The organism is Novosphingobium sp. ZN18A2 (assembly GCF_036784765.1).
Taxonomy (GTDB): Bacteria; Pseudomonadota; Alphaproteobacteria; order Sphingomonadales; family Sphingomonadaceae; genus Novosphingobium.
The window spans coordinates 1,801,341-1,916,683 of the sequence record NZ_CP136651.1; the positions used below are offsets into that span (position 1 = coordinate 1,801,341).

The following is a 115,343-nucleotide window of genomic DNA, read 5'->3' on the forward strand; positions in this document are numbered from 1 at the left end:
GAACACTGGCTGGCGAGCTTCGCGCTGCTCGCGCTGGAGGGCCAGGGAGCCGGCTCCCCTTCAAGGCGTTGAACCTTGGTGGGTGAGAGCGGCTTGCGCAATCGCGCCTAGATACCTTCTTTCCCGGCGAAGCGGTCGCTCGCGCGGATCAGGCCGTCGGTTATGCCCGGTTCACTGAACAGGTGTCCGGCATCGGGCACGATTTGCAGGTCCACGTCCGGCCAGGCTTTCTTCAACGCCCAGGCGGATTCGGGCGGCGTGCAGCAATCGTGCCGCCCCTGCACGATCACGCCGGGTATGCCCTTCAGCCGTCCGGCGTTTGCAAGCAACTGGCCGGGTTCGAACCAGCACATATTGTGGAAAAAATGGTTTTCGATCCGTGCGATAGCGACCGCATGTTCGTCATCGGTCGAATGTTCCACGATTGCCGGATCGGGCAACAGCGTTACCACCAGCGCTTCCCACCGGCTCCACGCTTTTGCGGCGGCCGTGCGCGTGGCCTCGTCATCGCTGGTCAGGCGTCTGCGATAGGCTTCGACCAGATCGCCGCGCTCGTCTTCGGGCACGTGTCCGGCAAATTCCTCCCAGCCTTCGGGATAGAGCGCGCTTGCGCCATAGCGATAGAGCCAGTCGTATTCGCGCTCCGTTCCCAGGAAAATCCCGCGAAGCACCAGTTCGCTAACCCGTTCGGGATGCGTTTCGGCATAGGCGAGAGCAAGGGTCGATCCCCATGACCCGCCGAAAACCTGCCATTTTTCGTGGCCGCACATCGCGCGCAGCCGTTCCATGTCGGCCACAAGATCCCAGGTCGTGTTGTGATCCAGGCTGGCGAACGGCGTCGATCGTCCGCAGCCGCGCTGGTCGAACAACAGGATATCGTAAAGCGCGGGATCGAACTGCCGGCGCTGGTCCGCACTGCACCCCGCGCCGGGGCCGCCGTGCAGGAAAACCACGGGTTTCCCGCCGCGCGTTCCGCAACGCTCCCAATAGATGGAATGGCCGTCACCCACGTCCAGCATCCCGCTTTCGAAGGGTTCGATCGGCGGATAGAGCGTGCGGCGCGGTGTCATGGCGCTGTTACTGCCCGAAACCGGCTTCCGATGCCACCCGGATCGCTTCGCGCGCGGCGGCGAACAGGGCGCCTGACTTCGCCTCGCATTCGCGCTGTTCGTATTCGGGGTTGCTGTCCGCCACGATCCCCGCACCGGCCTGCACGTGCATCGTGCCGTCCTTCACCACCGCGGTGCGCAACACGATGCAGCTGTCGAGATTGCCGTCGGGCGCGAAATAGCCGACGCCGCCGGCATAGGCGCCGCGCGTTTCCGGTTCCAGTTCCGCGATAATCTCGCAGGCGCGCACCTTGGGGGCGCCGCTGACGGTTCCGGCGGGGAACCCGGCGAACATCGCGTCCACCGCATCGGCGCGGTTGGTGTCGAGCTTGCCCACCACGTTGGAAACGATGTGCATCACGTGGCTGTAATGTTCGACGGTATAGCTTTCGGTCACCTTCACCGTGCCCGCTTGCGCCACGCGGCCCACGTCGTTGCGCCCAAGGTCGAGCAGCATCAGGTGCTCGGCGCGTTCCTTGGGGTCGGCCAGCAGGCTGGCTTCGTTGGCGCGGTCCTCTTCCGCGGTCTTTCCGCGCGGCCGCGTTCCGGCGATCGGCCGGATCGTAACCTCGCCGTCGCGCACGCGCACCAGTATTTCGGGGCTCGATCCGATCAGCGCGAATCCGGGAAGGTCGAGGAAATAGAGGAATGGCGAAGGGTTGACCCGCCGCAGCGACCGGTAAAGCGCAATCGGGGGCAGGGGGAAGGGTGCGGTAAAGCGCTGCGCCAGTACGACCTGGAAGATGTCGCCCGCCTCGATATAGGCTTTGGCGCGCTGAACCATGTCGGCATATTTTTCCGGCCGCATCATCGGCTTTGCCGTGATTTCAGGAAGATTTACCGGTGTATGCTGAGACGAAACATGAAGTGCCAGCCTGCGCAGGGCTTCGTCGATGCGGTCGGCTGCCGCTTCAAGCAGGCGTTCGGGCACGTCGCCTTCGGGCCATACGGGAGCGACGGCGAAAAGCTCGTCCGAAAGCCTGTCGAACACCATGATAAGGGTCGGGCGCACGAACAGCATGTCGGGCACTTCAAGGCTGCTCTGCGACGCGCGCGGAAGCTTTTCGACCAGACCGATGGTTTCATATCCGAAATAGCCGACCAGGCAGGCGAGCGCCGGGGGCAATTCTGGCGGAACGTCGATGCGACACGCCGCGACGAGCGCGCGCAGTTCTTCCAGCGCATTGCCGGGAAGCGGCCCGAACGCCTCCCTGTCTGTCCGCCACGCGCGATTTACCTCGCACGAAGGGCCGGTGGCGCGGAATACGAGATCGGGATCGAGGCCCAGCAGGCTGTAGCGGCCGCGAACTTCGCCGCCCTCTACCGATTCCAGCAGGAAATCGCCGCGCCCGTCCTCGATCAGCTTCAGCGCCGCGCCTACCGGCGTTTCGGTATCGGCGATCAGGCTCCGCCAGACCAGCGCGGGCTTGCCCTGCGTCAGTAATTCGCGCGCGGCGGCGTGGTTTTCGGGCAGCCCCGCGATGCCGGTGGCGGCACGGCGCACGGGCTTACCGCCCGCCAAGCAGTTGCTTGCGCACCGCGGCCATCGCCTTGGGGTTGCGCTTCGAGCCGATGTCCCTGGTGATCGCCTGGCGCAACTGGTCGGAATATTCGCGCCCCAGCACCTTGTTCAGGTCGCTGGCGCCCGATTTGATCAGCGGATCGTCGGGCTTCACTTCGCCGGGGATGATCTTGTCGAGCGAAACCACGAACCAGCCCATCTTGCGCGGCGCTTCAAGGCGTTTGCTGGTACCTTTGGCCATGCTGAACATCAATGCCAGCGGCGGCGGCACGCGGTTGCCGGTCTGCGCCAGTTGTTCGCGCGTCATGGAAATGTGGTCTGGCGGGGGCAGGCGCACGCCCGCCTCTTTCAGCGCGTCATTGATCGACTTGCCCTTGCCGAGCGCGGCCAGAACCTTGTCGCTGGCCTTTTTCGCCGCCTTCGATCCTTCGTCGATCATATAGGCGCGTTCAACGTCCTGCTTGATCTCGGCCAGAGGGGCGGGGGCTGACGGCGTGATCTGGCCCACGTCGAAGATCGCGAACTTTTCCCCCTTGGCGACGCTGGCGACCTGCGGTGCACCTTCGCGATCCATCGCGAATGCCGCCTTCAGCAGGTCCTGGACATCGTCGGGCGCCTTTTCGTTCGCCTTGCCGTAAACCGTTCCGTCGCTGACGAGCGGCTGCGTGGTGTTGACCGTGACGCCAAGATCCTTGGCAACGTCCGTCAGGCTCGATCCGGTGGAGAACTTGTCATCCGCATCGGCCGCCTGGTCAGACATGGCCTTGCGCAGATAGTCGGTGGTCAGCGCTTTCTCGATTTCGGGGCGCGCCTGTTCCAGCGTCTTTCCGGGATGCTTCTGGATCGCATCGACCCGCAGCACCAGCCAGCCGAGCGGCCCCTTGGTTACGGGCAGCACCGTGCCCTCGTTCGCCTTGAACGCGGCATCGGCAATGTCCTGCGTGGTCTGGCCCGCCAGCGAATCCTTCGAAACTTCCACAAGCCTGGACGTGGCGAGGCCCTGCGCCTTCGCCGCCGTATCCAGCGAGGTGCCCTTGCCGGCTTCTGCGGCAATCTTCCTGGCGGTATCCTCGTCGGGCACGATCAGCTGGGTCAGGCTGCGAGTCTCGGTGGGCGCGTAGACGGCCGAATTGTCGTCATACCGCTTCTTGATCTCGGCATCGGTCGGCTTGCGCACGTCCTTCAGGTCGGCATCGCTGACGATCGCATAGCGAATGGTGCGGCGCTCTGGTCGGGTGAAATCCGCCTTGTGCGAATCGTAATAGGCCTTGATCGTCTTGTCGTCCGGCTTGTCCTTCGGTGCGAACAGCGCGGATGGCAGGATCGCGATCGCGCCTTCGCGCTTTTCCTTGAACAACGCGACATAACGCATCAGCACATCGTTGGGCATCGTCGCGCCGAAGCTTGCCGGGGTCAGCACCTGGCGGGCCATAAGGCCCTTGGACAGATCGTCACGCACGGCCTGCTCGGTCAGCCGGCGCTGTGCGATCGCCTGGCGATAGGTCTGTTCGTTGAACTTGCCGTCCGGTCCCTGGAACGCCGGGATCTGGGCCAGTTCGCTGCCGATAAGGCGGTTGGAAACGGCCATGCCGTGCTGCTTGCCCCATTCCCAGATGGCCAGGCGCTGGATCATGCTGCCTACAAGCTGGTCGAGCCCTTCGTCACCCAGGAATTCCTGCATCGTCAGGGTGGCTTGCTGCTGCTGGGCGTTCTGGAACGCGGCCTGCGCGGTCTGCTCGACGTCGTTTGCGCCGATCTTGCTCTTGCCGACAGTCGCAACGGTTTCCCCGCCGCCGCCGGTAATACCGCCGAACTGCGACCCGGTAACGTCCGCACTGGCGAACGCGATCGCGATCAGGACAAGGAAGGCGAGCGTGATTGCAACGCCGAAGCGGGAGCTGAAGAATTTGCGGAAGAGACCGAGCATGGCTTTGCGGATCGTCTCGTTTGTCTGCGGCTTGCGCCTTGGGAGCATCGGACCCGGGCCGGGGACGACCGGGTATGGCGCGCTGCCTTAGGCGGCATTTGCCGATCTCGCAACGGTAACGGTGCTTGCAGGAAACGCTTGCTTGACGTTCTGGACGAACGTTTTGCAAATTACCGTCCGCTTTGATACCGGCCCGCGGCTTGTCTCCGCAATGTTCAACAGGGAACCTACATGCCTAACCGGCCCTTTATCGTCGGCAACTGGAAGATGAACGGTAGCCGCGCGATGCTTCCGGAAGCGCGCGCCATCGATCGCGCAGCGGCCCGATATCCAGATGTTTCGGTCGGCATCGCGCCGCCATTCACGCTTGTTGCCGTGCTGGCAGAGGCGCTGACCAACTCGCAGGCCGGCGGGCAGGATTGCCATGCCGAAGCAAAAGGCGCGCATACAGGCGACGTTTCGGCGCCGATGCTTGCCGATGCGTCCGCCTCGTTCGTGATTGTCGGCCATTCGGAACGTCGCGCCGATCATGGCGAAACCGATGCGATGGTAAAAGCCAAGGCAGAAGCGGCGCTTGCGGCGGGGCTGGGCGTTATCGTCTGCGTCGGCGAAACGCTGGAACAGCGCGATGCGGGCAAGGCCGAAGCGGTCGTCTCCGCGCAGGTCGATGCTTCCCTTCCCTCGGCCGAGGCGATTTCGGTAGCCGCGCAGGGCCGCGTATCGATCGCGTACGAGCCGGTCTGGGCAATCGGCACGGGCCGTGTGCCGTCCGCAGCGGACGTCGAAGCGATGCACGCGGCGATTCGCGCCCGGCTTGTTGGCGCGCTGGGCGATGCCGGGCAGGAGCCGCGCATCCTCTATGGCGGGTCGGTCAATGCCGGCAACGCGGCCGAGCTGCTTGCCGTGAAGGGCGTGGGCGGCGCGCTGGTCGGCGGTGCAAGCCTGACAGCGGAAGGCTTTGTCCCGATCATCGCTGCGGCGAGCCGCGCGGAAGACTGACAGTCGACGGCGCATGGCCCGCGCGCCTTGCGCTGCGGTGCCCATGCGCCTACATGGCCGCCAACGAATTCAGGCAGGACCGAAGATGTTCATTTTTCTAACCGTGTTGCAGGCGCTCGTCGCGGCGGCACTCGTCACCGCGATCCTCATGCAGCAGTCGGAAGGTGGCGGCCTTGGCGTTGGCGGCAGCCCTGGCGGGCTGATGTCGGCGCGCGGCGCGGCCAGCTTCATCACGCGCGCGACGGCGATCCTGGCGACCATCTTCGTCATTCTCTCTATCGTGCTGGCCGCGCTGGCCGTGCGCGAGACATCGGGAAGCAGCATCGACACGTCGCTCGACCGCAGCGTTCCCGCCGCGACGCAGAGCGCGCCCGCAGCCGATCCGCTGGCCGTGCCGGGCAGCAACAACGCGGCGCCGGCGCAGCAGGCGCCGGCAGAGGTTCCGGCCGGCCAGAACGCCCCCGCCGGCAACTGACCTTCGGCAAACGGACCTGGTCTGGCCGCCACGTTCTGCGTGGCGGACGCGGGTCCGGTTGCCTTTTCCCATCACGGCTGTGGATGGCGCGAGGATTCCGCGCGTCTTTCGCTTGCCCATTTACCCCTCCAGACGCTAAGGCCCGACTCCCATGGCGCGGTACATTTTCATCACCGGCGGCGTGGTCTCCTCGCTCGGCAAAGGACTCATGGCGGCAAGCCTCGCGGCACTGCTGCAGGCGCGCGGATTCAAGGTCCGCATCCGCAAGTTCGATCCCTACCTGAATGTCGATCCCGGCACGATGAGCCCGTACCAGCACGGCGAAGTCTATGTGACCGACGATGGGGCGGAGACCGACCTCGACCTTGGGCACTATGAACGCTTCACCGGCGTTTCGGCGCGGCAGGCGGACAACATCACGTCGGGCCGCATCTATCGCGATATCATCGCCAAGGAACGCCGCGGCGATTATCTGGGCGCGACCGTGCAGGTAATCCCGCATGTGACAGACGCGATCAAAACGTTTGCGCAGGACGAGACGGACGATCTGGACTTCGTGTTGTGCGAGATCGGCGGCACGGTGGGCGATATCGAAGGCCTGCCGTTCATCGAGGCGCTGCGCCAGATGCGCAACGAGTTGCCGCGCGAACAGACCTGCTTCGTCCATGTGACGCTGGTGCCCTATATTGCGGCGGCGGGCGAGTTGAAGACCAAACCCACGCAGCACTCCGTGCGCGAACTGACCGGGCTTGGCATCCAGCCCGACATCCTGCTGTGCCGGTGCGAACATCCCTTGCCCGACAGCGAACGCGCTAAGATCGCGCTGTTCTGCAACGTGCGCAAGGAAGCAGTGATCCCCGCGCTCGACGCATCCAGCATTTACGCGGTTCCCCGGCAATATCACGACGAGGGCCTCGACGCCGAAGTGCTGCGCCACTTCGGCATGACCGGCCCCGCGCCGGACATGACACGGTGGGCCGATGTGGTCGACCGTTACCAGAATCCCGAAGGCGAAGTGACGATCGGCGTCGTCGGCAAGTATGTGGGACTGCCCGATGCCTACAAGTCCCTGAACGAGGCGCTGGCCCACGGCGGCATGGCAAACCGCGTGAAGGTCAACGTCCGGTGGATTGACGCCGAACTGTTCGAACGCGACGATTCCGAAATCGCCGGCCTGCTTGAACCGATGCACGGCATCCTGGTGCCGGGCGGGTTTGGTGTGCGCGGCGCCGAAGGCAAGATCGCCAGCGTGCGATTCGCGCGCGAACGCAAGGTGCCGTTCTTCGGGATCTGCCTGGGCATGCAGATGGCCTGCATCGAAGGCGCGCGCAACACGGCGGGCATTGCCGATGCAAGCTCCACCGAATTCGGCGAGACGAGCGAGCCGGTGGTCGGCATCATCACCGAATGGATGAGCCCGGAAGGCTTGCAGCAGCGCGGCGCGGATACCGATCTTGGCGGCACCATGCGTCTTGGTGCCTATGAAGCGAAGCTGGGCGCCAACAGCCACGTTTCCACGATCTATGGCGGCGCGACGTCGATCTCCGAACGTCACCGCCACCGCTACGAAGTGAACGGCGCCTATCGCGAGGCGCTGGAAGGCGGCGGGCTGGTGTTTTCGGGTATGTCGCCCGATGGCCTGCTGCCCGAAATCGTGGAGCGGCCGGACCATCCGTGGTTCATCGGCGTGCAATACCATCCCGAGTTGAAAAGCCGCCCGTTCGAACCGCATCCGCTGTTCTCCGGCTTCATCGCGGCAGCGGTAAAACAGGCGCGCCTCGTCTGAACCGCGCGTAGTCGGCACCCGGTGTGCAAAAGGCCCGGCGCGCACGACGGAAGTTTTTGTTCAGCCTTGGCGGAAACTTGTGCGAAGATGCGCATTGTCAGGCAGGCGCGCAGTCTGGCTATGCAGGGGTAGTCGATAAACGGCGCGACCAACAGGGAGCCGATGAACCGGAATGCTGGCCGCGCAACTTTCAGAATCACTCGCCGCACAAAGCCTGTTCGCCGATTGCGAAACGGACGAATTGTCCGACATCATCGCCCGCGCGCAGCATCGCAGTTACAAGCCCGATCAGGAATTAATGGCCCAGGGCGACGAGGGCGACAGCCTGTTCATCATTCTTGCGGGCCTTGCGCGGGTCAGCATGGTTGCCGCGAACGGGCGAGAAATCGTGCTCGACTATGCCGAAAGCGGGGCGGTGCTGGGGGAAATCGCGATGCTGGATCGCGGCGAACGCACCGCCAGCGTCCACGCGATCAAGCCGGTGGAGGCATTGGTGCTTTCGCGCGCGGCTTTTGAAGATGTCGTCGCGCGTCACAAGGGGCTGGCGATGCGGCTTCTGCGCGCCATGGCGCGGCGGTTGCGGCAGAACAACGCGGTGATCGAAGCGGACCGCGCCTATACGTCCGGCCCACGGCTTGCACGGTTCCTGCTGCGCCTGATGCTGGCAGGCGAAGGCGCCGAAGACGGAAAATCCAACGGCGAAGCTCGCCTGAAGATCGCGCTGAGCCAGGGCGAACTTGGCAACTTTGCGGGAATGTCGCGCGAACAGATCAATCGCCAGCTTTCCGGCTGGGCGGAAACCGGCCTCGTTACGCTGAAGGGCGGACGGATCACCATTCTCGATCGCGAAGCGCTGATCGATATTGCGGAGGCGTGGTAAGTATCGCGCCGGGGCTTGTTCCAGTGCGTGCTGGTTGTCCTACTGCGACCCGGACGGCAGCAACCTGGGGCGGGGCGCCGAAAGGCGCGGGGGCGGCCCCGAAAGGAACCGCCCCCGAACTGATTTACGGTCAAACGGGCCGCGCGTTACGCGGCTTCGCTGTCCTTCTTTTCACTGTCGATCACCGATAGCGGCTTCTGCTCGCCGATCATGACCTTCTTGGGCTTCATCGCCTCGGGCACTTCGCGCACCAGGTCGATGATCAGCAGACCGTCTTCCATGTCCGCGTTCGCGACACGGACGAAATCGGCCAGTTCGAAGCGGCGTTCGAAGTTGCGGTTGGCGATGCCCACGTGGAGAAACTGCTTGTCTTCCAGGTCGGCCTTGCTGCCCTTGATCACAAGCAGGTTCTGCTGCGCGGTAATATCGAGGTCTTCCGGCTTGAAACCGGCGACGGCCAGCGTGATGCGATAGGCGTCATCGCCGCGGCGCTCGATATTGAAGGGCGGATAATTGTCACCGGCATTGGCGCGGGCCTGGCGCTCGAGCAGGTCGAACAGGCGGTCAAAACCTACGGTCGTGCGGCGATAGGGGGTGAAATCGAAACGGTTCATTGCAATATCCTCTGTTGAGCAATCTGCACTTTTTCCGGACAAGGCCCGTAACCCGGCGCCCCGTCGGAGGTTGGAAATGTCATGCCCGAGACCGGCGCATGACACGAAATATCATGTGTGGTAGCTTTCGCCGGTTTCAAGACCCCCGCATCGCCGCCAGGTTCGCGGCGGCGCGCAAAGAGGACATAAATGGCCGCAGAATCGAACGGAATCCCGCCGGAAAGCCCCATCGTCGGCCCCCGCGTGGAGATGTACACCAAGTGGGGCTGTCCCTATTGCGTTCGTGCCATGTCGCTGCTTGGCAGCAAGGGCGTGGACGTGATCGAATACGACATCACGATGGGTGGTCCCAAGCGCGCCGAAATGTTCGATCGCGCGCCCGGCCACACCACGGTGCCCCAGATATTCATCAACGACCTGCACGTTGGCGGCTCGGATGATCTTGCCGCGCTGGAACGCGCCGGCAAGCTGGACATGCTGCTGGGCCGGTGACGGATTTTGCCGGCGATCCGGTGCGGATCGCGATCCTCCAGATGACGTCGGGTATCGACCCGCACGCCAACGCCGCTTCCATCCGGCAGGGCGCAAGCGAAGCTGCGCGCGATGGCGCGAAGATGCTGTTCACGCCCGAAATGAGCCTGCTGCTTGACCGCGATCGCAAGCGTGCCGCGCCGAACATCGTTACAGAGGGGCAGAACGCCGCCATTCAGGGTTTGCGAAACGTGGCCTCCGCGGCGGGCATCTGGATCGCGCTCGGTTCCGCGCCGGTGTTGCGGGAAGACGGGCGCTGGGCGAACCGGTCGCTGCTTTTCGCGCCCGACGGGCAAATCGCCGCCCGTTACGACAAGATCCACATGTTCGACGTCGATCTTGCCAGCGGGGAAAGCTGGCGCGAATCGAATGCCTATGCGCCGGGTGAAGAGGTGGTGACCACGCCAACGCCGCTGGGCCTGCTGGGGCTGACGATCTGTTACGATATCCGCTTTCCCGCGCTGTTCGACGAACTCGGCCGTCGCCGCTGCGACGCCATTGCCACACCCGCCGCGTTCACCGTGCCGACAGGGCGTGCGCACTGGCACCTGATGCAACGCGCCCGCGCGGTGGAAGCAAGCGCGTGGGTTATCGCCGCCGCGCAGGCGGGCAGGCATGGGGACGGGCGCGAAACATACGGCCACAGCCTCGTCGTCGATCCGTGGGGCGAAGTTGTGCTCGACATGGGCGAGGGGGAAGGACTGGGCTTCGCGGAAATCGATCTGGCGGTTACCGCCAAGGTGCGCGCGCAGCTTCCAAGTCTTGCCAACAAGCGCGAAATTCCTAGATCGAAGGCATAATGATCGTTTTCGACCTTTCATGCCGCGCTGGCGGCCACCGTTTCGAGGGCTGGTTCGGCTCGTCGGACGATTTCTCGCGCCAGCAGGAACGCGGGCTGGTTTCCTGCCCCGTTTGCGGATCGTCCGATGTCGCGAAAGCGGTTATGGCGCCCAATGTGGGCCGCAAGGGCAACCAGGGCGCGCCGCAGCCGACACCCGCTGCCCCGTCCGAAAGTGCGGAACCATCCGTTTCTACCCAGCCCGTTGCCAGCAATGCGCCGATGCCGCCGCAGGTCGCCGAAGCGCTGAACCAGATTGCTGCGCTTCAGGCAGAGGCGCTCAAATCCTCGCGCTGGGTGGGGAACAAGTTCGCCGAAAACGCGCGCGCCATGCACTATGGCGAAACCGATGCCGAAGCGATTCACGGCGAAGTCACCAAGGACGAAGCCCGCGACCTGATAGAGGAAGGGGTCGAAGTCGCGCCGATCCTTTTCCCGGTTGCCCCGCCGAACGAAGCGAACTGACGATCCGGCGATTGTCAGGCGCGAATATCGCCCGTAAAGGGGCCGCGTGCGCCCGTAGCTCAGCAGGATAGAGCATCAGATTCCTAATCTGAGGGCCACAGGTTCGAATCCTGTCGGGCGCACCACTTCCATTTTTTCACGCACGGATTGGCGCGGTTTCGGCTTGTTCGTCCAAAATTGCGATTTTGGTGGTCGAAAGGCGCACTATCCTGACCTGCACCTCGGTTGTGGCGGTTTCCGAATGCGCGCTGGCATTTCGGTTACTGCGATTGACGCATGTTGACCGGGACTATATTTCGATGATCCTCGAAAGGTCGATGGATTATGGACGATCTCAACCAACAGGTCTGGGCTGTCGATGCGCTTGGCGCGCTTGCACACGAAACGCGGCTATCCGTGTTTCGCATGCTGGTCCAGGCGGGCCCGCAAGGGTACGTCGCGGGTGCGATTGCCGAACGCGCGAGCGTGCCGCCATCGACCATGTCGCACCACCTTGCGACGCTTGAACGTGCCGGTCTGGTCGAATCCGAGCGGGAGAGCCGGTTGATACATTACCGGGCCGACTTTGCGGGGATGCGCCGTCTGCTGACCTTCCTGATGGAGGATTGCTGCCAGGGCGCGCCGGAGATGTGCGCCGACCTGACGGCGCGGTTGAACTGCGAAACCTCGGCCTGACGGTTTTCGGCTATTTCCAGGGGGGTAAAGGCATGAACGCCGACATCGTCATCTATCACAACCCCGAATGCGGCACGTCGCGCAACGCACTCGCCATGATCCGAAATGCAGGGATCGAGCCGCATATCGTGGAGTATCTCAAGACCCCGCCTTCGCGGGCGATGCTGGAAAGCCTGATCGAACGCGCCGGGATCACGCCGCGTGCGCTTTTGCGCGAAAAGGGTGCGCCATTTCCCGAACTGGGGCTGGATAACCCGGACCTGACCGATGCGGAGTTGATTGACGCGATGATCGCGCATCCGATCCTCATAAACCGTCCACTGGTTGTCTCGCCGTTGGGCGTGAAGTTGTGCCGTCCGTCCGAAGCGGTGCACGAACTGATCCCGGCCGCGCAGTCGGGCGCCTTCGTCAAGGAAAACGGCGAGCAGGTGGTCGATGCCGCCGGTAACCGTATCGGCGCCTGAAAGGAAAGCCCGCAACATGACCGCCCCCACCAAGCGCGCGCGACTCTCGTTCCTCGACCGCTACCTTACCGTGTGGATATTCCTCGCGATGGCGCTGGGCGTAGGCCTGGGCTCGACCTTCGCCGGATTGCCCAGGGCGATCGACAGCCTGTCGTGGGGCTCGACCAACATCCCCATCGCAATCGGCCTGATCCTGATGATGTTTCCGCCGCTTGCGCGGGTGCGTTACGAGGAATTGCCGCATATCCTCGACGACAAGCGTATCCTTGCCCTTTCTCTGGTCCAGAACTGGATCATCGGGCCGGTGCTGATGTTCGCGCTCGCCGTCATCTTCCTGTCGGACAAGCCGGCATACATGACCGGGCTGATCCTGATCGGCCTGGCCCGCTGTATCGCGATGGTGATCGTCTGGAACCAGTTGGCGAAGGGCGACAACCAGTATGTGGCGGCGCTGGTGGCGTTCAACTCGATCTTCCAGATATTGTTCTTCAGCGTTTACGCCTGGTTTTTCCTCACCGTCCTTCCGCCGCTGTTCGGCCTTCAGGGCAGCGTCGTGAACGTCAGCTTCTGGACGATTGCGGAGGCTGTTCTGATCTATCTGGGCATCCCGTTCCTTGCCGGGTTCCTGACGCGCAAGTGGTTGGTCGGCACCAGGGGGCGCGACTGGTACGAGGGGACGTTCCTCCCAAAGATCGGGCCAGTGACGCTGGTTGCGCTGCTGTTCACCATCGTCGCCATGTTCAGCCTGAAGGGGAATGAAATCGTCACGCTGCCGGGCGATACGATCCGCATCGCCATTCCGCTGACGATCTATTTCATTATCCAGTTCACCATCAGCTTCTTCATGGGGCGCCTGATCGATAGCGACTATCCGCGCACCACCGCGGTGGCTTTCACCGCGGCGGGCAACAATTTCGAGCTGGCAATAGCCGTTGCCATCGCAGCCTTCGGTCTTGCTTCTCCCGTGGCCTTTGCTGCCGTGATCGGACCGTTGGTGGAGGTGCCGGTTCTGATCCTGCTGGTAGGGGTGGCGTTCCGGTTCGGGCGGCGGTGGTATCCTGATACGGTTCCGACAGAGGTGCGGTAATGAACGAATTTCAACGGTTGCGCCCTCTGGTTGATGCGGCCCGGCTTCCCGCGCTGCGGCCTGAACATGCGCGCCGAAGCCCGGCGCTTGGCCTTGGCGAGCTTTCCCCGCCGCCGCGTGTATTGCTGCTCTATGGTTCGCTGCGCGACCGCTCCTATTCACGGCTTGCGGTCGAGGAAGCAGCGCGGCTGCTCCGGTATTTCGGTTGCGAGACGCGCATATTCGACCCTTCGGACCTTCCGCTGCCCGATCAGGTGAAGGACGACGATCATCCCGCGGTTCACGAACTGCGTGCGCATTCGCTGTGGTCCGAAGCGCACGTCTGGTGCAGCCCCGAACGGCACGGTCAGATCACCGGAATCATGAAAGCCCAGATCGATCACTTGCCGCTCGCTTACAAGGGCCTTCGCCCCACGCAGGGCCGCGCGCTGGCGGTGATGCAGGTCTGCGCCGGATCGCAAAGTTTCAACAGCGTCAACACGTTGCGCGTCCTTGGCCGATGGATGCGAATGTTCACGATTCCAAACCAGTCGTCTGTCGCCAAAGCCTATGAGGAATTTGACGAGGCGGGCCGGATGAAGCCTTCCAGCTATTACGAACGGATTGTCGACGTGATGGAGGAACTGGTGCGCTTCACGGTGTTGCTGCGGCCCCATGCCGGGCAACTCGTCGATCGCTATTCCGAACGCAAGGAACGGGATGAGCCGGTCGATACGCCTGTAGAGACGGCAGGACTGGCCGCTTCGCAATGAAATAGTCCGGTCGCCCGAACGCGAAAATGCCCCCGGAGCACGTGTCTCCGGGGGCAGTCGGGGGCGATTCGAAGCGGCTGTTTCGGAAGCCGGTCCGGGGCTCAGGCGCTTTTCAAGACCCTGCCCGGGTCGGTCACCGAGATGTCGTCGCCAGCACCCCTGCGGCGGTTGAGCCAGTCCGACAGCGTTTCCGATGCGGTGTGATCCAGCGCTTTCAGGCTGCCGAGGTCGAGATGGACCTTGCGACCGGCCGGCAGCTTTTCCAGCGTTTCCAGCAACCGCGTCAGGTGCAGGAAGCTGGCAACGCCCGCCAGGCCGATGTGCGAATGCGTGTCCTCGTGCCGTTCGTCCACGTCCAGCTTCAACTGGCGCCGATGCGGGACAAGCTCGAGCAGCGACATCGCGATACCGGCAAGCACACCGGTCAACAGGTCGGTACTGACCACAAGGACGAACGTCACCACCCAGATCGCGGCGGGCAGATAGCCGTGCTGCGTGAACAGGTGTCGCACATGTTGCAGGCTGACGAGTTTCCAGCCGGTCACGACCAGAACGCCGCCCAGCGCCGCCATGGGGATCTCGCGCAGCAGCCAGGGAAGCAGGGCGACGAAGCCGAGGATCCATACGCCGTGAAGAACGGCGGACGTCCGCGTCTTCGCGCCGGCCTGAACATTGGCCGAACTGCGCACGATCACGCCGGTCATCGGCAGGGCTCCGGCCGCACCGCACAGGAAGTTGCCCACGCCCTGCGCGCGAAGTTCCTTGTTGTAATCGGTGCGAACGCCGTCATGCATCCGGTCCACCGCCGCGGCGGACAGCAGCGTTTCGGCGCTGGCGATGAACGCGATGGCGATGGCCGCGACGATCATCGCAGGGTCCATCAACGTGCCCAGGAACCCGTCGCCCGGAAGTTCTATCGCGGCGGCAAGCGATTCGGGCACCGCGACGCGCGCGATGTCGAGACCGAAGCCCCATGCGATCAGCGTCGCGGCCAGAACGCCCAGCAGCGCACCGGGAACCAGCTTGAGCCGTTGCGGCTTGAACCTGTCCCATGCGATCATCGTGCCGATGGTGACAAGCCCGATGAACAGCGCCAGTTCGGCCGCCTGGAGGTTCCACGGCGAAAGGCCAAGCAGGCGCGCGGGCATCGCGGCAAGGTTGTCCGGTCCGCTCGACATCGGCTTGGCATCGAACAGGGTATGGAACTGGCCGATCACGATCAGCGCGCCGATGCCCGCCAGCATGCCGTGCACCACGGCAGGGCTGATGGAACGGAACAGACCGCCCATGCGCAGGGCGCCCGCGGCAAGCTGGATCACGCCGGCAAGGATCAGCACCGGACCAAGCGCCGCAAGGCCGTGCGTGTTGACGAAATCGAACACGATCACGGCAAGGCCCGCGGCGGGGCCGCTGACCTGAAGCGGCGATCCGGCGAACAGGCCGACGATCAGGCCGCCGATGATCCCGGTGACGAGCCCCTTTTCGGGCGAAACGCCCGATGCGACGGCAATGCCCATGCACAGGGGCATGGCGACGAGGAATACCACGATGGAGGCGGTGAAATCGCGTGCCAGGAAGGCAAATGGCCCCCGTCCTGCGGGGGCCTGCGCGGCGCTGGTTGGCCGGGTAATGGCGTTCATCACGCGGCCTCCGCCTTGGGAGCCGCACTGACGGGTGCTGGCGCGAGGCGCGTTTCGCCCGCGAAGCGCGGCTGCGCGGGAAGCGCGACGGGCAGGGGTTCGTCTTCGCGCAGCGGGCGGAATTCGCCCGTTGTGCCGTCGAAGCCGAGCACCTGGCCGGCATGGATATCGACGAACCAGCCGTGAAGCGAAAGCTCGCCGCGTGCGATGGCCGCCGCGACGGACGGGTGCGTGCGCAAGTGCGCGATCTGCGCGATCACGTTTTCAAGGCTGATCGCGCGAACGCGTTCCGGCCCCTCGGCATGCGGGCAGCAGGTGTCGACGACGTTCTTCGCCGCCGTGCCGTGGCGCAACCATGCCGCCACGTTGGGCATTCCTTCGGGCATTTCCGGGGCGGCCAGTGCCTTCATCGCGCCGCAGTCCGAATGGCCGCACACGATGATGTCGCTGACCCCCAGTACCATCACGCCATATTCGACGGTGGACGATACGCCTCCGTTCATCGTGGCGAACGGGGGAACGATGTTGCCCGCGTTGCGGCACACGAACAGGTCGCCCGGCTGGGCCTGCATGATCTGTTCGGGCACCACGCGCGAATCCGCGCAAGAGATCATCAGTGCCTTGGGCGATTGCCCTTCTGCAGAAAGCCGCGCGAACAGGTCGCTGCTGGCGGGGAATACGCTCTTCTCGAAACTGAAGACACGGCCGATAAGTTCGTTCACGTTGGTCACCTTTCCTTCGTCGGTCGGTCATGCCGCGCTGCAACAGCGGCACGGCGCCTGGGAAAGACGAGATAAATGAACAGCTTTTCTAAATGCGGGCCGTTTCGTGTCGAAGTGTTTCGCTAATGCAGCAAGCGCATCAACCGGTCGCGATCGGCAGGCAGATCGTCGCGCGGAGCCCGCCTTCGCTGCGGTTGGCAAGCGTGAAGCTGCCGCCTTCGTTGCGGATCGCACGCCGGACGATGGCAAGGCCGAGCCCCATGCCCGGCGTATCGCGTGAGCGCGCTTCATCCAGCCTCACGAACGGTTGCATCACGTCGTCCAGCCGGTCTTCGGGAATGCCGGGGCCGTGATCCTCGACCGTCAGCACGGCTTCGGCGCCATCCTGTCCAAGCCTGACGTTCACCGATCCGGCATAGTGCACCGCGTTTTCCGCCAGGTTCTGAAGCGCGCGCCGGATCGAAACGGGGCGCAGCATCGTTTCAAGATGATCCGGTCCTTCATACGTGGCCCGCTGCCCGGCATCCGACATCGTATCGACGATGGTCATGGCCATTGCGGCCAGGTCCACCCGCTGCGGAGCGGTTTCGCCACCCGCCGGATCGACGAAAGCCTGCAGCGAACGCAACAGGTCTTCCATCTCGTCAAGGTCCGCACCCATTTCGCCGCGCAGGCCCGTATCGATGCGCGAATCGTCCAGCCTCAGGCGCAGCCGGGCAAGCGGTGTGCGCAGATCGTGCCCGATGGCGAGCAGGGTCTGGGTTCGCGACGCAAGAAGGGCGTGAATCCGCTCCTGCATCACGTTGAAGCCGTGAATCAGCTGGCGCAGTTCCGGAGGCCCGGATTCCTCCACCGGCTCGGCAGAGGTGGAGCCCACCCGCGCGGTGGCGCGTACCAGCCGGTTAAGCGGCTCAAGCGTCGCGCGCAGGAGTATCCAGCCGAAAAGGATAAGGATCAGGGTCGGCGCAACCAGCGCGGCAATTCGCTGGGCGTTGAGTGTCCAGCTGACCCGGTCGTGGCTTATGAAGCCCAGGACCGATCCATCGTCGAGCACGATGGAACCCGCAATATCGCCGCCATCGCGCAATGAAAGCAGGCGCAGCTGCAACGCCGCATCGGCCAGCCCCGGTTCAAGCGCGATCATCTGCTGGCGCAGGGCGGCCAGTTCCACGCTGGGGGTGGCGCGATTGGCGGGGCGGGACAGCGAAAGCTCGAACAGGTCGGTGCCAAGTTCGCGCGCCACACCGGCCCGTTCCGCGGGCGGGCTGCGCTCTATCAGGCGGCGGCTGACTTCCAGCTGCGCGGCCATGTGGCGTGCCTCGTCGGTCCGCAGGGCGAAGTTGCTGGCGCGCTGGAACAGCAGGCTGTTCGCGGCAAAATCGATCGCGGCGACCAATGCCAGTATCGCGACAAGCCGGCCGATGAGGCCGAAAGAGCGCCAGTGCGGCACGGGCCGACGCATCAGGTGCGCTCTACCTCGCTACGGAGCATGTAACCTATGCCGCGCACGGTAACGATGGGCACGTCGCCGCCTGCCGCCGATATCTTGCGGCGCAGACGGCTGACCAGAACATCCACGCTGCGATCGGAACTGTCGCCCAGGCGGGAACGGGAAAGCTCTATCAACCTTTCGCGGCCGATCACGCGTTGCGCCTGGTTGACGAAGGCTGCCAGCAGGTCGAACTCGGCGCCTGTCAGGTCAACGATGGCGCCTTCGGGCGAGCGAAGTTCGCGGCGGCTGAACGAGACTGTCCAGCCGTCGAACCGTGCTTCGTCGCCGTTTGCGCTCCGCTTGCCGCCGGCCGGGTTGGCGTGGCGGCGCAGAACCGCGCCGACGCGCGCGGCCAGTTCGCGCGTGCCGAATGGTTTGGCCAGATAATCGTCCGCCCCAAGTTCAAGCCCCAGGACGCGGTCTTCCTCGCTTCCGCGCGCACTGATGAAGATGATCGGCACATCGCTTTCACGGCGCAGGCGGCGGAACAGCTCTATGCCGCTGGTGCCCGGCAACATGATGTCCAGGATTACAAGGTCGGCAGGCGCATTTTCCAGCGCCACCCACATTTCGGCACCCGTTGCGGCCGGGCGCACGTCGTATCCGTTTTCCGTGAGGGCACGCGAGATCAGCATTCGCAGCGGCGGGTCGTCCTCAACCAGGACGATCGATGGGGAGGCCATTGTTAGAGCGATACCCTCTCGTGTTGCAGCACTGCAAATAAGCGCCCGTCCGGGTCGGTTCAACCCGGACGGGCGGTCAGGACCACGGTAGAACGGCGGACGGACGAGGGGGAGGGTGCCGCGCCGCCGTTCTTCCGGGGCGGGGTCTCAATCGTAAGTTGCGGTCGTTTCGCGCGTTGCGAGCGCATCGGCGTCGCTGGTGGGCGCGGGCTGGCGGCCGATACAGGCGAGCGCCTTGTCCGGTTGCGGATGGCATTTGCGCGCCGCGGCGGTCTTGCGCAGGCCGGCGCGGGTTTCTTCGGTCGCGCGCTTGCAGGCGACTGACTTCTGCGGATCGGGGTGGCAGTTCATCGCCGCGACGGGCGTCAGGACAGGGGTGCCGGCCGCAAGGCCCGCAGCGAGCAGGGTCGAAACGATCATGGTGTTCCTTCGGCAATGTTTTCGTTGCCGCCCATCTAACTACTCGCCATTTCGCGATTTGCGCTGGTTCGTGACGAACTGTTGCTGTCGCCCGGTCGCAAGCGCGGCGGCACAATCCCTTCGCAACATGGCGGAATTGTAATCCGCTGCTCACGATGCGGATGACCGCGGATACGTAGAAAGCCCTCAGACGGTCCGGCGCCTCCCACCGACCATCCCCCGGCACTCCCCAGAGGTTCCGGACCGTCATGTCTACGGGCGCGAAGCGGCGCATGTGAGGCTGCCCTTGGTCCGACCAGTTTTCTACGATCCATCAGGGCGAAGGCGCTATTTGTCGCGGCGCGTGGTATTTGTCGCGATACTGGCCGTCGCCGCCTGCTGTGCGATCTTCGCCACGACCGTAGTCGACGTTCCCGCCGCATCCCCCCTGCCGATCGGTTTCGAGCGGATGAGTCCGCTGCCTTTCCGTTCGCAGGTGAGCCGCATCAAGCATCGCCTGACGCATCTTTTGCCCGCGCGTCACCGCGCCGGAAAGCCGGGCTCCCCGGTGACGCTGGCGTTCTATACGCCCTGGAGCGGCGACGGCGTGCCCTCGCTTGCACGTCACATAAACCGGATCGACTGGCTGGCGCCCACGCTGCTTTCGATCGGCGTGGACGGAAATCTGCGGTCCGTGGAGGCACCGGCGATGCGCCGTGTGCTTTCGGCGAACCTGCATCGCCCGCTAGTCCTGCCGGTGGTGCAAAACGTTGCCAACGGCACGTGGTACGGCGCGGCTGCGGCCCGGATATTGCAGAGCCCGCGTCGCCGCGCGGCTTTGATTGCCGCAATCGGACAATACCTCGATCGTTCCGGCGATGCGGGCGTGATCTACGATTTCGAGGATCTGCCGCCGCAAAGCCTGCCGGGCCTGGTGCGGCTGACCGCCGAAACGCGGCGCGCCTTTGCGCCCAGGAACCGCGTGGTGGCGGTGACTGCGCCGGTTGACGATCCGTCATGGCCGCTGGGCGCGCTGGCGCGGTCTGCGGACAGGATCGTGCTTATGGCCTATGACGAACACTGGCAGGGCGGCGCGCCCGGCCCGATCGCGTCAGGCCCGTGGTTCGATGCCCGGTTGGCTGCTTCGCTGCGCACGGTCCCGCCGGACCGGGCGATCATCGCGCTGGGCAATTACGGTTATGACTGGCACGGCGGCGCGGCGGATGCGTTGACAGTGGAAGAAGCCTGGCAAGAGGCGCGCGACAGCGGCACGCGCCCGCAGTTCGATCAGGCAAGCGGCAATGCGGGCTTTTCCTTTTCAGACGGCGGCACGCGGCACGATGTGTGGCTTCTGGATGCCGCCGCAAGCTGGGACGAGTTGAAGGCGCTGTCGCGTTTCGGGATCAACGGCGTTGCGCTCTGGCGGCTGGGATCGGAAGATCCCGGGTTCTGGGACGTGCTGCACGCCTGGCGCAGCGGCGCCCCGCTGCCGGCGCTTTCACGCATAGAGGAAGGCACCAACGTGGACGTGGAGGGGCAGGGCGAAATCCTGCGCGTCTCCGCCACGCCGCGCGCGGGCAGGCGCACCGTCACGGTCGATCCGCGTTCGGGCGACGTAAGCAACGAAACCTATGACAATCTGCCCACGCCCTATGTCGTCCAGCGGACGGGCGCGCGTCCGCATCTTGTGGCGCTGACATTCGACGACGGACCCGATCCCGAATGGACGCCGAAGATCCTGTCGATCCTTGAGCGCTATCATGTGCCCGCGACGTTCTTCGTGGTCGGCGAGAATGGCGTTGCCAACCGTTCGCTGTTGCAGCGCATGGTCGCCGACGGGGACGAGATCGGCAATCACAGCTATACCCACCCCAACATGGCGCGCGAAAGCAGGACCGGCGTGGGGCTGGAACTGAACGCGACGCAGCGCCTGATCGAAGCCTATACCGGCCGTTCGACCCGCCTGTTCCGCGCGCCCTATTTCGGCGATGCCGAGCCGACCACGGCGGACGAACTGGTTCCGGCCGAATATGCGCAGGATCACGGTTATACCGTTGTCGGTCTTCACGCCGATTCGGAGGACTGGACCCGGCCCGGCGTGCAGACAATCGTGGACAACACCATGGCCGGGGTAACGGGCGCCACGGCGGACCGTTCGGGCAATATCGTGCTGATGCACGACGGCGGCGGTAACCGTTCTGAGACCGTGGCTGCCCTGCCGATAGTGATCCGGCGGCTGGAAGCGCAGGGCTATCGGTTCGTGCCGGTCTCAACGCTTGCCGGGCTGAGCCGCGACCAGTCGATGCCGCACATCGGGGGCGTCGATCTGTTTTCGGTGCGTGCCGACGTGTTCTTCTTCGTCGTGCTGGGCGCCTTGCTGGCGGCGTTGAACTGGACGTTCTTCTTCGCCATCGCGCTGGGCATTGCACGCGCCATCGGGCTTACCGTGCTGGCGCTCTTGCCGCGCAAACCTGCGCCCGATGCCCCGGCGGCAGGCGACGAGCCATTGGTGACCGTCATCATTCCCGCCTTCAACGAAGAAAAGGTGATCGAGGCGTCGGTGCGCCGCGTGCTCGACAGCGAATGGCCCAATCTTGAAGTCATCGTTGCAGACGACGGATCGCGCGACGGTACCAGCGCGATCGTTTCAGACGCGTTCGGCAACGAACCGCGCGTGCGGCTGATGACGATGGTGAACGGCGGCAAGGCCAAGGCGCTGAACCGCGCACTCGCCGTGGCGCGGGGAAGCGTGGTCGTCGCGCTGGATGCCGATACCCAGTTCGAGCGGCTGACGATTGCGCGGCTGGTCCGCTGGTTCAAGGACGAGCGGATTGGCGCGGTTGCGGGCAATGCGCGTGTCGGCAACCGGGTGAACATCGTCACCCGCTGGCAGGCGGTGGAATACGTGACCGCCCAGAACATCGAACGCCGCGCACTGGCGCCGCTCGACGCGATCATGGTGGTGCCGGGGGCGGTGGGAGCCTGGCGGCGCGATGCGCTGCAGGCGGTTGGCGGATATCCGGAAGATACGCTGGCAGAAGACCAGGACCTGACGATTGCCATCCAGCGCAAGGGCTGGAAGGTCGTCTATGACGAAGAGGCCGTCGCCTGGACCGAGGCGCCGGAAAGCTTCCGCGCGCTGGCACGGCAGCGGTTCCGCTGGGCCTATGGAACGCTGCAATGCCTGTGGAAGCACCGCGCGGTGCTGGCGCGGCGCAAGCCGGGCGGGCTCGCCTTCATCGGGATGCCGCAGGCGTGGCTGTTCCAGGTGCTGTTCGCGGTGGTTTCCCCGCTGATCGACCTTGCCCTTCTCGCCTCGATTGCGGGAACCGCGCTGCGCGTGGCGGAGCACGGGTGGGCGCAGACGCAGACGGACGTGCTGCGCATGGCCGCGTTCTGGCTGGCCTTTACCACGGTTGACCTGCTGTGCGGAGCGGTGGCGTGGCACCTTGACGTGCGCGACCGTCGCCTGCCTGCCTTGCGGCTGCTTTCGCAGCGGTTCGTTTATCGCCAACTGATGTACGGCGTGGTGATCCGCGCAATCGGATCGGCCATCGCCGGTCTGGGCATCGGCTGGGGCAAGCTTGAACGGACCGGCCGGGTGAGCGCCGATACCCTATCCGTGCGGGAGGTGAAGGACGGTCACGAGTCCGGGCTGCCCGTCCGGCCTGCCTGACAGGTCCAGCTTGCCGCCATGCAGGCGGGCGACCGCCGCCACCATCGCAAGGCCGAGCCCCGCACCGGGCCGGGTACGCGCGTTGTCGAGGCGGGAAAAGCGGGTCACGGCGCGCGCGCGGTCCGCTTCCGCTATGCCGGGGCCGTTGTCGATCACCGTAACTTCGCCGCCATCGCCGGCCGGGTAACAGGCAACGTCGATACGGTCGCCGCCATATTTGATGGCGTTGTCGATCAGGTTCGAAAGCGCGCGCGACACCATTTCCCGATCCGCGCGAATCTCGACTTTCGCGGTGCTGCATTGCAGCTCTATCCCTGACTGTTCGGCCAGCGGTTCGTAAAGTTCGGCAATGTCGGCACAGACCGCGCCCAGGTCCAGCAGGCTGCGCCGGTCGGCTACGGTGGCGCTTTCAAGGCGCGAAAGCTCAAGCGCGGTGGTCAGCATCGCTTCGAGCGCGTCCGCATCCTGCCGCGCCAGTTGCAGGGCATCCGCGGCCGGGCCTTCGGGGACCTTCATCGCGGCGGTGTCTATCGAGGCGCTGAGACGCGCGACCGGGGACCGCAAATCGTGCGCCAGCGATCCTGCCACACCGCGCAACTCGCCCACCAACACGTCGATGCGTTCGGCCATCAGGTTCATCTGCCGCCGCAGGTGATCGAAGCCGTCGCCCACGTTTTCACGCGGGACGCGCGCCGCGAAATCGCCTTCGGCCAATGCCTCGGCTGTTTCCGCGATGGCATGGGTGCGCCGGCTGATCACATAGCCGAGCGTCAGCGCGGCGCTGAGCGCGATCAGCACGGTCAGGGCGATGGTGAGGCCGATCGCTTCGGCAAATGCGATATCGAAGTGCAGTTCGCTTTCGGTCGCGGTGCCCACGATCAGGCGCGATCCGTCCGACAGGTCGCTGGATACGGCGAGGGCATCGATCGGCGGCGCCTGCGGTTGCTGCGTCACCTTAACCCGTGCCGGATTTCCCGAAGGCACGTTGGCAGGCGCCTGGACCAGGTTGTTGAGCAGGGTGGGGCCGTTGCCCAGCAAGGCGATGAATATGGCCGGATCGTCCGCGCTGCCCTGCCGCGCGGCGATATACTGGCGAAGCTCCGCCCCGCCGCCGTCGTAATAGGCGGCCAGCAAGTCGTCCCGGACGTCGAGCACTTCGCGCGTGCGCCCCTGGTGGATGATCGAGGCCATCTGCGCGCGCAGGAAATAGAGCGCCGTGCCCGTGGAGACGAGCTGGGCGAGGAAGATAGCCAGCACCAGCCCCGCGACGGTAGAGGAAAGCAGCCGTCGCAAGCCGCGCCTGCCGTCAGTCGGCCGCGAGGCGGTAGCCGGCGCCCCGCACGGTGTGCAGCAGGGGCTTCGACTCGCCATCGTCGATCTTGCGGCGCAGGCGGCTGATGTGGACGTCGATCACGTTGGTTCCGGGGTCGAAGTGATAGTCCCACACCGCTTCCAGCAGCATCGTGCGCGTCACGACTTCGCCCTGGTGCAGCATCAGGTATTCAAGCAGGCGGAATTCGCGCGGTTGCACGGCAACCTTGCGTTCGCCGCGCTTCACCTGGCGCGATAGCCGGTCCAGTTCCAGATCGCCGCAGCGAAGGATCGCCTGCTGGACCTGACCGCCCGGCGCGTGGCGCCGTTGCAGCACCTGAACGCGCGCCAGCAGTTCGGCAAAGGAGAACGGCTTTGTCAGGTAATCGTCGGCTCCGGCGGTCAGTCCTTCCACCCTGTCATCCGCGGCGCCAAGCGCGGACAGCACGAGGATGGGGGTTGTCACCCCGGCGGCGCGAACGGCCTTCATCACCGCCATGCCGTCCATGCCGGGCAGCATCCGGTCGAGGATCACTACATCGAATTCGCTGTCGCTGGCCAGGAACAGACCGTCGCGTCCGTTGGCGGCACGATCGACGACATAGTTCGCTTCGGTCAGGCCTTGCACGACATATTCGGCCAGTCGGTCGTCGTCCTCGATTACCAGTATGCGTCCCGACATCCGCTGTAATCCCTCTTGTGGCGGGCTGACGACATGCGACTTAGCGACTTGCGCGCGCGCGGCAAGGTGTGTGTCGGAATTCGTGTGGAATCGATCCGGGCGCGGCAACAGGGGATACTTGCGGCAAATCGTTGGATTCCGCGCACCTTCGCACTTGCAAGCCCATTGAAACTGTGATTCTGTAAGCCATGGCCCGTCGCCGCACATCGCCCAAGCTTCCCCGTGAAAGCCTGACCCAGACGCTGGCGCTTGTCGCGTTGCTGGCGCTGGGTGCGATCGGGCTTGCCGGGCCAAGCGGATTGCTCGCCTGGGGAGAGAACAGCCGCGTGCTGGCGCAGCGCCAGCGCGAAGTGCATCGCCTGACGGCAGAGACCGACGAGCTGCGCAACAAGGTCAACCTGCTAGACCCCAAGCACGCCGATCCCGACCTTGTCGGGGAATTGCTGCGCAGCAAGCTGAACGTCGCCCATCCCGACGAAGTCGTGATCCAGCGCTGACACTTGCCTGCCAGCAAACATCGCATTTCGGGCTTGCATGGATTTCGCGGGACGCGGGCTGAATCGTCCTGCGGTTGCCAAGTGACACTGCCGGCCATGCGCCCGTCCGCTTGCAGGGGTGAATGATGGGCGGCAAGGAACAGGTGCCCGAAGGCATATCGCCGTCCGAATGGGCGAGGGCGAAGGCATCGCGCGCGCACGTGGTGGTAGATGCCGGTCCCTATTTCGAACTCATGCGCGAGGCGATGCTGGGCGCGCGCCAGCGTATCCTGCTGATCGGCTGGGATTTCGACACGCGGATCAAGTTCGGCAGCGGGCGCCAGTGGTGGAACGTGCCGCGCAAGGATATCCCGCCGCGCCGGCTGGGGCCGTTCATCCTGTGGCTGGCCGATCGCAATCCCGATCTCGACATCCGTATCCTGAAATGGAATTTCGGAGCGCTGAAAGCCCTGTTTCGCGGCAAGATGGTGATCGATCTGCTGCGCTGGTGGTGGCACCCCAACGTGCATTTCAAGCTCGATTCCGCGCATCCGATCGGATGCAGCCATCACCAGAAGATCGTCGTGATCGACGACGAGTTCGCCGTGTGCGGCGGTATCGACATGGCGGGGGATCGCTGGGACACGCGCGACCACCTCGATGCAGACCCGCGCCGCAAGCGGCCGAGCGGGCGGCTCTATGGTCCGTGGCACGATTGCACGATGATGCTTGAGGGAGAAATTGCCGAAACGCTCGGTTCCTATGCGCGAATGCGGTGGCGGCAAGCGACGGGCGAAACGTTGGAGCCGTGCGAAAAGGACGATCGCACGATCTGGCCCGAGCGGCTGCGCAGCGAGTTCCACGACGTGGACGTGGGGATTTCGCGAACGCGTGCGCAATACAACGGCAACCCTGAAGTGCGCGAGGTGGAGCGGCTGTTCTGCGAGCAGATCGGCAGGGCCAGGCGCTTCATCTATGCCGAAAACCAGTATTTCGCCTCTCGCACGGTGGCAGAGGCCATTGCGGCGAAGCTGAAAGAGCCCGATCCGCCCGAAATCGTGCTGGTCCTGCCCGAAAGCTCGGACGGGTGGCTTGAACAGACGGCGATGGACGGCGCGCGGGTGCGGCTGTTCAACGCCGTGAAAGAGGTCGATCACGCGGGCCGCTTTTCGATGTGGCACCCCTATAACGCCGCCGGCACGCCGATTTACGTGCATTCCAAGATGATGATCGTCGACGACGAGATCGTGCGCGTGGGCTCGGCCAATATGAACAACCGTTCGATGGGGCTCGACAGTGAGTGCGACGTTTTCATCGATTGCGCCGAAAACGACAGCCGATGCAGCGAAGCCATCGCCCGCTTGCGTTTTTCGCTGCTGGCGGAGCATTGCGGTTTGCCCGCCGAGGAAGTAGCGGGACTGCTCGAAAGGCACGGATCCATGGCCGCAATGATCGAAGCGGCGCCCGGCGGCGGCCAGTTCATGCGCCGCTTTGTCCCGCGCGAATTGAGCGAGACGGAAGAGGCGCTGGCCGATAACGAGGTTCTGGACCCGGAGCGGCCGGAAGAAATGCTCAATTTCTACCGCCGCGGCCACCTGTTCAACAGCCGCATACTCAAGCGGCCACGCAAGTTGGTGAGGAAGCTGAAACGATGAGCAGCCTGGTCGGCCCGGACGAAGACGATCCGCGCGGAAAGCCCCCGGTGCCCGAGGACGTGCAGGAGGCCATTCGCACGCTTATCCGCTGGACGGGCGACGACCCGCAGCGTGAGGGGCTGCTCGATACACCCGCGCGCGTGGCGCGGGCGTGGAAGGAATATTGCCTGGGATATGGCGAGGATCCGGCGGCCCACCTTTCCCGCCAGTTCGAGGAAGTGGGCGGGTACGACGAACTCGTGCTGCTGAAGGATATCCCGTTCCAGTCGCACTGCGAACACCACATGGCGCCGATCACCGGCAAGGCGGCGATCGCCTATATGCCGCGCGACCGCGTTGTCGGCATTTCCAAGCTCGCGCGGGTGCTCCACGCCTATGCGCGACGGTTACAGATACAGGAACGGCTTACCGCGGAAGTCGCCCGTTGCATCTGGGACAACCTCAATCCGCACGGTGTTGCGGTGGTGATCGAGGCGCAACACGGCTGCATGACAGGGCGCGGCGTGCGCACGCCCGGTGTCGGCATGGTGACCAGCAAGCTGCACGGCTGCTTTCTCGAGGACGAGCGCAGCCGCAAGGAAGTGCTCAGCCTGATGGGCTATTGATCGTGGGATTTCCCGCGCCGGTCATGACGATAGAGGAGCTTTCGGCGTTCTTCGTTGAAGCCTTCCCCGGCGTCGAACCTGTCAAGCTCAACACTATCCTGTCGATAGAGCAGGGCAGGGCGCGGCTGGCGCTCGACCCGACGGGCGACATGCTGCGGCCCGGCGGGATCGTTTCCGGCCCCACGCAAATGGGGCTGGCAGACCGCGCGGCCTATGCGGTGATCCTTGGCCATATCGGCCCGGTGGCGATGGCCGTGACCAGCAACCTCAACATGAGTTTCCTTCGCGCCGTCCCCGTGCGACGCATCTTCGCCGACGCGGTGCTCTTGAAGCTGGGGCGGCGGTTGGCGACTGTCGACGTTAGGCTGTGGCAGGACGATGAGGCGCACCCCGTCGCCCAGGCCACCGTGACTTACGCGATACCGGCCGCCACTACCTGACGGCCCGTTCCAATAGTCTTGTCAGCGCGTGGCGCTGTCGATCCAGGCCGCCACGTCGTCGTGCATCCTGGTGAGGGCGCGCGGGTTCAGATAGATCATGTGCCCCGCGTCATAATAGGTGAAGCTGATGTTTTTGCGCAGTTCGGGCCGCAGCATCATGTGCGCGGCGTCAAACTCGGTCGAATAGAACGGCGTGGCCGCATCGTAATATCCGTTGAGGAACAGCACCTTCATCGATGTGTTCGTGCGCATCGTGGCGGCAAGGTCCACCGCGGTGTTGGGATTGTTCTGCTTCCACCGTTCGCCCGCCGCCTCATGCGACCAGTCCCAGTCGAACGTGCTGTCGCGCGCGGACAGCTTGTAGGGCAGGTCTGTCTTGTAGCCGAGCCGGTTGGACAGATAGTCGCGGAAGCTTGCAACATAGGCGCCGGTGATCGCGGTCGAGGCGGGGTCGTCATCGGGGAACGCGGCGTTCGCATCGCTGACGTCAAGCGTATAGCGCGTGTCGAGACGCCCGGTGGACAGCCCCTTGTCTCGCAGCAATTCCGTCATGAAATGCCATAGCGAAACGCGCAGGTTGTCACGCATGATATATTCGGAGGACAGCCCGATATAGGCGGACATCTGCTGTGCGACCTGCCGCTTTTCCGCGTCGGAGATATTGTCGCCCTTGGCCAGCGCCGCGGCATAGGCGCCGGAATCGAAGGCGCGAACCTCGTCCAGGAAGGTCTTCAGGTCGGCCGGACGGTTGGGGATGCGGTTGTGATACCATGCGGTTGCCGCGAAAGTGGGCAGAAGGCCCATATAATCCTGGTCGTATCCGGGCTGGCGCACACCGTAATTCAGGATCGTCGACAGCAGGGCGATGCCGTTCAGGCTGATGCCGCGCTGTTCGAGAAGCGAACCGACCACGGGCGAACGCAGCGTGCCATAGCTTTCGCCGAACAGGAACTTGGGGCTGTTCCAGCGATCGTTCTTCGCGACATAGCGGGCGATGGCGCGCGCGAAGGCATCGGCATCCTGGTCCACGCCCCAGAAATCCTTGCCGGTCTTGTCGCCAAGCGGGCGCGAATAGCCGGCGCCGACCGCATCGATGAACACAAGGTCGGTCTTGTCGAGCAGCGAATCCGGGTTGGGCGCGAGCGAATATTGCGCCGGCGGCACATAGATCGGGCTGTCGGTGGCGACGCGATAGGGGCCGAAGCTGCCCATGCGCAGCCAGATCGTGGCGGAGCCGGGGCCGCCATTGTAAAGGAACGTGACCGGGCGGTTCTTTGAACGCACGCCGTCGCGGGTATAGGCGGTGTAGAACACGCTGGCGGTAGGCTTGCCGCTATCGTCGCGGATCGTCAGCGTGCCGGCGGTCGCGGTATAGGCGATCTTCTGCCCCCGCACCGTAACGCTGCCCTTGCTGGTGGAACTCTGTTCATCGACCGGCGGCTTCGCCCATGCGTTTTCTGCTGCCGCGACCATTTCTTTCTTGTGGTCGCCGCCCTTTGCGGGATCGGGCGATTTCCCGTCCTGCGCTGCCAGCGGCGATGCCATGGCGACGAACAGCAGCGGCAAGGTTGAGCACAGGATTTTGCGGCGCATGAAATTCCCCCCGTTTCGGTAACAATTGCGACGATGCCGCGCTGCAACGTGCCGCGCAAGGGGCCGGGGACGGCGCCGGTCACGCCATTCCTTCAGGTTCAAGGTAGCTTGTGGAGGGAGGCTTCATCTCCCGGTTCGGCGGAAAGTCGCCGCAATGGCCACGTCAGCGCGCCGCCGGACGAACCTTGCCCCGGTTATTCCGGATGCCGTCCGGTTCGACGAATTACATATGACGCTCGACGAGCGTCGATCCTGTGTGTTTGGGGAAATGGCGGCTATCAAAGCCTGGCTCCGGCGTCCGGTCCGGGACCATTGTCCGGGACCGGAAGCGCCAAAGCGATGAGGGCTGGAGGTCAGAGTTCCTGCAGCATGAATTCGGCGCTCGAAACCTTGAAGTCGCCGGGCGCTTCGACATTGAGCTTTTCGACCACGCCATCGTTGACAACCATCGAGAACCGCTGGCCGCGGGTGCCCAGGCCAAAGCCCGAACCGTCCATGGTAAGGCCCACGGCCTTTGCGAAATCGGCGTTGCCGTCGGCCAGCATGGTTACTGCGTCCGCGCCTGCGGAGGCGCCCCACGCACCCATGACGAAGGCATCGTTAACCGCGGTGCAGGCGATCTCGTCGATGCCCTTTTCCTTCAGTGCGCCCGCCTTTTCGACAAAGCCCGGCAAGTGCTTGGCGGAACAGGTCGGCGTAAAGGCGCCGGGGACGGAGAACAGCGCAACGCGCTTGCCCTTGAAATAGTCGGCGGACTGCACGGCTTCGGGTCCGTTCGCGGTCGCCATGACCAGCTTCACGTCCGGCAGCCTGTCTCCAACGGAAATTGTCATCGCCTTGTTCCTTTCATCGCATCTTGCCAATTGTCGCAATTGAGTTGCGTCAGCGGATATAGGCGCCGCGCATGGCAGCGCAACCGGCCGCAAAGGCTTGCGACGCGTTTACCAGCCCCGGCAACCCGCGATTAACCAGGATCGGAAAGCCGAATCCAAACCAGCGGTGCTACAAATGCCGGCCGGAGGTACGGGCAAGTGATCCTTTCGATAGGACATTGTAGAACGGCCCTGATCGGGGCCTTTGCGGCGGTTCTGGCCGCGCCGCCGGTGTATGCCGCATCGTGCTGGCCGCAGCCTGTGACAGAAGCGGCGCGGCTTCAGCAATTGAATGTAGTCCTGATGGCCGGGGTGACGCGCTGCGAGGCCGGAGCCGACAACTACCGGGCCGATTACCGGCGCTTTTCCGCTCGTCATGAAGAAGCACTTGGGGCCGCGAAAGAGGTCATGCTCGCACGCTTCTCGGTCGGCATGGGAAGGGCGTGGGCGTCAAATGCCATCGATTACATGGATTCCGCGACGGCGCAGCGGGTCACGGACGGTGACAGCCCGGATTGCGGCGCGTTGCGCGCAATGGCGCAGGCACTGGCAGACGGCTCGAACGACGACCTTGCCCGCGCGGCGGATAACCTGATCGCCGACCGCGTGATCACACCGGGCTGCACCCGCCGCATCGCACGCACGCACTGAACCTGGCGGAGAAGGCGCACGGTCGCATGCGCAACGGCAGGCGCCTGTTTCACCAACCGATATAAAGATCTCTTTATATTTGCCCTCGCGCAGTCGAGCGGCTAAGGGCAGGCGCATTATCGCGCCGGTTTCCGAACGCGGGCCGGCGCGCGGACCTTAACTGTTCAATTCACCCAGGAGATTGCTTCGTGGCCACCGCGCTCGACGCCAAGGACTATGTCGTCAAGGACCTTTCGCTCGCCGATTACGGCCGTGCGGAGATTGCCATTGCCGAAACCGAAATGCCGGGCCTGATGGCCCTGCGTGAGGAATTCGGCCCGTCGCAGCCGCTGAAAGGTGCGCGGATCACCGGCTCACTGCACATGACGATCCAGACCGCCGTGCTTATCGAAACCCTCGTCGCGCTGGGTGCCGAAGTGCGCTGGGCCACGTGCAACATCTTCTCGACGCAGGACCACGCCGCCGCCGCCATCGCCGCCGCCGGCATTCCGGTTTTTGCGATCAAGGGTGAAAGCCTTTCGGACTATTGGGACTATGTGGGCCGTATCTTCGACTGGTCCACGCCTGACGAGCCGAACCGCACCGCGAACATGATCCTCGACGACGGCGGCGACGCCACGATGTTCGCGCTGTGGGGCGCGCGCGTGGAGGCAGGCGAAGACCTGTTCGAGCCGTCGAATGCCGAGGAAATCGAGTTCGTTCGCGCGCTGAAGGCGTTCCTCAAGGCGAAGCCGGGATACCTCACGCAGTCGGTTGCTCACATCAAGGGCGTTTCGGAAGAGACGACAACCGGCGTTCACCGTCTTTATCAGATCGCCAAGGACGGAAAGCTGCCTTTCCCCGCGATCAACGTGAACGACAGCGTTACCAAGTCGAAGTTCGACAACCTCTATGGCTGCAAGGAATCGCTGGTCGACGCGATCCGCCGCGCGACCGACGTGATGCTGGCCGGCAAGGTTGCCTGCGTCGCCGGCTTCGGTGATGTCGGCAAGGGCTCGGCCGCGTCGCTGCGTCAGGGCGGCGCGCGCGTGATGGTTACCGAAGTCGATCCGATCTGCGCGCTTCAGGCCGCGATGGAAGGCTATGAAGTGGTGACGATGGAAGAAGCGGTGACCCGCTGCGATATCTTCGTCACCGCCACGGGCAACGAAGACGTGATCACCGCCGAACACATGAAGGCGATGAAGAACATGGCCATCGTGTGCAACATCGGCCATTTCGACAGCGAAATCCAGATTTCGGCGCTCGACAACTACAAGTGGACCGAAGTGAAGCCGGGCACCGACCTTGTCGAATTTCCCGATGGCAAGCAGATCATGATCCTGGCCAAGGGCCGCCTGGTGAACCTGGGCTGCGCCACCGGACACCCGAGCTTCGTGATGAGCAGCAGTTTCACGAACCAGACGCTGGCGCAGATCGAACTGTTCACCAAGAACGACCAGTACGAAAACCGCGTTTACGTGCTGCCCAAGCACCTCGATGAAAAGGTGGCCGCGCTCCACCTTGAAAAGCTGGGCGTGAAGCTGACCAAGATGAGCAAGAAGCAGGCCGACTATATCGGTGTGCCGCAGGAAGGCCCGTTCAAGCCGGATCACTACCGGTATTGATTGGCCGGCGCTATTGACCGGATCGGCCCGTATTGGTCACCGCGATGGAAAGGGCTCCGCACGATGCGGGGCCCTTTTGCGTTTCCATCCCCCGTTTCCGCGCAGTCTCGTTGTTGTAATCTTGCGCCCTGCGTCATAGCGATGCTGGCATGATCCCGGATCGTTTCGCGCTTGTCCTGATCGCCCTGCTCGTCGCTGCATGGACGATTGCGGCGGTCTGGGCGATTCTGGCGGCGCGGCGCCGGGTGCGCCGGGCAGAGGCAAGCCAGCGAATGGCGCGTCGGCTGGGGCGGATGGTGGACGAATCGCCCGCTCTTCCGCTGCTGGTGCGTGCCGACGGGCGGATTGAGGGGCCGCCGCGTCTGGCCGGGTGGTTCGGGCTTGACCGGATGCCCGGCTATCTTACCGAACTCGATGCCGGAACGCGCGGGCTTGACGAAGTCCAGCTTTCCCGCCTGACAGACGCCGTGCGGCTGGCGCAGAAGACGGGCGCGCCCTTCCGCCTTGCGCTGCGTCCGCGCGGCGGGGAGACGGCGCTGGCGGTAAAAGGGCACCTGGCAGATCCCGAGGTTTCGCCCGGCGGCGCGGCGCTTTGCTGGGTGTTCGATTTTTCCGACAGCGAGGCGGAACTGCGCAAGCTGCGGTCCGAAGCAGCGCGCGCCCGATCGGATTTCGCTGGTCTCGCGGGCCTGATCGAAGCCGCGCCGATGGCCATGTGGTTCCGCGGCCCCGATGCGAAATTGCAGATCGTGAATTCTGCCTATTGCGAAGCCGTGGGCGTGGAGGGCGGCGACACGGTGGTGGCCGACCAGGTGGAACTCGTCGAACCGGTGGATGGCCTGTCTGCCGCGAAAGTGGCCGCGCAATCATTCGCGCGCGGGCAGCCGGTGGAGCGGATCGTTACCGTTACCGTGCATGGAGAGCGTCGCTCAATGCGCGTGGTCGACCAGCCGCTGGGCGAACAGGGCATCGCCGGCTACGCGGTGGATATAGAGGAACTGGAAGAGGAAACACGCCAGTTCCGCCGTTTCCGCGAGGCGCATCGCGATATGCTCGATACGCTGTCTGCGGGCATCGCGCAGTTCGATGACAAGCGGAACCTTGTTTTCGCCAACCAGCCGTTCCTTCGCGTGTTCTCCATCGCGCCCGCGTGGATCGCAGATGCGCCGCCGTTCGACCGGGTGCTTGACCGGATGCGCGATGGCGGGCGGCTTCCCGAAGTTCGCGACTTTCCCGAGTGGCGGCGCGAACGGCAGGGCTGGTTCCTGGCGACAGAGCCGAAGGAAGAAGCCTGGCACCTGAAAGACGGCACGCATTTGCGCGTCGTCGGTCAACCGATGCCGGACGGCGGCTTGCTGATGATTTTCGAGGACCGGACCGAGCAACTCCAGCTCTCTTCGGCGCGCGATACGCTGCTGCGCACGCGCACCGCCACGTTCGACAACCTGTTCGAATCGCTCGCGGTGTTCGCGCCCGACGGAAAGCTGCAGATCTGGAACCGGCGGTTCGCCGCGGACTGGGGGCTGGAGGACAGTTTCCTCGACACGCATCCGCGCGCGGACATCCTGTTGACGCGTATTTCGAAAACGCTTGTCCGTCCCGCGCAAGTGGGGGCGATCGGCCAGGTGATCCGCGCGGCGACACTGGAACGCAAGAGCAGGCGCGGGCGCGTTGCGCTTTCCGACGGGCGGTTCCTCGAACTGGCGGGCGTGCCGCTTCCCGACGGCAACGGGTTGCTGACCGTGCTGGACATCACCGATTCGCAAAAAGCCGAAGCCGCGCTGCGCGAACGCAACGAGGCGTTGCTGGAAGCCGACGCGGTGAAAACGCGCTTCATCGCCAACATGAGCTATGAATTCCGCACGCCGCTAACCTCCATCGGCGGCTTTGCGGAACTGCTGCAAAGCGGCATGGCGGGCGACCTGAGCGATCAGGCAAAGGAATATGTCGCCGCCATCCTGTCATCGGTAGAACGCCTGGGCGGCCAGATCGAAAACGTGCTCGACCTGTCGCAGAGCGAAGCGGGTACGCTGCCGCTGGCGCAGGACCCGGTCGATCTTTTCCGGTTGTTGACCGAGGTGGTGCGGGAACGGGAAGGACGTTTGGCCGACGCCGGCATCACGCTCGATCTGCGCGGAGACAAGTCGGTCGGCAGCGTCACCGGCGATGCGCGAAAGCTGAAACGTGCATTCGGGCAACTGATCGACAACTCTATCGACGCCACCATGAAGGGCGGCCGGATCCTTGTCGAAGCGTCGCGCCGGAAGGCCGGGGTGCGCGTGGTGGTATCCGATAACGGCAAGGGCATGGAACCGGCCGTGCTGGTCCGCGCGCTCGAAGGGCTGAAGGTCAGCGCGGACGGGCGCACGGTGGAACGCAGGCAAGGGCTGGGCCTGCCGCTTGTCCGCCAGTTCGTCGAAGCGCACGGCGGAAAGCTGGAACTGCTGTCCGAACCGGGTGAGGGCACCAGTGCGATCGTGACACTGCCGTGAAGATCGCGCTTCCCGACATGGAAGCGACGGCAGCGCTGGGCGCACGCATCGCCGATGCGCTGCGCCCCGGCGACGTGGTGGCGTTGAGCGGCGGACTGGGGGCGGGCAAGACAACGCTCGCCCGCGCGATCATCGCCGCTCTCGGCCATGAAGGCGAAGTTCCCTCACCCAGCTTTGCGATCATTGAGCTTTACGAGCCGCCATCCGTCGGGCTGCCGCTGGTCCATGCCGATTTCTACCGGCTTGAAGACCCGTCGGAAGTGGAAGAACTGGGGCTTGACGATTATCGCCACGGCGCGGCGATGATCGCCGAATGGCCCGATCACGCGGGCGGTTTCACGCATGAGCCGGCCTGCCTTTCGATTGCGCTGGAAAACGTGGATGGCGCGCGCTTTGCGATTGTCGAGCGCGGCGCCGATTGGCTAGAGCGGCCGATATGGACATGACCGGGCCAAAGGGCGCTGAAACCTTCCTTGCCGATGCCGGATGGGCCGGTGCGGCGATAGAGCCGTTGCCGGGCGATGCATCGTTCCGGCGCTATTTCCGTATCCGGCATCCCCGGCGCGGCGACGCCATGCTGATGCACGCGCCGCCGCCCGAAGAAAACCCGGTTCCCTTTATCCGCGCGGCAAAATGGCTCGATGCCAACGGGCTGCGCGCGCCGGTGATCTATGCCGAGCAGGAGGGCGAGGGGTTTGTCCTGCTGGAAGATTTCGGTGACGTCAGGATGCGCGAGTTCCTTGACGAGCGACCGCAGGAAGAACGCGCGATTTACGGCCATGCGATCGACACGCTGGTTGCGCTGCATCGCCTGCCGCCGGGACCGTTCAATTCCTATGACCTGGCCGAATACCGGCGCGAAACACGGCTGTTCACCGAATGGTATTGTCCCGCGCGCGGGCTGAACGTGGACGCGGCGGGCTGGGATGCAGCGTGGCAGGACGTGCTGGTGCGGTTGCTTGCCCGGCAGCGGCCGGGCGTGACGGTGCTGCGCGATTACCATGCGGAGAACATCATGCTGGCGGGCGGGCCGGACCGGCAGGGATTGCTCGATTTTCAGGACGCACTGGTCGGCCATCCGGCCTATGACCTTGTTTCGCTGTTGCAGGACGCGCGCCGTGACGTATCGCCCGATCTCGAACGCGCGATGCTGGACCATTACGTGGAGAAGGCGCAGCCCGGCGCGGACTTCGCTGGCGATTATGCGCGGCTCGGCGCGCAGCGCAACGCCAAGATCGTCGGCATTTTCGTCCGCTTGTGGAAGCGCGATGGCAAGCCGCGCTATCTGGACCTTATTCCGCGCGTGTGGGGACTGCTCGAGCGCGATCTTGCGCATCCCGCTCTGGCGCCGGTCGCGCGCTGGTTCGACGCGAACATTCCCGAAGACATCCGTGCAGCGGGTGGAGGATCGTTCAAGTCATGAGTGACACGAAGGCTGCACAACCGCTTGCCAGCGATGTGGCAATGGTGCTGGCGGCGGGCCTTGGCAAGCGTATGCGTCCGCTTACCGCGACACGCCCCAAACCGCTGGTGCGCGTGGCCGGACAAACGCTGATCGACCGCTGCCTGGACAAGCTGGAGGAAGCGGGCGTTGCGCGCGCGGTGGTAAACGTCCATTACCTGCCCGATGCGATGCGCGCGCACCTTGCCAAACGCAATGCCCCGCAAATCGCGATTTCGGACGAGACCGAAAAGCTGCTTGAAACCGGGGGCGGCGTGGTCAGGGCATTGCCGCTGATCGATGCCGATCCGTTCTTCTGCCTTAATTCGGACAATGTCTGGCTGGACGGTCCGCAGGACGTCTTTGCGCAGCTCAGCACCATCTGGAATCCGGAGCATATGGATGCCTTGCTGCTGATGGTGCCGCACCCGCGCGCGTTCAACTATCGCGGGCTTGGCGATTTTCACATGGATGCGGAAGGGCGCATAACGCGCCGCCTGCCGCGCAAGGTGGCGCCGTTCATCTATGGCGGTATCCAGCTTGTTTCGCAGCGCCTGTTCCGCGACGCGCCCGAAGGGGCGTTCGGCAACATGCTGATGTGGGAGCGGGCGATTGCAGAAGGCCGGCTTTATGGCACGGCCTTTACCGGCCAGTGGTATGAAGTCGGCGCGCCTGAGATGATCGCGCCCACCGAAGCCGCGCTGACCCAGCACGATTGACGTGTCGAGGCAGCGGCCAAGCGTCTATTCGATCGCCGCGCATCGCGGTTTTGCCGATGCCCTGGTGGCGGGCCTGATCCCGCGATACCGGGAAGACCGCTTCGGCCTTGCGCGGCTGACCCTTCTGCTCCCCAGCCGCCGCACCGCGCGCACCGTTACGGAAGCGTTCGTCAGGGCATCGGACGGGGGCTTGCTGCTGCCCCGCATGGCGGTGGTAGGCGATCTGGATATAGACGAGACGCTGGGGCCGTTGCTCGATCCCATCGGCGCGGGGGCGGGCATTCCCCCGGCGTGCGATCCCGCATTCCGGCTTTTGCGGGTGGCGCAGTTCCTGAAAGAGGAAATGGGCGACGAGGCGCCCGGCGAGTCGGCCTTGCTGCGCCAGGCGCGCAGCATCGTGCGCAGCATGGACCGGCTATCGGTTGAAGACGTGCCGCCATCGCGCCTGCTCGATCTGGATCTGGGCGATCTGGCCGAACACTGGATGGATTCGCTGCGCACCTTTGCCCGCGTTCAGGCGCGCTGGGCCATAGAGCTTGATGTGCGCGGCGAGGTCGATCCGCCGGAGCGGCGCAACCGTCTGCTGGATCACGCGGCGAAGGCATGGCGCGAAGCGCCGCCGCCGCACCCGGTGGTCGCGGCGGGCGTAACGTCCGCGTCCCCCGCCGTTGCGCGATTGCTGCGCAGCATCGCCGACCTTGAAAGTGGCGCGGTGATCCTTCCCGACCTTGACCTGTCGATGCCGGACGAGGTGTGGGACTCGCTTGGCAACGCGGGCGCTCCCGCCGGGGAGGGGGAACCGCCCTTTGCGCGCGGCGATGCGGTTACCCATCCGCAATATCACCTGAAGCTGCTGCTCAATCGCATGGGGCTGGCGCGCGGAGAGGTTCAGCCGTGGCACCGCTCGGGCGTCAGTCCGGCACGGCCCGAACGCAGCCGCGCGATATCGAACCTGTTCCTGCCGCCGGAAGCGAGCGCCGTCTGGGCCGAACTGTCGGCGGAGGACCGACGGCTTTCGGGTGTGCGGCTGATGAAATGCGCCCATCCCGAAGAGGAAGCGCAATCCATCGCCATACTCGCGCGCGAGGCGCTGGTCGTGCCGGAAAAGCGCGTTGCGGTGGTCACGCCCGATCGCAACCTTGCCGCGCGGGTTGTTGCGCTGCTTTCCCGCTGGAACATCGTTGCAGACGATTCCGCCGGACGGCCCTTGCCGCAGACGCCTGCCGGGCGGCTGTTGCTGCATTTGTCCGAAGTGCTGGCGGAACACGCGGCGCCCGTTCCGCTGCTGGCGCTGCTCGGTCATCCGCTGGTGCGCGCGGACGGACGGCGCGCCGCCTGGCTTGACCATGTGCGCCAGCTTGACCTTGCGCTGCGCGGTCCCCGTCCGGGGCCGGGCCTTGCCGGTGTGCGCGATCATCTGCGCGGGACGGGCATTGCGCGGCGCTTCCCGCAGCTTGCGCAGTGGTGGGACGAACCCGCCACCGCGCTTTCGCCGCTGTTCCAGCGCACCGATGATGTAACGCTGGGCGAGTGGCTGGCCCTGCTTGCCGAAGTGGCCGAGGACTTGTGCGGAGAGGCGCTGTGGTCGCGCCCAGATGGCCGCGCGCTGGCGCAGTTCATCGAACAATGGAGCCTTGCCGCCGCGAACGCCCGCCTTGCGGTGCGTCCGGCGGAGTTGCCGGCCCTGTTGCGCGATGCGCTGGATGAAGTGGCGGTGCGTCCCCCGTGGGGCGGGCATCCGCGTCTTGCGATATACGGTTTGCTGGAAGCGCGCATGAGCCGCGCGGACCTGGTGATCTGCGGCGGGATGGCCGAGGGCGTCTGGCCGGGCGTTCCATCGGTCGATCCCCTGCTTGCCCCGGCGGTGCTGCGCGCCCTTGGCATTCCCGGCGCGGATTTCCGTATCGGCCTTGCCGCGCATGACCTTGCCGCCGCACTGGGCGCGCCCGAAGTGGTCTTGAGCCATGCGGCACGCGATGCCGAAGGTCCGGCGATCCCGTCTCGCTTCCTGCTGCGCATCCGGGCGATGCTGGGCGATCGTGCAAGCAAGGCCCATGAAGAAACGCGCGCCGTGGCGCTGGCAGGCGCCATCGACGATGCGCCGCAGTCCGCCCCCTATCCGCAACCCATGCCCATGCCGTCTGCAGAGCAGCGGCGCGTCGATATCGCGGTAACCGCGCTCGACAGGCTGCGGGGCGATCCATACCAGTTCTATGCCGCGTCGATCCTGAGGCTGAAGACGCTCGACCCGCTCGATTCCGATCCCACGCCCGCATGGCGGGGCATGGCCGTCCACGAGATACTGCAACTCTGGCACGAAGCGGGGACGCCGCCCGGCGAACTGATTCCGCTGGCGGAGCGCAAACTTGCGGAGATGAGCACGCATCCTTTCATGGCCGCGCTATGGCGGCCGCGCCTTGTGAACGCGCTGGCCTGGGTGGAAGAGCATACCGACGCGCTGCTGGGGCAGGGGCGCAAGCCCGCGCTGTGGGAGCAGTGGGGCGATATCCGGGTTGACGGCATCAAGGTATTCGGCCGCGCCGACAGGATCGACCGGCTTGAAGACGGATCGCTGGCGATCGTCGATTACAAGACGGGTATGCCCCCATCCGCCAGGATGGTGCGCGAAGGGTTTTCGCTGCAACTCGGCCTGATCGGCCTGATCGCGCGCGAAGGCGGATTCCGCGATCTTTCGGGCGATCCGGTCGCTTTCGAATACTGGTCCATGGCGCGCAACAAGGCCAGGGGGTTCGGCTATGTCGCCAGCCCGGTGAAAACGGCGAACAACCGCGCCGAACTGATGCCCGAAGACTTCGTTCCGATAACCGGCGAGTACCTGCGCGAAGCAATCGCGCGATGGATACTGGGCGAGGAGCCGTTCACCGCGCGGCTCAACCCGGACCTGCCCGGTTACACCGATTACGACCAGTTGATGCGGCTTGACGAATGGCAGGGCCGCAGCCGCCGGAACGACGGCGAAGAAGGCGCTTCGGGAGACGCGGCGTGAGCAAGGTCTTCCCCCTGAAGGACAACCAGGCGCGCGCGGTCGATCCGATGCGCACGGTATGGCTTTCCGCTTCAGCCGGCACGGGCAAGACGCAGGTTCTTTCCGCTCGCGTGCTGCGCCTGCTGCTTCAACAGGACGTGGAGCCCGAACACGTGCTGTGCCTGACCTTCACAAAGGCCGGCGCCGCGGAAATGGCGACGCGCGTGAACGACGTGCTGGCGCGCTGGGTGCGGCTTGACGATGCAAGGCTGGCCGCCGAACTCAATCACATCGGCGCGCCGGTGGACGATGCCACGCGCAAACGCGCGCGCAGCCGCTTTGCCGCCGTGCTCGATTGTCCGGGTGGCGGGCTGCGGATCGAAACGATCCATGCCTTTTCGCAATGGCTGCTTTCCGCCTTTCCGGTCGAGGCGGGGTTGACGCCCGGCACGCGGGCGATGGAAGACCGCGATCGCGATCTGCTGCTGCGCCAGGTGCTGGCGGATTTGCTGATCGAGGCCGACGAACGCGGCGACGATGCGCTGCTGGATACGCTGGCGGACCTGAGCCTGAGGATGGACCAGAGCGCGCTGGAAACCTTCCTGTTGCGCTGCGCCGCCGCGCGCGACCTGTGGTTCGGCGCGGGGTCATGGAATGAGCCGCTGCGTTCGCGCATCAATGGCGTGATCGGCCTTCCGCCGCAGGAAGTGGACGGAACCGTCGCCTGTGCCACGCTGTGCGCCGACGATGCATTCGATATCGCCTCTGTGCGATACTGCATGGCCGTGAATGCCGAATGGGGCACGAAGACGGGCATCGCCGCAGCCAATGCGATGGGAGACTGGCTGGCAGCCGATGCGCAGGCGCGGCTTGCCGGGTTCGAGGACTTTTGCAGGCAATTCCTGACGGCGAAAGGCGAACCGAGATCGACGACGAGCCTCGACAAGCGAGACCCCGAATACAGCACATATGCCGCGCGGGTGATTGCCAGCATCGAAGCGGTACGCGAACGCAAGGCGCTTGTTGCGCTGGCAGACCTGCTGGACGCCGCGCTCACGCTTGGCCGCCGCTTCGCCATCGCGTGGGATGCGGCCAAGAAGCGCGAAAGCTATATCGATTTCGATGACCAGATCCGCTTCGCCGCTGACCTGCTCAAGCGGCGCGAACTGGGCGAATGGGTGCGATACAAGCTGGACCGGCGCTTCGATCACATCCTTGTGGACGAGGCGCAGGATACCAACGCCGCGCAATGGGAAATCGTGCTGGACGGGCTGATCGGCGATTTCTTTTCGGGCGAGGGGCAGCACGGCGATGCGATGCGCACGCTGTTCGTGGTGGGCGATTACAAGCAGGCGATCTTCCGCTTTCAGGGCACCAGCCCGGAAAACTTCGACCGTGCACGCCAGCGCGTGCGCGACGAACTGTTCGGCCTTGCCGAAGCGTCGCGTGACGCGGACCGTGAACTGCTCGACCTCGGGCTGGGCCGCTCGTACCGCACGGCGCGGCCTGTCCTTGAGTTCGTGGACCGCGCGATCGGGCATATCGGGTATGCCGGGCTGGGACTGCAGCAACCGCCCGAAGCGCACGTGGGTGAAGACCGGCCGGGCCTTGTGGCGCTGTGGCGGCCCGTGGGGCAGTCAGCCGATGAAGAGGACGAGCCGGAGGACGAAGGCGCAGGCGACGGCAACAACTGGCTCTCGCGCCCTGACCGTATGCTGGCCGATACACTGGCCCGGCAGGTGCGCGCGTGGCTGGAAACCGGGGTCTATCTCGAAAAGCACCAGCGCAACGCGCAGGCCGGCGACATCATGGTGCTGGTCCGCAAGCGCAAGGATCTCGCCGGGCTGATCGTCGCGCGGCTCCACGCGCAGGGCGTTCCCGTGGCGGGTGTCGACCGGCTTCGCCTGGGTGCGCCGCTGGCGGTGAAAGACCTTGTCGCGGCGCTGCGTTTTGCGCTGCAACCGCTGGACGACCTGAACCTTGCGAACTTGCTGGTGTCCCCGCTGATCGGCTGGAGCCAGAAAGACCTGCTGGACCACGCCTATCGCGACAAGGGCCTCCACCTGTGGGACCACTTGCGCGCCACGGAAAGCGCGCAAACGCATCCGGCGATGGAGATGTTGCGCGCCGTTCTGGCCCGCGCCGATCTTTCCCCGCCGCAGGAACTGCTCCACTGGTTGATTGCCGGGCCGTGGCAGGCACGGCGAAAGCTGGTTGCACGGCTGGGGCGCGAAGTGAACGATCCGGTTGACGAATTGCTGAATGCCGCCATGGCCTTCGCGGCAAGCGGCACGCCCAGCCTTGCCGGGTTCCTGCAATGGTTCGATGCGGGCGAGGGGGAGTTGAAGCGCGAATCCGACCAGTCGGGCGGCATGGTGCGCGTGATGACGGTGCATGGGGCGAAAGGCCTGCAAGCGCCGATCGTGATTCTGGCCGATGCGGTGGATGATCCCGAAAGCGCGCCGCCGCGCGGGCTGGAACTGGAAGAACGGGTGATCGGGGGCAAGCCGCACAAGGTTCCGCTGCCGCCGCTGCGCAAGGAGGAAAAGGCGGGGCCGGTCCTGCTTGCCGAAACGGAAGCCGCGAAAGCGGAGCGTGAGGAGCACTGGCGCCTGCTCTATGTTGCGATGACCCGCGCCGAGGAGGCGCTGTTCATCGGCGGCGCGCTGGGCAAGCGACAAACCGCGCCGCCGCCGGAAAGCTGGTACGGCAAGCTAGCGGCGCTGTTTCCGGACGATACCTGGCAAAGCGATCCCTTGTGGGGCGGTTGCGCTGAATGGGGCGCGCTTTCCACGCGGTCTGCCCCACCGTCCGATACCGGCGTTTCATCGGTTGCACCCGTGGACCTGCCCGACTGGCTGCTCACGCCGGTCGGCCCCGAACCGCGCCCCCCGCGCCCGCTGGCCCCATCGTCGCTGGGGGAGGAGGACGCGCCCGATCCGCCGCCCAAACCCGGACCCGGCCTTGTTGCCGCGGCAAGGCGCGGCACCCTGATGCACAAGCTGATCGAACGCCTGCCCGAACGCGCGCCCGATCAACGCATGGAGGCAGCAGAGGCATGGCTGGCGCGCATGGCGGACGATATCGATCCGGCCGAACGGACTGCGATGGCGCGGCGCGCGGTAAATGTCCTGTCCCATCCCGGCTGGCAGGACGTGTTCGGGCAGGATTCGCTGGCCGAAGTGCCGGTGGCCGCGCTGGTCGACGGGCGGATGGTTGCGGGTACGATCGACCGGCTGGTGATCGGCGATGCGGCAATCCGCATTGTCGATTTCAAGACGGCGCGCCGCCCGCCGACGCGGATCGAGGAAATTCCCGCAGCCTATCTGAAGCAGATGGCCGCCTATGGTCAGGCGCTGGGCGCGATCCATCCGGGCAGGCGGGTAGAAGCGGCGCTGCTCTATACCCAGACGCCGGAAATGTTCGTGCTGCCCGATGCACTGATCGAGGCCAACAAGCTGGACTCGCAAGTCTGACAGCAATGCTTTTCACGCGCGCCTGTTGCGCCCGCCCGCACCGGGCTTACATAGCAGGCAAAGACATCGAAGGAGTTTCCCATGCCCACCAAGCCCGTTACCGATGCCAGCTTCGAAGAAGACGTCCTGAAGGCGGACAAGCCCGTTCTGGTGGATTTCTGGGCGGACTGGTGCGGCCCGTGCAAGATGATCGGCCCGTCGCTGGAAGAAATCTCGGACGAACTGGCGGAGAAGGTGACCATCGCCAAGATGGACATCATGGAAAATCCCGGCGTGCCGGGCGAGATCGGCGTGCAGTCGATTCCGCTTATGGTGCTGTTCAAGGATGGCAAGCCGGTGGCGCAGAAGCTGGGCGCCGCGCCGAAAAGCCAGCTCAAGCAATGGCTTGAGAGCGAGCTCTAAGCCACTTCCGGCAAATCAGGATTCGATCTGGCGCAGCCTTTGCGCCAGATCGTTCCACAATGCGGGTGAGGCGGCGCCGATCAGGCCCTTGCGGTCTTCGTCGACACGGTAATCGCTGCCGTCCATCCGCGCGACCTTGCCGCCCGCTTCGTTGACGAACAGCGCACCGGCGGCATGGTCCCAGGGCAACGTGCGTTCGAAGATCGAAACGTCGTTCACGCCCAGCGCCAGCCGCGGATATTGTTCGGCGGCGCAGCGCGGTATGTCCACCAGCGTATAGAACGGTGCGATATGGCGTTTCATCGCTTCGCGCTTGGCATCGTCCATGAACAGCAGGCTGATCCCGGCCACCGGCGGCTGTTGCCCCGTGGTGCGGGCCGCGGTGCGTTCGGCATTGACGAAAGCACCCATGCCGCGATGAGCGTGGCAAAAGCGACCGGTCAACACGTCATAGATCCAGCCCGAAACGGCCACGCCGCGTTCCGCAAGGGCGACGAGGATACCGAACGGCGCCTTGCCGGCGGCGAAGTTGTTGGTGCCGTCCAGCGGATCGACGATCCAGCAAAGATCGTCGCCCAGGCGGTTCATCAGCGATGGATCGGCGTGCGCGGCTTCCTCTCCAACGATCGCGGCTTCGGGCAGCAGCCTGCCAAGCCCTTCGGTAAGGATCGCTTCGGCGTCGCGGTCGGCAATCGTGACGACATCGTCAACCGCCTTGTGCATCACTTCCGCATCGTCGAGCGTCCTGAAACGCGGCAGGATCGCCCGTTCAGCCGCGTCGCGCATCAGCGCGTGGACCGCCTTGTCCAGCGCGTCGGTCGGGCGCCGGTTGGTCAACTGCGATAGTCCGCGTTGATCGAGATGTAGCCGTGCGTCAGGTCGCAGGTCCACACGGTTGCGCGTCCATCGCCAAGGCCAAGATCGACCTCTATCGTGATGTCCTGCCCCTTCAGGTGCGCGGCAACCGGCGCTTCGTCATAATCGGCAAGCGGCTGCCCTTCCTTCGCCGCCCAGATGCCGCCGAAGCCGATGGACAGCCTGTCGCGGTCCGCCGGTTCGCCGGCCTTGCCCACGGCCATGACCACGCGGCCCCAGTTGGCGTCCTCTCCGGCGATGGCGGTCTTCACCAGCGGCGAATTGGCGATGGCGAGGCCGACCTTGCGGGCGCTCTCGTCGCTTGTCGCACCGCTTACCGAAATGGCGATGAACTTCTGCGCCCCTTCGCCATCACGCACGACAAGGTGGGCCAACTGGCGGCACACGTCGCCGACTGCCGCAGCAAAGGCATCGGCGCCGTCGTCGTCGAACGAGGAGAGGGGGGCATTGCCCGCCTTGCCCGTCGCGAAGGCCAGTACGGTGTCGCTGGTGGACGTATCGCTGTCGACCGTGATGCACGAGAACGTGCGCCGGTTCGCGGCTGAAAGCACCGTTTGCAGGAAGGCGGGCTCTACGGCCGCGTCGGTGAAAAGATAGCCCAGCATCGTTGCCATGTCGGGTGCGATCATGCCCGAACCCTTGATGATCGCGCCGATCGTTACCGTCTTTCCGCCGACCATGGCTGTCGCCACCGCGCCCTTGGGGAAGGTATCGGTGGTAGAGATCGTCGCGGCGGCTTCTTCCCACGAACATTCGGACGCGGTGAATACCGCATCCAGTCCGGCACGCGCCTTGTCCTTGGGCAGCGGCACGCCGATTACCCCGGTGGAAGAGACGAACACCTGTTCCTGCGGGCAACCGATCCGGCCGGCGACCTGCGCCATGATCGCCTCAACCGCCTCGCGCCCGCGATAGCCGGTAAAGGCGTTGGAGTTGCCCGCATTCACCACCAGCGCGCGCGCCTTGCCCTGCTTCACGTTGTCGCGGCCCGTTTCCACTTCGGATGAACAGCATACGTTGCGCGTGAACACGCCGGCGACGCTTGTCCCCTCGGCCAGTTCGACAAAGGTAAGGTCGCAGCGGCCCCAGTCCTTGTATCCGGCGCGTGCGATGCGCGGCGTTACGCCGGCAATCGGCGGGATCGCGGGGAAGGGCGTGGCGAGCGGGGAAACGGTATCGGACATGGCTTGCGCGGTTAGCCCCCGTCCGCCGCGCGGGCAAGCGGCTTGCACTTGCGGGCGAGGACGGTAGGCATCCGTTTCTGACAGGACGGTAACTTTATGTCGCGCGCTGGCGATGGCACGGTTATGCCGAACTGGACTTTCGCGGTCGCGCCCGGCGCGCGGTCTGTGCGTTGGTCGCGTGCCCGGGCCTTGTCCGGCTGCGACCTTGGGAGACGAATCCCCCGAACGAACCCGGGCTCGCGATAAATGAGCCGGAACTGGAGTTGGAATGACGAAGAAACTGCTGGTCGCGCCCCTGATTGCCCTTCTTGCCGCCTCACCCGCGCTTGCCGCTGCGCCAACCGGGCCAAAGCCCGCAGGCAATCCGGGCGCGTGGATCACGCCCGGAGACTATCCCGCCGCCGCGTTGAAGGCGGGGAAAGAGGGGGCCGTCCAGTTCTCGCTGCAGGTCGATGCCAGTGGCACGCCCACGGGCTGTTCGGTCACGAAGGGCAGCGGTGAGCCTTCGCTTGACGAGGCGACGTGCCGCCTGATCTCGCAGCGCGCGCATTTCACGCCTGCCACCGGAAAGAACGGAAAACCCGTTGCCGGCACCTATGCAAATACGGTGCGCTGGGTTCTTCCGGCAGACGGCGGGCCGGAAGTGCTGGCGTCGATCGATCGCCGGCTTATCGCGCCCGCTTATTGCGTTCCGGTCTGGAAGGGGGAACGCGCCCAGACGATCGGCATGGTCGCGCTTGCGCGTTGCCTGCGCTGACGCAGGGGCTGCATTACCGGCGCTGACATAGCGGGCAAATCCGCGACGACGCGCGTTTCTTCATGGACGAAGCGCGCCGCAGTCCCTATCTGCCGTGCGTAATGCGTTTGCTGCTTGCCCTTCTTGCGCTGATTTCGGGCGTCTCCGCGCCCCAGGTGGCGCTTGCGAATTCGCCTGCCGAAGTCGCCGGGCACGTTCTTGGCGCGGCAGAATCCGCCGAGGCCGAGCAGGCGATTGTCCTGCAGGCGGTTCCGCGCCGGTCGCAGGCTGCGCTTCGCAAGGTTCGCAATGTCGGCCTTGCGCCCGCTTTCCGCGTGCCGTCGGGCAGCGGTTTCGCGCTGACTGACCGCGCCCGCGAATAGCGCGCCGCGCACGTTCCCAGATTCGTTATTCTGCCGGAATGCGCATGGCCTGCGGGTCGCGCGGCTCCGGCGCATCACCGCATATCCGTTCAGACCATATTCGTTCAGACAGGGAATCCGCCCATGCTCGGCAACGTCGCCAAGGCCATTTTCGGGTCGTCCAACGACCGTTACGTCAAATCGCTCAACAAGGTCGTCATCCAGATCGCGTCCTTCGAACCGCAACTGGAGGCCATGTCGGACGACGAGCTGGCCGCGCAGACGCCAAAGCTGCGCGCCATGCTGGATGAGGGCAAGACGCTCGACGATATCCTGCCCGAAGCCTTTGCGACCTGCCGCGAGGCTTCGCGCCGCGTGCTGGGCATGCGCCACTTCGATGTGCAGATGGTGGGCGGCATCGTGCTCCACCGGGGCGAGATTGCAGAGATGCGCACGGGCGAAGGCAAGACGCTGGTCGCCACGCTGGCGACATACCTGAACGCGCTGGCCGGCAAGGGCGTCCACGTCGTTACCGTGAACGATTACCTTGCCCGGCGCGACGCGGAATGGATGGGGCAGTTGCACCGCTTCCTGGGCCTGACGGTGGGCGTGATCGTGCCCGACCTCAACGAGGAGCAGCGGCGCGAGGCCTATCACTCCGACATCACATACGGCACCAACAACGAGTTCGGGTTCGATTACCTGCGCGATAACATGAAGCACGAACGCAGCCAGCAGGTGCAGCGGCCGTTCAACTTCGGCATCGTCGACGAGGTGGACTCGATCCTGATCGACGAGGCGCGCACGCCGCTGATCATTTCCGGGCCGACCGACGACAAGTCCGACCTCTACATCGCGGTCGACGCCGTGGTGAAGCGGCTGGACGAGGAAGATTACGAAAAGGACGAAAAGCAGAAGAGCGTGATGCTCACCGAAGACGGCGTCGAAAAGGTCGAGCGTATGCTCGAGGACGCCGGGCTGCTGGTCGGATCGAACCTCTACGATGTCGAGAACACGCAGGTGGTTCACCATCTGGACCAGGCGATGAAGGCCGTGGTCATGTTCAAGCGCGACATCGACTACATCGTGAAGGACGACAAGGTCGTCATCATCGACGAGTTCACCGGACGCATGATGGACGGCCGCCGCTGGTCGAACGGCCTGCACCAGGCGGTGGAGGCGAAGGAAGGCGTGAAGATCGAGCCCGAGAACCAGACGATGGCCTCGATCACCTTCCAGAACTATTTCCGCATGTATCCCAAGCTATCGGGTATGACGGGCACCGCCGCCACGGAAGCGGCGGAGTTTTACGACATCTACAAGATGAACGTCGTCACCATTCCCACCAACGTGCCGATCCAGCGCGTCGACGAGGAAGACGAGTTCTACAAGAACACGCTCGACAAGTTTTCCGCCATTGCCCGCTTGATCCGCGAGAAGAACGAGAAGGGGCAGCCGGTTCTCGTCGGCACGGTGTCTATCGAGAAATCGGAACTGCTGTCGGACTTCCTCAACAAGGAAGGCGTGAAGCATAACGTGCTGAATGCCCGCTTCCACGAGATGGAAGCGCATATCGTGGCACAGGCCGGGCGGCTTGGCGCGGTGACGATCGCCACCAACATGGCCGGTCGCGGCACCGACATCCAGTTGGGCGGCAACGTCGAGTTCCGCACCGAGGACGAACTGGACGAAATGCCCGAAGGGCCGGAGCGCAACGCGGCGATCGAGAAGATCAAGGCCGAAGTCGGCGCGGAAAAGCAGCGCGTGCTCGATGCAGGCGGGCTTTGCGTGATCGGCACCGAACGCCACGAAAGCCGCCGTATCGACAACCAGCTTCGCGGCCGGTCGGGCCGTCAGGGCGATCCGGGCCTGTCTAAATTCTACCTGTGCCTGGAAGACGACCTGCTGCGCATCTTCGGGCCGGACACCCTGTTCTCCAAGATGATGAACGCCAACCTCGAGGATGGCGAAGCGATCGGTTCGCGCTGGCTTTCCAAGGCCATCGAGACCGCGCAGAAGAAGGTCGAGGCGCGCAACTACGACATCCGCAAGCAGGTTGTCGAATACGATGACGTGATGAACGACCAGCGCAAGGTCATCTACGAACAGCGCGCGGACATCATGGATTCCGAAGCCGTCGACGATGTTGTGGAGGATATGCGCCGCGACACGATCAACGCGATGGTGGGCGGGGCCTGCCCTCCGGGTTCCTATCCCGAACAGTGGGATGTCGACGGACTGAAGGAGCGGGTAGAGGACATCCTTGGCCTGCAGCCGCCGATCGACGACTGGATGAACGAGGACGCGCTGGCGCCCGACATCATCGAAGAACGCCTTCAGGAACTGGCGGACCAGAAGATGGTCGGCAAGATCGCGGAGATAGAGGAGCCGACGTGGCGCGGGCTTGAAAAGTCGGTCCTGCTGGAACGGCTCGACCATCACTGGAAGGAACACCTTTCCACGCTCGATGCGCTGCGTCAGGTCGTGTTCCTGCGCGCCTATGCGCAGAAGCAGCCGATCAACGAATACAAGCGCGAGGCGTTCAACCTGTTCGAACGCATGATCGAAGCGATCCGCGAAGACGTTACGCGCATCCTGATGACGGCAGAGTTCCGCATGCGTCCGCCCGAGGATTTCGAACTGCCCGAACTGCCCGATTTCCTGACCAGCCACATCGACCCGTTCACCGGAGAGGACGATTCCGGAACGGTCCCCGGTGCGGCGGCGATGATGGGCGCGCCGGGCAAGCAGGTGGCGACGGCGCCGGGCGAGGGCGATCCCTATGCGGGCATGGATATCAGCCGCAATGCGCCCTGTCCGTGCGGTTCGGGCAAGAAATACAAGCATTGCCACGGCGCAATGGCCTGACCCCGAATTCGTCCCGCCCCGGTCGGTTGCGAATCGGGGCGGGAAAATTCCTGCGACGCGAATGAGCCGGATTGGTGCGAGTCGCGCCTGTCCAGAATGAAAATCGCTCGCAACAGCGTTTGACACCCCGCGCAAACTATTGGTAATTCCGAAAAAACGATAACAGAACGGGCCGCACCATAAATTATAGTCGGGGGGCTAGAGAATGCGGCATATTGGGACGGCGGGCGACCGCCTTGTCCAGGCGACGGCTTTTGCCGCGGTTTCCGCGCTGGCCTCAACTGCGCTTCCGGCACCTGCATTTGGTCAGGCCGCAAGCGGTATTCCCACGCGGGACGAGCTTCAGGGCATAACCCAGGCTCCGGCCGAGGCGCCGCCGCGTCTTTCCATTTCCGGCGGGATAGAGCGTTCGCCCTGTCCCCTGGCCGATCCCAAGTTCAAGGACATTACCGTCACGATCAGTGACGTTGAGTTTCATGGCCTTAAGGAAATCGCACCGGCCGACCTGTCTGCCGCGTGGCAGCCGTTTGCCGGATCGGCGCAGCCGGTATCGGTGATCTGCGAGATCCGCGACGCCGCCGCCACAATCCTGCGCAACAAGGGCTATCTGGCCGCGGTCGAAGTGCCCACCCAGCGGATCGAGAACGGCCATGTAAAGCTTGAGGTGCTCTATGCGCGGATCACCGCAATCCGGGCGCGGGGCGAAACGAAGGGCGCGGAACGCAAGCTGAAGGATTACCTTGGCCGGCTTACCGAGGAAGAGGTTTTCAACCGCTACCGCGCCGAACGCTATCTTTTGCTGGCGCGTGACCTGCCCGGCTACAATGTCCGCCTTACGCTGAAGCCCGCCGGAACCGACCCCGGCGACCTGATCGGCGAAGTATCCGTGCTGCGCCGGCCCTATGTCGTCGATCTGACGGTGCAGGATCTTGCCGCGAAGGCGACGGGCCGCTGGGGCGGGCAGATCCGGGCACAGGCGTTCGGCCTTACCGGCATGGGCGATGTCACGACGGTTTCGTATTACGCAACGTCCGACTTCAAGGAGCAGCATATCCTGCAGCTCAACCACGAGTTCCGGCCGGGGTCGGAAGGGCTCGTGGTGGGCGGCCAGTTCACTTATGCGTGGACGAAGCCCGACATCGGCACGGCTGTCAACGCGTCGCTGGAAGCGCGCACGTTGTTCGCCACGCTTTACGCGAAGTATCCGGTAAAGCGCACGCAGGGCGAAAACCTGTGGCTTTCGGGCGGGTTCGATTTCGTCAACCAGAACGTCGATTTCATCGGTCCGCTCACGCGCGACAAAGTCCGCGTGCTGTGGGGACGGGCCGATTTCGATGCGGTCGACCTGCGGCATCGCGCCCCGCGCTGGCACGTCAACGGTTCGCTGGAAGTCCGGCAGGGGATCGATTTTCTCGATGCGACCCGCACCTGCGTGGGGGCGACCTGTCCCGCAGGCGGGATACCCACCAGCCGCTTCGACGGTTCGCCCGGCGCCACCGTGGTCCGCGCTTCGGGCGAGTTCGAGGTTGCCGCTGGCGACAAGCTGGCATTCGCCCTGCTGCCGCGCGCGCAATATGCGTTCAAGCCGTTGCTCAGCTTCGAGGAATATTCGGCAGGAAACTATACCATCGGGCGCGGGTATGATCCCGGCACGCTTACCGGCGACAGCGGCGTGGGCGGATCGTTCGAGCTTCGCGGTCCGCGCTTCAACTTGCGGCAGGGCACCGATTCCTCGGTGCAGCCCTATACCTTCGTCGATGCGGCGTGGGTCTGGAACAAGGGCGTTCCGGGCGCCCAGCGCCTGGTGTCGGCCGGTGGCGGCATCCGCAGCACGATAAAGGACCGTTTCCGGCTCGACGCCAACATCGCTGTGCCGATCGAAAACGCGGGCTTTCAGGCGCAGCGCGGCGACGTGCGCTTCCTGATTTCGCTGACGACCAGACTCCTGCCTTGGGGGACCAAATGATGGCTACCGACCGGCATCGCACCCACAGGGATATCGCCGTCGCTTCCACGCTGGCCATCGCGGTTTCGATGGCTGCCGGCACTACGGCGGCCAGGGCACAGTCGTTCAACGGATCGGGCTCGGTCGTTGCCGGCACGGCCACCATCGATACGCCGACTGGCACGACGACCGACGTCACGGTGGGCAGCAGCAACGTCGTGATCAACTGGACGCCCACCGACAACGCGGTGAATCCCAACGTCCCGATCCTGTTCCAGAATGCGGGCACGACGGCGACGTTTCAGGGCGACGGCGCGCTGTATCCCAACTTCACCGTTCTCAATAACATCCTGCCGACCGACCAGACGCGCGCGATCCAGTTCGACGGCAACATCGTCAGCCAGTTGACGGGCAACGCGCCGGGGCCGGGCGGGACGGTGTTTTTCTATTCGCCCAGCGGTTTCCTGATCAATTCGACTGCCACGATGAATGTCGGCAATCTGGGATTCTCCGCTTCGCCGATCGCGTATAACGCGACCACCGGTGATTTCGGCGGGGCCAACGGAACGGTTACGTTCGGGCAGGCGCCCAATGTCAATGCGTCCATCATCACGCGTACCGGCGCGAGCATAACGGCAACCGCAGCATCGTCTTACGTGGCGATGGTTGCGCCGCGGATCGTTCACCAGGGCGCCATCAACGTGAACGGGTCCGCGGCGCTGGTGGGCGCGCAGGCGGCGACGATCACGTTTTCGACCAATGGGCTGTTCGATATCCAGGTGGATGTCGGCACCGATTCCGGGCCGGATGCGGTTCTGGTGCAGGGTGGCAGCATCACCGGCCCGGCCGCAGCACCTACAGGGCCAAGCCATCGCGTCTATCTGGTGGCGGTGCCCAAGAATTTCGCGATCGGCCTGGCCATCACGCAGGGAAGCCAGCTTGGGTTCGCCGTCGCGGGGGCAGCGGACGTTCAAGGCAATGCGGTGATCCTTTCGGCGGGGAACGACATCGTTGCCGGTGAAGCGGTATCGGGCAGCGTTGGCGGTGGCGGCGCACCGGGATCGATTTCCATCAGCAATGCCGGCGGCGCAATCGACTTCACATCCGCCGTAAGAGCGGCAGGATCAAGCTTTGCGCTGAGTGGCACGGGGACGACCAGCTTTGCGTCCGACCTTGCGGCAATCGGCGCGAATTCCGCCACGGCCCGCGTGTCGGGCGGCGGGACGCTGTCCGTTACCGGCAACCTGTCTCTTGCGACGGACAGCAGCGTGGCGAACGGCGGGTTCGCCAACGATGGCGGCACGGCATCGCTTCTGGCACAGACCGGCGGCACGATTATCGTTGGCGGCAACGCGACGGTTTCCGCTGCCGCTTCCGGCGACAAGAACGGCGATGGCGCGCTTACCGGCGGCACGGCCAGCCTGGGCGCGACGGGCGCGGGATCGGGCATTTCGATTACGGGCACGGCAACCGTCGATTCGACAGCAAGCGACACATTGCCGCTGGGCATGGCGGCAACGGGTGGAACCGCCTCGCTCTACGCAACCGGCGGCGGCTCCGTGAATGTTGCCGGGCAGGCGACGATCAGTGCCAGTGGCAAGGGAATATCGTCACAGAATACGGCGGGCGGCCTTGCGCAGGCCTATGTTCAGGATGGCGGATCGCTGGTCCTGTCCGACATCAATATGGATGCCGACGCGGACAGCAACCTGTCCAGCGATCCCGGGTCGGTCGGGGGAGCGGCGACAGGCGGCACGGCAAGCATCGCTGCGCTGGGCACCGCGGGCAATATCGCGGTTTCGGGAACGGCCAGCCTTTCGGCATCGGCATTCGGTGGCTTCGGAACCTGCGTGACCTGCGCGGTTGACGGAGGTGCTGCCACCGGCGGCACGACAACGGTGCAGACTTCGGCGGCGGCGCATTCGATCAACTTCGCGTCGATCAATCTCTACAGCGATGCCTATGCCGGCCAGGGCACCAACGGCGACGGCGGATCGGGGACGGGCGGCACATCGTCGATAGATGTCGGCGCGGGGGCAACCGTCACCAGCCAGGGCACATCGCTTTCGGCGGGCGGATTCGGCGGCGGATCGGCCAATTTCAACGGCGGAACAGGGCAGGGCGGCATCGCGACGACGCGCACCGGCACCGGCGCCCAGTTGACCATGAACGGCTTTGTCAATTTGCAGGCATCGTCTTACGGCGGCGATGCGCAGACGACCGGAACCGGCGGCGATTCCTTTGGCGGAACCGCGCAGATTCTTGTTCCGGACGGCACGACGACGCTTGGCCCCAACGGGAACGGCTTTTCGTTCGCATCGATCGATACGTCGGCCACGGGCGGATACGGTCTGGTCGGCGGTTCGGCCACGGGTGGCCTGTCCGGTGTGGCCGTCAACGGGCCGGGCAACTTCAGCTATACGGCGGGCACGTTCGGCGGGCTGTCTCTCTATGCCTACGGTTACGGCAATATCGGGTATGGAGCTACCGGACAGGACGGCTCGACGCAGGGCGGCGAGGCGAGCCTTGTCGTCACGAATGGCGGCACAGCGACGATCAACGGTGACTTCAACGCCTATGCGGACGGCGTATTCTATTCCGATGCGTCAGGCGGCGCGGGTGGAGGCAACGGGACGGGCGGCATCGCCTCGATCTCGCAGGATACCGGCGGCAGCATCGCGATCACCGGCAATGTGAATCTTCAGGCCTCTGGCGTGGGCAGCGACAATTTCGATGTCGGGTCGCTGGCGGGCGGAACGGGAACCGGCGGCAATGCCAGCATAACCGTCAACGATCCGGGCGGGATCACCATCAACGCGACGACCGTAACCCTCACGGCCGACGGTCGTGGCGGCGCAGGCGATTCGCTGGGCGGCGCGTCAGACGGCGGCAGCGGCATTGGCGGCACCGTAACTATCGGTGCGGTCGGCGGGGCAAACCAGGTTACCGGCCAGCTCAGCATGTCGGCGCAGGGTATTGGCGGCGCTTCCGGTACGGACGGGAATGGCGGCAACGGCACAGGCGGCCAGGCCCTGATCGCAACCGCCGCCGGCACCGGCGCGGGATCGATTACCGTGGGTGACGGAACCAATCCCGTCACCATGACAACGACCGGATATGGCGGCTATGCAACGGATACCGGCAATGGCGGCAGCGGCACGGGCGGCACAACGCGGATATCCACACAAGGCGGCGATGTAACCGTAAACGGCCCACTTCTGGCGGATGCCTATGGTCTTGCCGGCATGGGCGCCATCACTGGCGGACTTGGCGGAGACGGGCTTGGCGGCACGGTCGAGCTGGATGCGACCGGCGGTTTCACGCTGACCTTCAACGGCGATGTTTCGCTGGGGGCGGGGGCCGTCGGCGGCACGAGCGATGGGGCGGGAACCGGAAGTTCGGGCACGGGCGGGCTCAGCCGGATATTCGGCAGCGGCGGCAGTTCGCTGGTCGTGAACGGCAATGTGGACAGCGATGCCAGCGGCGTCGGCGGCGATCCTTATTCGGCAGCAGGTATTGGCGGCACGGGCACCGGCGGCACATCGCAATTTCTGATGTGGGATGCCGATGCCACGATCACCGGGAACGCCAATATAACGGCGAGCGGCAGCAGCGCCGTAATGGCTGGCGTCGGGGGCGGCGGCAACGGCGTGGGCGGCAATGCCTTTTTCGGTGTCGACGGTGACCAGGCGGCGACGCCGGGCGCCGGCTCTGCCACGGTAGGCGGTGTGCTCAGCGTTGTGTCGCAGGGCACCGGCTCAGACGGCAGTGCGGGAGGCAGCGGCACCGGCGGCCTGGCCACGATTTCCGCAAATAACGGATCGCTCGTTCTGGGCACCGCGTTGGTCGATGCAAGCGCGCGGGGCGGTTCGTCTCTATCCGACGGAAACGGAGGAAGCGCGACAGGCGGGCAGGCCGCTATCGTCACGCAAAATTCGGACAACGGCCCGGCGACGGTAACCCTTGCCGATGTGCAGGTGCTGGCCGACGCTCAAGGCGGACTGGGCGGCGTCGGAAGTGCGCCTGGTGGCGCCGGTGGTGCCGGAGGCGATGCGGTCGGCGGCAGCGCCGTCGCGCTGGGATCGGCCGGAAGCGGGTCTATCGACATCGGCACCGTGTTTCTTTCGGCGACTGGTGCCGGCGGCGCGGGCGGCGATGGATATTCGGGCTCCGTGGGTGCGGGCGGCCCTGGCGGTGCGGGTGGCAACGCAATCAACGGCGCCGTGCAGTTCGGTACCGAAAGCGGCGCGTTCGATTCGGTGGCGAATACCGGTTCGGCCACGTTCGGCTCGGTCAATGCATTCGCCGACGCGGTTGGCGGTGCGGGCGGCAACGGTGGCACCGGCGCCACGTCCACCGGCAACGGCGGCGCGGGCGGTTCCGCGCAGGCGACCAGCGGCGGCGTGACCCTGCTTGCGAGCGGATCGCCCGTTACGATCACCGGCGATACGAGCATGAGCGCCAATGCAATCGGCGGCAACGGCGGCACTGGCCTTGCCGCGGGCACCGGCGGCGATGCGACCATCGGCAACGGCGGCGGCATAGCGGCGGTCGTCACCAGTCGCGCGCTTCATGCGAACCAGCCGGGAACGCTGAACGCCGGGCTTGTGCTGGGCCAGAGCAACGCCACGGCGGGAACCGGCTCGACCGCTGGCCTGTCGAACGATCTGGGCGGCGCGCTGACGATCCAGGCGCTCAACAGCACGGCGAATGTCGGTGCGCTGGACCTTTCCGCATATGCGGGAACGGCCAGTGCCTCCACGCTGTTCAGCGCGATCGACATCACCAACAGCCAGTTCAACGTCGCCGATTATCTGACGTTCGGCACGTCAAGCGCCGTGCAACTGGCGATGGATACCTCCGACCTTTACGTAACCAACGCGCTGACCATTGCGGGCAGCGACTGGATTTTGCCCGCCACGGCGCCCGCGCTGGCCGGCACTGTCCATGCGAACTCCGCCGTGTTCACGTCCGCCGCGAACATGCTCAGCTATGCCAACCTGGATCTTGGCACGAACACAGTGCTGCAGGCGCCGGGATCGATCATGTTCGGCAATGTGACCGGGGGAAATGACCTGACCGTCCAGTCGCTTGGCGGCGATGTGACGTTGGGGGATCTTGCCGTCAGCAATGTGGCGATCCAGTCGCCCGGTGCGATAGCGACCGGCGCGATCGCGTCACCGGGCGGTGTTGTGACGCTGACGGCGACGAATTCGATTTCCACCGGCGCGATAGACAGTTCGTCGGTAGGTATTTCGTCCAGCGCCGGAAGTGTATCCACCGGCGATATCACGGCCGCCACCGGCGTGAGCATCGATGCCGTGTCGGGCATCGTGACCGGAGCGATCAATGGCGGGTCGGTTGGGCTTTCCTCCACCGGAGGGATCGTATCGACGGGTAACGTCGCGGCCGCCACCGGCGTAAGCATCGATGCCGTGTCGGGTATCGTGACCGGCGCAATCAGCGGCGGGACCGTCGGGCTTTCCTCCACCGGCGGGGGCGTATCGACGGGTGACATCGCGGCCACCGGGGCCGTGAACATTGATGCCGTGTCGGGTATCGTGACTGGCGCAATCAACGGCGGGTCCGTTGGGCTTTCCTCCACCGGCGGGAGTGTGTCCACCGGGAACATCACGTCCGCCACCGATGTGAATATCGATGCCTTTTCTGACATTGCGACCGGCGGAATCGGCGCGCTGAACGGTTTCGTCTATACAACTTCCGGTGGCTCCACCGCGATCAACGGTCCGGTCGCCACCCTGTCGCTCTATGGATATGCGGACGGAGACTTCTCTGCGGGGCTGGTGAATGCCGCTTCCGACCTGTCGGTCTATTCCGGCGGACTGGTGACCGTGGGAGCGCAGTGGTCCTCGCCGCTGATGTACATCACGTCGAACGATATCGATATCCGGCCGGGCAATGCGGCGGTCGGTTTGCCGGGCGGACTTGCCGCGGGCGTCAGCGGCGCGATCTCGCTGCAATCGATCAACCCCGCAGGCATGTTCATCGGAGACGGGCTGACGCCTGGCACCGGTTATGCGCTTTCGAACAGCGAATGGGCGCTGATCAACAGCGGCTCGGTCTATGTTTTTGCGCCGGACAACCCGTCACTCGCCACGGACATGACCATCGGCGACCTGACGATTACCGGCCCGCTGTCCGGCAGCACGATTGACGATCCCAACGGTTCGGTCGTCTTCACGACGGGAGATTCGTCGCAACTCGTGCCCGGCGGGACGATCCGCGTGTCAGGCAATATCACCGCGACCGGCTTCCTGCCCACGAATTATCTGGAATTTTATACCTCGCTGTTCGAGGTGAACGCTGCGACGGGATCGGTCCGCATCGATGACGGCAGCGGAAACCTGGGCGGCATCCTTTATGTTCAGGCGGATTATATCCACGTCGCCAGCGGCTCCATTCTGGACAAGCTGCGCAACGATCCGTTCTATACCGGGCGCTTCCGCGATCTGAACGCACCGACCGGCGTGGAGCGGCCCGAAGGCGTGTTCAACGCGCTTCAGTTCGATCTTTACCCGACGCAGACGCTGTACATACAGAACACCGGGTCCAGCTTCATTCCCGCCGGTTTCGTCACGGCATTCGGCAGCGGGACGGGCGGCATAAGCCTGCCTTCCACGACAACGCCGGGCGGTATTTCGGTGATTATCAACGGCGCATTCGTAACGGACACCGGGCTGGTTCTGGCGAACCGCGCAGTCGATCTGCTGGTCAACGATCCGAACACGAATCTTGCCAGCTTCGCGGCAGGCAGCACGTTCAATGGCTGCGCGATCGACACCGGGATCTGCACCATCGCCGATCCGCAGGTTTCCATATCCAGCCAGATCAAGCTGCTGTCCGTCGATCGCCTTGGCGAAGAACCGTTCGGAAGCTCTCCGGGCGGAGACATGCAGGATGGCGCAGGCGGCCAGCGCGGCGAAAACGCCGAAGAGCAGCGCAGCGAATCCGAAGCGGCGGCGGCGATTTCCAGCTCTGCGATCGCGCCGCCGGCACCGCTGATCGATACGCGGCCGCTAACCCCGCCGCTTCTGATCACCGAACCGTTGACCGGCAGCGGCAATCCCGCGCTGATCGGCACGGGGCATCCGCCGCAGGGTTCGCCGCAAGGAGACTCACAGTGATCCGTCGGTCCCTGACAGGCGCAAGCCTTGCCGTCCTTGCCGCGGCAGCAGCCTTTTCCGCGCCAGCCCATGCGCGCGACAGCGGACCGCTTTCGATCCGCAACAGCTTCCGCATCGGCAACGCCGGCGTGCTGTGCACCGCGCAGAACGCGCCGCTCGACAAGCGGCTCGTCACGATGTTCGATCGCGGTTACCGGATCAGCTGCCGCGACGCCGCCGGGGTGGTGGGCACGATGATCGCGGTGCGCAATCCGGTAGATATCGACACGGCGCCCAGCGCGATGCCAGGTGCCGATTACACGTGCAGTGCATCGAGCGTGGATAAAATCGACAATCTGGGCGGTGTTTCGGCGGCGACCTGCCGCGATCCGAAATCGAAACTGGATTACAAACGCTATCTGGTGAGGCGCGGGGGCGTTACCTACCTGGTCGAAGGGCTTGCCGGTTACGATCCGGCCTTGCGCCTTGCGCTGGCAAGCGTGGTGAAGGATCGCGCGATACCGGGAACGATCCGGGTGGCCACAACCGAAGTTACCGATCCGGCCGCCTTCGCCCGCGTGCAGGCGGGGCAGTTGGACAAGGTGGATATCCGCGACGAAGGTTATCAGCGTAACAACGGTGGCAGCTTCGCGGAATCGAGCGAGTTCTTCGAAACGCTCGCGTCGCGTCAGCGCGGCGATTCGCGCACCGCGGCAGAGGCCATTGCCAACCAGGGACTGCAACAATCCAACCTGGGCAATTTTTCGGGCGCGGAACGCCTGTTCCAGTCGGCAACCGAAGTGCTGGCGCGCAACGATGGCGTTACGCAGCGGCTGATCCGCAACTACCGCGCGATCAATGCGCTCAACCAGCGCGACCCCGATGGCGCGCGCAAGGCGCTGGCCGCGCCTGTCATCCCGGTCAATGCCGATTTCGATGAGAACGGGCTTAAGGACGGCTATATCAACACGCCGCTTTCCGACCAGATCAACCGGGAAAACGTTTCCCTGCAAAGGATTGGCGGCGTCGATACCGGGCTTACCCGCGTCGAACGCGCGGTGATCCTTGATGCGCAGGGCCTGTCGCTTGCCGCGACGGCAGACCGCATGGAAGGCAAGGACGCGGCGGCAACCGACAAGTTCAATAAAGCCGAAGCGCAGATAGATTCCGTCCGCGATGGCCGCGTCGTCTCGGTCAACTGGCTCCGTTCGGAAATCAGCATGGAACTGGCCCTGATTGCAGAGAAGCAGGGCCATGCGGGCGAGGCGGAAAGTGATTACGACAACGCCATCTCGTTGATCGGGGAAGCCTATCCGCAATCCCCTGCGCTGCTTGCCGCGCAGGCCCGCAAGGCGGCCTTCCTGGGGCGCACGGGCAAGACCGACCAGGCAAAGGCGCTCTATGCATCGGTGGTCGCCGCCAGTGCGGACGTGACAGACAGCGGCCCGGCCTTGCGCCAGCTTCTTGCGCCTTATTTCGATCTGCTTGCAGCCAATCCCGATCAGGCGTCTGCGGGCGCGATGTTCGAAGCATCGCAGGTTCTGCAACGGCCCGGCGTTGCGCAGACCCAGGCCATTCTGGCGCGCGAGTTTTCGCAAGGGAATGACGAGGCGGCATCGCTGTTCCGCCTGTCGCTGGTGCGCAGCCGCGAGATTGCCCGCACGGAAGGCGAAGTGTCGCAGATTTCCGCGATAGAGAACCCGACATCGCAGGATCTCGACAACCTTCGCTCGGCCCAGGAAACGCTTGCCTCGCTGAAGCAGGACCAGACCGCGCTGGTAGCGAAACTGGCCGCCTATCCGCGTTACAAGGTGCTGGCCCCGCAACGCGTTGCGCTGTCGGACCTGCAAAAGTCGCTTTACGCCGGCGAGGCCTATTACAAGATGATGGCGGTGGGCGATAAACTTTATACGCTGTTCATCACGCCCGACAGTGCAAAGCTGTTCAAGATTCCGCTGACGCGCGAAGAACTGGCCAAGCAGGTCCAGACAATCCGCGACAGCGTGGTGACGGTGGAAAACGGCCAGCAGGTCAACTACCCGTTCGATCTCGACAGCAGCCGCGCGCTCTATCATTCGTTGTTCGATCCGATTGGTGGCGACGTGCCGGCCATCCGTCACCTGATTTTCGAACCCGATGCCGCGATGCTGCAGCTGCCGCCTTCGGTTCTTGTCACGACCGACAGGGGAATCGCGCATTACAAGGAAGAGAGCGCGAAGCCGGATGGCGACCCGTTCAACTTTACCGGGATCGACTGGCTGGCACGTGGGCGCGAGATTTCCATCGCGGTCAGCCCGCGCGGGTTCATGGATATTCGCAAGCTTGGCCGGTCGTCGGCGCCGCGCAATTATCTGGGGCTGGGGCACAATGCGGTGCCGGCCTTCCGCCCGGTGGCAGCGGTGGCGACGGAGTGCGAATGGCCGCTTGCCCTGTGGCAACACCCGATTTCCGCGAACGAGCTCTATTTCGCGGAGAAGAAGCTGACCAAGGGGTTGAGCGAGGTGCGCACCGACGCGCAGTTCAGCGATACCGAGCTGGATGGCGACAAGCAGCTTGACCAGTATCGCATCCTGCATTTCGCGACGCACGGGCTGGTTACCGCACCGCGCCCCGATTGCCCCGCGCGGCCGGCGCTTGTGACCAGTTTCGGCAAGGGCAAGTCGGACGGGCTGCTTTCGTTCAAGGAAGTGTTCGATCTGAAACTGGACGCCGACCTTGTGATCCTTTCCGCCTGCGATACCGCCGGGCAGGCATCGGTGGCGGCCAGCCGTGAAGCGGGCGTGACCACCGGCGGCAACTATGCGCTGGACGGCCTGGTGCGCGCGTTCGTAGGCGCGGGTGCGCGCACGGTGGTCGCCAGCCACTGGCCAGTGCCGGACGATTTCAACGCGACCACGCGCCTGATTGGCGGCCTGATCGACGCGAAACCCGGCGAACCGCTCGCCAAGGCGCTTGAAAACGCCGAGGAAAAGCTGATGGACGATCCCAATACGTCGCATCCGTTCTACTGGGCGGCGTTCATCATCCTGGGCGACGGCGCAAAACCGCTGATCGACGCACAGGGCATGGCAAGCGCGAAACAGGGGCATACTGCAACGCAATTGGCCGCTAAAGGACCGCAGCGCCGCAGTACATCGGTCCTGTCGCAATAGGTCATCGGCTTCGCGCAATTCCGCGTGCATCGGCACGCGCGAAGAAGGGGGGCGTGACTTGCCGCGACAGGGCGGTCGTCCTGCGTGTTCGCCATGAAAATCAAGCGGGACAATGGTTGTGAGCGTTGCGACTACAAGTGAATCGGTGTTCGGAACCAGCGAACCGTGGAACACCAAGATCATTTTTGCGCGCGTTCGGGATTATGTTCTTGAAGAATTCATGCGCAAAAGGGGAACCGTTCGTTTCGTGCAGGTCGGCGCCAATGATGGTTGCCGAGCAGATCCGATAAACCGCTTCATTCTGGAAGGTCGCTGGCAGGGGCTGCTGGTAGAGCCATTGCCCCGCGCACATGCTGCGCTGCGTCAGACCTATGCGGATATCGACGGGCTTGCGTTTGCCGAAGTCGCTGTTGCCGAGAGCGACGGAACCGCAACGTTTTTCGAAGTCGACGGAGAATTCGACGTTCTCAGTTCGTTTTCGAAAGACACCATTCTGCGCCGCGCCGGAACGCGGCCGGGCCTTGCAGAACGCATTGTTGAACGCACGGTGGTCACGCGCCGGCTCGACAGCCTGCTGGCAGAGACGGATTGCGCCATGCCCGACGTTCTGGTGGTCGATACGGAGGGGCACGACGACGTGGTGATCGGATCGCTGGATCTGGAAAGCCGGACTCCGTCGATCCTGCTTTTCGAACACGTTCATCTAAGCCGTGATGGCTCCACGACTTTGCGTAACCGTTTGGAGAAACTGGATTATACGCTGATCTGGGACCGCCACGATTGCCTGGCGATCCATGCATCGGCCTTTCCCGATCACGAAATCCGCTTCTTTCGAGAGGTCGTGGATGCGGCGCGCGCCAAGACATAGCGGCGCGGTAATCGGCCGCTTTGGTTTTTCCGTTTACGGAACCATTCTGGAAAAGAAGAAAGTGGCTCCCCGAGTTGGATTCGAACCAACGACCAAGTGATTAACAGTCACCTACTCTACCGCTGAGCTATCGGGGAGCAGCCCGGTCTCCCGGGCAGGGGTGCGCCTATAACAGCGCGGAACGGTTTGGCAAGAGCCCTGATGCGGATTTTCAGACCTGGAATTGTTCGGTCACGATCCGCTCGTCCAGGCTGTGGCCGCGATCGAATAAAAGGGACAGGCTGCGCTTGCGCGAAATCTCGACCGAAACCTCGCTTACGTCGCGCACTTCCTTCTGGTCGGCCACCACGGCAACGGGCCGCTTCACCGCTTCGAGTACGCGGAACGAGATCGTGGATGTATCGGGCAGGATCGCCCCGCGCCAGCGTCGCGGACGGAATGGACTGATCGGGGTAAGCGCCAGAAGGTCCGATCCCAGCGGCAGGATCGGGCCATTGGCGGACAGGTTGTATGCGGTGGACCCGGCAGGCGTTGCGACCAGCACACCGTCGCAGGTGAGTTCGGCGATCCGCACCTTGCCGTTCACCGTCACTTCCAGCTTTGCGGACTGGCGCGTTTCACGCAGCAGCGACACTTCGTTGATCGCGTAGAAGCCGCATTCCTCGCCCGCGTTGGTCACAGCCTGCATCAGCAGCGGATTGACGGTGACGTGCTTTGCCCGCGTCACGCGCTCAACGATGGAGCGGCTCGATTTCCGCTTGTTCATCAGGAAACCAACGGTGCCCAGGTTCATGCCGTAGGCGGGTATCACCCGGTCGCTGTCGAGCATGTGGTGCAGCGTTTGCAGCATGAAGCCGTCGCCGCCCAGAACGACCACCGCTTCGGCTTCTTCCAGCGGGACGAAATCGTGCGCCTCGCGCATTTCGGTCGCCGCTTCCTGCGCCTTGTCGGTGATCGAGGCCAGCAACGCGAGGCGCGGCTCTTCACTCATCGGATCATGTCCCCCAAGCCCGTCCTTCGCGGATGCAAAAAGCGCGCCCGCATCGGATTTGCGCCGGTGATATGGCCCGAAAGGCGTTATTGCAACGCACAATCCCTTCGATTCCAACATGCTTGGCCACGGGAACCCTTTGGCAAGCAGTCGCTGCGATAAGGGAGGTTCATGCGCGATACTGATAACCAGACGGTCGATCCGATCGATACGGACCTGCTAACCGGCCTGCCAACGGCGGCTGCCGCGCGGGCCTGGCTGGACGGGGCAGGGCCGGTGCATGCCATGCTGGCCGGGCTACACCGCTTCCAGGCGGTCAACATGGCCTATGGCGCGTCGGCCGGCGACGGCGTTCTGGCCGAGATCGCCCGGCGAATCGCCGCCTTCGCGCGCGAGGAACTTGAGGGTGATTGCCTTGTCGCCCGGCTTTCGGGCGGGGCGTTCTTCGTGGCATCGCGCCATCCGGAAAGCCGCGAACGCTGGCAATGGCTGGCCGAGGCGTTGGCCGCCGGGATTGCCCGGCCCTTGACGGTTGACGGTGTCGAACTGCGGCTTGCTCCGCGTATTGCGCTGTTGCGGGGGCAGGAGGGCGAGGGCGGGGAAGATGTGCTCGACCGGTTGGACCAGGCGCTTTCCACCCTGCAGCGCCATCCGGCGCGGCGCCTGCTGTGGGCCGATGGCAGCCACAAGGCACGCGGGCGCAGCGAGGCGCAGCTTGAGGCCGACCTGATCGGCGCGATGAGCCGGAACGAGATCGCGCTGCTGTTCCAGCCGCAATACTCGGTGACGGACGGCCGGCTTGTCGGAGCGGAGGCGCTGGCGCGCTGGAACCACCCGGTACTTGGACGGGTAGGGGCCGAAACGCTGTTTGCGATCGCCACACGCGGCGATCATGTCGCGCAGCTATCGCGCCATATCGCGCGGCGGGCGATGGAAACGGCCGCAGGGTGGCCGGTCGACCTGCGCCTTTCGCTGAACGTGACCGCCGAAGACCTGGCGACGCCCGATTTCCGCGTGGCGATGGAAAGTGCGTTGGCCGATGCGGCGCTTGCGCCCGACCGCCTGACGCTGGAGATCACCGAGCAGACGCTTGTTGCCGATTTCGAATCCAGCCGTGCCGCGCTGGAGCAACTTGCCGCGCGCGGCGTCCAGGTGGCGATGGACGATTTCGGCACCGGCTTTTCCAATTTCCGGATGCTGAAGGCGCTCCCGATCAATGCGTTGAAGCTCGATGCTTCGCTGGTGCGCGATATTGGCCGCGATTCGCGTGACCGCGCCATCTTGCGCGCGATCGTGCAGATGGCCGCCGCGCTGCGGCTGAAAGTTGTGGCGGAAGGCGTGGAATCGGACGATCAGCTTGCGATCCTGCGCACGGAAGGGTGCGAGACCTTTCAGGGTTTCCTGCGCTCCGGACCTGTGCCCGCCAAGGAATTTCCCTGACCGCGCGCAGTGATCTCCCCTAGGCCGCCTTGGCCTTTCTGGCCTTTGCCACGATGCCGGAAAGCCCCTTCGTAAGCTGGACAAGGCCGTTCAGCCGCGCTTCCGCGCTGCCCCATGCGCGCTGGATCACCAGCTTGTTGTCCGGGCGCAGCCGCGCGGTGCCTTTCAGCCGCTCGACATAGGCGATCAGCCCCATCGGATCGGCGAACTCGTCGTTATGGAAGCTGACCAGCGCACCCTTCTGCCCGACGTCGATCTTGGCGATATTGGCGGCGATGGCCTGGCGCTTGATTTCTATCAGCCGCAGCAGGTTCTGCGTGGGTGCGGGCAGGGGGCCGAAGCGGTCGATCATTTCGGCGGCCAGCGCTTCCACGGCATCCGGCCCTTCGGCGTCGTTCATGCGGCGATACAGCGCCATGCGCACGGCAAGATCGGGCACGTAATCGTCGGGGATAAGGATCGGCGCATCCACCGTGATCTGGGGCGAGAGCGCTTCGCGGTCCTTCATCAGGCCCAGGTCTCCGGCCTTGGCGGCCATGATCGCGTCTTCCAGCATCGACTGGTACAGTTCGAAGCCCACTTCGCGGATATGGCCCGATTGCTCATCGCCCAGCAGGTTGCCCGCACCGCGTATATCCAGATCGTGGCTGGCAAGCTGGAAGCCCGCGCCAAGGCTGTCCAGATCGCCCAGCACCTTCAGCCGCTTTTCCGCGACTTCGGAAAGCGCCATGTCTTCCGGATAGGTAAGATAGGCATAGGCGCGGATCTTGCCGCGCCCCACGCGCCCGCGAAGCTGGTAAAGCTGGGCCAGGCCGAAGCGGTCCGCGCGGTGGATGATGATCGTGTTGGCGCTGGGAATATCCAGCCCGCTTTCCACGATGGTGGTGGACAGAAGAACTTCGTATCTCTTTTCGTAGAACGCGCTCATCCGGTCTTCTACATCGCCAGCGCTCATCTGGCCGTGGGCGGAGACATAGCGCACTTCGGGAACGGTTTCGCGCAGCCAGTCTTCCAGTTCGGGCATATCGGCGATGCGCGGCACGACGATGAAACTTTGCCCGCCGCGCTGGTGCTCGCGCAGCAATGCTTCGCGCATCACCACCTCGTCCCAGGGCATCACGTATGTGCGCACGGCCAGACGGTCCACCGGCGGGGTCTGGATGGTGGAAAGTTCGCGCAGCCCGCTCATCGCCATCTGCAACGTGCGCGGAATCGGCGTGGCGGTAAGCGTCAGAACATGGACGTCGGTCTTCAGTTCCTTCAGCTTTTCCTTGTGCGCAACGCCGAAGCGCTGTTCCTCGTCAACGATCACAAGGCCCAGGCGCTTGAACTTCACCTGTTTCGACAACAGCGCATGCGTGCCAATCACGATATCGACCTTGCCGTTTTCCAGCCCTTCGCGCGTGGCGGCGGCTTCCTTCGCGGGGACAAGGCGCGACAGGCGCCCGATCTCCAGCGGGAAGCCGTTGAAGCGTTCGACGAAGTTCGCATAGTGCTGGCGCGCAAGCAGCGTGGTGGGCGCGACGACCGCGACCTGCCGGCCCGCCATCGCCGCGACGAAGGCCGCGCGCAGGGCCACTTCGGTCTTGCCGAAGCCCACGTCCCCGCAAACGAGGCGGTCCATCGGCTTGCCTTCGGTAAGGTCGCCCAGCACGTCTTCGATCGCGCGATCCTGGTCGTCCGTCTCTTCCCACGGGAAGCGGTCCACAAACGGGCCATAGCTTGCCGGGTCGGCCGCCAGCACGTCACCCTTGCGCAGCGCGCGTTCGGCGGCGGTCGTCATCAACTGGCCGGCCATTTCGAGGATGCGTTCGCGCATCCGCGCCTTGCGCCGCTGCCATGCCTCGCCGCCCAGCTTGTCCAGCGCGACGCCTTCGCTGTCATGGCCGTAACGCGACAGCACATCCAGGTTTTCGACCGGGATATAAAGCTTGTCGCCGCCCGCATATTCCAGCTGCACACAGTCGTGCGGGGAATCGCCGACCGTGATGGGTTCCAGCCCGATATAGCGGCCGATGCCGTGATCCATGTGAACCACAAGGTCACCGGGATTGAGCGCGGAAAGCTCTGCCAGGAATGCGTCGGCATCCTTGCGGCGCTTCTTGCGGCGTACCAGCCTGTCGCCGAGGATATCCTGCTCGGTCAGCAGTTCCAGGTCGCCGTTCGCGAACCCGCTTTCCAGCGGCAGGACCAGCGCGACCGACCGGCCCGAAGCGGCAAGTCCCAGCGCTGCCTGCCAGCCTTCGGCAAGCGCGGGCTGCTGCTTGCCCGCTTCTGCCAACAGGGAGACAAGGCGCGAGCGCGACCCTTCGGAATAGGCGGCGATCAGCGGTTTGCGCCCGCCTTTGGCGACATTGGCCAGATGCTTTGACGCGGCTTCGTAGATATTCAGGTTCTGCGCGCGTTCGGGCGCGAAATCGTGCGATCCGGTGAAGCCGAAATCGATCACCGTCGCGGATTCAGGCTCGGCAAACTGGGTAACGCGGTGCGCTGGCAGGCCCGCCAGCGCCTGCGCCAGTTCATCCGCCGTCAGGTAAAGCGCATCGGCGGGAAGCGGGCGATAGCTGCCTTCGGCCCGCCCGGCCGCTTCGAAGCGCGCGGCACGGTAATCGGCGATATCGGCAAAGCGTTGCTCTGCCGCCTTCGCCGCTGCCTGGTCGATCACCACAAGATCGTTGTCTGAAAGGTGATCGAACAGCGTGACCATGCGGTCTTCGAACAGCGGCAGCCAGTGTTCCATCCCGGCGAGGCGGCGCCCGTCGCTGACGGCCTGGTAAAGCGGATCGCCGGTGGCGTTGGCGCCGAACTTCTCGCGATAGCGGCCGCGAAACCGTTTTATGCTGTCTTCGTCCAGAAGCGCTTCGCTTGCCGGCAGCAACAGGTGGGTCTGCACCGGTTGCACGCTGCGCTGCGTGTTCGGGTCGAACAGGCGCAGCGTTTCAAGATCTTCGTCGAAGAAATCCAGTCGCAATCCGTGGTCGAGCCCCGAAGGAAAGATATCGAAGATCGATCCGCGCACGGCATATTCGCCCGCATCCACCACGGTATCGGTGCGCGAATAGCCCTGTCGCTGGAGCAGCGCGATCAGGCTTTCACGCCCGATCCGCGTTCCCGGTTTCAGCAGGCGCGTGGATTCGCGGATGCGGAAGGGCGTCAGCACGCGCTGCGTCGCCGCATTGATCGTGGTGACGAACAGTTGCGGCTTGTCGCTCGCCTGTTGCAGCCGGTGGAGCGCGGCAAGCCGCCGCGCGCTTACCGAAAGCGCGGGAGAGGCGCGGTCGAACGGCAGGCAGTCCCACGCCGGGAATTCGATCACCTGAAGGTCGGGCGCAAAGAATCCGGCGGTATCCGCAATCGCGCGCATCGCCGCCTCGTCCGGCGCGATGAACACGGCGCGGCCGCCCTCTTTCGCATGGGCGAGCGCGCGCGAAAGGTCCGCCATGACCAGCGGCTGCGCGCCGCGCGCGACAGAGGCGAGCGTAAGCGGGGTGGTGGCGGACAGGATTCGGTTCAGATCGGCCATGGTTTCTGGTGCTTCTGCCCGGACGGCATTGGATTGCGCGCAATGGCAATTGCCCCGCGCGGCGTTTTGCCGAACGGGGAGCGGTTCGCCTGCCTATCGCGGCGGGCTGACGGGAAATCAAGCGGTCAGGGCGCGATGGATACGAAATCGAGCTTTTTCAGCGCATCCATCTGCGGCCCGGCAAAGCGATCCGGCACGTCCGCCGTGCCCATCGCCCAGGCCATGACGTCGGGATCTTCCTCTTTCAGAAGGTCCGCGAACCAGCCGATCTGTTCTGCATTCCATCCGGCCGCGAAGCGATCGAAGAAGCAGCCCATCATATAATCCATTTCGCGCGTGCCGCGGTGCCATGCGCGGAACCGCAGGCGGCGCATCATCTGGTCGTGTGTCTGATCGGCGTCGGTCATGATCGCGCGGTAGGCCGGGGGCCGCTTGCAGGCAAGCCCCCGGTCGCTCCCGCAAGTCAGGCGTTGGCGCGCAGCGCTTCCACCAGTTCGTGCGGCTGCTTGCCGATCATGTCCTTGGAAACTTCCTTCGCAAGCGCGCGCTCCGTCATCTTGTGATAGTGCTTGCGCAACTCGCCAAGCGTGCGCGGTGCGGCGAAAACCACCAGCGTTTCGATCTTGTGGCCCAGCACTTCGGAATTCAGCCAGCCGGCAACCGCCGCGGCGTGGGCGTCTTCGTCCAGAAGGTGACCCGTGGGATTGCCGGAACTGGAATAGTGGTGCGCGCCCGCGCCCTTGTTGTGTTCGTCCAGCTTGGGCGTCGGCAGCGCGGACAGGTCCGGCTCGGCCTCGTTTCCGGCGTTGCGGTAAAGCTCGAAATTCTTGCCGTCGACGACGGCGATGACAGTGCCATGAGCAAGAAGCATGTGGGATCCCCTTGGATTCGATTTTCCAGTGACACCGATAATGCACCGGCGTGCGGGCCGGTCCATGCGCCAGGTCAAATATGCGCCAGGTCAAATATGCGCCGACCGACATATGCGCCAAGGCAAATTTGAAAACGCCGCGCAGGCTAACACATTTGCGCTGTCCCGTAAGCGTTGTCAGGCTATGAAGCGGGCATGCGACCCGACCTGCTAAATCCCCTGTTCGCCGAAACGGGCGGCCTGAAGGGCGTGGGACCGCAGCTTGCGAAGCCGCTGGACAAGCTGGGCCTCACGCGGATTCGCGACCTTGCCTATCACTTGCCCGAACGTTTCGTGGACCGCCGCACGGTGGCCAACCTCGATGAAGCGAGCGTGGGCGAACAGATCATCGTGCCGCTGACCGTGCGCGAACATCGCGCATCCAGCGGGCGCGGGCCGTTTCGCGTGCTGGCGGAAGACGCGGCCGGGAACATCGTTGCGCTCACCTATTTCGGCCGCGCATCCTATTCCGCGCGCAAGCAGCTTCCGGTGGGGGAAAAGCGCTGGGTTTCGGGCAGGCTGGACCAGTTCGGCCAGACGCTCCAGATTGTCCACCCCGATCATGTCGCCAACGAAGCCGCCGGCGCGCTGGGCACGCTTTGCGAGCCGGTCTATGCCCTGTCCGAAGGGCTGACGCAGCCCAAGGTTGCTGCGCTTGTCCATCAGGCGCTGGAGCAATTGCCGGAATTGCCCGAATGGATAGAGCCGGGCCTGCTGCAACGGATGGACTGGCCCGCGTGGCACGACGCGCTGCACCTTGCGCACAAGAACGTCCACAAGGCCGCGCGCGACCGGCTCGCCTATGACGAGTTGCTGGCCAACAGCCTTGCGCTGCTGCTGGTGCGGGCCACCAACCGCAGCCGGCGCGGCACGCCGCTGACGGGGGACGGGCGCCTGCGCGACAAGCTGGACCTGCCGTTCTCGCTCACCGGCGCGCAGCAGCGTTCCATTGCCGAGATCGAGGGCGACATGGCGCAAGGCGCGCCCATGCTTCGCCTGCTGCAAGGCGATGTCGGTTCGGGCAAGACAGCCGTGGCGCTGAACGCGATGCTGATCGCGGTAGAGGCGGGCGCGCAGGCGGCCATGCTTGCGCCGACCGAGATCCTTGCGCGCCAGCACTTTGAAACGCTGCGCCGCATGGCCGCGCCGACCGGCGCCAACGTTGCGCTGCTGACGGGCCGCGACAAGGGGAAGGCGCGCGAATCGATCCTGATGGGATTGCTCGACGGCAGCATCGACATCTGCGTGGGCACGCACGCCATTTTCCAGGAGAGCGTGTCCTACCACAACCTGGCGCTTGTGGTGATTGACGAACAGCATCGTTTCGGCGTGGGGCAGCGCCTGATGCTTACGCAGAAAGGCAAGCGCACCCCGCATTGCCTGGCGATGACGGCAACGCCGATCCCGCGCACGCTGACGCTTGCGCAATATGGCGAGATGGACGTGAGCCGGCTCGACGAGATGCCGCCGGGCCGGCAGCCGATCGATACGCGCGTGGTTTCGCAAGACAGGCTGGAAGACGTTGTCGGCGCGATCGGGCGGCATCTTGAAACGGGGCAGCAGGCCTATTGGGTCTGCCCGATGGTGCGCGACAACGAAAGCGCGGACCTTGCCGCCGCCGAGGCGCGTTTCGCTGCGTTGAAGGAACGGTTCGGCGATGCCGTCGTGCTGGTCCACGGGCAGCTTCGGCCGGAAATCAAGGACGCCGCGATGGAACGCTTCGCGCGCGGTGAAGCAAAGCTGCTGGTCGCCACCACGGTCATCGAAGTCGGTGTTGACGTTCCCAACGCCACGCTGATGGTGATCGAACAGGCAGAACGCTTCGGCCTCGCGCAGCTTCACCAGTTGCGCGGGCGTGTCGGGCGCGGGGCGGACAAGTCCACCTGCCTGCTACTGCGCGGCGATGCGCTGTCCGAAACGGGGCGGGAACGGCTTGCCCTGATGCGCGAGACGCAGGACGGGTTCCGCCTGGCCGAAGAGGACTTGCGCCTGCGCGGCGGCGGTGAACTGCTGGGCACGCGGCAATCGGGCGATACGCCGTTCCGCATCGCCAGCTTCGAACAGATCGCGGAACTGCTGCCGTTGGCGCATGACGATGCGCGTTTGCTGCTGGAGCGCGACAGCGGCCTTGCCGGCCCGCGCGGAGAAGCGGCGCGCGTCCTGCTCTACCTGTTCGAGCGCGACTGGGGCGTGCAGCTCCTGAGGGGCGGATGACCTGGGCGCACCTTCTTTCGATCGCCTATTTCGTGCTGCACGCCACGTTTATCGGGCGCGCGCTCTATCGCCCGAACCGCGATCCGGCTTCGCGCCTTGCCTGGATTCTTGCGATCCTGCTGATCCCGGTGGGCGGCATCGTGGCCTATGTGCTGCTGGGTGAAACCAGCGTCGGGCGCAGGCGCAAGCGTGAACTGCGGGCAATCCTCGATCGCCTGCCGCGCCCGCACGGGTGGGACGGGTCTTTTGATCACGATCCGCAAGATCGCTATGCCGCGCCGTTCATCGCCGCACGCAACATAAATCGCCTGGGCGCCGTCCGTTGCCCCCGGCCCGAACTGATGGCGGATGCGAACGAGGCGATAGACCGCGTCGTGGCCGATATCGAAGCCGCGACCGATAGTGTGCACATCTGTTTCTACATCTGGCTGACCGATACGAACGGGCTGAAACTGGTTGAAGCGGTGCGCCGGGCCGCGCTGCGCGGGGTGGCCGTGCGCGCGATGGCCGACGGCGTGGGGTCGGCGGACATGATCGCATCGCACCACTGGCGGCGCATGGCCTCTGCCGGGGTGAAGCTGGATGTCGCTCTGCAAGTGGGCAACCCGGTGCTGCGCGTTCTGTTTTCGCGGATCGACCTGCGCAACCACCGCAAGGTCGTGGTGGTCGACAACGCGATCACCTATTTCGGCAGCCAGAACGCCGCCGACGCCGAATTTCGCGTAAAGGCGAAATACGCGCCGTGGATTGACGTGATGATGCGTTTCACCGGCCCCGTCGCGCAGCAGCACCAGTATCTTTTCGCCAGCGACTGGATGGCCGAAGGGCACGACGATCTGGGCAGTTACCTGTCGCCCGACAATCCCGAGCCGCCCGACGCGCCGGTTATCGCGCAGGTCATGGGGACGGGGCCGACCCTGGAATATGCGGCGATGTCCGAGGTGTTCTGCTCCATGCTGCACACCGCCGCGCGCGAGGTGATCATCACCACGCCCTATTTCGTGCCCGACGATTCGCTGATGTCGGATATCGTCGCGGTGGCCCGGCGCGGGGTTTCGACCACGCTGATCCTGCCCGCGCGTAACGATTCGCGCGTGGTGGCAGGGGCCAGCCGCAGTTACTATGCCGACATGCTGGACGCCGGGGTGCGCCTGTTCGAATACGAAAAGGGCCTGCTCCACGCCAAGACGCTGACCGTGGACGGAGAGATCGCGCTGATCGGTTCCGCCAACATGGACCGGCGCAGCTTTGACCTCAATTTCGAGAACAACATCCTGATGCGCGACCGGCAGACGACAGCGGCCCTGCGCGCGCGGCAGATGGAATGGCAGGCGGATTCGCGCGCCGTTTCGCCGGGCGACGTGGCAAGGTGGGGCGTGGCGCGCAAGTTGCTCAACAACCTGCTGGTGACGGTAAGCCCGATTTTGTGAAGGCGGATTTCGCGTCGGGCGGCCATCCCCCGGATGGCCGTTCAAATGGGGAAATTGGTCGGGGAGAGAGGATTCGAACCTCCGGCCCCTGCCTCCCGAAGACAGTGCTCTACCAGGCTGAGCTACTCCCCGACCGGGTCCCACCCGCCGTGCGGCGGGGTGAGGCAGAGCGGCGCCTATAGAGAGCGAATGGCGGGGTGGCAAGCGGGCAATCTCGCGCCTAGTGTCATTTCATGGCGACCGCGCTCGATCAGACCGATTCCACAACCCGCAGCCATTACGAATGGCAGTATCTCGACCTTATGCGCCGCATCTGGGCGCAGGGCGACGAACGAATCGACCGCACCGGCGTCGGCACGCGGTCGGTGTTCGGGGCGCAATTGCGATTCGATCTGTCGGGTAATCGTGTTCCGCTGCTCACCACCAAGCGCGTTTACTGGAAAACCGCCGCGCGCGAATTCCTGTGGTTCCTGACGGGCGACACCAATATCCGCACGCTTTGCGCGCAAGGCGTGCAGATCTGGACCGACTGGCCGCTGGACCGTTATCGCAAGGCGACGGGTGAGGATATCGCGCGCCAGGCCTTTTCCGACCGGATCGTGGCGGATGCGGATTTCGCGGCGCAATGGGGCGATCTCGGCCCGGTCTACGGCAAGCAGTGGGTCGACTGGCCGACGTATGAAGCCGCGGGGGAAGGGCTGTTCCGCGCCGGGCCGGGCGTGAACCAGGTGGCCCAGGTGGTCGAAAGCCTGAAGAACAACCCCGGCAGCCGTCGCCACATCGTCGAAGGGTGGAACGTGGCGGAGCTTGACCGGATGGCGCTGCCGCCGTGCCACAAGACCTATCAGTTCCACGTCGCAGATGGCCGGCTTTCGTGCCTGCTTTACCAGCGCAGTTGCGATGTTGCGCTGGGCCTGCCGTTCAATCTGTTCGGCGCGGCGCTGTTCACCCGGATGCTGGCGCAGCAGGCAGGGCTTCAGCCGGGGGCGCTGGTGTGGATGGGCGGCGATACGCACCTGTACCTGAACCACGCGGACCTGGTGGAAGAACAGCTTTCGCGCACCCCGCAAGGCGATCCCAGGCTTGAGATTGCGCGGCGACCGGATAGTATCTTCGGATACCGTATCGAAGACTTCGCCGTTTCGGGCTACACTCCGCAAAAGCCCATTGCCGCACCTGTCGCGGTTTGACCGGCGCTGATTGACTCGGAAACGTTCGCGCAATAAAATAACTGCGCGTTATAATTTTGCATCATCCGGCACAACGCGGGTTTCCGTGCGTTCGGATGATGAGGGAGAGTCGGCAAATGCAGGCACGACAGTCATGACCGCAGCCTCGCGCAGCAACCTGAACCCGCTTTCGCTTCACGTGCCCGAACCCAGGTTCCGGCCCGGCGACACGGTCGATTACACGGATCTCGCGATTTCCGAAGCGGGCGCGCAGCCGCGTCCGGACGAGACCTGTGAAGCCGCCGAAACCCACCCGCTTTGCACAGACCTGATCCGCGTTCTGGACGACGCGGGCAAGGCGCAAGGCCCGTGGGATCCGAAGCTCGATCCCGAAACGCTGCGCCGGATGTTGCGCACGATGGCGCTTACCCGCGCATTCGACGACCGGATGTATCGCGGCCAGCGGCAGGGCAAGACCAGCTTCTACATGAAATGCACCGGTGAAGAGGCGACCAGCGTCGCTTCCGCCTTTGCGTTGGCGGACGATGACATGGTATTCCCCAGCTATCGCCAGCAAGGGGTGCTGATCGCACGCAATTATCCGCTGGTCGAGATGATCAACCAGATCTATTCGAACCGCGCCGACAAGCTGAAGGGCCGCCAGCTGCCCATCATGTATTCCAGCCGCGATCATTCGTTTTTCACGATCAGCGGCAATCTGGCGACGCAGTATCCGCAGGCGGTAGGCTGGGCGATGGCCAGTGCGATCAAGGGCGATACGCGCATCGCGGCGGCCTGGGTGGGCGAGGGTTCTACCGCCGAGGGTGATTTCCATTCCGCATTGACCTTTGCCGCCGTCTACAATGCGCCGGTGGTGTTGAACGTCGTCAACAACCAGTGGGCGATTTCCAGTTTTTCGGGCTTCGCGGGTGCCGAACGCACGACCTTCGCCGCGCGTGCGGTGGGCTATGGCATTGCGGGGCTGCGCGTTGACGGCAACGATCCGCTGGCAGTCCATGCCGCGGTGCAGTGGGCGGCGAACCGCGCGCGGGCCAACATGGGGCCGACGCTGATAGAACACTTCACCTATCGCGCCGAAGGCCATTCCACCTCGGACGATCCCAGCCAGTACCGTTCGGCCCATGAGCGTGAGGAATGGCCGCTGGGCGATCCCGTAATGCGGCTGAAGAACCACCTGATCGCGCTGGGTGAATGGTCTGACGATCAGCACGCGGCGATGGATGCGGACCTGATGGAACAGGTGAAGGCCGCCACCAAGGAGGCAGAAAAGAACGGCATCCTTGGCCACGGGCTGCACCATCCCTTCCATACGATGTTCGAGGACGTGTTCGAGGAACTGCCCTGGCATCTTGACGACCAGGCCGAACAGGCGATCCGCGAACGCCGGATCAAGTGGCCCACCTGGAAGGAGTACGAGAAGTGACCTTCGAGGAAGCCCCCCTTTCGCTGGCCAAGGCCCCGTCGCGCCGGATGAACATGATAGAGGCGATCAACAACGCGCTCGACATCATGCTGGATCGCGATCCCGACGTGATCATCATGGGGGAAGACGTCGGCTATTTCGGCGGTGTGTTCCGCGCAACCGCCGGTCTGCAGAAGAAATACGGCAAGACCCGCGTATTCGATACGCCGATCAGCGAATGCGGCATCATCGGCGCGGCAGTGGGTATGGGCGCCTATGGCCTGCGCCCGGTGCCCGAAATCCAGTTTGCCGACTATATCTATCCGGGGCTCGACCAGCTGATCAGCGAAGCGGCACGCCTGCGCTATCGTTCGGCCGGAGAGTTCATTGCGCCGATGACGGTGCGATCGCCCTTCGGCGGCGGCATCTTCGGCGGGCAGACCCACAGCCAGAGCCCCGAGGCGCTGTTCACGCACGTTGCCGGCCTGAAAACGGTGATCCCGTCCAACCCGCACGATGCGAAGGGACTGCTGATCGCCGCGATCGAGGACAACGATCCGGTGATCTTCTTCGAGCCAAAGCGCATCTATAACGGGCCGTTCAGCGGGTTCTATGACAAGCCGGTCGAACCGTGGTCGAAGCATCCCGACAGCGTGGTGCCCGAAGGGTATTATTCCATTCCCCTGGGCAAGGCGCGCATCGCGCGCGAAGGCGCGGCGATGACGGTGCTGGCATACGGCACCATGGTCCACGTCGTCGCTTCGGTGTGCGAGGAAAAGGGCGTCGATGCGGAAATCATCGACCTGCGCACGCTGGTCCCGCTCGACATCGATACGATCGTCGCCTCGGTCGAAAAGACCGGCAAGTGCATGATCGTGCACGAAGCGACGCGCACGTCCGGCTTTGGCGCGGAACTGTCCGCGCTGGTGCAGGAACACTGCTTCTACCACCTCGAAGCGCCGATCGAACGCGTGACCGGCTTCGACACGCCTTATCCGCACAGCCTGGAATGGGCTTACTTCCCCGGACCCGTCCGCATTGGCGAGGCGATGGACCGGCTGCTCAAGGATTCCTGACGCAATGGCACGTTTTACCTTCCGCTTGCCCGACATCGGTGAAGGCATCGCAGAGGCAGAGATCGTCGCCTGGCACGTGAAGCCGGGCGACACGGTCGAGGAAGACGGCCGCCTGGCCGACATGATGACCGACAAGGCGACGGTCGAGATGGAAAGCCCGGTGACGGGCACCGTCGTCGAAGTGGCGGGCGATGTGGGCGATGTCGTCTCCATCGGCTCTCCGCTTGTGGTGATAGAGATCGAAGGCGATGCGGCGGACGTGGAAGCCGCCGAATCCGCCCCGCCGCATGTCGAGTTGATCGAAGAACGCGACGAGCCGGAAGCGCCCGAACCGGAACCGGTGCGCGAGGCTGCACCACCACCTCCGCCTCCGCCGCCTCCGCCTCCGCCGCCACCTCCTCCACCGCCGGCGCCAGCCCCCGTTCGGACAGAGCCCGTCGAAGGGCGGCACGCGACGGTCGCCGCCGGGGCAAGGATCATGGCGTCCCCCGCCGTGCGCGCCCGCGCGAAAGACCTGGGCATCGACCTGGCGGAAGTCCGGCCCGCCGAGGACGGCCGCATCCGTCATGCCGACCTTGATGCGTTCCTCTCCTACAACGCGCGCGGGGGATACAGCTCCGCCGGGCCGGAGCGCGGGGACGAGACGATCAAGGTGATCGGGATGCGCCGCCGCATTGCCGAAAACATGGCGGCATCGAAGCGCAACATCCCGCATTTCTCATACGTCGAGGAATGCGACGTGACAGAGCTTGAACGGATGCGTGCGCAACTGAACGACAGTCGCGGAGACAAGCCCAAGCTGACGATGCTGCCGCTGCTGATCACAGCGATGTGCCGCACGTTGCCCGACTTTCCGATGATCAATGCGCGCTTCGATGACGAGGCGGGCGTGGTCACGCGTTCCGGCGCGGTGCACCTTGGCATGGCGACGCAGACGGACGCGGGGCTGATGGTTCCGGTGATCCGCAACGCGCAGAGCCTGAACCTGTGGCAATTGGCGCGTGAGATCGTGCGCCTTGCCGACGCCGCGCGTACCGGCAAGGCGAAGCCTGAGGAGCTTTCGGGTTCGACGCTGACCGTCACCTCGCTCGGTCCGCTGGGCGGTGTGGCCACGACGCCGGTGATCAACCGGCCGGAAGTGGCGATCATCGGCCCCAACCGCATCGTCGAGCGACCGATGTTCATGCCCGACGGCATGGGCGGCGAGCGCATCGAAAAGCGCAAGCTGATGAACATCTCGATCAGCTGCGATCACCGCGTGGTCGATGGCTGGGATGCGGCCAGTTTCGTCCAGGCGATGAAGAAGCTGATCGAAAAGCCGGTGCTGCTGCTGGCGGACTGAGAGCGTGTCGGTCGAAAATCGGCCTGCGCGCGCTTACTCGCCTCGCTGCGAATAACACAGCTTCCGGCGGCGCAAGTCCTGCTCCCCTCCCGCTTGCGGGAGGGGCTGGGGGTGGGCCGGTTCGAAAGCAGGGTTTCGAAACACCTCAGGGGGTGGGGGGATTCAGGTCAGGTGGAGCCGAGAATGGTGCTGTTGCGAGACCCGGAGCGCAGCGTACTTCAGTACGTGAGCACCGGAAGCTAGCAAAAGTGCCGTTCGCAGGCCCGCATGGGCTGGATCGCCGCAGCCCCTAGCGCACAACGCCGCTATAGGTGATCTGGCCGGTTCCCGCCGCGGCGATGCGGGTGGGCACGCGCCAGCGCAGCGTCGTAACGTCGTCGGGCGTGGCGTGGCGAACCGAGCCGTCGGCTTCTGTCACGCGCATGTCGGCCAGCTTGCCCCAGGTCTTTCCGCCGTCGATCGACACGTCCTCCGCATCCTCGGCGGTGCGCTGGAAGGCGATGGAACTGGGAACGGTGTTGGTCACCGTGAAGGGGCGGGCGGCGTCGGCGGTCCAGTTGACCACGAAGATCACCCGGTCGCCCGATTGCAGCCGGTCGGCCCGTTCGAGGATACGGTTCATGCGGCCGCCGTGGGCGGGGACGAACTTTTCCACGAACACGTCGCTGGCGAACTTCACCGGCCGCGCGGCCGCGCTTGCCGCAGGCATCGTCGCGCCGGCCATCGTCGTGCCTGCAATCAGCGCCGCTGCGAAAATCGTGCGTGCATTCATCTCATTGCCCCCCGATTCCGCCCGCCGGTTGTTGCGCGGAGCGGCTTCGGAACGGATTTTTCGCAGCGAAGTGCGAATGTTTGGTTAACGCGGCGGAAACCATGATTTTCCACAGCTTCGTGCGTCGACGCGAAAGGCGGGCCGAATGCGGTTGACAGGCTTTGCACGCTGCACTAGGGGCGCGTCTCCCCACGGGGAACACACTCAAGCGGGTGTAGCTCAGTTGGTTAGAGCGCCGGCCTGTCACGCCGGAGGTCGCGGGTTCGAGTCCCGTCACTCGCGCCATTTCCCTTACATTATAGAGAGATGGCGCCCCGCGCGGACGCTACAGCGTTTCGTGTGTTTCTATTTCCTTGTTCGCCGCCGGCAGGTCCACGCGCAAGCCGTCGCGACCCACCACGATCTTGCCGTTGAACATCGTGGGGGCATTGCCCATGAATGCCGCGTCCATCAGGCGCGAGGGCAGGGGCGGGACGAGGTGGTAAAGCACCAGAAGCCTTGCGCCCGCCTGCTGGGCGACCTTGGCGGCATCTTCCGGGCTTGAATGATAGCTCTGGATATCGTGCATGATCTGCGCGGTATTGGCTTGTCCGCGCTTCTTCAGCGCCGCGCCCATCTGCCGCACCATCTGCATGTTCATCGCTTCGTGGAAGACGACGTCCGATCCTTTCGCGGCCGAGGCGAGGGTGGGGGAATAGGTTGTATCGCCGCTCAACGTGACGGCGCGGCGGTTGTAGTCGATGCGATAGCCGAACGCGGGCTTCACCGGATCGTGGTGCACGCGGATGACGGTGATCGTAACCCCGTCACCCTGCCATGCCACGGTCTTTCCCGGCGGGCCGTCGGGCAGCGAGAGGATATGGGCCTTGCCGCCAAAGCCCGCCGGATTGGCGACCCTGGTGCCGTGATGCGCAATGCGGAATCCTTCGTCCATGGTGTAGGCTTCGCGCAGGCCGTCCACCACTCTGTCTGTTCCAACAGGGCCATAGACCGGGGTCGGCGTGCTGCGCGATCCGCCGATCCACGATTGCAGCAAAAGCTCGCCCAGCCCGTCGATGTGATCGGAATGGAGGTGGGTCAGGAAAACGCCCTTCAGCTTGTGGATCGGAAATCCCATGCGCAACAATTTGCGGACAGACCCCGATCCTGCATCGAACACGAAGGCGTCCTTGCCCGCCAGAACCGCCACGCAGGGACCGGCCCGATCCGGATCGGGCAGCGGGGAGCCGCTTCCGCAAAGATAGGCGTGCAGCCCGTCTTCAAGGCTGGCCGAAGGGTCCGTGCCGATATTCCGCTCTACGGCGCGGGTGAAAAGCCATTCGCCCAGCGGTTTCTGCGCAAGCCATAGCCCGCTGAACGCCAGCGCCGGCACCACGACCAGCCAAACGACAATGCGGCCGCGTTTTGCCATGGCCTGCCTCTCCCGCATGTTTCGGGAAGGCTAGCGAAGATACAACCCTAGCGAAAGCGCCCTGTTTCCATCCAGATCAGGAACGGCCGCAGCGGCAGGAGCCACAGCACGCCAAGCACGACATAGACAGGCACCTGCGCCCAGACGGGCCATGCGGATATCGGCTCTATCAGCCACGTGACCAGCACCGCATAGACGGCCAGACCGGCCAGAAGCGCCAGGATGCCAAAGGGTTTGCGCCAGGTCGGCTTCACGCGGCATGCTCCCCTGTATCCCTGCTCCACGGACCATAGAGGCGGGTAGGGGTGACGACGGCGTGGAGCGGGTGATCGTGCGGCTCCATCGGTAGCGAATCGACCAGCTGGCAATCCCAGGCGAGGCCGATGGCGATGGTGCCCGGATGCGCGTCCAGCCAGCGGTCGTAATGGCCGCCACCCTGGCCGAGACGGTGCCCGTCCGCGGTGAAGCCGACAAGGGGAACGAACAGCACGCCGGGAACCGCTGCGGCGGCATCGTCGGCGGGCTGCGCGGCGCCGTATGGCCCGGTGGCGAGCGTTTCCTCGATCCACGGGGTTTCCCATTGCCGGAATTCCATCGGCGCGCCCCGCTGCGCGAACCAGGGCAGGGCGACCGGATGGCCCTCTTCGTGAAACCAGCGGGCATAGGCGCTTGCCGGCGCTTCACCCACCGCGGGCGCATAGAGCCCGACCGTCGCATCTTCGGGGACAAGGGCGGCCACGGCGGCGGGCGGGCGCTTGAACAGCAGGGCGCGCACCCGCTCGTCCAGCGAGGCCACATGCTCGCGCCGTGCCGCGCGCAGTTTCCTGCGCAAGTCCGCCTTGCCGGCGGCGTTGCTTGCGTCTGGATCGGTCAAGGGGAACTCCGCCGGGAACGAAAATGGGTGACGGACCCACCATGGGTCGTTTGCCGGAAAAATCCTCTGACGCCTCAACGTCAGGTGGGAGCCATATGCACCGGACCCCAATGGAAACAGAGTGGCCCGGGCAGGGACAGCCCCCGTGGATTGCTTATAGCCTCAGGGATATTTCAGTCGGCTCGTTCCGGGCAGGCCCGTCGCAGCGTCATTTAGGATGCCTGCGACCGGCCCTCAAGGTCTGATGCAAGCTTTTCGATACGATCGGCCAGGGCTTCCACCTCTCCGGCGATGCGTCCCGCCGTTTCGTCCGCCGCGCCGCCGTGCGCGCCGGCCTTGCGTTTCAGCTCGAAAAGATCGTCCGCCAGCACCAGCGCCGCGAAAAGCAGCATCCTGTTTTCGCTCTGCCCGCTGGCGGCCGAACCCAGTTCGCGCAGCCGGTCATCGATCATGCGGCCAAGCCGGGCGATGTGGTCCTCTTCGCCATCGGCGGCGGCAACCGTGAAATCGCGCCCGCCAATGGTAAGGGTCACATTGCTCATCGCGGCAGCCCTTCAAGCATCTCGTCGATCTGCCGCAGTCCGGTGGCGACAGCCTGCTTCAGGGCGGAGTGGCGCTGGTGAAGCGCGGCGAATTCGGCTTCCGATCCGGCGGAATCCGAATTCGCCGCGCCATCGGCCGGAAGCGTGCGCACAGCGCTTTCCGCGCGCGCAATCGCGGCCTCCAGTCGTTGCAGCGCCATGGTCACGCGGTTGTCATCCATTCCGGATGGCTAGCACAATAACCCCGGCTCGCAAGCCGGGGCGCTACGAGGTGCCGCGACAGGGCGTTCGGTTGTCCACCGTTTACGTCCTCTTATCCGCGCGTAAGGGCCGCTAACTTGACGCACCCCCATGCCACGGACAAAGAGGCGTCGCCCGGCGAATCGCGCAAAATGGCGCTTTCAGGCGGCAGGAAGGATCGACCAGAGGAATGACGAGCGAGACCAAGGCGCTGGCCCCCATGGCCAACGCAATCCGTGCGCTGGCGATGGACGCGGTGCAGGCGGCCAATAGCGGGCACCCGGGAATGCCGATGGGCATGGCCGACGTGGCGACGGTGCTGTGGTCGAAGTTTCTCAAGTTCGATCCATCGGCGCCGCGCTGGCCCGACCGCGACCGGTTCGTGCTTTCGGCGGGCCACGGCTCTATGCTGCTTTACGCGCTGCTCCACCTGTCGGGCTATGAACAGCCGACGATGGACGACATCCGCAATTTCCGCCAGCTCGGCAGCCCCTGCGCCGGCCACCCGGAAAACGACATGCTGCCCGGCGTCGAGGCCACGACCGGCCCGCTGGGGCAGGGCTTTGCTATGGCGGTAGGCATGGCGGCCGCCGAACGCCACCTGAATGCCGAATTCGGTGACGATCTTGTCGATCACCGCACATGGGTGGTCGCGGGCGACGGCTGCCTGATGGAAGCGATCAACCACGAGGCGGTCGGCCTTGCCGGGCATCTGAAACTGGGCCGGTTGACCGTGTTCTGGGACGACAACCGCATCACCATCGACGGATCGACCAGCCTTTCCACCAACGAGGATATCCTGGCCCGCTACGACGCATCGGGCTGGCACACGGTCAGTTGCGACGGGCACAACCCCGCGGAAATCGAACGCGCGATCCGCGAAGCGATGGCGGACGACCGCCCCTCTCTGATTGCCTGCCGCACGATCATCGGCAAGGGCGCCCCCAACAAGGAAGGCACGCACGACGTGCACGGTGCCGCGCTTGGCGAGGACGAGGTTGCCGCCGCGCGCAAAATGCTGGGCTGGACCGCCGCTCCGTTTGAAATCCCCGCCGATATCGCGGCAAGCTGGCGCGCGACCGGAGAGCCGGGCAAGGCCGCCCATGCCGAATGGGCCAAGCGCCTGGCCGCCAGCGACAAGGGCGCTGAACTCACCCGCCGCATGGACGGCGTGCTGCCGCCCGAAAGCACGATTGCAGAAGGCTTCGCGGGCTGGCTGGAAGACGACAAGACGGTCGCCACGCGCAAGGCATCCGAAATGGCGCTGGGCGTTTTGACCGAGCGCGTGCCCGAACTGCTGGGCGGTTCGGCTGACCTTACCGGGTCCAACAATACCAGGACGAAGTTCACGCCCACGCTGGACGCGACGAACTATGGCGGGCGCTATATGCACTATGGCATCCGCGAATTCGGCATGGCCGCGGCGATGAACGGCATGGCGCTGCACGGCGGCGTGATCCCCTATGGCGGCACGTTCCTGGTGTTCAGCGACTATGCGCGCAATGCCATTCGCATGTCGGCGTTGCAGCACACGCGCGTCGTCTATGTCCTCACGCACGATTCGATCGGGCTGGGCGAGGACGGGCCGACGCACCAGCCGGTCGAACACGTGATGAGCCTGCGCATGATCCCGCGCCTGCGGGTGTTCCGCCCGGCCGACGTGATCGAGACGGAAGAGTGCTGGCGCATCGCGATTCGCGATCCGCACGTGTCTTCGGTCCTTGCGCTGACCCGCCAGAACCTGCCGCAATTGCGCCACGATGGCGATATGCTCAGCGCGAAGGGCGCCTATCGCCTTGTTGCTGCGGGCGCGGCGCGCAAGGTCGTGTTGCTGGCCACCGGGTCGGAAGTGTCGCTGGCGAAGGAAGTTGCCGCCGCGCTTGAGGACAAGGGTATTGGAACCGATGTGGTGTCCATGCCGTGCTGGGAACTGTTCGACGAACAGGATGCCGCCTACACGGCCGACCTGCTGCCTGCGGATGCGCTGAAAGTCTCTATCGAGGCGGGCGTTACCACGGGCTGGCAGAAATATGTCGGCGATGGCGGCCTGACCATCGGCATGGACCAGTTCGGCGCCTCGGCCCCGGCCAAGGATCTGTTCAGGCACTTCGGCTTCACGGCCGACGCAATCGTTCCGCAGGTTACTGCAAAGCTCAAGTAAACGCTTTCCCGGAGATTCACAGTATGGCTACCAAAGTTGCGATCAACGGTTTCGGACGTATTGGCCGGCTTGTTGCGCGCGCGCTGCTGGAGCGCACCGATCACGATCTCGAACTGGTGACGATCAACGATCTGTCGGACACGAAATCGAACGCACTGCTGTTCGGGTTCGACAGCACGCATGGCCGCTTTCCGGGCAAGATCGAAACCGACGGGAATGACCTTGTCGTCAACGGCAAGCACATCCACGTCACGGCAGAGCGCGATCCCGGCAAGCTGCCGCACAAGGACATGGGCGTCGATATCGTGATGGAATGCACCGGCTTCTTCCAGTCGGACGAAGCCGCGCGTCCGCACATCGCGGCGGGCGCAAAGCGCGTGATCATCTCCGCGCCTGCGACCGGGGTTTCCAAGACCATCGTTTTCGGCGTGAACCATGAAACGCTGACGGCGGACGACGATATCATCTCGAACGCGAGCTGCACCACCAACTGCCTTGCCCCGGTGGCAAAGGTGCTGAACGATACGGTCGGGATCGAACGCGGCTTCATGACCACGATCCACAGCTATACCAACGACCAGCGCATGCTCGACCAGATCCACAAGGACCTGCGCCGTGCGCGCGGCGGTGCGCAGAACATGATCCCCACCACCACCGGCGCCGCGCGCGCGGTCGGCCTGGTGCTGCCCGAACTGAAAGGCAAGCTGGACGGTTCGTCTGTCCGCGTGCCCACGCCGAACGTCAGCCTGGTCGACCTGGCGTTCGTTCCGGGCCGCGATACCAGCGCGGAAGAACTGAACGCCGCGCTGAAGGCGGCCGCGGAAGGCAAGATGAAGGGCGTGCTGGACTATACCGACCAGCCGCTTGTCAGCAGCGACTTCAACCACCAGCCCGCCAGTTCGACCGTCGACAGCCTTGAGACGGCCGTCATGGAAGGCAAGCTGGCGCGCGTCGTCAGCTGGTACGATAACGAGTGGGGCTTCTCCAACCGGATGATCGATACCACCGGGCTGATGGCGTCGTTCCTTTAACAAAACTCTCCCCTCCCGCTTGCGGGAGGGGCCGGGGGCGGGCCTGCATGTCTTCCCCCGCATTTGCTCACCCTTGACCCCTTCGATGATCGGACGGGGAAATCCGGAGGCCATGAATGGCAAGGTTCCGCACGCTCGACGACATCGGTGACCGGTTCGATGATCTCAGGGGCAAGGTCGCGCTGGTGCGCGTCGACCTCAACCTGCCGATGCAAGACGGGGCCGTTACCGACGATACGCGCGTGCGGGCCTCTGCTCCCACGATCCTTGAACTGGCCGATGCGGGCGCGAAGGTGCTTCTGCTGGCGCACTTCGGGCGGCCGAAGGGCGAACGCCATTCGACGATGTCGACCTCCATGGTGCTTGACGCGGTAGAGGACGTGCTGGGCCGCGAAGTGATGTTCGTGCCCGAAATCGCCGGAGAGATCGTTGCGCAGGCGGTGGGCATCCTTGGTCCGGGAGACATTGCGCTTCTGGAAAACACCCGTTTCTGGAAGGGCGAGGAAAAGAACGACCCCGATCTGGTCAAGGCGATCGCCGCCAATGGCGACCTTTACGTGAACGATGCGTTTTCCGCCGCCCACCGCGCGCACGCCAGCACCGAAGGGCTCGCCCATGTCCTGCCAGCTTATGCCGGCCGGTCTATGCAGGCAGAGCTGGAGGCGCTGGGCAAGGCGCTGGACAACCCGGAAAAGCCGGTGGCCGCCGTTGTCGGCGGGGCCAAGGTATCGTCCAAGCTGGACGTGCTGCAGCACCTTGTGGGCAAGGTCGACCACCTGATCATCGGCGGCGGCATGGCCAACACCTTCCTTGCCGCGCGCGGCGTGGACGTGGGCAAGTCGCTGTGCGAGCATGACCTGGCGGCAACCGCGGAAGCGATCATGGATGCGGCCGATACCTCGGGCTGCACCGTGCACCTGCCCTATGACGTCGTGGTGGCGAAGGAATTTGCCGCCAATCCGCCGTCGCTGCGCACCTGCAACGTGCATGAAGTGGCGGAAGACGAGATGATCCTGGACGTCGGCCCGCAGGCGGTGGAGGCACTGGGCGACGTCCTGAAAACCTGCCGCACGCTGGTCTGGAACGGCCCCATGGGCGCGTTCGAAACGCAGCCGTTCGACGCGGCGACCGTGGCGCTGGCGAAGACCGCGGCGGCGTTGACGCGCGAAGGCTCTCTGATCTCCGTCGCGGGCGGCGGCGATACCGTCGCCGCGCTCAACCATGCGGGCGTGGCGTCGGATTTCAGCTACATCTCGACAGCGGGCGGTGCCTTCCTCGAATGGATGGAAGGCAAGGAGCTTCCGGGTGTGAAGGCGCTGGAAGCGCGCTGAGCGACCTGGCCTGCTTGGCCTTTGGGAAAATCGTTGCTAGGTCGCTGGAAACAAAGCCGTTCCAAAGCCGTTTCGGGGATTCCATGCGTTATCTGACAGGTGCTGCTGCACTGTCCGTCCTTTTCGGGGCGCCCGTGGCCCATGCCGAAGAGCCTGCCGCACCGCTTGGCGCACCAGCCGCCGTTCCATCCGGCGATCCCGCACAATGCGGCGGACCGGGCGGCTCCGTTGCTCCCACAGATTGCGCGAAAGAGGCGGGGAATGAGCCCGATTCGCCGCTGCCACCCGACCTGCAAAAAATGCTCGATGCCGCCATCGCCAGCGGCAATGAAAAAGACGTCGATACGATCGCGCGCTACATCGCCCAGGTGGCGCCCGACAGCGCGAAAACCGTTACGATGGCCGTAGCCGAGCACAAGAAGGCGAGGAAGGAACGGCAACGCGAACGTCTCGCCTCGCAAAGGTTCTTCGATGCATGGAAGGGCGAAGGCCAGTTCGGCGCGTTCCAGTCCAGCGGCAACACCAATGCGCTCGGCGTCAGCCTGGGGCTCAGCCTTGAAAAGGAAGGCCTGCACTGGCGCCACAAGATTCGCGGCCACGTGGATTACCAGCGCAGCGACGGCGTGGTGAGCCGCAACCAGATGAAGTTCTCTTACGAACCGAACCGCAAGTTCGACGGCAACATGTTCGTCTATGGCCTTGCCCAGTTCGAGCGCGATCCGTTCCAGGGGTTCGAACAGCGTTACTCGATCTCCGGCGGCCTCGGTTCGCGCCTGATCGATTCGAACAGCATGACGCTGGACGTAAAGGCCGGCCCGGCCTGGCGTTTTGCCAATTACACCACCGGCCCCAGCGATGCGCAACTCAGCCTGCTGACGGCCGCGCAATACAAGTGGCGGATCGCGCGTTTGCTGACCTTCACGCAGTCGCTCGATGCGGTGCTGGCTTCGGGCGACAAGACGGTGAACGCGGTCAGCGCGCTCGATTCGAAGCTGGGCGGCGGCTTTTCCGCGCGGCTTTCATGGCAGCTTAACTATGAAAGTGATCCGGCGGACGGCGCGAAAAGCGTCGACACGCTGTCTCGCGTCACGCTGGTTTACGGGTTCTAGACCCTTCTGACCCGCTGGCGCCGCGGTCGAACAGGATGAAGGCGGCGAAGGCAACGCCCGCCAGGATTGCGCCCGTCACCGCCGCGCCGCGCCATCCGCCGTGCGCATAGCTGGCCGTGCCCAGCAGCGAACCGCTTGCGCCGATCACGAACATCGCGGTCATATAGGCGGCATTCACCCTTGCGCGACTGTCGGCGGATATGCCGAAGATGATGCGCTGGCCGGTGATCTGGTTCACCTGCACCGCGCCGTCCAGCAGGAAGGCGGCCAGCGTGAACCCGATCAGGCTGCCGCCGGCAACCAGCAGGTCGCAGGCAAGGAACAACAGAGCGGCAATGCCAAGCGCCGCGAACGTAAGTGCATAGCCGTGGCCCTTGTCCGCCAGAGAACCGGCCAGCGGCGCCGCCAGCGCACCGCCTGCACCGGCCAGCGCGAAAAGCGCGACACCATGCTGCGTGAGACCGAAACCGTGGATCAGCACAAGCGGCGCGGCGGTCCAGAACAGGTTGAAAGCGGCGAACAGCATCGCCTGGTAGAACGCGCGAAGCCGCAACCGCCTATGATAGGCGAATTGCCCCAGCGTGGATCGCAGGAGCCGGCCATAGTGCCGCTCACCCTCGGGCCTTCGCGGCGGGCAGGCGAGCACCAGCGCGATACCTATGGCCGCCATCAGACCGGCCGAAACGACGAACACGGCGCGCCAGCCCAGCCATGCGGTCAGGAAACTGGCCATCGGGCGCGCCAGCATGATGCCGGCCAAAAGCCCGCTCATCACCTGTCCGATCACCGCGCCCTGCCGGTCTTGCGGGGTAAGATGGGTGGCAAGCGGCAGCAGCACTTGCGCGCCGGTTGCGCAGATGCCCATCACCATCGAAGCGGCAAGGAACGTGGCCGCGTTGGCCGACACCGCAATGCCCAGCGCGCCAAGGATCGTGCCGCCCAGCGTCAGCAGCGCAAGGCGCCGGTTTTCGAACAGGTCGCCCAGCGGGACGATGAAGAACAGCCCCACGCCATAGCCAAGCTGCGTCAACGTGGTGATCGCGCCCGATACCCCGTCTGACAGGCCCAGTTCGGGACCGATCCTTTCGACCAGCGTCTGCGCGTAATAGATGTTGGCAACCATCGTCCCGCAGGCCATGGCGAACAGCAGCACAAGCGCGCCGGACATGGGGCGCACAGGCGCGGTGCCAGGTTCGGCTTCGCTCATGATCGCGGGCCGCGATATGCTGGACTTGGTGGCATGGAATGTTCCGCAAATGCGCCGGCAAGCGCGTGGTTCCCTCGCAGTTGCACAAATCCCCGGCAAAGGGTAAGGGCGCGCCGTGAACATACGTATGCGCCGAACCAGGGAGCGACCATGCAGACTGCCGAGATGACAGCCAAGATTGCCGAAGGAAAGGGTTTTATCGCCGCGCTCGACCAGTCGGGCGGTTCGACTCCCAAGGCGCTCAAGGGCTATGGCATCGAGGATGGCGCATGGAACGGCGATGCGGAAATGTTCGGCCTGATCCACGACATGCGTTGCCGGATCATCCGTTCCCCGGCCTTCACGGGGGACAAGGTGATCGGCGCGATCCTGTTCGAACGCACGATGGACGGTTCGGTTGACGGGCAGCCCGTTCCCCGCGCGCTGGTCGCGAAGGGTGTGGTTCCCTTCATCAAGATCGACAAGGGCCTGGAAGACGAAGCCAACGGCGTCCAGATGATGAAGCCGATGCCCGAACTCGACGCGCTGCTTACCCGCGCCAAGGGGCTGGGCGTGTTCGGGACGAAGGAACGTTCGGTCATCCAGTCCGCCAACCGCGAAGGCATCGCCGCCATCGTGGCGCAGCAGTTCGAGATCGGGCGCAAAGTCCTTGACCACGGCATGATGCCGATCATCGAACCCGAAGTGAACATCAAGAGCGATACGCGCGCCGAGTGCGATGCGATCCTGCTTGAGGAAATACTGAAGAACCTGGATGCTCTGCCCGAAGGCCAGCAGGTGATGCTGAAGCTCAGCCTGCCGGTGAAGCCGGGCACCTTCGATCCGCTGGTGGATCATCCCAAGGTGCTGCGCGTGGTTGCGCTTTCCGGCGGCTACAAGCGCCCCGAAGCCTGCGTCGAGCTTTCGAAGAACCGCGGTGTCATCGCCAGCTTCAGCCGCGCACTGCTGGAAGACCTGCGCGCGCAGATGAGCGACGCCGAATTTGATTCGGCGCTGGGTTCGGCTATTGACGAAATCTACAGGGGTTCGACCGAAAAGGCAGCGGTCACGGCGTAAGCCACGGGGCGCGATGCCCCGATTGCAGTTTTGAGGGAGCGGAAAGGCAAGGCTCCTCACTTCCGGGAAACGGAAGGGGGAGCCTTTCTCTTTGCAAGCCGGTGGCCATTCCGGGCGTAGGCTGTCAGGACGCGGCCGGTGCCGCCGTCCACGTAAAATGGAACACGTATTGTTCGGGCCGGATGCGGTGCTTTACGCTCTTTTCCGGGAATACCCTGTCGAGCGTGAGTTCGCCGCCGGCCATGGGCACGGGCTTGCCCAGGTACATCTGCGCAGAACCCGGTTTTCCGCCGAACCATGTGCTGACCTCTATCCGCACGCGGCCCGCCCACACGCATTGGGTGCCCTCGGCGCAGCGGCTGTCCTCGTCCACCTGGTCGGGCCGCACGATCAGCGGGCCGGCGTGGGTCGCTTCGGCCAGATGGGCATAGCCATCGTTGCGGATATCCTTGGGAAGCGTGCTGCATCCTGCAAGCAGGGCAAACAGCGCGCAGACGGGAAGGGCCGGCTTCATATGGCGAACAACCCGCAAGGGGCCGCCAGCGTTCCCGCGACGGCCAGCGTTCCCGCGACGGCGATCCGCGCGATGCCCATGTTGCGGATCTGACGCGGGGACTCGGCAAGGCGGGACAATTGCATTATCGGATCGCGCCATGTCCGAAACCTCGTGCCAGCTTTACCTCATTTCGCCGCTCGACGTCGGCGGTGCGTTTCCCGACCGTCTTGCCCGCGCTCTCGATGCCGGGCCGGTGGCCGCGTTCCAGTTTCGTGTCAAGAACCTGGACGAGCACGCCGCCGCGCGCCTGGCCGAACCGTTGCAGCGGACCTGCGCGGACCGGGACGTGGCCTTTATCGTGAATGACAGCATCGCGCTGGCCCGGCGGCTTGGCGCGGACGGGGTGCACCTTGGCCAGAAGGACGGCAAAGTGCGCGAAGCGAGAGAGCGCCTGGGTCGAGAGGCGCAGATCGGCGTGACCTGCCACGCCAGCCGTCATCTTGCGATGGAAGCGGGCGAAGCGGGGGCGGACTATGTCGCGTTCGGGGCGTTTTTCCCCAGCGAGACGAAGGACACCAGACACCACGCGGAAACTGATCTGCTGACGTGGTGGTCAACGCTGTTCGAACTACCCTGCGTCGCGATTGGCGGGATTACGCCCGCCAACTGCGCACCGCTGGTCACCGCCGGGGCGGATTTCCTTGCGGTAAGCCACGCCGTGTGGGGCGGGGACGAGGCCGAAGCCATCCGCGCCTTCGAACGCGCGATGGCCGATGCGCCGGTTGCGGGCGCATTCGCGAGCGACTGATCCTTCACGCCGCGAATGGCACCTTCAATAGAAGATGTCGTAGATCACCTCGATGATCTCGCCGGTACGACGGTCGATCAGCAGGGCATCGTGATTGTAGCGCACCCAGATGCAGCCGACGGGCGGGATGGGCAAGCCATATAGCCAGTAGCTGACAATCCAGTAGCTGCGCGCCCAGAACAGCGGCGGCAGGATTTCGCCCAGCGCCCAGTTATAGGCATACCACCCGCGCGGGCGAACATAGGGCCGAATGCGATAACGCTTTTCCGCACGGTAGGTGTGGCGATACCAGTCGCGGTCGCGTTGCGCGTCATGGCGTTGCTGCACAACGGGCGGCCGCACACCGATGCGATAGCTTTGCTGGCCGGGATATGGCCTGACCGCGGGATCGGCGCGGCGATGGGCCTGTTGCTCTGTCTTCTGTGCTGTTGTGCGCCGTGTTTGCTGATTGCTCTGGCGCGGCGGCGCGGGTTGCGCCCTTGGCGGCGGCGCCTGCCGTGTCTGGTTGTGCGGCGTGGACTGCTTTTTCACCCGCTGCTGCGAGTTGCGATCCTGCTGCTTGTGACCCTGCGGGGAACGTCCGGAAGTGCCGGATGGCTGCGCCTGGCCGGGTGCGGGAACGGACAGCGCAAGCATGAGCGCCATCGGCGCAAGGGCTACGCGAAGAATCGGCATGGACGTTCTCCTTGATCGGCAAGACAAACAATACACGATCTTCATACCGAAGCGGACAGGTTTCGATTTGCGGTCGATCAACAGGGCGGGGCAAGCGAGGCGGACCATGTGCGGCGGGGCACGCTCACACTTTCCTATATCTGCGCATCGTGCCATCACTTCGCCGATGATCCTGCCCGCCGTCCGCAATTCGTCCGAAAGCCGCCCGTTCGAAGGCGTTCTGGGCGGCTTCGGAACGTTTGCCGGGGACACCGTCAACACCGTCAACTTATGTTGGATTCGCCGGCCGTGCCGGGAGGGGGCATTTCAACCATGACTCGCGAACTTACGCTGCGCGGCGTGATCCTGGGCGCGCTGCTGACGCTGCTGTTCACTGCGGCCAACGTCTATCTTGGCCTGCGCATCGGCATCACCTTTGCAACGTCGATCCCGGCGGCGGTGATATCCATGGCCGTACTGCGCTTTTTCAAGGGCGCGACGATACAGGAAAACAATATCGTCCAGACGATTGCCAGCGCGGCGGGCACGCTTTCGGCGATCGTTTTCGTGCTGCCGGGCCTTATCATGATCGGGTGGTGGACGGGCTTCCCCTATTGGGAATCGGTGGCGGTGATCGGCATCGGCGGCATTCTTGGCGTGATGTATTCGGTGCCGCTTCGCCGCGCGCTGGTGACCGGGTCTGACCTTCCCTATCCCGAAGGCGTTGCAGCAGCCGAAGTGCTGAAAGTCGGCGCGGGTGTCGGCGGCGAGGAAGAGAACCGGCGCGGGCTTGCGGCGGTTACCGCGGGTGGACTGCTGTCCGCGTTTTTCCCGCTGCTCGCGAAGATGAAGCTGGTGGCAGAGCAGGCCGTTGCCATCGTGCCGTTCGGTCGCGGCGGGACGACAGTTGGCGCCAGTCTATCGCTCGCCCTGCTGGGTGTGGGGCACCTGGTCGGGCTTGCCGTGGGTATCGCCATGCTGGTCGGCATCGCGATCAGTTTCGGCGTCACGCTGCCGGTTCTGACGGCGGGCGGTCCGCCGCCGGGAATGGACCTTGCCGGCTTCGTCGGCACGGTATTCAGCCAGAAAGTGCGCTTCATCGGCGCGGGGACCATCGGCATCGCGGCAATCTGGACCTTGCTGCGCGTGATCGGGCCGATCGCGCGCGGCATCGCCGGGGCAATGGCGGCAAACCGGGCGCGGCAGGGCAGCGGGTTCGAAGGGCTGGAACTGACCGAGCGCGACCTGCCCATCGGCATCGTCGGCGGGACGATCGTGCTGTCGATGATCCCGATAGCCCTGTTGCTGGCAGACTTCGCGATGGGCGGGCCGGTCGGCAATGCGCTGGGCCTGGGGCTGGGGATGGCGGTTCTTTATGTGCTCGTCGCCGGCATCGTCATCGCTTCCGTCTGCGGATACATGGCTGGCCTGATCGGCGCATCGAACAGCCCGATCTCTGGCGTGGGCATCCTTGCGTCTCTGGGGATTTCCCTCCTGCTCCTGATGCTGTTCGGAAGCGGCGGTTCGGCCAGCGATACTCAGGCGCTGGTGGCCTTCGCCCTGTTCGTCACGGCCATCGTGTTCGGCGTGGCGACGATATCCAACGACAACCTGCAAGACCTGAAAACCGGGCAGCTTGTGGGCGCGACACCCTGGCGGCAGCAGGTTGCGCTGGTGCTGGGCGTGGTGTTCGGCGCGATTGTCATTCCGCCTACGCTTGACCTTCTCAATGCGACATTCGGCTTCCAGGGCGCGCCGGGCGCCGGCCCCGATGCGCTGGCCGCCCCTCAGGCCGCGCTCATCTCCGCCATCGCGCAAGGCGTGCTGGGCGGAAGCCTCGACTGGAACCTTGTAGGTATTGGCGCGGCCATCGGCGTTGTGGCGGTGATCGTGGACGAAGGACTGCGGAAGACAGGAAAGGGCGCGTTGCCCCCGCTCGCCGTGGGCATGGGGATGTACCTGCCCATGTCGCTGACGATCCTGGTGGTCGTCGGCGCGGTTACCGGGCACCTTTACAACAACTGGGCAAGGAAGCAGCGCGATCCCGAATTCGCGGAGCGGATGGGCGTACTTACCGCCACCGGCCTGATCGTGGGCGATAGCCTGTTCAACATCGTTTACGCGGCCATCGTCGCGGCAACGAACAATGCGGACGTGCTGGCGATAACGGGCGGCTATGCCGGTGCCGCGCCGCTCGGCTTCGCGGTGTTCGCCGCTATCGTGGGCTATGTCTATTGGCGAATGCGGCGCGATGGATCGGCGCCGGTGGAACAGGCGGCGGGCTAGTGGTTTGATTTTGACATTTGCTTCCCCCCAGCCGGATAGCGAGTTTGCAAATGTCAAAATCGAAAAATCCACTAGAATCATAATATTGCTAGTGGTCCGAAAAGATTCTGACATTTGTCGCTACCCAGCCGGCAGGGATGCAAATGTCAGAATCGGACCACTAGTGCGCCGTTTCGTCTCCGGCCGGATCGTTTCGATCCACAAGGTTGGCGGCCGGATCGCCCGCGCGCACGCAACGAAGCGGGGTTTCCTTGCCCGACGCATCCAGCTTGCGCATCGTCGCTTCGGATTGCAGGCGATAGCGCACACCATCGCGCGGGCCGCTGGTCATCACTACCTCGGTGCCAAGCCGCAGGTATGTTCCGGTCTGGCCGTCTGCAAGGCGATAGCTTGAATCGGGTACGGCGATAAAATCCTCATCGGGCTGCGCAACCGGTCGCGCCTGCGCATCGCCGGGAAGTTCGCAATACCAACGCCCCGTCTCCAGCGTCTTCAACTGCCCGCCCGGCACCGCGTGCGCGGGAAGGGCCGCCGCGAAGGGCAGCAACAGGGCGATGGCGAAGGCGCGAGGAGCAATCATCGTGGTTGATGGCGCTAGCACGCCCATCGCGCTTGAAGCAATCGGCGGCAGAGGGTAAGGGCCGCGCTCACTTCTTCACACACGAAGGCTCTTTCCATCATGAAGATCAGCGGCGTGGACATCCGTCCGGGCAATATCCTGGAATACGAAGGCGGCATCTGGAAGGTCGCCAAGACACAGCACACCCAGCCGGGCAAGGGCGGGGCGTTCATGCAGGTCGAGATGAAGAACCTCATCGACGGCCGCAAGACCAATGTGCGCTTCCGCAGCGCCGACACGGTCGAAAAGGTGCGTCTGGATACCAAGGACTATCAGTACCTTTATGCCGATGGCGACCAGCTGGTGTTCATGGATATCGACAATTACGAACAGATCCAGCTTCCCGCCGATCTTCTGGGCGATGCCGCTGCGTTCCTGCAGGACGGGATGCAGGTATTGCTGGAACTTTGGGAAGAACGTCCGATCAGCGTGCAGCTTCCCGAACAGGTGGAAGCGACCATCGTTGAGGCCGATGCCGTGGTGAAGGGGCAGACTGCTTCTTCCAGCTACAAGCCTGCCGTGCTGGACAACGGTGTGCGCGTTATGGTGCCGCCGCATATCGAAAGCGGCACGCGCATCGTCGTGGACGTTTACGAAAAGACGTACGTCCGCAAGGCGGACTGATTCTTCGACAAGCTCTGGACGAACGGAACAATTCGATGGCAGCCATATCGGGCCTCATCCGCGTAATGGAACGCGCCGCGCGCAAGGCGGGGCAGCGCTTGCGGCGCGACTTCGGCGAAGTCGAACACCTGCAGGTCAGCCGCAAGGGGCCGGCGGACTTCGTGTCCAAGGCCGACATGGCGGCCGAGCGCACGCTGTGGGACGAACTGCGCGGCGCCCGGCCCGACTGGGGCTTCCTGATGGAAGAGGCGGGCGAGATCGAGGGCGCGGAAGGAAAGCCGCGTTTCATCATCGATCCGCTCGACGGCACCAGCAATTTTCTTCACGGCATTCCGCACTTCGCGATTTCGATTGCCGTGCAGGAGCCCAAGCTGGACGGTTCTGGCTGGGGCGAAGTGACGGCCGGCCTGGTTTACCAGCCGATGACCGATGAGAGCTTCTGGGCGGAAAAGAGCCGCGGCGCGTGGCTGCAGGACCGCCGGCTGCGCGTTTCCGGTCGCCGCCATCTCGACGAATCGCTGGTTGCCACAGGCATCCCGTTTTCGGGGCGCGGCGACATGGGCGAATGGACGAAGATCTATCACGAACTGGCGCCCCGCGTCGCGGGCATCCGTCGCTTCGGGTCGGCCGCGCTGGATCTCGCATGGGTTGCCGCCGGGCGTTACGACGGGTTCTGGGAAAGCGCGCTTTCTCCGTGGGATACCGCGGCCGGATGCCTGCTGGTTCGTGAAGCGGGCGGGTTCGTTTCGGACTATCGCGGCCGGTCGCTGGCCATTTGCGACCAGACGGTTCTGGCCGCGAACGACAATCTTCACTCGCGCCTGCACAAACTTGTTGCCGGTGCATTGAAAACGGGCGCTTGATGCAATGTCGCGGCGCGGGTAGGAACCCCGCGCCGATCCCGTGCCCCTGTGGCGGAATGGTAGACGCGAACGACTCAAAATCGTTTGTCGAAAGACGTGCCCGTTCGAGTCGGGCCAGGGGCACCATCGTCGAAGATTGGCGTTTGACCGGCGGACCTGTAGATCACGGGTGATGGCCTATATCCCCTCGCTCCACGCGACGATCGCAATGGCGATCACGGTCGCAATGTTCTGGGCCTTTGCCCGGGCAAAGGTTGGGGTAGAAATCGTTTCGCTTCTCACCATCGCGCTTATCGCGCTGGTGCTATACGTATATCCGCTTCCCGGCGGTGCCCCCACCGAAGGGCTGGAACTCGCCTTTTCGGGATTCGGCCATTACGCCCTGATCACGATCTGCGCTCTGATGGTGATGGGGCGCGGGCTGGTGACGACCGGCGCACTTGAGCCGGCGGCACGGTTTGTAGAGCGCGTGTGGAAGATCAACCGCCAGTTGGGGATGCTGTTTTCCCTGCTGATGGCATTCGGCCTGTCGATGATGATCAACGATACGCCGGTGCTGGTTCTGCTGCTGCCGATCTTCGTCCAGCTTGCGACGCGCGGAGTCATGCCGACATCGAAAACGCTGATGCCGCTCAACGCCGCCGTCCTGATCGGGGGTATGGCGACGACCATCGGCACGTCGACCAACCTGCTTGTGGTGTCGATTGCCAGCGATCTTGGCATGCCGCACATGAACGTGTTCCATTTCACGCCGATCGTGGCCATAGCGGCGCTGGTCGCGTTGCCCTATCTCTGGCTGGTCGCGCCGCGCCTTCTTCCCGACAACAGCGGGCCGGAAGAGATTGCACAGCGCCGCTTCATCAGCCGCCTGCGCGTCGGCGCGGGAAGCGACCTGATCGGCAAGCCGCTGGACCAAGTGCGCAAGCGCCTGCCGCAACACAGCGAGCTCGATCCCGAACTTTCCCTGCCGCTGGCCGAAGGGCAGGATGTCCGCATCACCGGAACGCACGAAGCGCTGGAAGAGGCGATCCGCCTGCTGAAAGGCGCGGCGGCACCGGGCTGGATTCTCGAACAGATCACCAACGAGGCAAGTCGCCATGGTGAAGTCGTCGTTGTCGCCGAACTGGCGGTGACTGCGGATTCGCGGCTTGTCGGCCATACACTGGAAACGTCCGGCATAGGCGAAAACCACGGCGTCGCGATTCTTGGTATCCACAAACCGGCACGCACCGGCATGATCTCGCAGCCGCGCTATCCCGGCGCGCGCGAGACGCTGCGCGAAGGCGACGTGCTTCTGGCGATGGGCACCATGCGCCGCTTGCAGGACTTTGCCGAAGCGGACAGCCTGCTGTTGCTTGACAGTTTCCGTGAAGTTCCGCGCCGTTCCAAGGCGCTGCTGGCGCTTGGCATCATGTTCGGATCGGTTTTCACCGCATCCATCGGCATCCTGCCGATTGCGATTGCCGCGCTGGGCGGGTCCATCGCCATGCTGATCACCGGGTGTGTGCGGTTCGACCGGATCGGCCAAGCCTTGTCTGCCAAGGTCATCGTTCTCGTCGCGGCGAGCATCGCGGTCGGCCGTCTTGTGCTGGAAAGCGGCGCGGCGGGTTGGCTGGGCCAGGTGTTCGCCGCCGTTCTGCAATTCCTGCCGCCGGCGGGTGTGCTGGCGGCGATCATGCTGTTCAGCACGCTGCTTACCAACTTCGCTTCCAACGCAACAGCGGCAACGGTGGGCACGCCTATCGCGTTCAACATCGCCCAAAAGCTGGGCTTACCGGCCGAGCCACTGATCCTTGCCGTCCTGTTCGGCTGCAACCTGTGCTATGCGACGCCAATTGCATACCAGACCAACATGTTGATCATGAGCGAGGGCGGATACCGCTTCCGCGACTATGTGCGCATGGGCGTGCCGCTGATCGGCCTGATGGTCGTCACGCTATCGATCCTTCTTGCAGTGAAGTTCCAGCTCTGACCCGTCTCGTTGGATGGATTCCCCCGGAGTCAGGCGGTGCCGGGCACGTAGCGGTGTCACCTTGGCGCCGCCGGTTTAGTTAACATCGGCCCCTGAACGCGCGGCCGATGCGGCAATCAGGCTGTCGACCTGGGCTTCCGTCGGGCGGGACGGGCCTTCCGCCTCTTCCCTGCGACGTTCTTCTTCCAGTCTTTTGAAATAGGCCGCGCGTTGCAAGGGCGTCATCCTGGCAATCGCGGCCCGATCGATCTGGAGATGGCCGCCCGGACCGAAGTCCGCCGCGGTGGAATAGACCGCGCTGCCGCCGTCGCCGGCGACGTGGATCGTGGGCGATCCAAAATTTCCCGGTGATTCAGAGCCCCAATGCGCAGGCTCCTTCGGCGTGGCACCCACCTTGTAGGTGATGCCCAGCTTGTCGCGCTCTTGCCGTTGCAGGGCGACTTTGCGTTCGCGCTGGTGAATGTTGGCGGCAACGGCCTGTCGGTGGCTGTCGTCGGCGAACATCGCCACGATTGCGGCAATCGCGATCGTGGCGATCGCGAAGTGCCGATACATCTTCGGGCTGATGCCCAGAACGGGTCCGTCTATAACACTCATAAGGTGACTGTATTTGGCAAACGGAAATTAACGACAGGGCTTGCGAACATGGTTAGGATTTCGTGGCCAGCGACAGTGCGGCGGGCTTGCGTTCCTCAAATGTTCCAACTATCGACAGCATATGGCCAAGCCCAAACGCCGCTATGTCTGCCAGGCCTGTGGCAGTATTTCCCACAGATGGCAGGGCCAGTGCCCCGATTGTGCGGAATGGAACACGCTCGCCGAAGAAGCGCCCGAAACGGTGTTTTCTGCAAAGCACGATCTTTCCGGGGGAGGGCGGGCGTTCGAATTCGTCTCGCTCGATTCGCCTGTTGCTTTGCCCCGTCGCCTTTCCACTGGCGTGGCGGAATTCGACCGCGCGCTTGGCGGTGGCCTTGTGCCGGGTTCCGCCGTCCTGATGGGCGGCGATCCGGGGATCGGCAAATCGACGCTGCTGTTGCAGGCTGCCGCCCGGATCGCGTCCTCCGGTGGAGATGTCGTTTACATCAGCGGGGAAGAGGCAGCCGACCAGGTACGATTGCGGGCGGACCGCCTGGGCCTGGGCAAGGCACCGATCCGGCTCGCATCCGCCACGTCGGTTCGCGACATTTTGACAACGCTTGGCCGGACGGGTGCACCGCGCCTGCTGGTCATCGATTCGATCCAGACCATGCATTCCGACCAGATCGAAGGTGCGCCGGGAACCGTCAGCCAGGTGCGTGGATGCGCATTCGAGCTGATACGCTACGCCAAGGAAAGCGGGGCCGCGCTGGTTCTTGTCGGCCACGTGACCAAGGACGGCGCCATCGCCGGTCCGCGTGTGCTGGAACACATGGTGGACGTGGTGATGAGCTTCGAGGGAGAACGAAGCCACCAGTATCGCATACTGCGCGCACTGAAAAATCGCTTCGGCGCTGTGGACGAGATCGGCGTTTTCGCAATGGCCGGTCAGGGCCTTGAAGAAGTTGCCAACCCGTCGATGCTGTTCCTGTCAGGACGAGACAGTCCGGTGGCCGGTAGTGCGGTTTTCCCCGCGCTGGAAGGCACGCGACCGGTTCTGGTCGAAATCCAGGCGCTGACCGTTCGCCTTGCCAGCGGGGCGACGCCGCGCCGCGCCGTTGTCGGTTGGGACAATGGAAGGCTGGCGATGCTTCTTGCCGTGCTGGAGGCGCGATGCGGACTCAATTTCTCGTCGGCCGAAGTCTATCTGAATGTCGCGGGGGGATACCGGCTGTCCGATCCGGCCGCCGATATCGCCGTTGCAGCCGCGCTTGTCTCTGCGCTGGCCGATCGGCCCTTGCCGCAATCGGGAATATGGTTCGGTGAAGTTTCGCTGGCCGGAGAGGTGCGGCCGGTCGCTCACGCTGCCACGCGGTTGAAAGAGGCGGCCAAGCTGGGATTCGATTGCGCATTTGGGCCGTCGGGCTGCGAAAATGGCGGGGCGAAGGAAATGCGCTATGCCGGTCTGGATTTACTTCCGAACCTCGTTGACCGGGTGATGGGTGGCTCATAAATTCCCTCCACAATGACAAGTCTCGATTATGTTGTGTTCGCGGTGGCCGGATTCGCAGCCGTCGGCGGGTTCTTTCGCGGTTTTACCGAGGAAATCCTGTCGCTTGCGGCGTGGTGCATCGCGCTTTTCGCGGTGCACTATTTCCATGAACCGCTGACGGCGATCATCACGCCTTATGTCGATAGCGAGACGGGGGCGGGCGTGCTTGCTTTCGTGCTTCTGATGCTGGTGCCCTATGTGCTGACCAAGGTGATTGCCCGCAGCGCCGGAAGGGCGAGCAGGACATCGGTCCTCGGCCCGATCGACCGCGTCCTGGGGTTCGGTTTCGGCGCGATAAAGGGCTTCATCATCGTTGTCCTGGCGTTCGCGATCGTCGTTTTCGGATACGATGTCGTCTGGGGTGCGCAGGGGCGTCCGACCTGGATCTCGCAAGGGCGGACGTACCCCTTCCTCAATGCTGCAAGCGAAGAGCTGATGACCATGATTTCCCAGCGGCGGGACGACGCCATGCGTGCCGAAACGCCGAAGCAGGCCGCCGGAAAGAAGAGCCGCTGACGTGTCCGCGAAGGGTCTTTATACACCCGAAATACTGGCCGCCGCGACGGGCCTTTCCGCCTGGCCGTGGGACGAGGGGCTTCCGCTGCGTGGCAATGCGCGTTCCCGCAGTTGCGGCAGCAGCATTGCGCTTGCGCTCGGCACGGACGATGCAGGTGCCATTCGCGCAATCGGAATCAGGCCGCATGCCTGTGCGGTCGGCCAAGCCGCCGCGCAAGTGTTCGCCCGATCGGCAACAGGGAAGGCCGCCGACGATCTGAAACAGGCGCGCCAGCAGATCGCTGCCTGGCTTGCGGGCGATCCGGCGGCGCCCGACTGGCCCGGCATCTCATTGCTCGACAACGCGCGCGCCTATCCCGCACGCCACGCGGCGATCCTGCTCGCCTGGGATGCCGCCATCGATGCACTGGAAAATCGGCAGGAATAAGCGCCACGTGGGCTTTGCAGCGCATGGGGCGCTAAGCTAGAGCGTCTTACCAGTTGTGTGCGGAGAGGGAGGCCGCTGCCGCGATGTCGGGCCATTACGAACAGATAAGCGCAAAAGATATGAGGCTGGTGGTCGCTGCCTCGTCCGCCGGGACCATTTTCGAATGGTACGACTTCTTCATCTACGGAACGCTTGCCAGCATTATCGGTCGCACATTCTTCCCGGCGGGCAATCAGACGCTGCAACTGCTTCTGGTCTGGGCGGGATTCGCGATCGGTTTCGGGTTCCGGCCGCTTGGCGCGATCCTGTTCGGATACTTCGGAGACAAGCTGGGGCGCAAATATACGTTCCTGGCAACCGTCACGTTGATGGGTATCGCCACAGCGGGGGTCGGGCTTGTGCCGTCGGCCGAAACGATAGGACTGGCTGCGCCCTTCACGATCATTGCCTTGCGTATCCTGCAGGGGCTGGCCCTTGGCGGGGAGTACGGCGGCGCAACGATCTATGTGTCGGAACATGCAGCGCCGAAGCGGCGCGGCTTTTTTACCGGGTTTATTCAGGCGTCCGTGGTTGGCGGCTTCGTGCTGAGCGTGATCGTGGTTCTTTCGACGCGGTTCCTTATTCCCGCAGACGTGTTCAACGCATGGGCCTGGCGCATTCCCTTCCTGCTTTCGCTTGTCCTGCTGGGCATTTCGCTGTGGATGCGCCTGAAACTGAATGAAAGCCCTGTGTTCCGCCAGATGCAGGAAGAGGGCGAGATCGCGGGCAATCCCTTTATCGAAAGCATGACATATCCGGGCAACGGGAAGCGGATCTTCGTTGCCCTGTTCGGCGTTACCGGCGGCCTGACCACGATCTGGTACACGGCCTTTTTTTCAAGCCTTTCGTTTCTCAACGGCCCCATGCGCGTCGATCCCACAACGTCGGAGATTGTCGTCGGCGCCGCCGGTCTGGTCTCGATGCCGTTCTTCGTGCTTTTCGGACGACTGTCTGACAGGATCGGGCGCAAGAAGCCGATCATATGGGGCTATGCCCTCACGCTGTTGCTGCTGTTCCCTGCTTTCTGGGCTATGGGCGGCCTGGCAAATCCGGGCCTCAGCAAGGCGGCAGAGGTTGCACCAGTGGTCGTCGCGGGGCCGGACTGCTCCTACGATCCCTTCGCCAAGGTCCAGAAAACGCAGTGCGGTCGCTTGCTGGAAGACCTGACGTCGGCAGGCATCCCTTACGAACTTGGCAAGTCCGATACCGTCAGCCTTACGATCGGGGACACGCCTGCGCCGCTGGCTACCTATTCCTGGGATGATGCCAAAGCCCGCCGCGCGATGCTTGCGGAGTGGCTGGGTGCGCAGGGTTATGACCTAGAAACGCAGCGACCGCCGCTGGCGAACCTGCTGGGTATCTTTTGCGTCCTGCTGGTCATGGGCGCGCTTTCCGGCGCGACTTACGGCACCGTGGCGGCGCTTCTGGCGGAAATGTTCCCGGCGCGCATTCGCTATAGCTCGATGTCGATCCCCTATCACATCGGTGCAGGCTATTTCGGCGGTTTCCTGCCGCTGATTGCCAGCTATATCGTCGCGCGCAGCGGAAACGCCTATGCCGGGTTGTGGTACACGTGGGTCTTCGTCGCGATAGCCTTCGTTGTCGGCATATGGGGTATCCCCTCCGGACCGCCGCGCGATTTCTCTGACGAGGATGCCGATATTGCCGCCTGATCCTGCCGCTGCGCCCGCCGCGCCGCTGCGTTTGTGTATCGACAAGGATGCGCTGGCCGCGAACTGGCGGGCGCTTGACCGCGCGTCGGGCACGGGGAAGGCCGGTGCCGCGGTCAAAGCGAATGCCTATAGCCTTGGCGTGCCGCAAGTCGTTCCTGTCCTGCGCGATGCCGGGTGTGCGGACTGGTTTGTGGCGCACTGGCAGGAAGTACCTGGCGTGATGGCGCACGTTCCGGCCGGAGAGATTTCGGTCCTCCACGGCCCGGTGACGATGGATGAGGTTGCATTCGCGCGCGAATGTGGCGCGCGTCCGGTGCTCAACACGCTGGAACAGGCCGCCCGGTGGATCGAAGGCGGCGGGGGAACCTGCGACCTCATGATCGACACCGGCATGAACCGCCTTGGCGTTTCATTGAAGGATCTGGGCGACCCACTGATTGCCCGGCTCGATGTCGATTGCGCGATGAGTCACATGGCCAGCGCCGATGAGGACGCTCCGAAAAACGCGCAGCAACTCGGGCGTTTTCGCGAAGCGCGTGCCAGCGTGAAGGCGCGGCGGTTCAGCCTTGCGAACAGCGCCGCGATTGCGCTGGGGCCGGATTATCATTTCGACCTGACGCGCCCCGGCCTGTCGCTCTATGGCGGTATTCCGCGACGCGAAATGAGCGCGTTCATCCGGCAGGTCGCCTTTCCGCAAGCGGCCGTGCTGCAGGTGCGCCGCGTGATGCCCGGTGAAACGGTGGGCTATAACGCGACGTTCCAGGCAACGAGGGAGATGCGCGTCGCGATCGTTTCGGTCGGCTATGCAGACGGTTATCTGCGCGCGTGGTCGGACAAGGGCCGCTTCTCGTTCGAAGGAGCGGCGCTTCCCGCCATAGGCCGCGTTTCGATGGACATGACCGCGGTTGACGTATCGGATGTTCCAACCCTGCGCGAAGGTGACTGGCTCGGGATCGAATACGACCCGGTGTGGGCATCGCGCACCAGCGGTCTTTCGCAATACGAAATCTTCACGGTGCTCGGTTCACGATTTTCCAGGCGTTGAGCGGACGATTTGTTGCGCTGCACATGTTGCGTCTGCTAATGACCGGAAAAGGCACAATTGGCAGGCAGGGGCGCGGATATGGCTGACAAGGCAAAGGACGGAGAAACCGTCATTATCAAGAAGTACGCCAACCGGCGGCTCTACAATACAAGCACGTCAAGTTATATCACGCTCGACCACCTGGCGCAGATGGTCAAGGACAACGTAGACTTCAAGGTGATCGACGCGAAGTCCGGTAACGACCTGACCCACTCGATACTTGCCCAGATCATCATGGAAGAGGAATCCGCGGGCGAGCAGATGCTGCCGACCAATTTTCTTCGCCAGCTTATCGGAATGTACGGCAATTCGATGCAGTCCCTTTTGCCCGGATATCTTGAAGCATCGATGGATTACTTCCGCGAAAATCAGGCCAAGATGCGCAAGGCGATAGAAGAAAGCATCGGGGTCAACCCGCTGGCCCAGATCGCGCAGCGGAACATGGAAATGTTCACGGCGGCGGCAGCGGCGTTCGTGCCGCAGGGCGGTAAGGCGGAAGAGGCCAACGAAGGCGATTCCGACGAGCTTGATGCCCTGCGCAAGCAAATGGCCGACATGCAGAAGAAGCTGGACGAACTCGGCAAATAAGCGGGCTGGTGCCGTGCGGGCGCACCAACGCGCGGGCAATCGCGCGAAAGCTGTCCGTTTGCTGCATTCGCCCATTGCGGGAACGGCCAGAGCGGCCTAACCGGCGGCCATGAACCAGTCCCGCATCAAGCACGCGCTGAACGTTACGCGCGAAGACGATTTCGCCCAGTGGTACCAGGCCGTGATCGCCGAGGCCGAGATGGCCGAAGAGTCGGGCGTTCGCGGATGCATGGTCATCCGGCCCTGGGGTTATGGCATCTGGGAACGCATCCAGAAGCTGATGGACGAACGGATCAAGCAGGCCGGTGTCCAGAACTGCTATTTCCCGCTGTTCATCCCACTGTCCAACTTCGCCAAGGAAGCCGAACACGTCGAAGGCTTCGCCAAGGAAATGGCGGTTGTCACGCACCATCGGCTGATCGCTGACGGCAAGGGCGGGCTTGTGCCCGACCCCGAAGCGAAGCTGGAAGAACCGCTTGTCGTCCGCCCGACTTCGGAAACGGTGATCGGCGGCGCGATGGCGCGGTGGATTCAGTCCTGGCGCGACCTGCCGCTGCTGACAAACCAGTGGGCCAACGTGGTGCGCTGGGAAATGCGCACGCGCATGTTCCTGCGGACGAGCGAATTCCTGTGGCAGGAGGGGCATACCGCCCATGCCGACCGCGAAGACGCGATGGCCGAGATGATGCGCGCGCTGGAAATGTATCGCAGCTTTGCGGAAGACGTGCTTGGCCTGCCGGTGATTGCCGGCGCAAAGCCCGAGAACGAGCGTTTTCCCGGCGCGGTGGAGACGTTCTCTATCGAAGCGATGATGCAGGACGGCAAGGCGCTTCAGGCAGGCACGTCGCACTATCTTGGCACGGGCTTCGCGGAAGCGGCGGGCATCCGGTATCAGGACAGGGACGGCGCCCAGCAGCTTTGCCACACGACCAGCTGGGGCATGTCCACGCGAATGATCGGCGGGCTGATCATGACGCACGGCGACGATGACGGCCTGCGCGTTCCCCCGCAGGTTGCGCCGCACCAGATCGTTATTCTGCCGATGTTGCGCGACAATGAAGGCGATGCCGCGCTGCTTGCCTATTGCGAGGAACTGCACAAGGCGCTGGCGAGCCAGCCGGTGTTTGGCGAACCCGTGCGCGTGTTGCTTGACAAGCGTCCCGGCAAGGCCACCCAGAAGCGTTGGGGCTGGGTCAAGAAGGGTGTTCCGCTGATCCTCGAAATCGGCGGACGCGATGCCGATGGCGGACAAGTGAGCGTGCTGCGGCGCGACCAGCTTTGGCGCGAGGACGGCAAGGCAAATTTCGTCGCCATGGCGCGCGACGAGTTCGTTTCGGCTGCCGCCGGGGAGCTTGAGGATATCCAGCGTTCGCTCCACGCCGAAGCGACCGCGCGGCGCGATGCCAACATCGCGCGGGACATCATCGGGCTGATTGGCCTTGAGGAATATTTCGCGGAAGACCGCAAATACCCGGGCTGGGTGGAACTGGGCTGGGCGCGGCCTACCGGCGAAGAGCTGGATAGCGTAGTCGCCAAGCTGAAAGACCTGAAACTGACCATCCGCAACACCCCGCTGGACGCGGGCGAGGTTTCGGGCGATTGTCCGTTCACCGGGCGCCCGGCGGTGGAAAAGATTCTCATCGCGCGCGCCTATTGAGCCGGGACAGCTGGTCGCATCGTCCCGGCAATTCCTTCCTGCCGAGCCGGAGAGTTCTCGATGCGCACGTTCCTGTTTCCGCTCCTTGCGCTTAGCATGGCAAGCCCCGCGCTGGCCGCCGCCGATCCCGCGGCAGACGTTTCGCAGGACCGGCTGAAAGCCGATGTGGACGCATTGGTTTCGTTCGGCACGCGCCACACCTTGTCTTCGCAAACCGATCCCAGGCGCGGCATCGGCGCGGCCCGGACCTGGGCCAAGGCGCAGTTTCAGGCTGACAGCAAGGCGTGCGGCGGATGCCTGGAGATTGTCGAGCCGGAAACCATGGTGTCCGGATCGCGCATTCCCAATCCGACGCGCCTTGTTGACGTTGTTGCTATTCAGCGTGGCACCGAACGCCCGAACGAGGTCGTGATCGTGCAAGGGCATATAGACAGCCGCGTGACCGACGTGATGAACGCCACCGCCGATGCGCCCGGCGCCAATGACGATGCATCGGGCGTCGCTGTCGCGCTTGAGGCCGCGCGCGTTCTGTCCCGGCACAAGTTTCCGGCGACGATCGTCTATGCGGCGCTAAGCGGGGAAGAGCAGGGGCTTTATGGCGGCAAGCTGCTTGCCGACTATGCGGAAAAGCACGGCTGGCACGTCAAGGCGGTGCTGAACAACGATATCGTCGGCAATTCGCGCGGGTCCGACGGGCTGGTGGACGATTCCCACGTCCGCGTGTTCTCGGAAGGCGAGCGCGCCGATGCGGATGACAAGATGCGCGCGGCGATGCGCCGCGACGGGGGAGAAAACGACAGCCCCTCTCGCAATCTGTCGCGCTTCATCGCGGGGCTTGCTGCCGCCGACGGCAAGGGGTTTTCGGTCCGCCAGATATGGCGAACGGATCGCATGGGGCGCGGCGGGGACCAGATTCCGTTTGAGGACAAGGGCTATCCCGCGGTGCGCTTTTCCGTAGCCGTGGAAAATTACAATCACCAGCACCAGGATCTGCGCACGGAAAACGGCGTGGTTTACGGCGATACCGCGCAGTTCATGGACTTTGCCTATCTTGCAAAGGTCGCGCGGCTGAACGTGCGGGCGCTTGCAGCGCTGGCAAGCGCGCCAATGCCGCCCTCGGTCGTGGCCAAGGCGGCCGTCCAGACATTCACCGACATCTCGTGGACGCCGGTGAACGGCGCGGTGCAATACAACGTGTGGCAACGCCGGACCGACAAACCGGGTTGGGGAGACAAGCCGGTGCGCACAACGGAGGATACGCACGTGCGGTTGAATGGCGTTCGCGGTGACGACTGGTTCTTCGGCGTCAGCGCCGTTGCGGCGGACGGGGCGGAAAGCCCGGTCGCATCGGCGGTGCCAGGCGGCGGGTTCGACAAGACTGTTGCGCCGCCCAAAGGGTGATGTGGTTGCCAACCGGGCAGCGAAACGCCACATCCCGCAAATGGCACGATCTCCCAAGCGCGAACCCGGCATGCCCACGCGGCAGCAGGTGCTCGATTTTATCTCCGATTCCACCGAACCCGCCGGCAAGCGCGAGATTGCGCGGGCTTTCGGGCTGAAGGGGCAAGAGAAGATCAAGCTCAAGGCGCTGTTGAAGGACATGGCCGAAGAAGGGCTGATCGACGGCAAGCGCACCGCCTTTCACAAGATGGGCGGCGTACCGCGCGTAACGGTGCTGCGAGTGGTGGATATCGAGGATGGCGAGGCGATTGCCATTCCCGATAGCTGGCAACCCGACGATGCAACGCCGCCGCCGCGCCTGCGCATGATCGAAAAGGATCGTGGTTCGGCACTGCGCAAGGGCGACCGCGTTCTGTCGCGGACAGAGGAAGCGGGGAAGGGCTGGATCGCCCATCCGATGAAGAAACTTCCCGCGCGGGTCGACCAGTTGATGGGCGTTGTCGAGATAGACGGAGCGGGCAAGGGCTGGCTCGCCCCGATCGACAAGCGCGTGCGCAATTCCACGCCGATTTCCGACATTGGCGGGGCCGAAGCGGGCCAGCTCGTTTTCGCAGAGCCGGCCGGGCGCGGCCCGCGATCCGGCGTGAAGGTTACCGAAGTGCTTGGCGATCCGCTGGCCCCGCGCGCGTTCAGCCTGATCGCGATCAACAAGCACGGAATTCCCTTTGCCTTTCCCGAAGAAACGGTATCGGAAGCGCAAAAGGTTGCCGAACTGCCGCTGAGCGATACCGAGCGCGAGGATTTGCGCGCACTTCCGATCGTGGCAATCGACCCTGCGGACGCGCGCGACCATGACGATGCGATCTGGGCCGAGCCGGACGGGCAGGGCGGCTATCGCGCGCTTGTCGCCATCGCCGACGTCAGCTTCTATGTTCGCCCCGGCGGAAAGCTTGACCGCGAGGCGAGGAAGCGGGGCAACTCTGTCTATTTTCCCGACCGCGTCGTGCCGATGTTGCCGGAAGTGCTCTCCGCCGATGTGTGTTCGCTACGCGCGGGCGAGGACCGGGCCGCGATGGCGTGCCATCTTGTCATCGACAGGAATGGCAGAGTAGCCTCATGGCGCTTCACGCGCGCACTGGTGCGCATTGCCGAAGTCATTCCATACGAAGAGGCGCAACGGCGCATCGACGAGGAGGCTGCGCCAGAGCATCTCGTCCACTTGTGGGAAGCGTGGCGCCTGCTGGAAAAGGCGCGCCAGGACCGCGACCCGCTGGAACTGGAACTGCCCGAACGCCGCGTTGTGCTTGACGAGAAAGGGCGCATCGCGGAGATCGCCTTGCGCGAACGGCTCGATGCGCACCGCGTGGTTGAAGATTTCATGATCGCGGCAAACGTCGCGGCAGCGAAGGCGCTGGAAGCGAAGGTCGCCCCGGTCGTCTATCGCGTTCACGAGCCGCCCAGTCGTGAAAAGCTGGTGGCGCTGAAGGATTACCTTGCCACGTTCGACCGCAAGTTCGCGCTGGGCCAGGTAATTACCCCGTCGCTGTTCAACCGCATGCTGAAGGACGTGTCCGACGAGGCGGAAAAGGCGCTGATCATGGAAGCGGTGCTGCGCAGCCAGACCCAGGCTTACTATGGCCCGCGCAATGCAGGGCACTTCGGGCTGTCTCTGGGCAGCTATGCGCACTTCACCTCGCCGATACGCCGCTATTCCGATTTGCTGGTTCACCGCGCACTGGTCGATGCCTATCACCTTGAGCAGCCCGCGCCGAAGGATCGTGCCATTCCAAGCCGGAGCGGACTTTCCGACGCCGACCGGGACGACCTGTCGCGCATCTCCGATGCGATCAGCGTGACCGAGCGCCGCGCGATGGAAGCCGAGCGCGAGACGATCGATCGCTATGTCGCCGCATGGCTGGCGGGCCGTGTGGGCGAAGTGTTCGATACGCGCATCACCGGCGTCCAGAAATTCGGTTTCTTCGCCACTATCATCGGGCTGGGCGGCGATGGCCTTGTTCCCGTCTCCACGCTGGGTGCCGAACGGTTCGATTACGATGACAAGGCGCAGGCGCTGGTGGGAGAACAAAGCGGGGAACGCTTCACCATGGGGCAGATCCTGAAGCTGCGCCTGGCGGAAGCCAACCCGCTGACCGGCGCGCTGAAGTTCGAGCCCGAGGACGTGGCCGAGGGCGTGCAGCGCATCGAACGGCGCGGCGCGCGGCCTCCGAAGCCCCGCAAGGACGGCAAGGGCAAATACATGGTGGGCAAGCGCGGGCGGCCCGCCAATGTCCGGCACAAGGGCAAGAAGCGTTAGGCGACGCTAGGAAAGGCGGTCGACGTCGTCCTCACTCATCGATCCGGGCACGATCATCAGCGAGCAGGGCAGCTTTCCCGCGTCGTGCATCGCGAAATGCGAAACAAGCGGGCCGGGAGAACCTTCCGCCGCCGCGCCCAGCACCAGCGCAGAAACTTCCGGGTGTTCCTCAAGGTAGCCGCGCACCACCTTCGTGCTGTCGCCCTCGCGCACGGAAATGACCGGGCTCAGCCCCTCGGCGCTCTGGATGCCGCTTGCGGCGGTGTTGGCAAGCACTTCGGCACGGTCGCGGGCTTCTTCCTCAATCGTGGCCTGCACGCCACCGAAAGGTGAGAAGTCCTGTTTCGGGACCAGCGCAAGGATGTGGACAGCACCGCCGGTGCGCACCGCGCGCCTTGCCGCATAGCGCAACGCCAGGCGCGCCTCTGCCGTTTCGTCCATGATGACAAGATAAATGCGCTTTTGCGCCATCGGCCCTCTCTTTCGGAACATCGATAATGAAGTATTTCGTATGCGGTGCAAGCGCCTTGGCCCTTGACCCTTCGCCCCCGGAGCGCGAAATGGCCTCATCCCAAGGAAAGGCGCGGGGCGCGCTCGCAAGCCCGCCTCGCCGTAGCGACAAGGACGAAAGCCCCGCCCATGCCAATAGCCATCAAGATGCCCGCCCTTTCCCCTACCATGGAAGAGGGCACGCTGGCCAAATGGCTGGTGAAAGAGGGCGATACGGTTTCATCGGGCGATATCATGGCCGAGATCGAAACCGACAAGGCAACCATGGAGTTCGAGGCGGTCGACGAGGGAACCATCGTTTCGATCGAGGTTCCGGAAGGGACCGAAGGCGTGAAAGTCGGCGCGGTGATTGCCCAGTTGGCGGGTGAAGACGAAGACGCCAGTGCTCCGGCGCCAGCGCCGAAAGAAGAGGCCAAGGCCGCACCGGCGCCCAGCCCGTCACCTGCTCCGACGCCGACCGCCGCCCCTGCACCCGCACCCGCACCCGCACACGCACCCAAGGGGGATCGCATCATTGCGTCCCCGCTCGCAAAGCGCATTGCGGCAGACAAGGGAATCGATCTGTCCGGGGTGACCGGCAGCGGCCCGCGCGGGCGGATCGTTAAAGCGGATGTCGAGGGCGCGCAGCCAGGCGCGGCAACTCCGGCGCCCGCTGCCGCGGCGACCGCACCCGCGGCGGGGGCTGCCACTCCCGCGACCGTGCCCGATTTCGGCATTCCTTACGAAGCGACCAAGCTGAACAACGTCCGCAAGACCATCGCACGCCGCCTCACCGAGGCGAAGCAGACCATCCCGCACATCTATCTGACGGTCGACGTGCGGCTTGACGCCCTGCTCAAGTTGCGGGGTGAACTCAACAAGGCGCTTGAACCGCAGGGCGTAAAACTTTCCGTGAACGACCTGCTGATCAAGGCGCTTGCCAAGGCGCTTTTGCAGGTGCCCAAGTGCAACGTCAGTTTCGCTGGCGATGAACTTCGCAGCTATAGCCGTGCTGACGTATCCGTCGCCGTCGCTGCGCCTTCAGGCCTGATCACGCCGATCGTGGTCGATGCCGGGACAAAGTCCGTTTCGGCGATTGCCACCGAAATGAAGGAACTCGCGGGCAAGGCGCGCGAAGGCAAGCTGCAACCGCACGAATACCAGGGCGGCACCGCCAGCCTTTCAAACCTAGGTATGTTCGGCATCAAGCAGTTCGAAGCCGTGATCAACCCGCCGCAGGGCATGATCCTTGCGGTCGGCGCGGGCGAAAAGCGACCCTATGTCGTGGACGATGCGCTGGCCGTCGCCACGGTGATGAGCGCGACCGGCAGCTTTGACCATCGCGCCATCGACGGCGCGGACGGGGCGGAATTGATGCAGGCGTTCAAGACGCTCGTGGAAAATCCGCTGGGACTTGTGGCCTGAGGCTTTCGCAAGGAGGCGCAAGGGCATGGCCGCTGCGCTAGAAAAGTGCGACCCCGCCATCCGCATCACTGCGATGCCGGCAGATGCCAATCCGGCCGGCGATATCTTCGGTGGCTGGCTGATGGGGCACATGGACATGGCCGCGGGCATCGTTGCCGCGCGCCATTCCAGGGGCCGCGCGGCAACCATTGCGGTTGAGGGGATGACGTTCCTCCTTCCGGTCCACGTCGGCGACGAGGTTTCCATCTTCGCCGACCTTGTGAAAACCGGGAGGACATCGATGACGATCGCCGTTGAAGCCTGGCGTCGCCCGAGAACGGGTGAGGAACGCCAGTGCGTGACGCGGGCAAATTTTACATTCGTTGCGATCGATGGCGATCGCAAGCCGCGGCCCGTCCCGCCAATGGACGCGCCGCTTGCAGATCAGGAGAATGCGCGTGGCTGACCAGTATGACCTTCTTGTCCTCGGCTCTGGCCCGGGCGGTTATGTCGCCGCGATTCGCGGCGCCCAGCTTGGTCTGAAGGTGGGCATAGTGGAGCGTGAGAACCTGGGCGGCATCTGCCTCAACTGGGGATGCATTCCCACCAAGGCGCTGCTGCGTTCGGCCGAAGTTCTGCACAATATGCAGCACGCCAAGGACTATGGCCTGGCGGCCGACAACATCCGCGCCGATCTGGATGCCGTGGTAAAGCGCTCGCGCGGGGTGGCGAAGCAATTGAACCAGGGCGTGACGCACCTGATGAAGAAGAACAAGATCACCGTGCACATGGGCGAGGGCCGGATGACCGCGCCCGGCAAGGTGGAAGTGAAGGGCGAAAAGGGGACCGAGACGCTCTCCGCAAAGCACGTGATCCTCGCCACCGGAGCGCGCGCACGTGACCTGCCATTCTCACCGGCGGACGGGAAGCGCGTGTGGACCTATCGCCACGCGATGACCCCGTCAGAAATGCCGACCGACCTGCTGGTTATCGGCTCGGGTGCGATCGGGATCGAGTTCGCAAGTTTTTACAACGACATGGGCGCCAACGTGACCGTGGTCGAAATGCTGCCGCGCATCGTTCCGGTAGAGGACGAGGACGTGTCGGAGTTCCTCGACAGTGCGCTTTCGAAGCAGGGTATCGAGATTTGCACCGGCGCCGGCATCGAGAGCCTGAAGGCCGATGCCAAGGGCGTAACCGCGACGATCAAGCGCGCCAGCGGCAAGGTGGAAGAACGCAAATACAGCCACGTGATCGTCGCCATCGGCATCGTGCCCAATACCGAGAATATCGGGCTTGAGACGCTGGGCATCAAAGCGGAACGCGGGATCGTGCAGATTGACGGCATGGGCCGGACGAACGTGAAGGGCGTTTGGGCCATCGGCGATATCACGCCCGGCCCGTGGCTGGCGCACAAGGCAAGCCACGAAGGTGTTATCGCGGCCGAAGCCATTGCGCAGGAACTGGGCAACAAGGATGTCCATCCGCACGAAATGGACCGCCGCAATATTCCGGGATGCACCTATTGCCACCCGCAGGTCGCTTCCGTGGGGCTGACCGAGGAGAAGGCGAAGGAAGCGGGGTACGATGTGAAGGTTGGCAAGTTCCCCTTCGTCGGCAATGGCAAGGCGATCGCGCTGGGTGAGGCGCAGGGCTTCATCAAGACCGTGTTCGATGCGAAGACGGGAGAGCTTCTGGGTGCGCACATGATCGGCGCGGAAGTGACGGAACTGATCCAGGGCTATGTCGTCGGCAAGACGCTGGAAACAACTGAAGCCGAATTGATACAGACCGTATTCCCTCACCCGACGCTTTCTGAAATGATGCACGAAAGCGTGCTGTCCGCATATGGGCGCGCCATTCATATCTGACCGGAGGCGTTTATCACCAAGGATAACATCAGCCCGAGCGACAGCCGGTCGAACGATCGTCTGCGGGTTTCGCTGATGGGCCAGTTGCGCTGGGGCACAAATCCCTGGGGCCAGGTGTTGCTTGAGGATCTCTCGACCGGCGGATTCAAGGCACAGTGGAGGCCCCTTTGTGCTCTTGGCACGCCGATCATGGTCAAGATTGCGGGATTGAGTCCGCTGCGCGCCGTGCTGCGCTGGAAAGACGACGATTACATCGGATGTGAATTCGAAGCGCGTCTGTACGGACCTGTCGTGGACCACATCGCGCGTCTGGCTGCGGAGTAACGCGTCTGCCCGCGCCGGTTGGCGCGGGCTGCGCTTTCCTCGCTGCCGTTATCCCTGCTGATATGTGCGGTCGATTGCGCCTGCGTCCAGCAGCGGGGCCGCATCTATGCCTTGCGCGCCCAGCAGTTCGCCCAGTCGCTCGACGCTGGAAAGCAGCATTGCCTGTTCCCAGTAGGGAAGTGACCGAAAACGTTCGCGAAACTGGGCCTGCAGCATATCGGGCGCATCGAGGATCATTTTTTCACCTGCGGCCGTCACGGCCAGCAGAACCTGGCGCTTGTCCCGTTCGCTGCGTTGCCGGGTCACGAATCCGGCGGATACAAGCCTGTCCACGAGCGCGGTAATCGTAGCGTGGCTGAATTGCAGCGTGTTTGCCACCGTGCTGGGCGTAACCTCACCGCGTCGGCCGATTTCCTGCAGGACAAGCAGTTGGGACGGAGTCAGCCCGGTCGCGCGGACCAGCGTCTTGCCGCCCAGTTCGGTGATCCGAAGAACCCGTCTGAGGGCGCGCAGGGTCTCGCGTGAAAGATCCTTATCCACACAATTGCGTCTAATGCGGGAACCATTCCGAAACAATCGCAATGTAGTTCATCAA

95 protein-coding genes and 5 tRNA genes (1 of these 100 only partly in view) are annotated in these 115,343 nt (G+C 64.4%); 66 read left to right on the plus strand and 34 right to left on the minus strand.

What is annotated here, in order from left to right:
• A protein-coding gene (locus tag RXV95_RS08720) for a DUF2891 domain-containing protein (RefSeq protein ID WP_338465665.1) crosses the window boundary here: on the plus strand, positions 1–72 show its 3' end. The gene continues 948 nt to the left of window position 1, outside the view; 72 of the gene's 1,020 nt are visible here — the last part of the coding sequence; its start codon lies off the left edge, out of view; it ends in the stop codon at positions 70–72.
• 35 nt (positions 73–107) lie between these two features.
• Here the strand turns inward: RXV95_RS08720 and pip are convergent, their stop codons facing one another.
• The 3 genes from pip to RXV95_RS08735 are packed head-to-tail and all read right to left on the minus strand — an operon-like array spanning position 108 to position 4,558.
• Positions 108–1,070, minus strand: a complete 963-nt coding sequence (gene pip, locus RXV95_RS08725; protein WP_338465666.1) for a prolyl aminopeptidase — start codon at positions 1,068–1,070, stop codon at positions 108–110.
• A 7-nt stretch (positions 1,071–1,077) separates the two neighbouring features.
• Positions 1,078–2,583: an anthranilate synthase component I gene (gene trpE, locus RXV95_RS08730; RefSeq protein WP_338468538.1), complete on the minus strand. Its 1,506-nt coding sequence runs from the start codon at positions 2,581–2,583 to the stop codon at positions 1,078–1,080.
• Positions 2,584–2,617: 34 nt separating this feature from the next.
• Positions 2,618–4,558 carry a peptidyl-prolyl cis-trans isomerase gene (locus RXV95_RS08735; protein ID WP_338465667.1) on the minus strand — a complete coding sequence of 647 codons (1,941 nt, stop codon included), beginning with the start codon at positions 4,556–4,558 and terminating at the stop codon, positions 2,618–2,620.
• Between the two features lie 231 nt (positions 4,559–4,789).
• Here RXV95_RS08735 and tpiA point away from each other — a divergent pair, with 231 nt between their 5' ends.
• From tpiA to RXV95_RS08755, 4 genes are all read left to right on the plus strand, one after another.
• On the plus strand, positions 4,790–5,557 hold the full coding sequence (tpiA, locus tag RXV95_RS08740; RefSeq protein ID WP_338465668.1) for a triose-phosphate isomerase: 768 nt from the start codon (positions 4,790–4,792) through the stop codon (positions 5,555–5,557).
• An 85-nt stretch (positions 5,558–5,642) separates the two neighbouring features.
• On the plus strand, positions 5,643–6,032 hold the full coding sequence (gene secG, locus RXV95_RS08745) for a preprotein translocase subunit SecG (RefSeq protein ID WP_338465669.1): 390 nt from the start codon (positions 5,643–5,645) through the stop codon (positions 6,030–6,032).
• 151 nt (positions 6,033–6,183) lie between these two features.
• The gene (locus RXV95_RS08750) at positions 6,184–7,818 is read left to right on the plus strand and encodes a CTP synthase (RefSeq protein ID WP_338465670.1); all 1,635 of its coding nucleotides are present in this window, start codon (positions 6,184–6,186) and stop codon (positions 7,816–7,818) included.
• A 172-nt stretch (positions 7,819–7,990) separates the two neighbouring features.
• Positions 7,991–8,698, plus strand: coding sequence for a Crp/Fnr family transcriptional regulator (locus RXV95_RS08755; RefSeq protein WP_338465671.1), 708 nt, complete (start codon positions 7,991–7,993; stop codon positions 8,696–8,698).
• 146 nt (positions 8,699–8,844) lie between these two features.
• Here the strand turns inward: RXV95_RS08755 and RXV95_RS08760 are convergent, their stop codons facing one another.
• Positions 8,845–9,312, minus strand: a complete 468-nt coding sequence (locus RXV95_RS08760; RefSeq protein WP_338465672.1) for an Hsp20 family protein — start codon at positions 9,310–9,312, stop codon at positions 8,845–8,847.
• A 189-nt stretch (positions 9,313–9,501) separates the two neighbouring features.
• On the opposite strand from RXV95_RS08760, the gene grxC reads away from it, so the two are divergent.
• The 8 genes from grxC to arsH all read left to right on the plus strand — a co-directional run bounded on the left by grxC (position 9,502) and on the right by arsH (position 14,124).
• Positions 9,502–9,804, plus strand: a complete 303-nt coding sequence (gene grxC, locus RXV95_RS08765) for a glutaredoxin 3 (RefSeq protein WP_338465673.1) — start codon at positions 9,502–9,504, stop codon at positions 9,802–9,804.
• Entirely contained in the window at positions 9,801–10,643 is an 843-nt protein-coding gene (locus RXV95_RS08770; protein ID WP_338465674.1) for a carbon-nitrogen hydrolase family protein, read from the plus strand. The genes grxC and RXV95_RS08770 overlap by 4 nt, the downstream gene beginning before the upstream one ends.
• On the plus strand, positions 10,643–11,146 hold the full coding sequence (locus RXV95_RS08775) for a DUF1178 family protein (protein WP_338465675.1): 504 nt from the start codon (positions 10,643–10,645) through the stop codon (positions 11,144–11,146). Before RXV95_RS08770 ends, RXV95_RS08775 begins: the two co-directional genes overlap by 1 nt.
• A gap of 48 nt (positions 11,147–11,194) precedes the next feature.
• A tRNA-Arg gene (locus RXV95_RS08780) sits at positions 11,195–11,271 on the plus strand.
• Positions 11,272–11,470: 199 nt separating this feature from the next.
• Complete coding sequence (locus tag RXV95_RS08785) at positions 11,471–11,821, plus strand: metalloregulator ArsR/SmtB family transcription factor (protein ID WP_338465676.1); 351 nt, start codon at positions 11,471–11,473, stop codon at positions 11,819–11,821.
• 32 nt (positions 11,822–11,853) lie between these two features.
• Positions 11,854–12,285 carry an arsenate reductase (glutaredoxin) gene (gene arsC / locus RXV95_RS08790; protein WP_338465677.1) on the plus strand — a complete coding sequence of 144 codons (432 nt, stop codon included), beginning with the start codon at positions 11,854–11,856 and terminating at the stop codon, positions 12,283–12,285.
• A gap of 16 nt (positions 12,286–12,301) precedes the next feature.
• Positions 12,302–13,372 (plus strand): ACR3 family arsenite efflux transporter, encoded by a 1,071-nt coding sequence (gene arsB, locus RXV95_RS08795; protein WP_338465678.1) that lies wholly within the window; start codon positions 12,302–12,304, stop codon positions 13,370–13,372.
• The gene (gene arsH, locus RXV95_RS08800; RefSeq protein WP_338465679.1) at positions 13,372–14,124 is read left to right on the plus strand and encodes an arsenical resistance protein ArsH; all 753 of its coding nucleotides are present in this window, start codon (positions 13,372–13,374) and stop codon (positions 14,122–14,124) included. The genes arsB and arsH overlap by 1 nt, the downstream gene beginning before the upstream one ends.
• Positions 14,125–14,225: 101 nt before the next feature.
• Here arsH and RXV95_RS08805 read toward each other — a convergent pair whose 3' ends face one another.
• From RXV95_RS08805 to RXV95_RS08825, 5 genes are all read right to left on the minus strand, one after another.
• Positions 14,226–15,764: a SulP family inorganic anion transporter gene (locus RXV95_RS08805; RefSeq protein ID WP_338465680.1), complete on the minus strand. Its 1,539-nt coding sequence runs from the start codon at positions 15,762–15,764 to the stop codon at positions 14,226–14,228.
• Positions 15,764–16,486, minus strand: a complete 723-nt coding sequence (locus RXV95_RS08810) for a carbonic anhydrase (RefSeq protein WP_338465681.1) — start codon at positions 16,484–16,486, stop codon at positions 15,764–15,766. The genes RXV95_RS08805 and RXV95_RS08810 overlap by 1 nt, the downstream gene beginning before the upstream one ends.
• A 139-nt stretch (positions 16,487–16,625) precedes the next feature.
• The gene (locus RXV95_RS08815) at positions 16,626–17,948 is read right to left on the minus strand and encodes an ATP-binding protein (RefSeq protein ID WP_338465682.1); all 1,323 of its coding nucleotides are present in this window, start codon (positions 17,946–17,948) and stop codon (positions 16,626–16,628) included.
• Complete coding sequence (locus RXV95_RS08820; RefSeq protein ID WP_338465683.1) at positions 17,948–18,661, minus strand: response regulator transcription factor; 714 nt, start codon at positions 18,659–18,661, stop codon at positions 17,948–17,950. Before RXV95_RS08820 ends, RXV95_RS08815 begins: the two co-directional genes overlap by 1 nt.
• A gap of 147 nt (positions 18,662–18,808) precedes the next feature.
• Positions 18,809–19,081 carry a hypothetical protein gene (locus RXV95_RS08825; protein WP_338465684.1) on the minus strand — a complete coding sequence of 91 codons (273 nt, stop codon included), beginning with the start codon at positions 19,079–19,081 and terminating at the stop codon, positions 18,809–18,811.
• A 286-nt stretch (positions 19,082–19,367) separates the two neighbouring features.
• On the opposite strand from RXV95_RS08825, the gene RXV95_RS08830 reads away from it, so the two are divergent.
• Positions 19,368–22,736 carry a glycosyltransferase gene (locus RXV95_RS08830; RefSeq protein WP_338465685.1) on the plus strand — a complete coding sequence of 1,123 codons (3,369 nt, stop codon included), beginning with the start codon at positions 19,368–19,370 and terminating at the stop codon, positions 22,734–22,736.
• Here RXV95_RS08830 and RXV95_RS08835 read toward each other — a convergent pair.
• Positions 22,677–24,029, minus strand: coding sequence for a HAMP domain-containing sensor histidine kinase (locus RXV95_RS08835; protein ID WP_338465686.1), 1,353 nt, complete (start codon positions 24,027–24,029; stop codon positions 22,677–22,679). The two genes, RXV95_RS08830 and RXV95_RS08835, sit on opposite strands and share 60 nt — an antisense overlap.
• A 13-nt stretch (positions 24,030–24,042) precedes the next feature.
• Positions 24,043–24,729, minus strand: coding sequence for a response regulator transcription factor (locus RXV95_RS08840; protein WP_338465687.1), 687 nt, complete (start codon positions 24,727–24,729; stop codon positions 24,043–24,045).
• A 188-nt stretch (positions 24,730–24,917) separates the two neighbouring features.
• Here RXV95_RS08840 and RXV95_RS08845 point away from each other — a divergent pair, with 188 nt between their 5' ends.
• The 4 genes from RXV95_RS08845 to RXV95_RS08860 all read left to right on the plus strand — a co-directional run bounded on the left by RXV95_RS08845 (position 24,918) and on the right by RXV95_RS08860 (position 27,905).
• Positions 24,918–25,226: a septum formation initiator family protein gene (locus RXV95_RS08845; protein WP_338465688.1), complete on the plus strand. Its 309-nt coding sequence runs from the start codon at positions 24,918–24,920 to the stop codon at positions 25,224–25,226.
• Between the two features lie 122 nt (positions 25,227–25,348).
• Positions 25,349–26,860, plus strand: coding sequence for a phospholipase D-like domain-containing protein (locus RXV95_RS08850; protein ID WP_338465689.1), 1,512 nt, complete (start codon positions 25,349–25,351; stop codon positions 26,858–26,860).
• Entirely contained in the window at positions 26,857–27,465 is a 609-nt protein-coding gene (gene folE / locus RXV95_RS08855) for a GTP cyclohydrolase I FolE (protein WP_338465690.1), read from the plus strand. The genes RXV95_RS08850 and folE overlap by 4 nt, the downstream gene beginning before the upstream one ends.
• 2 nt (positions 27,466–27,467) lie before the next feature.
• On the plus strand, positions 27,468–27,905 hold the full coding sequence (locus tag RXV95_RS08860) for a PaaI family thioesterase (RefSeq protein ID WP_338465691.1): 438 nt from the start codon (positions 27,468–27,470) through the stop codon (positions 27,903–27,905).
• A 21-nt stretch (positions 27,906–27,926) separates the two neighbouring features.
• Here RXV95_RS08860 and RXV95_RS08865 read toward each other — a convergent pair whose 3' ends face one another.
• Together RXV95_RS08865 and RXV95_RS08870 are read right to left on the minus strand one after the other, a co-directional pair.
• A complete protein-coding gene (locus RXV95_RS08865) occupies positions 27,927–29,498 on the minus strand; it encodes a peptidase S10 (protein ID WP_338465692.1) in 1,572 nt (523 codons plus the stop codon).
• 353 nt (positions 29,499–29,851) lie between these two features.
• Positions 29,852–30,331 (minus strand): peroxiredoxin, encoded by a 480-nt coding sequence (locus RXV95_RS08870; protein WP_338465693.1) that lies wholly within the window; start codon positions 30,329–30,331, stop codon positions 29,852–29,854.
• A 198-nt stretch (positions 30,332–30,529) separates the two neighbouring features.
• Here RXV95_RS08870 and RXV95_RS08875 point away from each other — a divergent pair, with 198 nt between their 5' ends.
• The 9 genes from RXV95_RS08875 to trxA all read left to right on the plus strand — a co-directional run bounded on the left by RXV95_RS08875 (position 30,530) and on the right by trxA (position 44,144).
• Positions 30,530–31,021, plus strand: a complete 492-nt coding sequence (locus RXV95_RS08875; protein ID WP_338465694.1) for a hypothetical protein — start codon at positions 30,530–30,532, stop codon at positions 31,019–31,021.
• 188 nt (positions 31,022–31,209) lie between these two features.
• Positions 31,210–32,628, plus strand: coding sequence for an adenosylhomocysteinase (gene ahcY, locus RXV95_RS08880; RefSeq protein WP_338465695.1), 1,419 nt, complete (start codon positions 31,210–31,212; stop codon positions 32,626–32,628).
• Between the two features lie 149 nt (positions 32,629–32,777).
• The gene (locus tag RXV95_RS08885) at positions 32,778–35,120 is read left to right on the plus strand and encodes a PAS-domain containing protein (RefSeq protein ID WP_338465696.1); all 2,343 of its coding nucleotides are present in this window, start codon (positions 32,778–32,780) and stop codon (positions 35,118–35,120) included.
• Positions 35,117–35,566, plus strand: a complete 450-nt coding sequence (tsaE, locus tag RXV95_RS08890; protein WP_338465697.1) for a tRNA (adenosine(37)-N6)-threonylcarbamoyltransferase complex ATPase subunit type 1 TsaE — start codon at positions 35,117–35,119, stop codon at positions 35,564–35,566. Before RXV95_RS08885 ends, tsaE begins: the two co-directional genes overlap by 4 nt.
• Positions 35,557–36,543 carry a phosphotransferase gene (locus RXV95_RS08895; RefSeq protein ID WP_338465698.1) on the plus strand — a complete coding sequence of 329 codons (987 nt, stop codon included), beginning with the start codon at positions 35,557–35,559 and terminating at the stop codon, positions 36,541–36,543. The genes tsaE and RXV95_RS08895 overlap by 10 nt, the downstream gene beginning before the upstream one ends.
• A complete protein-coding gene (locus RXV95_RS08900) occupies positions 36,540–37,280 on the plus strand; it encodes a nucleotidyltransferase family protein (protein ID WP_338465699.1) in 741 nt (246 codons plus the stop codon). Before RXV95_RS08895 ends, RXV95_RS08900 begins: the two co-directional genes overlap by 4 nt.
• The gene (addB, locus tag RXV95_RS08905; RefSeq protein WP_338468539.1) at positions 37,276–40,287 is read left to right on the plus strand and encodes a double-strand break repair protein AddB; all 3,012 of its coding nucleotides are present in this window, start codon (positions 37,276–37,278) and stop codon (positions 40,285–40,287) included. Before RXV95_RS08900 ends, addB begins: the two co-directional genes overlap by 5 nt.
• Positions 40,227–43,742 carry a double-strand break repair helicase AddA gene (gene addA, locus RXV95_RS08910; RefSeq protein ID WP_338465700.1) on the plus strand — a complete coding sequence of 1,172 codons (3,516 nt, stop codon included), beginning with the start codon at positions 40,227–40,229 and terminating at the stop codon, positions 43,740–43,742. Before addB ends, addA begins: the two co-directional genes overlap by 61 nt.
• A gap of 81 nt (positions 43,743–43,823) precedes the next feature.
• A complete protein-coding gene (gene trxA / locus RXV95_RS08915) occupies positions 43,824–44,144 on the plus strand; it encodes a thioredoxin (RefSeq protein WP_338465701.1) in 321 nt (106 codons plus the stop codon).
• A gap of 15 nt (positions 44,145–44,159) precedes the next feature.
• Here trxA and RXV95_RS08920 read toward each other — a convergent pair whose 3' ends face one another.
• The gene (locus tag RXV95_RS08920) at positions 44,160–44,981 is read right to left on the minus strand and encodes an inositol monophosphatase family protein (RefSeq protein ID WP_338465702.1); all 822 of its coding nucleotides are present in this window, start codon (positions 44,979–44,981) and stop codon (positions 44,160–44,162) included.
• Positions 44,978–46,204 (minus strand): bifunctional glutamate N-acetyltransferase/amino-acid acetyltransferase ArgJ, encoded by a 1,227-nt coding sequence (argJ, locus tag RXV95_RS08925; RefSeq protein WP_338465703.1) that lies wholly within the window; start codon positions 46,202–46,204, stop codon positions 44,978–44,980. Before argJ ends, RXV95_RS08920 begins: the two co-directional genes overlap by 4 nt.
• Before the next feature lie 268 nt (positions 46,205–46,472).
• Here argJ and RXV95_RS08930 point away from each other — a divergent pair, with 268 nt between their 5' ends.
• The 7 genes from RXV95_RS08930 to RXV95_RS08960 all read left to right on the plus strand — a co-directional run bounded on the left by RXV95_RS08930 (position 46,473) and on the right by RXV95_RS08960 (position 63,259).
• A complete protein-coding gene (locus RXV95_RS08930; RefSeq protein WP_338465704.1) occupies positions 46,473–46,961 on the plus strand; it encodes an energy transducer TonB in 489 nt (162 codons plus the stop codon).
• 62 nt (positions 46,962–47,023) lie between these two features.
• Positions 47,024–47,323, plus strand: a complete 300-nt coding sequence (locus RXV95_RS08935; protein WP_338465705.1) for a hypothetical protein — start codon at positions 47,024–47,026, stop codon at positions 47,321–47,323.
• A 123-nt stretch (positions 47,324–47,446) separates the two neighbouring features.
• Positions 47,447–50,170 carry a preprotein translocase subunit SecA gene (gene secA / locus RXV95_RS08940; RefSeq protein WP_338465706.1) on the plus strand — a complete coding sequence of 908 codons (2,724 nt, stop codon included), beginning with the start codon at positions 47,447–47,449 and terminating at the stop codon, positions 50,168–50,170.
• Positions 50,171–50,375: 205 nt separating this feature from the next.
• Positions 50,376–52,136, plus strand: a complete 1,761-nt coding sequence (locus tag RXV95_RS08945) for a ShlB/FhaC/HecB family hemolysin secretion/activation protein (RefSeq protein ID WP_338465707.1) — start codon at positions 50,376–50,378, stop codon at positions 52,134–52,136.
• A complete protein-coding gene (locus tag RXV95_RS08950; protein WP_338465708.1) occupies positions 52,133–59,260 on the plus strand; it encodes a hypothetical protein in 7,128 nt (2,375 codons plus the stop codon). Before RXV95_RS08945 ends, RXV95_RS08950 begins: the two co-directional genes overlap by 4 nt.
• Positions 59,257–62,391: a CHAT domain-containing protein gene (locus tag RXV95_RS08955; RefSeq protein WP_338465709.1), complete on the plus strand. Its 3,135-nt coding sequence runs from the start codon at positions 59,257–59,259 to the stop codon at positions 62,389–62,391. The genes RXV95_RS08950 and RXV95_RS08955 overlap by 4 nt, the downstream gene beginning before the upstream one ends.
• A gap of 220 nt (positions 62,392–62,611) precedes the next feature.
• Positions 62,612–63,259, plus strand: a complete 648-nt coding sequence (locus RXV95_RS08960) for an FkbM family methyltransferase (protein ID WP_338465710.1) — start codon at positions 62,612–62,614, stop codon at positions 63,257–63,259.
• A 62-nt stretch (positions 63,260–63,321) separates the two neighbouring features.
• Here RXV95_RS08960 and RXV95_RS08965 read toward each other — a convergent pair.
• Together RXV95_RS08965 and RXV95_RS08970 are read right to left on the minus strand one after the other, a co-directional pair.
• Positions 63,322–63,396, minus strand: a tRNA-Asn gene (locus tag RXV95_RS08965).
• A 74-nt stretch (positions 63,397–63,470) separates the two neighbouring features.
• Entirely contained in the window at positions 63,471–64,250 is a 780-nt protein-coding gene (locus tag RXV95_RS08970; protein ID WP_338465711.1) for an NAD kinase, read from the minus strand.
• 171 nt (positions 64,251–64,421) lie between these two features.
• Here RXV95_RS08970 and RXV95_RS08975 point away from each other — a divergent pair, with 171 nt between their 5' ends.
• Positions 64,422–65,690, plus strand: a complete 1,269-nt coding sequence (locus RXV95_RS08975) for a GGDEF domain-containing phosphodiesterase (RefSeq protein WP_338465712.1) — start codon at positions 64,422–64,424, stop codon at positions 65,688–65,690.
• A gap of 19 nt (positions 65,691–65,709) precedes the next feature.
• On the opposite strand, the gene mfd is transcribed toward RXV95_RS08975, so the two are convergent.
• The 3 genes from mfd to RXV95_RS08990 all read right to left on the minus strand — a co-directional run bounded on the left by mfd (position 65,710) and on the right by RXV95_RS08990 (position 70,084).
• Entirely contained in the window at positions 65,710–69,213 is a 3,504-nt protein-coding gene (mfd, locus tag RXV95_RS08980) for a transcription-repair coupling factor (RefSeq protein WP_338465713.1), read from the minus strand.
• A 125-nt stretch (positions 69,214–69,338) separates the two neighbouring features.
• Positions 69,339–69,620 (minus strand): succinate dehydrogenase assembly factor 2, encoded by a 282-nt coding sequence (locus RXV95_RS08985; RefSeq protein ID WP_338465714.1) that lies wholly within the window; start codon positions 69,618–69,620, stop codon positions 69,339–69,341.
• A 56-nt stretch (positions 69,621–69,676) separates the two neighbouring features.
• Entirely contained in the window at positions 69,677–70,084 is a 408-nt protein-coding gene (locus tag RXV95_RS08990; RefSeq protein WP_338465715.1) for a host attachment protein, read from the minus strand.
• Positions 70,085–70,279: 195 nt separating this feature from the next.
• On the opposite strand from RXV95_RS08990, the gene recG reads away from it, so the two are divergent.
• Positions 70,280–72,337 (plus strand): ATP-dependent DNA helicase RecG, encoded by a 2,058-nt coding sequence (gene recG / locus RXV95_RS08995; protein ID WP_338465716.1) that lies wholly within the window; start codon positions 70,280–70,282, stop codon positions 72,335–72,337.
• Complete coding sequence (gene cls, locus RXV95_RS09000; RefSeq protein ID WP_338465717.1) at positions 72,334–73,767, plus strand: cardiolipin synthase; 1,434 nt, start codon at positions 72,334–72,336, stop codon at positions 73,765–73,767. The genes recG and cls overlap by 4 nt, the downstream gene beginning before the upstream one ends.
• A 55-nt stretch (positions 73,768–73,822) precedes the next feature.
• Here cls and RXV95_RS09005 read toward each other — a convergent pair.
• Positions 73,823–73,899 (minus strand) — tRNA-Pro (locus tag RXV95_RS09005).
• A gap of 101 nt (positions 73,900–74,000) precedes the next feature.
• Between RXV95_RS09005 and thyA the strand changes: the two genes are divergently transcribed.
• The 4 genes from thyA (at position 74,001) to RXV95_RS09025 (ending at position 78,777) form a co-directional block, all read left to right on the plus strand.
• A complete protein-coding gene (thyA, locus tag RXV95_RS09010) occupies positions 74,001–74,957 on the plus strand; it encodes a thymidylate synthase (RefSeq protein WP_338465718.1) in 957 nt (318 codons plus the stop codon).
• A 133-nt stretch (positions 74,958–75,090) separates the two neighbouring features.
• Positions 75,091–76,380 (plus strand): 3-methyl-2-oxobutanoate dehydrogenase (2-methylpropanoyl-transferring) subunit alpha, encoded by a 1,290-nt coding sequence (locus RXV95_RS09015; protein ID WP_338465719.1) that lies wholly within the window; start codon positions 75,091–75,093, stop codon positions 76,378–76,380.
• A 47-nt stretch (positions 76,381–76,427) separates the two neighbouring features.
• Positions 76,428–77,435, plus strand: a complete 1,008-nt coding sequence (locus RXV95_RS09020) for an alpha-ketoacid dehydrogenase subunit beta (protein ID WP_338468540.1) — start codon at positions 76,428–76,430, stop codon at positions 77,433–77,435.
• Positions 77,436–77,439: 4 nt separating this feature from the next.
• Complete coding sequence (locus RXV95_RS09025) at positions 77,440–78,777, plus strand: dihydrolipoamide acetyltransferase family protein (RefSeq protein WP_338465720.1); 1,338 nt, start codon at positions 77,440–77,442, stop codon at positions 78,775–78,777.
• Positions 78,778–79,066: 289 nt separating this feature from the next.
• On the opposite strand, the gene RXV95_RS09030 is transcribed toward RXV95_RS09025, so the two are convergent.
• Complete coding sequence (locus RXV95_RS09030) at positions 79,067–79,549, minus strand: hypothetical protein (protein WP_338465722.1); 483 nt, start codon at positions 79,547–79,549, stop codon at positions 79,067–79,069.
• Positions 79,550–79,757: 208 nt separating this feature from the next.
• Here RXV95_RS09030 and RXV95_RS09035 point away from each other — a divergent pair.
• Positions 79,758–79,834 (plus strand) — tRNA-Asp (locus RXV95_RS09035).
• 40 nt (positions 79,835–79,874) lie between these two features.
• Here the strand turns inward: RXV95_RS09035 and RXV95_RS09040 are convergent.
• The 5 genes from RXV95_RS09040 to RXV95_RS09060 form a co-directional block, all read right to left on the minus strand.
• Positions 79,875–80,960 carry an MBL fold metallo-hydrolase gene (locus tag RXV95_RS09040; protein ID WP_338465723.1) on the minus strand — a complete coding sequence of 362 codons (1,086 nt, stop codon included), beginning with the start codon at positions 80,958–80,960 and terminating at the stop codon, positions 79,875–79,877.
• A gap of 47 nt (positions 80,961–81,007) precedes the next feature.
• The gene (locus RXV95_RS09045; RefSeq protein ID WP_338465724.1) at positions 81,008–81,214 is read right to left on the minus strand and encodes a DUF2842 domain-containing protein; all 207 of its coding nucleotides are present in this window, start codon (positions 81,212–81,214) and stop codon (positions 81,008–81,010) included.
• Complete coding sequence (locus RXV95_RS09050; protein WP_338465725.1) at positions 81,211–81,834, minus strand: 5-formyltetrahydrofolate cyclo-ligase; 624 nt, start codon at positions 81,832–81,834, stop codon at positions 81,211–81,213. Before RXV95_RS09050 ends, RXV95_RS09045 begins: the two co-directional genes overlap by 4 nt.
• Positions 81,835–82,046: 212 nt before the next feature.
• Positions 82,047–82,376, minus strand: a complete 330-nt coding sequence (locus RXV95_RS09055; RefSeq protein WP_338465726.1) for a cell division protein ZapA — start codon at positions 82,374–82,376, stop codon at positions 82,047–82,049.
• Positions 82,373–82,597 (minus strand): hypothetical protein, encoded by a 225-nt coding sequence (locus RXV95_RS09060; RefSeq protein ID WP_338465727.1) that lies wholly within the window; start codon positions 82,595–82,597, stop codon positions 82,373–82,375. Before RXV95_RS09060 ends, RXV95_RS09055 begins: the two co-directional genes overlap by 4 nt.
• Before the next feature lie 209 nt (positions 82,598–82,806).
• Between RXV95_RS09060 and tkt the strand changes: the two genes are divergently transcribed.
• The 4 genes from tkt (at position 82,807) to RXV95_RS09080 (ending at position 88,248) form a co-directional block, all read left to right on the plus strand.
• Positions 82,807–84,777 carry a transketolase gene (gene tkt / locus RXV95_RS09065; protein WP_338465728.1) on the plus strand — a complete coding sequence of 657 codons (1,971 nt, stop codon included), beginning with the start codon at positions 82,807–82,809 and terminating at the stop codon, positions 84,775–84,777.
• Between the two features lie 23 nt (positions 84,778–84,800).
• Positions 84,801–85,808, plus strand: a complete 1,008-nt coding sequence (gene gap / locus RXV95_RS09070) for a type I glyceraldehyde-3-phosphate dehydrogenase (RefSeq protein WP_338465729.1) — start codon at positions 84,801–84,803, stop codon at positions 85,806–85,808.
• A gap of 116 nt (positions 85,809–85,924) precedes the next feature.
• The gene (locus tag RXV95_RS09075) at positions 85,925–87,139 is read left to right on the plus strand and encodes a phosphoglycerate kinase (protein WP_338465730.1); all 1,215 of its coding nucleotides are present in this window, start codon (positions 85,925–85,927) and stop codon (positions 87,137–87,139) included.
• 83 nt (positions 87,140–87,222) lie between these two features.
• Positions 87,223–88,248, plus strand: a complete 1,026-nt coding sequence (locus RXV95_RS09080; RefSeq protein WP_338465731.1) for a DUF481 domain-containing protein — start codon at positions 87,223–87,225, stop codon at positions 88,246–88,248.
• Here the strand turns inward: RXV95_RS09080 and RXV95_RS09085 are convergent.
• The gene (locus tag RXV95_RS09085; protein WP_338465732.1) at positions 88,226–89,455 is read right to left on the minus strand and encodes an MFS transporter; all 1,230 of its coding nucleotides are present in this window, start codon (positions 89,453–89,455) and stop codon (positions 88,226–88,228) included. The two genes, RXV95_RS09080 and RXV95_RS09085, sit on opposite strands and share 23 nt — an antisense overlap.
• A 150-nt stretch (positions 89,456–89,605) precedes the next feature.
• Between RXV95_RS09085 and RXV95_RS09090 the strand changes: the two genes are divergently transcribed.
• Positions 89,606–90,511 (plus strand): fructose bisphosphate aldolase, encoded by a 906-nt coding sequence (locus RXV95_RS09090; RefSeq protein WP_338465733.1) that lies wholly within the window; start codon positions 89,606–89,608, stop codon positions 90,509–90,511.
• Between the two features lie 124 nt (positions 90,512–90,635).
• On the opposite strand, the gene RXV95_RS09095 is transcribed toward RXV95_RS09090, so the two are convergent.
• On the minus strand, positions 90,636–91,025 hold the full coding sequence (locus RXV95_RS09095) for a hypothetical protein (RefSeq protein WP_338465734.1): 390 nt from the start codon (positions 91,023–91,025) through the stop codon (positions 90,636–90,638).
• Positions 91,026–91,164: 139 nt separating this feature from the next.
• Between RXV95_RS09095 and thiE the strand changes: the two genes are divergently transcribed.
• Complete coding sequence (thiE, locus tag RXV95_RS09100; RefSeq protein WP_338465735.1) at positions 91,165–91,815, plus strand: thiamine phosphate synthase; 651 nt, start codon at positions 91,165–91,167, stop codon at positions 91,813–91,815.
• 24 nt (positions 91,816–91,839) lie between these two features.
• On the opposite strand, the gene RXV95_RS09105 is transcribed toward thiE, so the two are convergent.
• Entirely contained in the window at positions 91,840–92,490 is a 651-nt protein-coding gene (locus RXV95_RS09105; protein WP_338465736.1) for an RcnB family protein, read from the minus strand.
• A 312-nt stretch (positions 92,491–92,802) separates the two neighbouring features.
• Between RXV95_RS09105 and RXV95_RS09110 the strand changes: the two genes are divergently transcribed.
• Positions 92,803–94,755 (plus strand): oligopeptide transporter, OPT family, encoded by a 1,953-nt coding sequence (locus tag RXV95_RS09110; RefSeq protein ID WP_338465737.1) that lies wholly within the window; start codon positions 92,803–92,805, stop codon positions 94,753–94,755.
• Positions 94,756–94,915: 160 nt separating this feature from the next.
• Here the strand turns inward: RXV95_RS09110 and RXV95_RS09115 are convergent, their stop codons facing one another.
• On the minus strand, positions 94,916–95,356 hold the full coding sequence (locus RXV95_RS09115) for a hypothetical protein (protein ID WP_338465738.1): 441 nt from the start codon (positions 95,354–95,356) through the stop codon (positions 94,916–94,918).
• A 78-nt stretch (positions 95,357–95,434) separates the two neighbouring features.
• Between RXV95_RS09115 and efp the strand changes: the two genes are divergently transcribed.
• The 4 genes from efp (at position 95,435) to RXV95_RS09135 (ending at position 98,833) form a co-directional block, all read left to right on the plus strand.
• Entirely contained in the window at positions 95,435–95,998 is a 564-nt protein-coding gene (gene efp, locus RXV95_RS09120) for an elongation factor P (protein ID WP_338465739.1), read from the plus strand.
• Between the two features lie 35 nt (positions 95,999–96,033).
• A complete protein-coding gene (locus tag RXV95_RS09125; RefSeq protein WP_338465740.1) occupies positions 96,034–96,861 on the plus strand; it encodes an inositol monophosphatase family protein in 828 nt (275 codons plus the stop codon).
• A gap of 42 nt (positions 96,862–96,903) precedes the next feature.
• A tRNA-Leu gene (locus RXV95_RS09130) sits at positions 96,904–96,987 on the plus strand.
• Between the two features lie 46 nt (positions 96,988–97,033).
• Complete coding sequence (locus tag RXV95_RS09135; RefSeq protein WP_338465741.1) at positions 97,034–98,833, plus strand: SLC13 family permease; 1,800 nt, start codon at positions 97,034–97,036, stop codon at positions 98,831–98,833.
• Between the two features lie 75 nt (positions 98,834–98,908).
• Here the strand turns inward: RXV95_RS09135 and RXV95_RS09140 are convergent, their stop codons facing one another.
• Entirely contained in the window at positions 98,909–99,430 is a 522-nt protein-coding gene (locus tag RXV95_RS09140; RefSeq protein WP_338465742.1) for a hypothetical protein, read from the minus strand.
• 121 nt (positions 99,431–99,551) lie between these two features.
• Between RXV95_RS09140 and radA the strand changes: the two genes are divergently transcribed.
• The 9 genes from radA to RXV95_RS09185 all read left to right on the plus strand — a co-directional run bounded on the left by radA (position 99,552) and on the right by RXV95_RS09185 (position 110,660).
• A complete protein-coding gene (gene radA, locus RXV95_RS09145; protein ID WP_338465743.1) occupies positions 99,552–100,922 on the plus strand; it encodes a DNA repair protein RadA in 1,371 nt (456 codons plus the stop codon).
• A gap of 12 nt (positions 100,923–100,934) precedes the next feature.
• A complete protein-coding gene (locus RXV95_RS09150; RefSeq protein ID WP_338465744.1) occupies positions 100,935–101,477 on the plus strand; it encodes a CvpA family protein in 543 nt (180 codons plus the stop codon).
• 1 nt (position 101,478) lies between these two features.
• Complete coding sequence (locus RXV95_RS09155; RefSeq protein WP_338465745.1) at positions 101,479–101,904, plus strand: iron-sulfur cluster assembly scaffold protein; 426 nt, start codon at positions 101,479–101,481, stop codon at positions 101,902–101,904.
• Positions 101,905–102,023: 119 nt separating this feature from the next.
• Positions 102,024–103,616: an MFS transporter gene (locus RXV95_RS09160; RefSeq protein ID WP_338465746.1), complete on the plus strand. Its 1,593-nt coding sequence runs from the start codon at positions 102,024–102,026 to the stop codon at positions 103,614–103,616.
• Positions 103,606–104,661: an alanine racemase gene (locus RXV95_RS09165; protein WP_338465747.1), complete on the plus strand. Its 1,056-nt coding sequence runs from the start codon at positions 103,606–103,608 to the stop codon at positions 104,659–104,661. The genes RXV95_RS09160 and RXV95_RS09165 overlap by 11 nt, the downstream gene beginning before the upstream one ends.
• A gap of 78 nt (positions 104,662–104,739) precedes the next feature.
• The gene (gene phaR, locus RXV95_RS09170; RefSeq protein WP_338465748.1) at positions 104,740–105,288 is read left to right on the plus strand and encodes a polyhydroxyalkanoate synthesis repressor PhaR; all 549 of its coding nucleotides are present in this window, start codon (positions 104,740–104,742) and stop codon (positions 105,286–105,288) included.
• Between the two features lie 109 nt (positions 105,289–105,397).
• Positions 105,398–106,945 (plus strand): aminoacyl--tRNA ligase-related protein, encoded by a 1,548-nt coding sequence (locus tag RXV95_RS09175; RefSeq protein WP_338465749.1) that lies wholly within the window; start codon positions 105,398–105,400, stop codon positions 106,943–106,945.
• A gap of 60 nt (positions 106,946–107,005) precedes the next feature.
• Entirely contained in the window at positions 107,006–108,346 is a 1,341-nt protein-coding gene (locus tag RXV95_RS09180; RefSeq protein WP_338465750.1) for a M20/M25/M40 family metallo-hydrolase, read from the plus strand.
• Between the two features lie 40 nt (positions 108,347–108,386).
• Complete coding sequence (locus tag RXV95_RS09185) at positions 108,387–110,660, plus strand: VacB/RNase II family 3'-5' exoribonuclease (protein ID WP_338465751.1); 2,274 nt, start codon at positions 108,387–108,389, stop codon at positions 110,658–110,660.
• 6 nt (positions 110,661–110,666) lie between these two features.
• Here the strand turns inward: RXV95_RS09185 and RXV95_RS09190 are convergent, their stop codons facing one another.
• Positions 110,667–111,131 (minus strand): universal stress protein, encoded by a 465-nt coding sequence (locus RXV95_RS09190; protein WP_338465752.1) that lies wholly within the window; start codon positions 111,129–111,131, stop codon positions 110,667–110,669.
• Positions 111,132–111,299: 168 nt separating this feature from the next.
• Here RXV95_RS09190 and RXV95_RS09195 point away from each other — a divergent pair, with 168 nt between their 5' ends.
• The 4 genes from RXV95_RS09195 (at position 111,300) to RXV95_RS09210 (ending at position 114,748) form a co-directional block, all read left to right on the plus strand.
• Positions 111,300–112,574 carry a pyruvate dehydrogenase complex dihydrolipoamide acetyltransferase gene (locus RXV95_RS09195; RefSeq protein WP_338465753.1) on the plus strand — a complete coding sequence of 425 codons (1,275 nt, stop codon included), beginning with the start codon at positions 111,300–111,302 and terminating at the stop codon, positions 112,572–112,574.
• A gap of 25 nt (positions 112,575–112,599) precedes the next feature.
• On the plus strand, positions 112,600–113,019 hold the full coding sequence (locus tag RXV95_RS09200; protein ID WP_338465754.1) for an acyl-CoA thioesterase: 420 nt from the start codon (positions 112,600–112,602) through the stop codon (positions 113,017–113,019).
• Positions 113,012–114,424, plus strand: a complete 1,413-nt coding sequence (gene lpdA, locus RXV95_RS09205; protein WP_338465755.1) for a dihydrolipoyl dehydrogenase — start codon at positions 113,012–113,014, stop codon at positions 114,422–114,424. The genes RXV95_RS09200 and lpdA overlap by 8 nt, the downstream gene beginning before the upstream one ends.
• A 75-nt stretch (positions 114,425–114,499) precedes the next feature.
• A complete protein-coding gene (locus RXV95_RS09210; protein WP_338465756.1) occupies positions 114,500–114,748 on the plus strand; it encodes a PilZ domain-containing protein in 249 nt (82 codons plus the stop codon).
• Positions 114,749–114,796: 48 nt separating this feature from the next.
• On the opposite strand, the gene RXV95_RS09215 is transcribed toward RXV95_RS09210, so the two are convergent.
• The gene (locus RXV95_RS09215) at positions 114,797–115,288 is read right to left on the minus strand and encodes a MarR family transcriptional regulator (protein ID WP_338465757.1); all 492 of its coding nucleotides are present in this window, start codon (positions 115,286–115,288) and stop codon (positions 114,797–114,799) included.
• Positions 115,289–115,343 lie beyond the last annotated feature (55 nt).

What these genes read in the sequence shown, in the direction of transcription:
- arsB (WP_338465678.1), top strand. Translation starts at nt 12,302, where the DNA reads ATGACCGCCCCCACCAAGCGCGCGCGACTCTCGTTCCTCGACCGCTAC.
- mfd (WP_338465713.1), bottom strand. Translation starts at nt 69,213, where the DNA reads ATGGCCGATCTGAACCGAATCCTGTCCGCCACCACCCCGCTTACGCTC.
- RXV95_RS09150 (WP_338465744.1), top strand. Translation starts at nt 100,935, where the DNA reads ATGACAAGTCTCGATTATGTTGTGTTCGCGGTGGCCGGATTCGCAGCC.
- RXV95_RS08845 (WP_338465688.1), top strand. Translation starts at nt 24,918, where the DNA reads ATGGCCCGTCGCCGCACATCGCCCAAGCTTCCCCGTGAAAGCCTGACC.
- RXV95_RS09090 (WP_338465733.1), top strand. Translation starts at nt 89,606, where the DNA reads ATGCAGACTGCCGAGATGACAGCCAAGATTGCCGAAGGAAAGGGTTTT.
- grxC (WP_338465673.1), top strand. Translation starts at nt 9,502, where the DNA reads ATGGCCGCAGAATCGAACGGAATCCCGCCGGAAAGCCCCATCGTCGGC.
- arsC (WP_338465677.1), top strand. Translation starts at nt 11,854, where the DNA reads ATGAACGCCGACATCGTCATCTATCACAACCCCGAATGCGGCACGTCG.
- RXV95_RS09200 (WP_338465754.1), top strand. Translation starts at nt 112,600, where the DNA reads ATGGCCGCTGCGCTAGAAAAGTGCGACCCCGCCATCCGCATCACTGCG.
- RXV95_RS09185 (WP_338465751.1), top strand. Translation starts at nt 108,387, where the DNA reads ATGGCACGATCTCCCAAGCGCGAACCCGGCATGCCCACGCGGCAGCAG.
- cls (WP_338465717.1), top strand. Translation starts at nt 72,334, where the DNA reads ATGACCTGGGCGCACCTTCTTTCGATCGCCTATTTCGTGCTGCACGCC.
- RXV95_RS08945 (WP_338465707.1), top strand. Translation starts at nt 50,376, where the DNA reads ATGCGGCATATTGGGACGGCGGGCGACCGCCTTGTCCAGGCGACGGCT.
- argJ (WP_338465703.1), bottom strand. Translation starts at nt 46,204, where the DNA reads ATGTCCGATACCGTTTCCCCGCTCGCCACGCCCTTCCCCGCGATCCCG.
- RXV95_RS08960 (WP_338465710.1), top strand. Translation starts at nt 62,612, where the DNA reads ATGCGCAAAAGGGGAACCGTTCGTTTCGTGCAGGTCGGCGCCAATGAT.
- efp (WP_338465739.1), top strand. Translation starts at nt 95,435, where the DNA reads ATGAAGATCAGCGGCGTGGACATCCGTCCGGGCAATATCCTGGAATAC.
- folE (WP_338465690.1), top strand. Translation starts at nt 26,857, where the DNA reads ATGAGCAGCCTGGTCGGCCCGGACGAAGACGATCCGCGCGGAAAGCCC.
- RXV95_RS09040 (WP_338465723.1), bottom strand. Translation starts at nt 80,960, where the DNA reads ATGGCAAAACGCGGCCGCATTGTCGTTTGGCTGGTCGTGGTGCCGGCG.
- gap (WP_338465729.1), top strand. Translation starts at nt 84,801, where the DNA reads ATGGCTACCAAAGTTGCGATCAACGGTTTCGGACGTATTGGCCGGCTT.
- RXV95_RS08850 (WP_338465689.1), top strand. Translation starts at nt 25,349, where the DNA reads ATGATGGGCGGCAAGGAACAGGTGCCCGAAGGCATATCGCCGTCCGAA.
- addA (WP_338465700.1), top strand. Translation starts at nt 40,227, where the DNA reads ATGGCAGGGCCGCAGCCGCCGGAACGACGGCGAAGAAGGCGCTTCGGG.
- RXV95_RS09085 (WP_338465732.1), bottom strand. Translation starts at nt 89,455, where the DNA reads ATGAGCGAAGCCGAACCTGGCACCGCGCCTGTGCGCCCCATGTCCGGC.
- RXV95_RS08750 (WP_338465670.1), top strand. Translation starts at nt 6,184, where the DNA reads ATGGCGCGGTACATTTTCATCACCGGCGGCGTGGTCTCCTCGCTCGGC.
- RXV95_RS08900 (WP_338465699.1), top strand. Translation starts at nt 36,540, where the DNA reads ATGAGTGACACGAAGGCTGCACAACCGCTTGCCAGCGATGTGGCAATG.
- RXV95_RS09135 (WP_338465741.1), top strand. Translation starts at nt 97,034, where the DNA reads ATGGCCTATATCCCCTCGCTCCACGCGACGATCGCAATGGCGATCACG.
- RXV95_RS09125 (WP_338465740.1), top strand. Translation starts at nt 96,034, where the DNA reads ATGGCAGCCATATCGGGCCTCATCCGCGTAATGGAACGCGCCGCGCGC.
- RXV95_RS08870 (WP_338465693.1), bottom strand. Translation starts at nt 30,331, where the DNA reads ATGACAATTTCCGTTGGAGACAGGCTGCCGGACGTGAAGCTGGTCATG.
- RXV95_RS08970 (WP_338465711.1), bottom strand. Translation starts at nt 64,250, where the DNA reads ATGAGTGAAGAGCCGCGCCTCGCGTTGCTGGCCTCGATCACCGACAAG.
- RXV95_RS09080 (WP_338465731.1), top strand. Translation starts at nt 87,223, where the DNA reads ATGCGTTATCTGACAGGTGCTGCTGCACTGTCCGTCCTTTTCGGGGCG.
- RXV95_RS08935 (WP_338465705.1), top strand. Translation starts at nt 47,024, where the DNA reads ATGGACGAAGCGCGCCGCAGTCCCTATCTGCCGTGCGTAATGCGTTTG.
- tkt (WP_338465728.1), top strand. Translation starts at nt 82,807, where the DNA reads ATGACGAGCGAGACCAAGGCGCTGGCCCCCATGGCCAACGCAATCCGT.
- RXV95_RS09055 (WP_338465726.1), bottom strand. Translation starts at nt 82,376, where the DNA reads ATGAGCAATGTGACCCTTACCATTGGCGGGCGCGATTTCACGGTTGCC.
- RXV95_RS08990 (WP_338465715.1), bottom strand. Translation starts at nt 70,084, where the DNA reads ATGCTTCTTGCTCATGGCACTGTCATCGCCGTCGTCGACGGCAAGAAT.
- thyA (WP_338465718.1), top strand. Translation starts at nt 74,001, where the DNA reads ATGGCGACCGCGCTCGATCAGACCGATTCCACAACCCGCAGCCATTAC.
- secA (WP_338465706.1), top strand. Translation starts at nt 47,447, where the DNA reads ATGCTCGGCAACGTCGCCAAGGCCATTTTCGGGTCGTCCAACGACCGT.
- RXV95_RS08975 (WP_338465712.1), top strand. Translation starts at nt 64,422, where the DNA reads ATGCGCGATACTGATAACCAGACGGTCGATCCGATCGATACGGACCTG.
- RXV95_RS09105 (WP_338465736.1), bottom strand. Translation starts at nt 92,490, where the DNA reads ATGCCGATTCTTCGCGTAGCCCTTGCGCCGATGGCGCTCATGCTTGCG.
- RXV95_RS08930 (WP_338465704.1), top strand. Translation starts at nt 46,473, where the DNA reads ATGACGAAGAAACTGCTGGTCGCGCCCCTGATTGCCCTTCTTGCCGCC.
- phaR (WP_338465748.1), top strand. Translation starts at nt 104,740, where the DNA reads ATGGCTGACAAGGCAAAGGACGGAGAAACCGTCATTATCAAGAAGTAC.
- RXV95_RS09110 (WP_338465737.1), top strand. Translation starts at nt 92,803, where the DNA reads ATGACTCGCGAACTTACGCTGCGCGGCGTGATCCTGGGCGCGCTGCTG.
- RXV95_RS08865 (WP_338465692.1), bottom strand. Translation starts at nt 29,498, where the DNA reads ATGCGCCGCAAAATCCTGTGCTCAACCTTGCCGCTGCTGTTCGTCGCC.
- RXV95_RS08950 (WP_338465708.1), top strand. Translation starts at nt 52,133, where the DNA reads ATGATGGCTACCGACCGGCATCGCACCCACAGGGATATCGCCGTCGCT.
- RXV95_RS08840 (WP_338465687.1), bottom strand. Translation starts at nt 24,729, where the DNA reads ATGTCGGGACGCATACTGGTAATCGAGGACGACGACCGACTGGCCGAA.
- RXV95_RS09030 (WP_338465722.1), bottom strand. Translation starts at nt 79,549, where the DNA reads ATGAATGCACGCACGATTTTCGCAGCGGCGCTGATTGCAGGCACGACG.
- RXV95_RS09195 (WP_338465753.1), top strand. Translation starts at nt 111,300, where the DNA reads ATGCCAATAGCCATCAAGATGCCCGCCCTTTCCCCTACCATGGAAGAG.
- RXV95_RS09015 (WP_338465719.1), top strand. Translation starts at nt 75,091, where the DNA reads ATGACCGCAGCCTCGCGCAGCAACCTGAACCCGCTTTCGCTTCACGTG.
- RXV95_RS08775 (WP_338465675.1), top strand. Translation starts at nt 10,643, where the DNA reads ATGATCGTTTTCGACCTTTCATGCCGCGCTGGCGGCCACCGTTTCGAG.
- RXV95_RS08805 (WP_338465680.1), bottom strand. Translation starts at nt 15,764, where the DNA reads ATGAACGCCATTACCCGGCCAACCAGCGCCGCGCAGGCCCCCGCAGGA.
- RXV95_RS09210 (WP_338465756.1), top strand. Translation starts at nt 114,500, where the DNA reads ATGGGCCAGTTGCGCTGGGGCACAAATCCCTGGGGCCAGGTGTTGCTT.
- RXV95_RS08985 (WP_338465714.1), bottom strand. Translation starts at nt 69,620, where the DNA reads ATGACCGACGCCGATCAGACACACGACCAGATGATGCGCCGCCTGCGG.
- RXV95_RS09190 (WP_338465752.1), bottom strand. Translation starts at nt 111,131, where the DNA reads ATGGCGCAAAAGCGCATTTATCTTGTCATCATGGACGAAACGGCAGAG.
- RXV95_RS09180 (WP_338465750.1), top strand. Translation starts at nt 107,006, where the DNA reads ATGCGCACGTTCCTGTTTCCGCTCCTTGCGCTTAGCATGGCAAGCCCC.
- RXV95_RS09160 (WP_338465746.1), top strand. Translation starts at nt 102,024, where the DNA reads ATGAGGCTGGTGGTCGCTGCCTCGTCCGCCGGGACCATTTTCGAATGG.
- secG (WP_338465669.1), top strand. Translation starts at nt 5,643, where the DNA reads ATGTTCATTTTTCTAACCGTGTTGCAGGCGCTCGTCGCGGCGGCACTC.
- RXV95_RS08760 (WP_338465672.1), bottom strand. Translation starts at nt 9,312, where the DNA reads ATGAACCGTTTCGATTTCACCCCCTATCGCCGCACGACCGTAGGTTTT.
- RXV95_RS09060 (WP_338465727.1), bottom strand. Translation starts at nt 82,597, where the DNA reads ATGGATGACAACCGCGTGACCATGGCGCTGCAACGACTGGAGGCCGCG.
- RXV95_RS08785 (WP_338465676.1), top strand. Translation starts at nt 11,471, where the DNA reads ATGGACGATCTCAACCAACAGGTCTGGGCTGTCGATGCGCTTGGCGCG.
- RXV95_RS08895 (WP_338465698.1), top strand. Translation starts at nt 35,557, where the DNA reads ATGGACATGACCGGGCCAAAGGGCGCTGAAACCTTCCTTGCCGATGCC.
- RXV95_RS09095 (WP_338465734.1), bottom strand. Translation starts at nt 91,025, where the DNA reads ATGAAGCCGGCCCTTCCCGTCTGCGCGCTGTTTGCCCTGCTTGCAGGA.
- trxA (WP_338465701.1), top strand. Translation starts at nt 43,824, where the DNA reads ATGCCCACCAAGCCCGTTACCGATGCCAGCTTCGAAGAAGACGTCCTG.
- RXV95_RS09025 (WP_338465720.1), top strand. Translation starts at nt 77,440, where the DNA reads ATGGCACGTTTTACCTTCCGCTTGCCCGACATCGGTGAAGGCATCGCA.
- RXV95_RS08885 (WP_338465696.1), top strand. Translation starts at nt 32,778, where the DNA reads ATGATCCCGGATCGTTTCGCGCTTGTCCTGATCGCCCTGCTCGTCGCT.
- tpiA (WP_338465668.1), top strand. Translation starts at nt 4,790, where the DNA reads ATGCCTAACCGGCCCTTTATCGTCGGCAACTGGAAGATGAACGGTAGC.
- RXV95_RS08755 (WP_338465671.1), top strand. Translation starts at nt 7,991, where the DNA reads ATGCTGGCCGCGCAACTTTCAGAATCACTCGCCGCACAAAGCCTGTTC.
- RXV95_RS09075 (WP_338465730.1), top strand. Translation starts at nt 85,925, where the DNA reads ATGGCAAGGTTCCGCACGCTCGACGACATCGGTGACCGGTTCGATGAT.
- RXV95_RS08820 (WP_338465683.1), bottom strand. Translation starts at nt 18,661, where the DNA reads ATGGCCTCCCCATCGATCGTCCTGGTTGAGGACGACCCGCCGCTGCGA.
- radA (WP_338465743.1), top strand. Translation starts at nt 99,552, where the DNA reads ATGGCCAAGCCCAAACGCCGCTATGTCTGCCAGGCCTGTGGCAGTATT.
- RXV95_RS08825 (WP_338465684.1), bottom strand. Translation starts at nt 19,081, where the DNA reads ATGATCGTTTCGACCCTGCTCGCTGCGGGCCTTGCGGCCGGCACCCCT.
- thiE (WP_338465735.1), top strand. Translation starts at nt 91,165, where the DNA reads ATGTCCGAAACCTCGTGCCAGCTTTACCTCATTTCGCCGCTCGACGTC.
- arsH (WP_338465679.1), top strand. Translation starts at nt 13,372, where the DNA reads ATGAACGAATTTCAACGGTTGCGCCCTCTGGTTGATGCGGCCCGGCTT.
- RXV95_RS09140 (WP_338465742.1), bottom strand. Translation starts at nt 99,430, where the DNA reads ATGAGTGTTATAGACGGACCCGTTCTGGGCATCAGCCCGAAGATGTAT.
- RXV95_RS09020 (WP_338468540.1), top strand. Translation starts at nt 76,428, where the DNA reads ATGAACATGATAGAGGCGATCAACAACGCGCTCGACATCATGCTGGAT.
- RXV95_RS08815 (WP_338465682.1), bottom strand. Translation starts at nt 17,948, where the DNA reads ATGCGTCGGCCCGTGCCGCACTGGCGCTCTTTCGGCCTCATCGGCCGG.
- pip (WP_338465666.1), bottom strand. Translation starts at nt 1,070, where the DNA reads ATGACACCGCGCCGCACGCTCTATCCGCCGATCGAACCCTTCGAAAGC.
- RXV95_RS09175 (WP_338465749.1), top strand. Translation starts at nt 105,398, where the DNA reads ATGAACCAGTCCCGCATCAAGCACGCGCTGAACGTTACGCGCGAAGAC.
- recG (WP_338465716.1), top strand. Translation starts at nt 70,280, where the DNA reads ATGCGACCCGACCTGCTAAATCCCCTGTTCGCCGAAACGGGCGGCCTG.
- RXV95_RS08735 (WP_338465667.1), bottom strand. Translation starts at nt 4,558, where the DNA reads ATGCTCGGTCTCTTCCGCAAATTCTTCAGCTCCCGCTTCGGCGTTGCA.